The organism is Grimontia sp. NTOU-MAR1, from assembly GCF_035758505.1.
Classification (GTDB): domain Bacteria; phylum Pseudomonadota; class Gammaproteobacteria; order Enterobacterales; family Vibrionaceae; genus Enterovibrio; species Enterovibrio marinus.
The window spans coordinates 3,108,237-3,223,579 of record NZ_CP142108.1; the positions used below are offsets into that span (position 1 = coordinate 3,108,237).

89 protein-coding genes, 4 tRNA genes and 4 rRNA genes (1 of these 97 only partly in view) are annotated in these 115,343 nt (G+C 48.6%); 60 read left to right on the forward strand and 37 right to left on the reverse strand.

What is annotated here, in order from left to right:
• The first annotated feature begins 71 nt into the window (after nucleotides 1-71).
• Nucleotides 72-187: ribosomal RNA gene (gene rrf / locus VP504_RS14495) — 5S ribosomal RNA — on the forward strand.
• A gap of 15 nt (nucleotides 188-202) precedes the next feature.
• A tRNA-Asp gene (locus tag VP504_RS14500) sits at nucleotides 203-279 on the forward strand.
• Between the two features lie 450 nt (nucleotides 280-729).
• Here VP504_RS14500 and VP504_RS14505 read toward each other — a convergent pair.
• Nucleotides 730-2,145 (reverse strand): MATE family efflux transporter, encoded by a 1,416-nt coding sequence (locus tag VP504_RS14505; RefSeq protein ID WP_325891790.1) that lies wholly within the window; start codon nucleotides 2,143-2,145, stop codon nucleotides 730-732.
• A gap of 152 nt (nucleotides 2,146-2,297) precedes the next feature.
• Here VP504_RS14505 and VP504_RS14510 point away from each other — a divergent pair, with 152 nt between their 5' ends.
• The 8 genes from VP504_RS14510 to mepA all read left to right on the forward strand — a co-directional run bounded on the left by VP504_RS14510 (nucleotide 2,298) and on the right by mepA (nucleotide 13,379).
• A complete protein-coding gene (locus tag VP504_RS14510; RefSeq protein WP_325891791.1) occupies nucleotides 2,298-4,088 on the forward strand; it encodes an IucA/IucC family protein in 1,791 nt (596 codons plus the stop codon).
• Nucleotides 4,075-5,796: an IucA/IucC family protein gene (locus tag VP504_RS14515; RefSeq protein WP_325891792.1), complete on the forward strand. Its 1,722-nt coding sequence runs from the start codon at nucleotides 4,075-4,077 to the stop codon at nucleotides 5,794-5,796. The genes VP504_RS14510 and VP504_RS14515 overlap by 14 nt, the downstream gene beginning before the upstream one ends.
• Before the next feature lie 7 nt (nucleotides 5,797-5,803).
• Nucleotides 5,804-7,060 (forward strand): AMP-binding protein, encoded by a 1,257-nt coding sequence (locus tag VP504_RS14520; RefSeq protein WP_325891793.1) that lies wholly within the window; start codon nucleotides 5,804-5,806, stop codon nucleotides 7,058-7,060.
• 9 nt (nucleotides 7,061-7,069) lie between these two features.
• Entirely contained in the window at nucleotides 7,070-8,341 is a 1,272-nt protein-coding gene (locus VP504_RS14525; protein WP_325891795.1) for a DUF6005 family protein, read from the forward strand.
• 1 nt (nucleotide 8,342) lies between these two features.
• The gene (locus VP504_RS14530; protein ID WP_325891796.1) at nucleotides 8,343-9,203 is read left to right on the forward strand and encodes a sugar phosphate isomerase/epimerase family protein; all 861 of its coding nucleotides are present in this window, start codon (nucleotides 8,343-8,345) and stop codon (nucleotides 9,201-9,203) included.
• 114 nt (nucleotides 9,204-9,317) lie between these two features.
• On the forward strand, nucleotides 9,318-10,022 hold the full coding sequence (locus tag VP504_RS14535; RefSeq protein ID WP_325891797.1) for a response regulator transcription factor: 705 nt from the start codon (nucleotides 9,318-9,320) through the stop codon (nucleotides 10,020-10,022).
• 414 nt (nucleotides 10,023-10,436) lie between these two features.
• Nucleotides 10,437-12,368 carry a TonB-dependent receptor domain-containing protein gene (locus VP504_RS14540; protein ID WP_325891798.1) on the forward strand — a complete coding sequence of 644 codons (1,932 nt, stop codon included), beginning with the start codon at nucleotides 10,437-10,439 and terminating at the stop codon, nucleotides 12,366-12,368.
• 162 nt (nucleotides 12,369-12,530) lie between these two features.
• On the forward strand, nucleotides 12,531-13,379 hold the full coding sequence (gene mepA, locus VP504_RS14545; RefSeq protein WP_325891799.1) for a penicillin-insensitive murein endopeptidase: 849 nt from the start codon (nucleotides 12,531-12,533) through the stop codon (nucleotides 13,377-13,379).
• A 63-nt stretch (nucleotides 13,380-13,442) separates the two neighbouring features.
• On the opposite strand, the gene VP504_RS14550 is transcribed toward mepA, so the two are convergent.
• Both VP504_RS14550 and trhP read right to left on the reverse strand, forming a co-directional pair.
• On the reverse strand, nucleotides 13,443-13,697 hold the full coding sequence (locus VP504_RS14550) for a YfhL family 4Fe-4S dicluster ferredoxin (protein WP_325891800.1): 255 nt from the start codon (nucleotides 13,695-13,697) through the stop codon (nucleotides 13,443-13,445).
• Between the two features lie 3 nt (nucleotides 13,698-13,700).
• A complete protein-coding gene (trhP, locus tag VP504_RS14555; RefSeq protein WP_325894054.1) occupies nucleotides 13,701-15,098 on the reverse strand; it encodes a prephenate-dependent tRNA uridine(34) hydroxylase TrhP in 1,398 nt (465 codons plus the stop codon).
• Nucleotides 15,099-15,361: 263 nt separating this feature from the next.
• On the opposite strand from trhP, the gene VP504_RS14560 reads away from it, so the two are divergent.
• On the forward strand, nucleotides 15,362-16,639 hold the full coding sequence (locus VP504_RS14560) for a peptidoglycan DD-metalloendopeptidase family protein (protein WP_325891801.1): 1,278 nt from the start codon (nucleotides 15,362-15,364) through the stop codon (nucleotides 16,637-16,639).
• A gap of 72 nt (nucleotides 16,640-16,711) precedes the next feature.
• Here the strand turns inward: VP504_RS14560 and rdgC are convergent, their stop codons facing one another.
• Nucleotides 16,712-17,623, reverse strand: coding sequence for a recombination-associated protein RdgC (gene rdgC / locus VP504_RS14565; RefSeq protein ID WP_325894055.1), 912 nt, complete (start codon nucleotides 17,621-17,623; stop codon nucleotides 16,712-16,714).
• Nucleotides 17,624-17,745: 122 nt separating this feature from the next.
• Here rdgC and sbcD point away from each other — a divergent pair, with 122 nt between their 5' ends.
• From sbcD to VP504_RS14590, 5 genes are all read left to right on the forward strand, one after another.
• A complete protein-coding gene (gene sbcD, locus VP504_RS14570) occupies nucleotides 17,746-18,981 on the forward strand; it encodes an exonuclease subunit SbcD (RefSeq protein ID WP_325891802.1) in 1,236 nt (411 codons plus the stop codon).
• Nucleotides 18,978-22,652, forward strand: coding sequence for an AAA family ATPase (locus VP504_RS14575; protein ID WP_325891803.1), 3,675 nt, complete (start codon nucleotides 18,978-18,980; stop codon nucleotides 22,650-22,652). Before sbcD ends, VP504_RS14575 begins: the two co-directional genes overlap by 4 nt.
• 210 nt (nucleotides 22,653-22,862) lie before the next feature.
• Entirely contained in the window at nucleotides 22,863-23,552 is a 690-nt protein-coding gene (phoB, locus tag VP504_RS14580) for a phosphate regulon transcriptional regulator PhoB (RefSeq protein WP_002535663.1), read from the forward strand.
• Nucleotides 23,553-23,610: 58 nt separating this feature from the next.
• On the forward strand, nucleotides 23,611-24,906 hold the full coding sequence (gene phoR, locus VP504_RS14585; protein ID WP_002535665.1) for a phosphate regulon sensor histidine kinase PhoR: 1,296 nt from the start codon (nucleotides 23,611-23,613) through the stop codon (nucleotides 24,904-24,906).
• Nucleotides 24,900-25,847 carry a PstS family phosphate ABC transporter substrate-binding protein gene (locus VP504_RS14590; RefSeq protein ID WP_325891805.1) on the forward strand — a complete coding sequence of 316 codons (948 nt, stop codon included), beginning with the start codon at nucleotides 24,900-24,902 and terminating at the stop codon, nucleotides 25,845-25,847. Before phoR ends, VP504_RS14590 begins: the two co-directional genes overlap by 7 nt.
• A 57-nt stretch (nucleotides 25,848-25,904) precedes the next feature.
• Here the strand turns inward: VP504_RS14590 and ppx are convergent, their stop codons facing one another.
• Genes ppx through VP504_RS14605 form a run of 3 tightly spaced genes read right to left on the reverse strand, consistent with a single transcriptional unit; the run spans nucleotide 25,905 to nucleotide 30,029 of the window.
• Complete coding sequence (gene ppx / locus VP504_RS14595) at nucleotides 25,905-27,413, reverse strand: exopolyphosphatase (RefSeq protein ID WP_325891806.1); 1,509 nt, start codon at nucleotides 27,411-27,413, stop codon at nucleotides 25,905-25,907.
• Complete coding sequence (gene ppk1, locus VP504_RS14600; RefSeq protein ID WP_325891808.1) at nucleotides 27,406-29,502, reverse strand: polyphosphate kinase 1; 2,097 nt, start codon at nucleotides 29,500-29,502, stop codon at nucleotides 27,406-27,408. Before ppk1 ends, ppx begins: the two co-directional genes overlap by 8 nt.
• 17 nt (nucleotides 29,503-29,519) lie before the next feature.
• Nucleotides 29,520-30,029 (reverse strand): glycine cleavage system protein R, encoded by a 510-nt coding sequence (locus VP504_RS14605; protein ID WP_325891810.1) that lies wholly within the window; start codon nucleotides 30,027-30,029, stop codon nucleotides 29,520-29,522.
• A gap of 241 nt (nucleotides 30,030-30,270) precedes the next feature.
• Here VP504_RS14605 and VP504_RS14610 point away from each other — a divergent pair, with 241 nt between their 5' ends.
• The 4 genes from VP504_RS14610 (at nucleotide 30,271) to phoU (ending at nucleotide 35,971) form a co-directional block, all read left to right on the forward strand.
• Complete coding sequence (locus VP504_RS14610; RefSeq protein ID WP_325891811.1) at nucleotides 30,271-32,439, forward strand: ABC transporter permease subunit; 2,169 nt, start codon at nucleotides 30,271-30,273, stop codon at nucleotides 32,437-32,439.
• Nucleotides 32,440-32,477: 38 nt separating this feature from the next.
• Nucleotides 32,478-34,124 carry a phosphate ABC transporter permease PstA gene (pstA, locus tag VP504_RS14615; protein ID WP_325891812.1) on the forward strand — a complete coding sequence of 549 codons (1,647 nt, stop codon included), beginning with the start codon at nucleotides 32,478-32,480 and terminating at the stop codon, nucleotides 34,122-34,124.
• Between the two features lie 24 nt (nucleotides 34,125-34,148).
• Nucleotides 34,149-34,967, forward strand: coding sequence for a phosphate ABC transporter ATP-binding protein PstB (gene pstB / locus VP504_RS14620; RefSeq protein ID WP_325891813.1), 819 nt, complete (start codon nucleotides 34,149-34,151; stop codon nucleotides 34,965-34,967).
• Between the two features lie 296 nt (nucleotides 34,968-35,263).
• A complete protein-coding gene (gene phoU / locus VP504_RS14625) occupies nucleotides 35,264-35,971 on the forward strand; it encodes a phosphate signaling complex protein PhoU (protein ID WP_062713494.1) in 708 nt (235 codons plus the stop codon).
• An 89-nt stretch (nucleotides 35,972-36,060) separates the two neighbouring features.
• Here phoU and bamE read toward each other — a convergent pair whose 3' ends face one another.
• The 3 genes from bamE to nadK form a co-directional block, all read right to left on the reverse strand.
• Nucleotides 36,061-36,417, reverse strand: a complete 357-nt coding sequence (gene bamE / locus VP504_RS14630) for an outer membrane protein assembly factor BamE (RefSeq protein WP_325891814.1) — start codon at nucleotides 36,415-36,417, stop codon at nucleotides 36,061-36,063.
• Between the two features lie 133 nt (nucleotides 36,418-36,550).
• A complete protein-coding gene (gene recN, locus VP504_RS14635) occupies nucleotides 36,551-38,218 on the reverse strand; it encodes a DNA repair protein RecN (protein WP_325891815.1) in 1,668 nt (555 codons plus the stop codon).
• A gap of 191 nt (nucleotides 38,219-38,409) precedes the next feature.
• Nucleotides 38,410-39,291 (reverse strand): NAD(+) kinase, encoded by an 882-nt coding sequence (gene nadK, locus VP504_RS14640; protein WP_325891816.1) that lies wholly within the window; start codon nucleotides 39,289-39,291, stop codon nucleotides 38,410-38,412.
• A gap of 184 nt (nucleotides 39,292-39,475) precedes the next feature.
• On the opposite strand from nadK, the gene grpE reads away from it, so the two are divergent.
• The 3 genes from grpE to dnaJ all read left to right on the forward strand — a co-directional run bounded on the left by grpE (nucleotide 39,476) and on the right by dnaJ (nucleotide 43,510).
• Nucleotides 39,476-40,081, forward strand: a complete 606-nt coding sequence (gene grpE, locus VP504_RS14645; protein WP_325891817.1) for a nucleotide exchange factor GrpE — start codon at nucleotides 39,476-39,478, stop codon at nucleotides 40,079-40,081.
• Nucleotides 40,082-40,279: 198 nt separating this feature from the next.
• Entirely contained in the window at nucleotides 40,280-42,196 is a 1,917-nt protein-coding gene (gene dnaK / locus VP504_RS14650) for a molecular chaperone DnaK (protein ID WP_325891819.1), read from the forward strand.
• Between the two features lie 174 nt (nucleotides 42,197-42,370).
• Nucleotides 42,371-43,510 carry a molecular chaperone DnaJ gene (dnaJ, locus tag VP504_RS14655; protein ID WP_325891820.1) on the forward strand — a complete coding sequence of 380 codons (1,140 nt, stop codon included), beginning with the start codon at nucleotides 42,371-42,373 and terminating at the stop codon, nucleotides 43,508-43,510.
• A 46-nt stretch (nucleotides 43,511-43,556) separates the two neighbouring features.
• Here dnaJ and VP504_RS14660 read toward each other — a convergent pair whose 3' ends face one another.
• Complete coding sequence (locus VP504_RS14660; RefSeq protein WP_325891822.1) at nucleotides 43,557-43,997, reverse strand: type IV pilin protein; 441 nt, start codon at nucleotides 43,995-43,997, stop codon at nucleotides 43,557-43,559.
• A gap of 103 nt (nucleotides 43,998-44,100) precedes the next feature.
• Here VP504_RS14660 and VP504_RS14665 point away from each other — a divergent pair, with 103 nt between their 5' ends.
• The 11 genes from VP504_RS14665 to VP504_RS14715 all read left to right on the forward strand — a co-directional run bounded on the left by VP504_RS14665 (nucleotide 44,101) and on the right by VP504_RS14715 (nucleotide 54,752).
• Nucleotides 44,101-44,640 carry a pilus assembly FimT family protein gene (locus VP504_RS14665; protein ID WP_325891823.1) on the forward strand — a complete coding sequence of 180 codons (540 nt, stop codon included), beginning with the start codon at nucleotides 44,101-44,103 and terminating at the stop codon, nucleotides 44,638-44,640.
• Nucleotides 44,637-45,293: a PilW family protein gene (locus VP504_RS14670; RefSeq protein ID WP_325891824.1), complete on the forward strand. Its 657-nt coding sequence runs from the start codon at nucleotides 44,637-44,639 to the stop codon at nucleotides 45,291-45,293. Before VP504_RS14665 ends, VP504_RS14670 begins: the two co-directional genes overlap by 4 nt.
• Before the next feature lie 5 nt (nucleotides 45,294-45,298).
• A complete protein-coding gene (locus VP504_RS14675) occupies nucleotides 45,299-46,582 on the forward strand; it encodes a hypothetical protein (protein WP_325891825.1) in 1,284 nt (427 codons plus the stop codon).
• Nucleotides 46,572-47,006: a type IV pilus modification PilV family protein gene (locus VP504_RS14680; protein ID WP_325891826.1), complete on the forward strand. Its 435-nt coding sequence runs from the start codon at nucleotides 46,572-46,574 to the stop codon at nucleotides 47,004-47,006. Before VP504_RS14675 ends, VP504_RS14680 begins: the two co-directional genes overlap by 11 nt.
• A 492-nt stretch (nucleotides 47,007-47,498) precedes the next feature.
• Nucleotides 47,499-49,050, forward strand: a 16S ribosomal RNA gene (locus VP504_RS14685).
• A gap of 87 nt (nucleotides 49,051-49,137) precedes the next feature.
• Nucleotides 49,138-49,213: transfer RNA gene (locus VP504_RS14690), tRNA-Glu, on the forward strand.
• Nucleotides 49,214-49,215: 2 nt separating this feature from the next.
• A tRNA-Lys gene (locus VP504_RS14695) sits at nucleotides 49,216-49,291 on the forward strand.
• Between the two features lie 31 nt (nucleotides 49,292-49,322).
• Nucleotides 49,323-49,398 (forward strand) — tRNA-Val (locus VP504_RS14700).
• A 433-nt stretch (nucleotides 49,399-49,831) separates the two neighbouring features.
• Nucleotides 49,832-52,719: ribosomal RNA gene (locus tag VP504_RS14705) — 23S ribosomal RNA — on the forward strand.
• Nucleotides 52,720-52,814: 95 nt separating this feature from the next.
• Nucleotides 52,815-52,930 (forward strand): 5S ribosomal RNA (rrf, locus tag VP504_RS14710).
• Together the 16S, 23S and 5S rRNA genes with 3 tRNA genes alongside form the textbook arrangement of a ribosomal RNA operon.
• A gap of 499 nt (nucleotides 52,931-53,429) precedes the next feature.
• A complete protein-coding gene (locus VP504_RS14715) occupies nucleotides 53,430-54,752 on the forward strand; it encodes an IS4 family transposase (RefSeq protein WP_325891603.1) in 1,323 nt (440 codons plus the stop codon).
• A gap of 59 nt (nucleotides 54,753-54,811) precedes the next feature.
• Here VP504_RS14715 and dapD read toward each other — a convergent pair whose 3' ends face one another.
• Together dapD and VP504_RS14725 are read right to left on the reverse strand one after the other, a co-directional pair.
• Nucleotides 54,812-55,843: a 2,3,4,5-tetrahydropyridine-2,6-dicarboxylate N-succinyltransferase gene (gene dapD, locus VP504_RS14720; RefSeq protein WP_325891827.1), complete on the reverse strand. Its 1,032-nt coding sequence runs from the start codon at nucleotides 55,841-55,843 to the stop codon at nucleotides 54,812-54,814.
• A gap of 227 nt (nucleotides 55,844-56,070) precedes the next feature.
• Nucleotides 56,071-56,367, reverse strand: a complete 297-nt coding sequence (locus VP504_RS14725) for a YebG family protein (RefSeq protein WP_325891829.1) — start codon at nucleotides 56,365-56,367, stop codon at nucleotides 56,071-56,073.
• Nucleotides 56,368-56,448: 81 nt separating this feature from the next.
• Between VP504_RS14725 and VP504_RS14730 the strand changes: the two genes are divergently transcribed.
• Entirely contained in the window at nucleotides 56,449-57,135 is a 687-nt protein-coding gene (locus VP504_RS14730) for a DNA-3-methyladenine glycosylase I (protein ID WP_325891830.1), read from the forward strand.
• Here VP504_RS14730 and VP504_RS14735 read toward each other — a convergent pair.
• Nucleotides 57,132-58,040, reverse strand: coding sequence for a LysR substrate-binding domain-containing protein (locus tag VP504_RS14735; RefSeq protein WP_325891831.1), 909 nt, complete (start codon nucleotides 58,038-58,040; stop codon nucleotides 57,132-57,134). The two genes, VP504_RS14730 and VP504_RS14735, sit on opposite strands and share 4 nt — an antisense overlap.
• 166 nt (nucleotides 58,041-58,206) lie before the next feature.
• Between VP504_RS14735 and VP504_RS14740 the strand changes: the two genes are divergently transcribed.
• Nucleotides 58,207-59,130, forward strand: coding sequence for a TDT family transporter (locus tag VP504_RS14740; RefSeq protein WP_325894056.1), 924 nt, complete (start codon nucleotides 58,207-58,209; stop codon nucleotides 59,128-59,130).
• Between the two features lie 126 nt (nucleotides 59,131-59,256).
• Nucleotides 59,257-62,652 (forward strand): exodeoxyribonuclease V subunit gamma, encoded by a 3,396-nt coding sequence (recC, locus tag VP504_RS14745; RefSeq protein ID WP_325891832.1) that lies wholly within the window; start codon nucleotides 59,257-59,259, stop codon nucleotides 62,650-62,652.
• A gap of 52 nt (nucleotides 62,653-62,704) precedes the next feature.
• On the opposite strand, the gene VP504_RS14750 is transcribed toward recC, so the two are convergent.
• Complete coding sequence (locus tag VP504_RS14750; RefSeq protein WP_325891833.1) at nucleotides 62,705-64,177, reverse strand: methyl-accepting chemotaxis protein; 1,473 nt, start codon at nucleotides 64,175-64,177, stop codon at nucleotides 62,705-62,707.
• 582 nt (nucleotides 64,178-64,759) lie between these two features.
• Between VP504_RS14750 and recB the strand changes: the two genes are divergently transcribed.
• Both recB and recD read left to right on the forward strand, forming a co-directional pair.
• Nucleotides 64,760-68,341 carry an exodeoxyribonuclease V subunit beta gene (recB, locus tag VP504_RS14755; RefSeq protein WP_325891835.1) on the forward strand — a complete coding sequence of 1,194 codons (3,582 nt, stop codon included), beginning with the start codon at nucleotides 64,760-64,762 and terminating at the stop codon, nucleotides 68,339-68,341.
• Nucleotides 68,328-70,325 (forward strand): exodeoxyribonuclease V subunit alpha, encoded by a 1,998-nt coding sequence (gene recD, locus VP504_RS14760; protein WP_325891836.1) that lies wholly within the window; start codon nucleotides 68,328-68,330, stop codon nucleotides 70,323-70,325. Before recB ends, recD begins: the two co-directional genes overlap by 14 nt.
• On the opposite strand, the gene argA is transcribed toward recD, so the two are convergent.
• Entirely contained in the window at nucleotides 70,291-71,646 is a 1,356-nt protein-coding gene (gene argA, locus VP504_RS14765) for an amino-acid N-acetyltransferase (RefSeq protein ID WP_325891837.1), read from the reverse strand. The two genes, recD and argA, sit on opposite strands and share 35 nt — an antisense overlap.
• Before the next feature lie 242 nt (nucleotides 71,647-71,888).
• Between argA and VP504_RS14770 the strand changes: the two genes are divergently transcribed.
• Together VP504_RS14770 and mltA are read left to right on the forward strand one after the other, a co-directional pair.
• Nucleotides 71,889-72,167 carry a DUF2850 domain-containing protein gene (locus VP504_RS14770; RefSeq protein WP_232314322.1) on the forward strand — a complete coding sequence of 93 codons (279 nt, stop codon included), beginning with the start codon at nucleotides 71,889-71,891 and terminating at the stop codon, nucleotides 72,165-72,167.
• Nucleotides 72,168-72,627: 460 nt separating this feature from the next.
• The gene (gene mltA / locus VP504_RS14775) at nucleotides 72,628-73,710 is read left to right on the forward strand and encodes a murein transglycosylase A (protein ID WP_325891838.1); all 1,083 of its coding nucleotides are present in this window, start codon (nucleotides 72,628-72,630) and stop codon (nucleotides 73,708-73,710) included.
• 65 nt (nucleotides 73,711-73,775) lie between these two features.
• Here the strand turns inward: mltA and VP504_RS14780 are convergent, their stop codons facing one another.
• The 3 genes from VP504_RS14780 to VP504_RS14790 all read right to left on the reverse strand — a co-directional run bounded on the left by VP504_RS14780 (nucleotide 73,776) and on the right by VP504_RS14790 (nucleotide 77,028).
• Nucleotides 73,776-74,744, reverse strand: a complete 969-nt coding sequence (locus VP504_RS14780) for a TAXI family TRAP transporter solute-binding subunit (RefSeq protein WP_442788880.1) — start codon at nucleotides 74,742-74,744, stop codon at nucleotides 73,776-73,778.
• Between the two features lie 121 nt (nucleotides 74,745-74,865).
• Nucleotides 74,866-75,699, reverse strand: a complete 834-nt coding sequence (locus tag VP504_RS14785; protein WP_325891839.1) for a 3-keto-5-aminohexanoate cleavage protein — start codon at nucleotides 75,697-75,699, stop codon at nucleotides 74,866-74,868.
• Nucleotides 75,700-75,708: 9 nt separating this feature from the next.
• Nucleotides 75,709-77,028 (reverse strand): aspartate aminotransferase family protein, encoded by a 1,320-nt coding sequence (locus VP504_RS14790; RefSeq protein ID WP_325891840.1) that lies wholly within the window; start codon nucleotides 77,026-77,028, stop codon nucleotides 75,709-75,711.
• A gap of 123 nt (nucleotides 77,029-77,151) precedes the next feature.
• On the opposite strand from VP504_RS14790, the gene VP504_RS14795 reads away from it, so the two are divergent.
• Together VP504_RS14795 and tcdA are read left to right on the forward strand one after the other, a co-directional pair.
• Entirely contained in the window at nucleotides 77,152-78,057 is a 906-nt protein-coding gene (locus VP504_RS14795) for a LysR substrate-binding domain-containing protein (protein ID WP_325891841.1), read from the forward strand.
• Nucleotides 78,058-78,133: 76 nt separating this feature from the next.
• Nucleotides 78,134-78,943 carry a tRNA cyclic N6-threonylcarbamoyladenosine(37) synthase TcdA gene (tcdA, locus tag VP504_RS14800; RefSeq protein WP_325891842.1) on the forward strand — a complete coding sequence of 270 codons (810 nt, stop codon included), beginning with the start codon at nucleotides 78,134-78,136 and terminating at the stop codon, nucleotides 78,941-78,943.
• 52 nt (nucleotides 78,944-78,995) lie between these two features.
• Here the strand turns inward: tcdA and phaC are convergent, their stop codons facing one another.
• The 6 genes from phaC to csdA all read right to left on the reverse strand — a co-directional run bounded on the left by phaC (nucleotide 78,996) and on the right by csdA (nucleotide 85,489).
• A complete protein-coding gene (gene phaC / locus VP504_RS14805; protein ID WP_325891844.1) occupies nucleotides 78,996-80,819 on the reverse strand; it encodes a class I poly(R)-hydroxyalkanoic acid synthase in 1,824 nt (607 codons plus the stop codon).
• A gap of 64 nt (nucleotides 80,820-80,883) precedes the next feature.
• Nucleotides 80,884-81,231 (reverse strand): phasin family protein, encoded by a 348-nt coding sequence (locus tag VP504_RS14810; protein WP_062705313.1) that lies wholly within the window; start codon nucleotides 81,229-81,231, stop codon nucleotides 80,884-80,886.
• A gap of 49 nt (nucleotides 81,232-81,280) precedes the next feature.
• Entirely contained in the window at nucleotides 81,281-82,492 is a 1,212-nt protein-coding gene (locus VP504_RS14815; RefSeq protein ID WP_325891845.1) for an acetyl-CoA C-acetyltransferase, read from the reverse strand.
• Between the two features lie 16 nt (nucleotides 82,493-82,508).
• The gene (locus VP504_RS14820) at nucleotides 82,509-83,249 is read right to left on the reverse strand and encodes an SDR family oxidoreductase (RefSeq protein WP_062705309.1); all 741 of its coding nucleotides are present in this window, start codon (nucleotides 83,247-83,249) and stop codon (nucleotides 82,509-82,511) included.
• Nucleotides 83,250-83,800: 551 nt separating this feature from the next.
• A complete protein-coding gene (csdE, locus tag VP504_RS14825) occupies nucleotides 83,801-84,226 on the reverse strand; it encodes a cysteine desulfurase sulfur acceptor subunit CsdE (RefSeq protein WP_325891846.1) in 426 nt (141 codons plus the stop codon).
• Between the two features lie 39 nt (nucleotides 84,227-84,265).
• Nucleotides 84,266-85,489, reverse strand: a complete 1,224-nt coding sequence (gene csdA, locus VP504_RS14830) for a cysteine desulfurase CsdA (RefSeq protein WP_325891847.1) — start codon at nucleotides 85,487-85,489, stop codon at nucleotides 84,266-84,268.
• 385 nt (nucleotides 85,490-85,874) lie between these two features.
• Here csdA and VP504_RS14835 point away from each other — a divergent pair, with 385 nt between their 5' ends.
• From VP504_RS14835 to rlmM, 4 genes are read left to right on the forward strand one after another with little or no spacing between them, the layout of a single operon-like run.
• Nucleotides 85,875-86,780 (forward strand): transcriptional regulator GcvA, encoded by a 906-nt coding sequence (locus VP504_RS14835; RefSeq protein ID WP_062705301.1) that lies wholly within the window; start codon nucleotides 85,875-85,877, stop codon nucleotides 86,778-86,780.
• A complete protein-coding gene (locus VP504_RS14840; protein WP_325891848.1) occupies nucleotides 86,777-87,412 on the forward strand; it encodes an alpha/beta family hydrolase in 636 nt (211 codons plus the stop codon). Before VP504_RS14835 ends, VP504_RS14840 begins: the two co-directional genes overlap by 4 nt.
• The gene (locus VP504_RS14845) at nucleotides 87,409-87,783 is read left to right on the forward strand and encodes a DUF423 domain-containing protein (RefSeq protein ID WP_325891849.1); all 375 of its coding nucleotides are present in this window, start codon (nucleotides 87,409-87,411) and stop codon (nucleotides 87,781-87,783) included. The genes VP504_RS14840 and VP504_RS14845 overlap by 4 nt, the downstream gene beginning before the upstream one ends.
• Nucleotides 87,784-87,840: 57 nt before the next feature.
• On the forward strand, nucleotides 87,841-88,908 hold the full coding sequence (gene rlmM / locus VP504_RS14850; protein WP_325891850.1) for a 23S rRNA (cytidine(2498)-2'-O)-methyltransferase RlmM: 1,068 nt from the start codon (nucleotides 87,841-87,843) through the stop codon (nucleotides 88,906-88,908).
• 49 nt (nucleotides 88,909-88,957) lie between these two features.
• Here rlmM and xni read toward each other — a convergent pair whose 3' ends face one another.
• The 5 genes from xni to queF all read right to left on the reverse strand — a co-directional run bounded on the left by xni (nucleotide 88,958) and on the right by queF (nucleotide 96,251).
• Nucleotides 88,958-89,728 carry a flap endonuclease Xni gene (gene xni / locus VP504_RS14855; RefSeq protein WP_325891851.1) on the reverse strand — a complete coding sequence of 257 codons (771 nt, stop codon included), beginning with the start codon at nucleotides 89,726-89,728 and terminating at the stop codon, nucleotides 88,958-88,960.
• A 63-nt stretch (nucleotides 89,729-89,791) separates the two neighbouring features.
• Entirely contained in the window at nucleotides 89,792-91,162 is a 1,371-nt protein-coding gene (gene ppnN, locus VP504_RS14860; protein ID WP_325891852.1) for a nucleotide 5'-monophosphate nucleosidase PpnN, read from the reverse strand.
• Nucleotides 91,163-91,370: 208 nt separating this feature from the next.
• Complete coding sequence (locus tag VP504_RS14865) at nucleotides 91,371-92,927, reverse strand: GGDEF domain-containing protein (RefSeq protein ID WP_325891854.1); 1,557 nt, start codon at nucleotides 92,925-92,927, stop codon at nucleotides 91,371-91,373.
• 130 nt (nucleotides 92,928-93,057) lie between these two features.
• Nucleotides 93,058-95,328, reverse strand: a complete 2,271-nt coding sequence (locus VP504_RS14870; protein WP_325891855.1) for a tetratricopeptide repeat protein — start codon at nucleotides 95,326-95,328, stop codon at nucleotides 93,058-93,060.
• Between the two features lie 77 nt (nucleotides 95,329-95,405).
• A complete protein-coding gene (gene queF, locus VP504_RS14875) occupies nucleotides 95,406-96,251 on the reverse strand; it encodes an NADPH-dependent 7-cyano-7-deazaguanine reductase QueF (protein WP_325891856.1) in 846 nt (281 codons plus the stop codon).
• A 62-nt stretch (nucleotides 96,252-96,313) separates the two neighbouring features.
• Between queF and syd the strand changes: the two genes are divergently transcribed.
• Together syd and VP504_RS14885 are read left to right on the forward strand one after the other, a co-directional pair.
• Nucleotides 96,314-96,859 (forward strand): SecY-interacting protein, encoded by a 546-nt coding sequence (gene syd, locus VP504_RS14880; RefSeq protein ID WP_325891857.1) that lies wholly within the window; start codon nucleotides 96,314-96,316, stop codon nucleotides 96,857-96,859.
• Between the two features lie 6 nt (nucleotides 96,860-96,865).
• The gene (locus tag VP504_RS14885; RefSeq protein WP_325891858.1) at nucleotides 96,866-97,639 is read left to right on the forward strand and encodes a Zn-ribbon-containing protein; all 774 of its coding nucleotides are present in this window, start codon (nucleotides 96,866-96,868) and stop codon (nucleotides 97,637-97,639) included.
• 16 nt (nucleotides 97,640-97,655) lie between these two features.
• Here VP504_RS14885 and VP504_RS14890 read toward each other — a convergent pair whose 3' ends face one another.
• From VP504_RS14890 to VP504_RS14905, 4 genes are all read right to left on the reverse strand, one after another.
• A complete protein-coding gene (locus VP504_RS14890; RefSeq protein WP_325891859.1) occupies nucleotides 97,656-97,934 on the reverse strand; it encodes a DUF5320 domain-containing protein in 279 nt (92 codons plus the stop codon).
• Between the two features lie 67 nt (nucleotides 97,935-98,001).
• Entirely contained in the window at nucleotides 98,002-98,235 is a 234-nt protein-coding gene (locus VP504_RS14895; RefSeq protein WP_325891860.1) for a DUF2789 domain-containing protein, read from the reverse strand.
• 1,600 nt (nucleotides 98,236-99,835) lie between these two features.
• Nucleotides 99,836-100,144, reverse strand: coding sequence for a DUF3301 domain-containing protein (locus tag VP504_RS14900; RefSeq protein ID WP_325891861.1), 309 nt, complete (start codon nucleotides 100,142-100,144; stop codon nucleotides 99,836-99,838).
• 2 nt (nucleotides 100,145-100,146) lie between these two features.
• Nucleotides 100,147-101,184 (reverse strand): DUF3549 family protein, encoded by a 1,038-nt coding sequence (locus VP504_RS14905; RefSeq protein ID WP_325891862.1) that lies wholly within the window; start codon nucleotides 101,182-101,184, stop codon nucleotides 100,147-100,149.
• Nucleotides 101,185-101,413: 229 nt separating this feature from the next.
• Between VP504_RS14905 and VP504_RS14910 the strand changes: the two genes are divergently transcribed.
• Nucleotides 101,414-101,734 carry a YqcC family protein gene (locus VP504_RS14910; protein ID WP_325891863.1) on the forward strand — a complete coding sequence of 107 codons (321 nt, stop codon included), beginning with the start codon at nucleotides 101,414-101,416 and terminating at the stop codon, nucleotides 101,732-101,734.
• Nucleotides 101,735-101,745: 11 nt separating this feature from the next.
• Nucleotides 101,746-102,477 (forward strand): tRNA pseudouridine(65) synthase TruC, encoded by a 732-nt coding sequence (truC, locus tag VP504_RS14915; protein ID WP_325891864.1) that lies wholly within the window; start codon nucleotides 101,746-101,748, stop codon nucleotides 102,475-102,477.
• A 308-nt stretch (nucleotides 102,478-102,785) separates the two neighbouring features.
• On the opposite strand, the gene VP504_RS14920 is transcribed toward truC, so the two are convergent.
• The 3 genes from VP504_RS14920 to map form a co-directional block, all read right to left on the reverse strand.
• Nucleotides 102,786-103,163, reverse strand: coding sequence for a DUF3461 family protein (locus VP504_RS14920; RefSeq protein ID WP_251877774.1), 378 nt, complete (start codon nucleotides 103,161-103,163; stop codon nucleotides 102,786-102,788).
• A 168-nt stretch (nucleotides 103,164-103,331) separates the two neighbouring features.
• Entirely contained in the window at nucleotides 103,332-105,953 is a 2,622-nt protein-coding gene (gene glnD, locus VP504_RS14925) for a bifunctional uridylyltransferase/uridylyl-removing protein GlnD (protein ID WP_325891865.1), read from the reverse strand.
• Between the two features lie 52 nt (nucleotides 105,954-106,005).
• Entirely contained in the window at nucleotides 106,006-106,803 is a 798-nt protein-coding gene (gene map / locus VP504_RS14930; RefSeq protein WP_325891866.1) for a type I methionyl aminopeptidase, read from the reverse strand.
• A 315-nt stretch (nucleotides 106,804-107,118) separates the two neighbouring features.
• On the opposite strand from map, the gene rpsB reads away from it, so the two are divergent.
• The 9 genes from rpsB to bamA all read left to right on the forward strand — a co-directional run.
• On the forward strand, nucleotides 107,119-107,847 hold the full coding sequence (gene rpsB, locus VP504_RS14935) for a 30S ribosomal protein S2 (protein WP_002536376.1): 729 nt from the start codon (nucleotides 107,119-107,121) through the stop codon (nucleotides 107,845-107,847).
• A gap of 131 nt (nucleotides 107,848-107,978) precedes the next feature.
• Nucleotides 107,979-108,821 carry a translation elongation factor Ts gene (tsf, locus tag VP504_RS14940; RefSeq protein WP_325891867.1) on the forward strand — a complete coding sequence of 281 codons (843 nt, stop codon included), beginning with the start codon at nucleotides 107,979-107,981 and terminating at the stop codon, nucleotides 108,819-108,821.
• A gap of 86 nt (nucleotides 108,822-108,907) precedes the next feature.
• Nucleotides 108,908-109,636: a UMP kinase gene (gene pyrH, locus VP504_RS14945; RefSeq protein WP_062667595.1), complete on the forward strand. Its 729-nt coding sequence runs from the start codon at nucleotides 108,908-108,910 to the stop codon at nucleotides 109,634-109,636.
• A 57-nt stretch (nucleotides 109,637-109,693) separates the two neighbouring features.
• On the forward strand, nucleotides 109,694-110,251 hold the full coding sequence (gene frr, locus VP504_RS14950) for a ribosome recycling factor (protein ID WP_002536380.1): 558 nt from the start codon (nucleotides 109,694-109,696) through the stop codon (nucleotides 110,249-110,251).
• 75 nt (nucleotides 110,252-110,326) lie between these two features.
• Nucleotides 110,327-111,097 (forward strand): isoprenyl transferase, encoded by a 771-nt coding sequence (locus VP504_RS14955; RefSeq protein ID WP_002536381.1) that lies wholly within the window; start codon nucleotides 110,327-110,329, stop codon nucleotides 111,095-111,097.
• 10 nt (nucleotides 111,098-111,107) lie between these two features.
• Nucleotides 111,108-111,956: a phosphatidate cytidylyltransferase gene (locus VP504_RS14960; RefSeq protein WP_325891869.1), complete on the forward strand. Its 849-nt coding sequence runs from the start codon at nucleotides 111,108-111,110 to the stop codon at nucleotides 111,954-111,956.
• 66 nt (nucleotides 111,957-112,022) lie between these two features.
• On the forward strand, nucleotides 112,023-113,219 hold the full coding sequence (ispC, locus tag VP504_RS14965) for a 1-deoxy-D-xylulose-5-phosphate reductoisomerase (RefSeq protein WP_325891870.1): 1,197 nt from the start codon (nucleotides 112,023-112,025) through the stop codon (nucleotides 113,217-113,219).
• On the forward strand, nucleotides 113,216-114,571 hold the full coding sequence (gene rseP / locus VP504_RS14970) for a sigma E protease regulator RseP (protein ID WP_325891871.1): 1,356 nt from the start codon (nucleotides 113,216-113,218) through the stop codon (nucleotides 114,569-114,571). Before ispC ends, rseP begins: the two co-directional genes overlap by 4 nt.
• 37 nt (nucleotides 114,572-114,608) lie before the next feature.
• Nucleotides 114,609-115,343 carry the 5' portion of an outer membrane protein assembly factor BamA gene (gene bamA, locus VP504_RS14975; protein ID WP_325894058.1) on the forward strand. The gene runs 1,665 nt beyond the window's last position, so only the first 735 of its 2,400 coding nucleotides appear in the window; it begins with the start codon at nucleotides 114,609-114,611; the stop codon falls past the right edge of the window.

Consider the following 115,343-nt stretch of genomic DNA (forward strand, 5'->3'; position numbering starts at 1 on the left):
GACTCGAGAGAGAACCTTGAATGTGTAAGAACGAGAACAAACAAAGTCACTTTCCAAGATTTTAGAATTTGCTTGGCGACCATAGCGTTATGGACCCACCTGACTCCATGCCGAACTCAGTAGTGAAACGTAACAGCGCCGATGGTAGTGTGGGGTCTCCCCATGTGAGAGTAGGACATCGCCAGGCTTCCAATTTAAGTGTGGAGCGGTAGTTCAGTTGGTTAGAATACCGGCCTGTCACGCCGGGGGTCGCGGGTTCGAGTCCCGTCCGCTCCGCCACTTCTTAGAAACCTCAGCAGAAATGCTGAGGTTTTTTGCTATCTGCTACCCGGAAAAGTGCTACGCACCTTGGGTCGTGGCACCAGCCGTGCGCAATCAGGTGTCCCCTTTGAGTCCCACTGGTGCGCCAGCCCGGCCGTTCCGCCACTTCTCAAAGAAACCTCAGACTACGCGTCCCGGACGAAAGGCTGAGTTTTTAGCTATGTGCGATCCAGAATAATTCTGCTCACTTTGCCGCAGTGCCAGAAGTAAGTACCACTTACTGTGCGCGACTAGAGCTCCTTTTTGCAGCCCATCCTCAGCTTCACTTCTTTATGGTTTGAGTCTTCTTTAAAGTGTGACCATGAATTCGTGATTCAACTGGGCATGTTGATGTTGATTGTGGAAGGACAGGCAGGAAGATGACTCGATAATATATAAAGCCCTGCTGACTCAGCAGGGCTTTGTCGTTTAAGCATTGTTGGTCGCTAGAGGCCTTTTTACATTCATTTGCTTTTGTTGCCTGATAAACAGAGAGCAGGCAATGAGGAGGGTAAAGAATTCGGCGAGAGGAAGCGCAGTAAGAAAGTGTTGGTCTTTAAAGAAAATTACTAAACCGAAGATCAGTGAAACAGGCAGTACCAACCCTCGACTCAACGCGATGGCTGCTGATTGCTTTGGCAGTTGCATTGCGGTGAAGTAAGCGGAAATAAGAACGTTAATTCCGCTTAGCACAAGACATGGCCAAATGATGGCGATGTAACTGAGAGCGTGTGAAGATGCTTTCTCATCCAGATCTGCAAGGAAAAGCTCGGTAACTGTATCGGGTTTTACAAGGCATAGATAAACCAAGGCACTGCTAATAAATACGATCGTAGTTGCAGCGAGTGCCATGAAACGATTGATACGGTGCAGGTTACCCGCCCCTTTGTTTTGACTGACTAAAATATGGATAGCATCGACCACGCCGTAGAACATCATCATGCTGACGAACAAAATGTAGTTAGCAATTGAAAAACCCGCGACCGCTTCCTGACCGCCATTTTTCATCAGTAACCAATGTACGGTGAAGATAACGATACCTACGGAAATTTCATTGATGAATTCCGAAGCGCCGTTGATAAGCGCGCTCACAAACTTCCGTATCTCCAATCCCGCTTTAGAGAGCGACAAGGTTCTCGAAGGTTTCGCGAAATAGAAAATAAGCACCGACAACTGAAGTAACTGTGCAAAGGTTGTTGCCCACGCCGCCCATTCAATCCCAAGTCCCAGTACTCCCAGGAAAACGTAATCAAGAGTAATGTTGGTCGCTGCGCCTACCATCAGCGCGGCGGTTGCGAGCATTGGGAAACCATCAGCGCGTACAAAATAATAGAGCACCATGGTGGTCAGCTGGACAATCATGCAGACGGTGAGAACACTGAAATAGCGCTCCATGAGCGGATGAAGTGAAACTGGGGCGCCTAGAAAGTAAAAGAGTTCTGTGCTGAATATGGAGCTGATCATCGCCATCGACGTACTGAACCCAAATGCGCCTAACATTGACTGCGTAAAGGCTGCATTGGCTTTATCAAGTTCGTCCTTGCCTATATGTTCCCCTGCTTGAACAGTCCCGCCAATTGCAATCATCAAAGACACGGCGAAAACAAACGTGATGTAAGGAATGAGCAGGTTGATGGCTGCTAGCGCGTCAGCACCCAGAAATCTGCCGACAAACATCCCATCAACAATGCTGGCACTGGATATAGCAACGAGGCCAATAAATGAAGGAATGGCGAAATAGAAGAAGGTCGGGACTATCGGTGCGTCCAACACACGGTTCTTGGAAGTCATAATCTTTGTGTAGAGAGAATAATGGACGGTCATGATGCGTGAAGAGAAAGCCATGTTCACGTGCAGTAAAGGTGATGTGGGACTTACCTTATGACGTGTTGTAACAATGGTAACTTTTAGTGTAATGAGAATTAATATCAATTAGGATCCTTGGCCTTATCAGATTAAACGCCATTCAGGCGCGCTTGGTATAAGGCGAGGGAAACGTGAGTCAGATAGCCAGCAACATCGCAGAGAAAGCATCCTTTCAAGCATTCTTTAACTGTTATCTGAAAGAGGTCGACGCTGGAGATTGGTCTCCCGCTTCACGCTGGCAGATGTCGGTGGGCCGATTGGGGGATGTGGCAAAAGACAAGTGGATTGTCGAGATTTCACTGCCACATTTAGTAGGAAAGCTTGCCGTAAATGTTGAGTACCGCTCATTGGTGGGGAATCACCGATTTGGCGAAGTACTGATTCAATTTGATAAGTTCTCTTGGAAAGTGGTCTCAGAGACGCATGCTTTACAACAACTGATCGAAGGGATCTTCCACGCAAAGTCAGCCGCTTTTGAATGCAAGCAAGAGCTCATGCTGCGTGTGATAGAGAGCCAGCGATTAATGACGCAATACATTGAAGAACGTCGTGGCGATCCATCGCTCAGCAAGCCAAATTTCATTGACGCTGAACAATCATTGCTTTTTGGTCACTGGCAACACCCCACACCGAAAAGCCGTCAAGGAATGCTGGAATATCATCATGCATTCTATGCACCTGAAACTAAAGGGCGCTTTCCCCTTCACTACTTCAGTATTGATCGCGCTCTGATCAAGCAACGGTCTGCGATCCCGTTGACCGCAGAAGAAGTGATCACTGAATCTTTGCCTGCTGCGGCGGATAAACCAGAAACTCACATTGTGGTTCCCATGCATCCCCTTCAAGCGCAGTGGCTTCTTCATCAAAACGATATTCGAGCGTTGATAAAGACGGGCGATATTAAGGATTTGGGAAGTTATGGCCCAGAGTTTACCGCCACGTCTTCTGTGCGCTCTCTCTATCACCCGAATCTGGATTGGATGTACAAATTCTCCCTGCCAGTAAAAATCACCAACTCACTGCGTGTTAACAAACGCCATGAGTTGGATGCTGGTGTGGTCATGGCGACCTTATATCGCAAAACAGGTTTCAGTGAGCGCCATGCCTGCTTCAAGGTCATTACAGATCCCGCATACATTACTGTCGATTTGTCTGGTCAAGAAGAAAGTGGTTTTGAAGTCATCATACGGGAGAATCCTTTCCCTGAAGGCAAGGCTCAAGATGTGGTTACCATCGCGGCATTGACTCAGTCTCCAATGCCAGGTGAAAGCTCAATGCTTTATGACGTCATCAGCAAGCTTGCGAACCGAAATGAATCAGATTACCTGCGCATTGCCATCAAGTGGTTTGCCAAGTACTGGGAATGCGCGATAGAGCCAATGATTGCGCTCTATGACGAGCATGGCATTGCGCTTGAAGCTCACCAGCAAAACAGTGTGATTGAGATGAAAGAGGGGCTTCCGTCGGTTTATTACTTCCGTGATAACCAGGGCTTCTACCTTTCCAAAGCGTATCGTGGATATCTGGCAATCATGGAGCCAGATTCTGTCACCGTAGACTCTCTCTATTTCGATGACGATGTTATCTGCGATCGTTTTGCTTATTACCTGTTCATCAACCATCTGTTCTCCATCATTGGCCGCATGGGAGCAGATGGTCTGGTTGAAGAGCGAATTCTTATCAGCTTCGTTCAGCAGAGGCTCTATGCGCTGAGAAACACCCTTTCCGGTGCGGGAAAACTGTTTGTCGAAAGGCTGCTTTCAGAATCAGCTATCCCGGTAAAAGCCAACTTGCTAACCCGTGTTCATGATGTTGATGAACTGCTGGCAGATAACGAACAAGCTATCTACTGCACGATTTCCAACCCGCTTGTGATGACATGTCTGGAAGAGCCGATGGAGGTGAACTATGCCTCTGCCTAATAGCCAGAACTTGTCAGCGATTGTAAGAGTCATCAAGCAACTGTTAGAAGCGGTACTGTTTGAAAATTGCGTTGAAGTCTCTGACAAAGAAGGGAAGTTTGTTTGGAAGCTTGGGGGAAGAGAATATCTTATCTCAGGTCAGCGAGGCGCATTTGGTCGCTATCGACTCGATATTCAGTCGCTCTGTATCGATGGTGTTTGCGCCAATGTTGCTGCGCATTGGCAGCAGATAATTGAAGATTTACCTGCAACAGAGAAAACCAAATACGCGCTTGCCGAGGAGTTCTCACAAACAGCTGCCCTTTGCGAGTGGAACCGTCGACACGTCAGTAAGCCTGAATCCCGTCGCTACCAGGATTTTGAAACCTTGGAAGGCTCGCTTGATGAAGGACATCCATACCATCCTTCCTTCAAGGCGCGTACCGGATTCAGTGCTGCAGATCATGAAGCTTACGGCCCTGAATCTTCCAAGCCCTTCTACCTATGTTGGCTAGCCGTTAAGCGCACTCACATCAAACAAAATTTGCCACAACCCCATGACGCTTTCTGGCTCAGAGAGCTTGGCCGAACTCAATGGTTAAGATTATCTGGGGCATTGAGTGCACAGGACAAAAGTTGGGATGAATATTCGCTGTTGCCCATGCATCCATGGCAATGGCAACAGTTGAGGCAAGAACAATTGCTTGAGCCACTTGCGGATCAAACCCTGATATTTCTGGGCTTGGGAGCTGATCAATACACCGCATCACAATCTGTTCGCACCTTGATGAACGCCAGCTATTCCGATAGAGCCAATATCAAATTGCCTTTGAGCATGGTGAATACCTCATCGAAGCGCACATTGGCACCGCACTCTATTTGTATGGCGCCAGTGGTTTCGACTTGGCTCAACCGAATCATTGAAAGTGACTTCGAACTGTCGGCGCTCTCTATTTTGGAAGAATATGCAGGTGCCCGTTTCCATGTGCCTGGGATGACATCTGAAACGTCTCCGCTTGCTTCAGAAGTAGCGGTTATTTTCCGCGAAAGTGTGCAGCCCAAATTGCGCGAGGGTGAGTCAGCGATTCCCTTCAATGCATTGATGATGCTTGAAGATGACGGCTTACCTTTCATTGCTGGTTGGGTAGAAACCTATGGCTTGAATATCTGGTTGAGCCGCTTAATCGATGTCGTGGTGCTGCCTGTATGGCACTTGCTGGTCAAACACGGCATTGGTATTGAACCTCATGGTCAGAACATGGTGTTGGTCCATCGTGATGGCTGGCCGGAACGGGTTATAGTCCGGGATTTCCATGAAAGCGTAGAATATCATCTGCCATTTCTGGCCAATCCAGAATGGTTACCAGACTTTGCTTCCATTGAACCTTTCCTCGCAGATGCTCCGATCGATGACTACTACGGCATGAGTTCGGTGGAGCTTTTGCGTGAATTGGTGATGGACACCCTCTTTATTTACAGCCTGACAGAGGTCTCCTTCCTCATAGAAAAAAGCTACGGCATGAGTGAGCAGAACTTTTGGAACATAGTAGGCCAAAAGCTCGAAGACTATGCCGATGACCACCCAGAACTTGATAGCCGCTTGCAGCAACTTGGCTACACCGAGGCGCAGGTACTGACGGAGTCTCTTATGACCCGAAAGTTCAAAGGAAGCCAGGCTGAGTGTCACCATGTGGTGCCCAACCCATTTCATAAATATTCTCAAAAATAGGGACGTTATGATTTACGTAAATGATGACTTTTTCAGTCATGAATTCTTTGAGCGAAGTAACGAAGCATTCCGCTCACACCCTGAACTTGGCAGCTGCGCAGGGAAGCGTTTTGCTGTTTGCACAGAAGATCCTGCTTATCTGCTGGCGGTGTGTTTGTACCTGAAAGCCAATGGCGGCTCTTTTTACCCTATTTTCGCACCGACGCCCCGTCTTGCTGCCAAACGATTAGCAACACGCGCCCAGTGCCACGTCCTGCTATTTGAACAAGGGCAACCTGCGATGTCGCTTCAGCGGGAAGGTGATGATGACTTGGCTGTGCTGGTGCAAACCAGTTCCGGTACCACCGGTGAACCAAAGGTGATCACCCGAAGCTGGTCTTCAATCGACGAAGAAGTAGAAAGCTACGTCGCGAAGTTCAAAAAGCCGAACAAGATGACGCCACTGATTGCCTGCCCGATCACCCATTCCTATGGCTTGATTGCTGGCGTATTTGTGGCACTGAAGCGTGGTCAATCACCAGTCATTATTAACAACATTAATCCGAAATTCCTGCTGAAAAAGCTGATGACGACGCCGGATCACTTGCTGTATTCGTCCCCTGCATTGATTCACTCAGTGGTACAGCTTTACCCGAAAGGTCAACAACTGAATGCCGTGATGACCTCAGGTACTGTGCTTCCAAAAGCCTGGTTTGAGGCGCTGCGTGAAAAAGCCAAACATGTCTTCCAGCAATATGGGTGCTCAGAAGCTGGCTGTATTGCCATTAACTCGGATACCAAAGCGGCGAATCACATAGGTACCCCGCTTGGACATCTCAAGGTCAATGCCGGTATCGACACTTCAAGACCGGGAGAGATCGTGGTGCAAAAAGGGGATGACATCATCTTCACCAAAGATCTTGGCTATTTCGATGAGCAGGGTCAGTTGATCTTCGTTTCCCGTGCAGACGACATGATTAATGTCTCTGGCCTGAATGTGTACCCACAGGACGTTGAGAACGTGGTACTTGAGATCGCAGAGATCTCCGAAGCTGTGGTCTTCAAACGCTCGGATCCGCTATCAGGTGAACGGGTCTGTCTGCAGTTTGTAGCAAGCGATGCACTAGAACCAAGCCGGATCCGAAAATGGTGTTCGACACGGCTGGCATCCTACCAACTGCCCGTCGACATCGAGCAATGCACAGTGATTGAAAAGATGGCCAACGGAAAGATCAACCGTAACGTGCTGTCTCAAAGCAAAATTTCCATTCCAGCAATAGGTTAAGGAGCGCCCATGGAACGCGAACAATTGATTGCATCCATTCGCCAGGTATTGAGCGACAACATGCAAAATGCCCACATGGAAAAATTCAGTGAGAGTGCAAGGCTGAATGAAGACCTTTATCTGGATTCGGTGCTGATCCTTCAGCTAATCCTGCACCTTGAGTTGGATCTGGGATTGACCGTGCCGGAGGAAAATATTACCGCGGCAGACTATTCGACGGTTTCCAGTCTGGCGGACTTTCTGTGTCGCATTGAGCGTAATGAGCCTGCCCCAAAAGCGCAGGAGGAAGAATTTGAAGACGTTAAAGTACATTGCTTTGTAAGTTGCGTCTGTGAGTCATTGAAGCGAAAAGGCATTGATCACCGTCCGTTTTACTTCGGCGTTTGGGATGCGACCTTCACCATCAGTGAGAACTACCAGCTTCAATACCACTCCGACGAGATAAACCATGGCAGTTTCCTTGATTGGTACCACCGCCTGTATGGTGTGGCACTGGCTCCTTGGTATGACGAAGGCAAAACCAAACAAGACAACATTGAAGAAATGCAGCGTCTGTTGGCAACCAAAGCAGAAACCTCACACCTGATGGTGATGCTGGATATGTATCAATTACCGGAGCGTGAGAATAAGTTCAACCAGAACCCTTTTCCGCACTATGTGATGCTTGAGAACACCCATGATCCGAAAACCCTGTTTATGTCCGATCCGGATTTCCGTTGGGAAGGTGAGCTCGAAAGCGCGCGTATCTTCAATGCGATTTCCCAACCGAGTGTGGAAGGCGGCTACCTGCTGGATGAAACCGGTTTAAAGCATGCGGATGACCGCGATGTTCAAGCGTACTTTGAGGCATGCTTTATTGCTGACGGCAACCCGTTGACGAGTGCAATTCGACGTATTCTGGACGCTCATGTCCGCGGCTATGCAGGGATAAAACTCACGGACCTGTCATTGGCATTGCGTGAAATTCGGGTGATTGCTGTGCGCAAATATGCCTACGAGCACGGCTTCGCTTTCTTCTGGCGTGCGCTTGGTCTGCCTGATGATGATTTTGAGATCTGGTGTGATGTGATTGAAGAGCTCATCCAAGCCTATAGTCGGATCCAATACCAAATCATGAAGCTGGCAGAAACCGGTGATTTGGATCTGCAGGTTGAGATCTACGCCTTGCTAAATAAGCAGGATCGCACGGAGTTTCGCATCAAAAAACGTCTCAACGAAGTCTATCGTGATTGGTGTGAACTGAACGATTTACCGCTTGAAGCGGCAGTTGAGGTTGCCTGATATGCAGCTTTCAATCTGTACCATTTCATTCCGACACCAGCTTGTTTCTATGGACAATCTGGCGGAATGGGCTTGTTGCCACGGGTTTCAGGGTATTGAGCTTTGGGGAGCTCATGCCCTGAGCCTGGAGGCACAGCCACAATATGATGCCAAATGGCTCAATGACATGGGACTATCGATTTCCATGTTGAGTGACTATTTGCCCATTGCGGGCGATAAGCGTAATGCCTGGCAAAAATGCCGACACATCTGCCGTTTGGCAAAACAGTGGGATACCAAAAAGGTGCGAACTTTTGCCGGCCACCAAGCGAGTAGCGAAGTGGGAGCAATAGCGCGCAAAAAAATGACTCAGCGCCTGAGAGGGATCTGTGAGTACGCCGCCGATCAGGGTTTGGATGTGCTGGTAGAAACTCATCCCGGCACATTGGCTGATACTTCATCGTCAATCGTACAGTTGATTGAAGAAGTTGATCACTCTGCACTGAAGCTTAATTACGACACCTTGCATGTGTGGGAGTCCGGCGAGGATCCGGCTCAATTTCACCAGCAGATAGAAGAGCACGTTGGCCACTATCACCTCAAGAATGTGCTTTCGCGCGAACTGCTAACCGTTTTCTCTCCGGAAAACGTCTATTCGCCAGCAGGGAGTCGATACGGCATGGTGCCGTTGCTGGAAGGAGCAATGGACTACCAACAGTTTCTGCCGCAGGTGCTCAGTAAGCCCAACGCGACGGCGTCGTTAGAATGGTTTGGACATAACGTGAAACAGACATTATTGGATGACAAAGCGGCATTGGATGAAATGAAACTGAGCTTAGTGAAAGATAACTCGTCAAGAGTTGTTGGCTGTCCAGATTACTAAACCTAATTATGTGATCTTGATCTCTCTAAAGCAGGTTCATACTTTAACTTTAAATGACGATATTGATAATCGAAATCATTATCGTTTATGAGTTAATAACCTTTGGGTAACGGAATGTCCCTACATAGTGCTCCATCGGCAGGGCAAATCCTGATTGTTGACAGAAACCGGACGTATTGCGAAAAGCTGATACATCGATTCAATGAGAAAGGCTTCGCCATCAGGCGTTGTACCTCTGATTCACAGGCTTCAGACATCTATAGAACCACCAATCTCGATCTTGTCATCTTTGCTGCCGACCTGCCTGAAATGGAAGGTTTTCGTTTGCTGAAACGCTACCGGGAAGAGGCCACAACGCCGATTCTGATGCTGGATGATACTTACAATCACCATGATTGCATGAACTGCTTTTTGTTTGGCGCTGATGACTATATAACGAGGCAGCAGCCCCTGGATGAAATCGTTTGGCGTGCCGCTGCTGTGCTAAGGCGAAGCGCACAGCTTCCTGCCAAAGAAAGCAAAACCCAATTGGTGGTTGACGAATTGGTACTGGACAGAAAATATCAGACAGTTTTCTATGATGGAGATGAAGTTTCCGTCACACCAATTCAGTTCAAATTGCTCTGGACATTGGTTTTCCAGCAGCATCAGGTATTGCCCAAAGACTTTCTCTACAGGCAGGTATTGGCTAGGGACTTCCAAAAATACGATCGCAGTCTTGATATGCATTTGAGCAGAGTGCGAAAGAAGCTGGTGGGGGTCGGCATGGCGGCTGAGCGATTACAGACCGCCCATGGCAAAGGATATTGCTTCACTTAAATAGCGCCATCTGGCGCTATTTTTTTATACCCAAACAACCTGAAGATGAAGGATTCAGCGAGCTTGACTGGTGGTGTGATCGCGGCGTCCCTTTGCAGGTGTAGTCACCTCCGTCAAAAAGGGACAACAAAGAGCACGGCGCAAGTCAACTCGCCCGAAGGGAGGCCATCAATGCGCCCACTTCTTCGTTAAATTCCACAGAAATAGAACCACTATTCCTCGCGAAATTTGCCTCGAATTGAACGCATTCATGACCTCTGAATACAAGTATCTTCAGGTTGTTTGGGTATAGTTATTTATCAATAGATTAGTTTTATTAGGCTGACTTTGTAACAGTTGTAAAAGGCGTTTACAGCACAACGCATCAATGAATAATAATGCGAATCATTATCATTGTAGTTGCAGGACGTTGTAATGTTTCAAGGAAGCTCTTTTAAAATCTCTCCACTCAGTGCCGCTGTTATCGCCGCTCTGTTTTCTCAATCTGCCATCGCCAATACAGATGACCACGAAACTATCGTTGTCACTGGAAATACCCAGGCAGCACCAGAAGTGTTCGTCGATTCTGATCAGTTGGATGCCATTCAGGCGAACGACCTGAACGATATCTTCCGTTCAAGTGCTGAAGTCTCTGTGGGCGGCAGCACTGACTATGCGCAGAAAGTCTATGTTCGTGGTCTCGAAGACACCATGCTGAACGTAACCATTGATGGTGCGGTTCAGTCAGGTTCGCTATTCCACCACCAAGGTAGCCTGTTTGTCGAGCCTGAACTACTCGAGCAAATTGAGGTTTCTGCAGGCGCTGGCCGCGCGACTGACGGTGCCGGTGCGTTGGGTGGTGCTATTCGAATGAAGACCAAAGATCCCCGTGCTCTTCTAGCTGAAGGTGAAAAGTTTGGTGGTCGCGTAAAAACCGTCTTTAACGACAACACTGATGGTTTTAAAACGACTGCCAGTGGTTATGGCGCGATAACAGATAGCGTTAGCGTTTTGGCTTCTCTGGGTTATAACGACCAAGATGACTATAAAGATGGTAACGGCAACAAGGCTGAGCATACTGGTTTCCGCAATGGCTCAGGATTCGCTAAAATCGTTGGTGAGTTGACTGACGACCAAACGCTTATTGTCAGCTATGAGCGCAAAGAAGACAAAGCAACACGCTATGCCCGCCCTCATATGGGTGACTTCTCGAGAAACTATCCGCTTGAGCAAGAAACCTATCGCGATACAGCGACACTGAATTATGTCTTAGCGCCGAACAGTAAGTGGTTAAACCTCGATACCACTTTTTATTACACCGATCTTGAACTTGAGCGTTTGAATGACCCTCGTTGGGGAACGTATGTCGGTAACACTGAAACTGTCGGTGGTGATATCCGCAACACATCAGCGCTTGAAAAACTGACTCTGATTTATGGTACTGATTTCCGTCAGGATACCTCTACATTCAGCGGCAGTGGCCAAACGTTTGAAGACGAGGGCGATCAGTTTGGTGTCTATGTTCAGGGTGATTACAACGCAACAGAATCACTGGTTCTGAGCGCTGGTGCGCGCTATGACCGTTATTCTCTGGATGAAGGTCTGCGTGATGGTGATACCCGCTCTGAAGGCACCGATATTTCAGACAACGGTTTCAGTCCGAATGCCGCAGTGACTTACTACATCACCAAAGATCTGAATGTCGTGTTGGGGTACGCAGAAGCGTTCCGTGGCCCTCAAGTGGGCGAACTTTGGCTGCTGGACTACGTGTATAGCTCGGAGGACCGTAAAGGCGAAACGGCGAAAAATACCGAGTTTACCGTGAACTGGAGCTTCGACAACGGTTATGTGTCAGCGCAGGTCTTTGATAGCGAAATTGAAGACGTGGTAGATCGCGACAGCACTGTTTACGAAAACAGCGGCACACTGGACAACAAAGGCTTCAACATCACCGCTGCATACCAGCTGGATAGCCTCACTGCGACGATTGGCTTCAGCCGAGCGCAACCTGAATTTAACGGTGAGCCACTTAACGATGGCAGCATGAACATCGGTACTTCTATCGGTGACACGCTGGTAACCTCATTGAGCTACTATGCTAACGAAAATCTGGAGTTTGGCTGGACGGGCCGCTTTGTTGACCGCCTGACAGATGTGCCAGAAGGTACCGAAGAAAAACCTGGCTATGGCGTGCATGATATTTACGCACAGTGGATGCCAATTTCCGGTGAAGACTTGACACTGACCGCCTCTGTGAAAAACGTCTTTGATAAGGCTTACCGCGATCAATCTAGCCTTAGCGAAGATTACAACGGTCCACTCGAAGCGAGTCGTAACATCCGTCTGGGACTGAACTGGGGCTTCTAAGCTCATCAATAAGGGGAGCATGGCTCCCCTTTGTTATATCTTCTATTTTTCCCGCCTGTTTTTGATCTTCTCGGCAGAATTAAGCACTCTCCGTAACCTTCTCTGATTGCCCTAAGTCCTGACTGCTAAGATTCAAATAATCCCTTTTTAGGTGGTGACACCATGAAAAAAGACCTTCTGATGATTCTGTTTATCTTCATGTTTCTGCTTGGATTATGGATGGTGATGTCGCCAGCAGAAGCCAATCCTTGGGAGGAGATACAGGAGCCGTATCTCGGCGTTGAGCAGTCGATTGGTAGTTATGCCAATGGATGTTTGAGTGGTGGTGAAGCCTTGCCACTGAAAGGGGAAGGGTATCAGGTAATTCGTCCTTCAAGGAACCGTTATTACGGCCACCCGAGCATGATTGCTTATCTTTCCAAGCTGGCCAGAAAAACCAAAGGGTTCGGCTTGGACGACTTGATGATTGCAGATATTTCCATGCCGCGCGGTGGTAATTTCACCAAAGGACATTCCAGCCACCAGACGGGATTAGACGCTGATATCTGGCTGAGCTTTGCGCCGGAATCATTAACCAAAGATTCCTTGGAAAGTCCGACGGCCGTCAGCATGGTGGATTTGCAGAATTACGCACTGAAACGTGATAACTGGATGAAAGAGCATGCCATCCTGTTTCAAGTGGCGGCATCTGAGCCAGAAGTGGCGCGTATTTTTGTCCACCCTGTGATTAAAGAGACCTTGTGTGAAATGGCATGGGAAGACAGAAACTGGCTACGCAAGGTTCGCCCTTGGTGGGGACATCATTACCACATGCATGTCAGGCTTCAATGTCCTGAAGGCAGCTTAAACTGTATTTCCCAGAATGCACCGCCAGCGGGTGATGGGTGTGGCGCTGAGCTTATCAGTTGGCGCCCGAAACCTGTCGACGAGACAAAAACAGTAGTGACTACCACCAAGAAAAAGCGGGTGAAGATAAAACCGGGTCAGTGCGAGGTGGTATTAACCCAGTAATTCTCCTTGTTTAGATACAAGAAAAGCGCCGAAAGGCGCTTTTCTTTATTAACCCAGTAATGTTTAAACCAAACCCTGGAGTTTGACGAATTTTTCCAGTAACTCATCATTGGTTTCCTGATTGTCAGGATCAATGATGATGCAGTTGGTGATAGGGCATACCGACTGACAGGTTGGCTTTTCATAGTGACCCACGCATTCCGTGCATTTGTCCGGATCAATTTCGTAGATCTCTGCGCCGAATGTAATCGCTTCATTCGGACATTCAGGATCACACATATCGCAGTTAATGCACTTCTCGGTGATCAGCAGTGCCATCGATTACGCACTCACCGCTTGTGGAGCATTTGGGTTACGGGTGTTCGCACCGTCGGTCAGGTTACGCATCAGCAGCGCAAATTCAAGATCCATGTCTTCCGGCACCGGAATGTAAACGAAATGACCATTGCCTTTCGCATCGTCAATCGTTTCACCTTTGCGGTTTTCCATGGCGTCCAGTTTGAAGACCACATTGCCTTTCGGCGTCATCAGCTCCAGTGAATCACCAGTGATGAATTTGTTCTTCACTTCTACTTCCGCCATGCCTTCGCGGCGCTTACCGGTGAATTCGCCCACAAACTGCTGGCTGTCAGACACTGAGTAGCCGTAGTCGTAGTTTTGGTATTCGCTGTGGGTGTGACGGCGCAGGAAGCCTTCGGTGTAACCTCGGTGAGCCAAGCTTTCCAGCGTGGTCATCAGGGTTTCATCGAACGGTTTGCCTGCAACGGCATCATCAATTGCTTTGCGATAAACCTGTGCGGTACGTGCACAGTAGTAGAAAGACTTGGTACGGCCTTCGATTTTCAGCGAGTGAACGCCCATCTTAGTCAGACGGTCTACATGCTGAATCGCACGCAGATCTTTCGAGTTCATGATGTAAGTGCCGTGCTCATCTTCAAACGCCGCCATTTTTTCGTCTGGGCGATGCGCTTCGCTCAGCAGAACCACTTCATCAGTAGGCTTGCCGAGACCAATGGTGTTGTCTGGACGCTCTTCAGCTTCTTGGATTTGAACCGATGCTGCAGGCTGGATTTCGACGATTTGACCTGTTTCGTCTTCAGTCGCTTTCTCTGTTTTGTATTCCCAGCGGCATGCGTTGGTGCAGGTGCCTTGGTTAGGGTCACGTTTGTTGATGTAGCCAGACAGCAGACAACGGCCAGAGTAAGCCATGCAAAGTGCACCGTGAACGAAAATTTCCAGCTCCATTTCAGGCACTTCGTTTCGGATTTCTTCGATTTCTTCCAGCGAAAGTTCGCGCGACAGAATCACCCGCTCAACGCCTTGGTTTTGCCAGAACTTAACCGTCGCCCAGTTCACCGCGTTCGCCTGTACAGACAGGTGAATAGCCATTTCAGGGAATGCTTCACGTACCATCATGATCAGACCTGGGTCAGACATGATCAGCGCGTCAGGGCCCATATCAACCACTGGCTTCAGGTCGCGGATAAAGGTTTTCAGCTTTGAGTTGTGCGGCTGGATGTTACATACCACGTAGAACTTCTTGCCAAGCGCATGCGCTTCATCGATACCGATTTGCAGGTTCTCGTGGTTGAACTCATTGTTACGCACTCGAAGGCTGTAACGTGGTTGGCCGGCATATACCGCGTCAGCGCCATAGGCAAAGGCGTAGCGCATGTTTTTCAGGCTACCGGCTGGGGACAAAAGTTCTGGTACAAACATAGTCATTGCTTCTACTAATTCTGAGTATAAGTCAGGCCGCATCAAAAAGTGGTGCGGGGAAGCGGGCGATTTTACTGTGATCTTGTTAACATAGCCAGTTCCGATCGGGAAACCATTTGCAGAAAAGGTTGTCTTTTGGAAGATTCAGGTCTTCATTCATTTTTAGTGAATGATTTGACACAAGTTTGGAAAGGTATGTAGGTTGTAAGGGTATTCTCGGCTTTTTAAAGGCGAAAGAACCAGCAACATTGAGATGTGGACTGATGTACGAAAAGAAAACCAAGAGATTTAGCATGCTGTCTAAATCGATGCTTGGCCTGATGGGCTTGTCGCTCGTGACGGTAGCAGTATCCTTTAATACGCTACAACAAGAGCCGATCCGGATTGTCCCTCTCAATCTGCCAGAATCTGTCGTCCCTTCTTTTATTCAGAAAGAAGAACCGTTAAAGACGGAAAGTGCCGTCGACCTTCCTGCTTACGAATATACGATTCAGACGGGCGACAGTCTGAGCGAAATCTTCATGAAGCTCGGCATTCCGTATAGTGACCTGTTAAAGCTGATGGAAGCTGACCTTAACCACCTTCGCATCGATACCCTGCAACCCAATGACATCCTGCGGTTTTGGGTTGACTCTGATGGAAAACATCTGCAAAAACTAGAGCTTGAGTTCAATATCGCCTCGAAAGTGCAATATGTACAACTTGATGATGGCAGCTATGAATTCAACGAAGTGTCGATTCTGGGGACTTGGGTTGAAACTGTCACTGTTGGCGATATTGAAGGCAGTTTCTCGGTCTCGGCGCGTCGTGCGGGCCTGAGTTACAACGATGTGGAAGTGATTACCAATCTGCTCAAGGACAAGATGAACTTCTCTCGCGATCTTCGCGCCGGAGATAAGTTTGAAGTCGTTCGTGCTGAGCAATTTGTGGATGGGCAGGCGAGTGGAGCGCGTGAAATTAAAGCGATCCGTATTGAACGTCGTGGCCGACCGATCACGGCTTACCTGCACACTGATGGTAACTACTACGACAAAGACGGCCAGAGTCTGCAACGCGCCTTCCAGCGTTATCCGACTAACCGTAAAGAGCGCATCAGCTCGCACTTTAACCCACGTCGTAAACACCCGGTTACTGGCCGTGTTTCGCCGCACAACGGGACTGACTTCGCGGTGAGAACAGGTACGCCTGTGGTTTCTACCGGTGATGGTGTGGTAGTGATGGTGCGTAATCACCCTTACGCAGGCAAATACGTGGTGATCGACCACGGTAACCAGTACAAAACCCGCTACTTGCACAACAGTAAGATTTTGGTGCGTAAAGGTCAGCGTGTGACCCGTGGTCAACGTATTGCGCTGTCTGGTCGAAGTGGCCGTGTTACCGGCCCGCACATTCACTACGAATTGTTGATTCGTGGCCGCGCGGTGAACCCGATGACGGCGAAGATTCCAATGGCGACGTCTGTCGCGCGTGCTGAAATGACGGACTTTAAGAAATCTGTCGCGGCTTACGATAAGAAAATGCTGAAAGCACAGTTCAAGTAAGCACGAACCAAAGGAATAAAAAAACGGGGCTCTAAGCCCCGTTTTCTGTTTTTGGCAAAGCGCAGAAGAGGATTACTCGCCTTTGTCGACACCGCCAAGCTCTTCATGAAGATTTGGCAGGAAAGCACCCAGCTCACCGCACATCAGTGACAGGTCTGCATCCAGTCGTTGCGCCACATCTTCACGGTCAATATCCGCGTTCTGGTCGCGAAGTTCTTCTGAGAACTTGATGCGTTTGATGGACATGTCATCACACAGCATCAGCTCAATGCGGTCTTGCCAGTTCATCGCCAGCTTAGTCACTAACTTTTCTGCTTCGATGTGAGCCAGAATTTCATCGCTCGATAGATCCTGCTGCTTACAACGGATCACGCCACCTTGTTCCAGAATGGCTTTCAGCTCAGCTTCTTCACCAATTTCGAAACCTTTTGGTGCGTTGCCAGAGCGAACCCACTCAGTCATTGCCAGCTCAACCGGCTTGTTGGTTTCAACAGGTACCACTGGCAGGCTGCCAAGGGATTTGCGCAGCAGCGCGAGGATGTCTTCCGCTTTCTTAGAACTACCCGCATCAACCAGCACCAGACCCGCTTTTGGCATAATCAGCGCGTAGGTTTGGCTCATTCGGCTGAACGCACGTGGAAGTAGGTCCATGACGATGTCATCTTTGATGCTATCTTTTTCTTTTTTCTTCAGCGGACGGCCTTGTTCTTTTTCCATCGCGTCCACTTTGGCGGTCAGTGAATCTTTGATCACTGAGGCTGGCAGCATTTTCTCTTCTTTACGGGCACAGATAAGAATGTTGCCATCGCTGACGTGCGTCATCATGTCGCCGTGTTTACCCAGCGCGGTGGTCCAGCCGAACTTTTGCATGTCCTGACTGCCACAAGGCGTGAAGCGGAATTCAGACAGTTGTTTTTCAATATGCTCCGGGTCGAGGTCGATGTCTCGGGTCAGGCGGTAGGTGAAAATATTCTTGAACCAAATCATGGCGAGGCTTTATCCATCCGGTAATGACAAAGGCCACATGGTATTGCATCAGGCAGAGAATGTCGCTTCAAATACGGTACAATCAGGCACTGAGCACAAGAACAGGCGCACACCTTTCAATGAAAATACTCCACACGTCAGACTGGCATTTAGGGCAAAACTTTTTCACCAAAAGCCGCAAGCAGGAACATCAGGCTTTTCTGGACTGGCTCTTACAGGAAATAGATAAAAATCAGATTGATGCCGTCATCGTAGCTGGAGATGTTTTCGACACAGGTTCGCCGCCAAGTTACGCCCGTGAAATGTATAACCAGTTTGTGGTTTCCATCAGTCAGCGCAACTGTTCTTTGGTGGTGCTGGGCGGTAACCATGACTCGGTTTCCACGCTCAGAGAATCCAAATCCCTGCTGGCTTGCCTGCATACCCATGTGGTGGCAAACACCAGCGACGATCTGCAAGACCAACTCATTACACTGAAAAACCACGATGGCGAAATCGGTGCGATTGTGTGCGCGGTGCCTTTCGTGCGCCCGCGCGATGTGTTGACCAGTCAAGCTGGCGAATCCGGCACTGACAAACGCCAAGCGCTGGGCGATGCCATTAAATCCCACTACCATGAGTTGTATCAGGCAGCAGTGAAGCTGCGCGATGATAACGGCTGGCAAGTGCCAATTATCGCGACGGGCCACCTAACCGCGCTTGGCGTGAGCCCATCTAAATCCGTGCGTGATATCTACATTGGTACGCTTGATGGCTTTGCGGCAGATGGCTTTCCGCCAGCCGACTACATTGCCCTGGGGCATATCCACCGCCCGCAGATTGTCGCCAAGTCAGAGCATATTCGATACAGCGGTTCTCCGATCCCTTTGAGCTTTGATGAACTCAAATTCAACAAGCAGGTGGTGCTGGTGGAATTCGGCGGCGACCAGCGCGCGCGTATCGAGCCGATCAGCGTTCCGAGCTTTCAGCCTATGGGTGTCCTAAAGGGGTCACTGGAAGAGATAGAAGTACAGCTTTCAGAGTATTTGGAACATGATGATCCAAAAGCTGTCTGGCTGCACATTGAGGTCTCTGTGCAGGACTATCTATCTGATTTGCAACAACGTATTCAACTGATGACTGAAGGGCTCAATGTAGAGGTGTTACAGCTTCAGCGCACCCGTGGGCCAAAAGCTCAGGCGCTGACACAAGAGGCGAAAGAAACCCTTTCTGAGCTGACACCGAATGATGTTTTCCAAAAGCGACTGGCTCTCGAGGTGTTTGAAGGGGAGGACGAACTTGCGCGTAAAGAGCGGATTCAAACCCAGTTCACCAAAATTGTGGCGGAAGTCGAGCATGCGGAGGGTGAAGAATGAAAATCCTGAGCCTTCGCTTTAAAAACCTGAACTCACTGAAAGGCGAGTGGAAGATTGATTTCACCCAAACACCATTTTCAGACAATGGCCTGTTCGCCATTACCGGCGCAACGGGCGCAGGTAAAACCACACTGCTTGATGCGATTTGTCTGGCGCTTTATCACCAGACCCCACGATTGGGGCTGATCTCCACTTCCAGCAATGAAATCATGACCCGTGGCACGGCGGAGTGTTCTGCCGAAGTAGAATTCGAAGTAAAAGGCCACCCGTACCGCGCGTTTTGGAGCATGCGCCGCTCCCGTGGAAAAGCGGACGGTAATTTACAGCAAGCGGATGTGGAGCTGGTGGACGCGAAAACCGACAAGGTACTGGCCACACAGGTGAAGCAGAAAAATGAATGGGTTGAGCGTGTTACGGGTCTCGACTTTGCCCGCTTTACCAAATCAATGATGCTTTCTCAGGGTGAATTTGCCGCTTTCCTGAATGCTAAGGAAAACGAGCGTGCAGAGCTTTTAGAAGAACTGACTGGAACAGAAATTTACGGCCGGATTTCTGAAAAAGTGCATGAGCATTTTGCTGCAGCAAAGCAGGCTTTGAGCCAGAAAGAGGCCGAAGCGAAAGGCGTACAGTTGCTGAATAGCGAGGAGCTTGAAGCGCTCGAAAAGGAGCAGAAAGAAACAGAAGCTTTGCTCAAGAGTGAGCGCGAAAAACAGGCCGATCTTACGGCGCACCTTACATGGTGGAAAGAGCACCAAAAAAGCCATCAAGAGAAAAATCAGGCCGAAGCACAGCTACAAACTGCAGAAGAAAACTGGAAGGCAGCCAAACCACAACTGGATAAACTCACCCACAGTGAGCCAGCGGAAAAGCTTCGCATGCCTTATGAGCGTTGGCAGTCTTCTTTGAAAAGCGTGGAATCAACGACCGCTTTGCTGGCCACCAAACAGGAAGCATTGAAAGCCAACACAGAAAAGAGCGCGCAGGCTGACGAAGCGTTAGTGAAAGTTTCAGAAGCGCTCACACTGGCGAAAACCCAGCAAAGCAAGCTGGAAGAGCTTATCAGTGAGAAAGTCTTGCCGCTCGACACCGACATCAAACACCAATCTCTGCGGCTGCAGGAGTTTTTGCAGCAACAGGTGGGCCTGAAAACGAAGCAGGCTGATCTGTCTTCATCACAGGAAAAAACCACAGAGAACCTAGAGACCAAAAAGCAGGCTCTGGAAGCCGTTTCCACTTACTTGACCACCCATCAATTTGCGGGCCAGCTTAAACAACACCTTGGCCAATGGGAACAGATGGGTAAGCAGATCGCGCAAGAACAAAATGCGGTTGGCAAACTGACTGAATACGAAACCGAACTTAATACCCAATTGCAGGCAGAGATCGCGAAAGCGGAAAATGCCGAGAAAGAGAAACAGGCAGCACTTAGCCAAAGCGAACAAGCCAAACACGCTTGGGAAACCCAGCAAGATGCGTTCAAGCAAGCAACCTCAAACGGTGATGTTGACGCTCTGGATAAACAGCGCGAGCAGCTAAATGCGCAACTTTCCACTTACTTCCAGTTAGGCCAATGGCAGCAGCAATGGCTGGAACTGGATAAAGAGAGCGCGGAAAAGCGCCAAACGCTGGCGGAACAGACTCAACAAGCCAAAAGCTTAGAGCTTGAAGTTACTTCGCTTCGACAGCAATACAAAGACAAAAAGCAACTGATAGAGGCACTGTCCAAGCTTGTCAGTCAGGAAGAACATCTTGCGCAATATCGTGGGGCATTGCAGCCACATGAAACCTGCCCGCTTTGCGGCTCCACCGAGCATCCGGCCTTGTCTGGAGCTGTCCTCAATGTCTCTGAAACCCTGCAGCAAAAATCAGCAGCAGAGGTGGCATTGAAAGATCTCGAGCATACGGGCAAAGAGACCGGTATGAAGCTTGAGGCGGCGAAGCGTTACATCGAAGAGCTGGATAAGCATCTCCTGCGTTGTCAGCAGCAACAATTGGCGCTTAGCGAGCAATGGGCACAGGCGGCAGTAACACTCAAATTCGCTCTGACTATCGAACAGCGTGACGCCTATGTTGCATTCAACGAGCAGCAAACCCAGCAGCGTGATGCACTGACCCAAACCTTGAATGTACTCAAAGCACAAGAGAAAACCCTGCAGCAGGCAAAGCTGCATTGGGATGAGGCTATCCGTGCATTGGATAGCACTGAGAAACACTTCTCCATTCTGTCGGTAACTATAGAAAGCAAAAAACAGGAAGCGCAGAAGCTGGCCGCTGATAAGCGCCAGAAGCTGGATTACCTCGAGACCCTCGAAAGCGTGCTGAGCCAACAAATCGCAGACAGTGGTTACCAAGCCCCTGAGCATGATGAGCTTCAAGTCTGGTTGGCGTCGAGAAAGCAAGACGCCGAAAAATGGGAGCAAAACCAGCAGCAAAAAGAAGTCTTGGCCAAAGAGGTGGCATTGCTTGAGGCTGAGCTTTCAAATTGTATGAAAGAGCACCATACATTGGCTGAGCAGCTGGGCGCGCTTCAGTCTGAGATTGATTCGCTGACCGGCAAGCTTGAAGCTGCGAAAGCAAAACGCACTGAGCTCTTTGGTGACAAGCTGGTGGAAGATGAAAAGCGCCGCGCTGCTGTTCAGACGGAACAAGGGGAAGCTTCCCATCAAGCAGCACAAGCCTTTGCGCAGCAATGTCTGGGCGATCTGCGCGCGATTCAGGCAGAAGTCGCAAGCCAAACTCAGTCGCTGGCATCGCTGAATGCCGAGGCACAGAGTTATGCATCCCAATGGGAAGAAAGCCTTGGGGCTTCGCCTTTTGATTCTCTGGAAATGTTCCAAGCTGCGTTGCTTCCGGAGGAAGAAAAACAACAGTTACTTACCGATAAACGCGCGCTGGAAAATGCCCTTGAAGGTGGCAAAGTGTTGCTGGAGAAAGCCTGTCAGCATGTGGTTGAAGTACTAGCCCATGACCAGGCAGAAGTGTGGAAGCAAACTTCGCATGATGAGGTGGAATCTGCGCTAACGGCAAAATCAGAGGCCGTGGATACGCTTGTGCGCCGAAGTGGTGAGCTGAGCCATGCTTTGGCGTCGGATCATCAAAGACGAGAAAACCAACAGGCGCTGTTTGCTGAGATCGAACGCCTGCGTGCGGAATACGATGATATCCAGTATCTGCATTCCCTGATTGGCTCACAAAAAGGCGATAAATTCCGTAAGTTTGCTCAGGGGCTGACGCTGGATAATCTGGTGTATCTGGCGAACAAACAACTCGACCGAATCCATGGACGTTACCAACTGAACCGCAAGCAGGGGGAAGGCTTGGAACTTAGTGTGCTGGATACCTGGCAGGGTGATATTGAGCGTGATACCAAAACCTTATCAGGCGGGGAAAGCTTCCTCGTCAGTCTGGCACTCGCGCTGGCGCTTTCTGATCTTGTCAGCCACAAGACCAGCATCGACTCGCTGTTCCTCGATGAAGGTTTTGGTACGCTCGATAGCGAGACCTTGGATGTGGCGCTGGATGCGCTGGATAATCTTAATGCCTCCGGCAAGATGATCGGGGTGATCAGTCACATTGAAGCGATGAAAGAACGCATTCCTACCCAGCTCCATGTTTCGAAAAAAACTGGCCTGGGCGTCAGTGAGCTGGATAACAAATTTCGCGTTTCTTGACCAAGAAAAGTGCCTTAGCTAGAGGCGACGGCTTACGCCGTGTCCAGTAGGTTGGGCGGGTGAAAAATAGTCAGTAAATATCTGGATTAAAAGGCAGTATCTGGTTACCTCCCGCGCCAAACCTCGCGAAAGGTCACAAAACTGTCATAATAGAATCACATAATGGCGTCCAAGAAATACAAATAAACCACTCTAACTGGGTATGGAAAAATGGTAAGACGGATACTTGTTGTCGAAGATGAAGCACCTATTCGCGAGATGTTGTGTTTCGTACTGGAACAAAAAGGTTATCAGGCCGTAGAAGCAGAAGATTATGACAGTGCTCTGGAAAAAATCTGCGAGCCTTACCCTGAACTGATCCTGATGGACTGGATGCTGCCAGGCGGCTCGGGGATCAACCTGATCAAACATCTCAAGCGTGATGAACTGACCCGCCAAATCCCAGTTGTGATGCTCACAGCGCGTGGCGAGGAAGAAGATAAAGTTCGCGGTTTGGAAGTCGGCGCGGATGATTACATCACCAAGCCTTTCTCACCAAAAGAGCTGATGGCGCGCCTGAAAGCCGTGATGCGTCGCGTATCACCAACGTCGCTGGATGACGTGATTGATGTGCATGGTCTGAAGCTTGATCCTGTATCGCACCGCGTCACTTCAAACGAAAAACCGCTGGAAATGGGTCCAACCGAATTTAAGATGTTGCACTTTTTCATGACCCACCAAGAGCGTGTTTATAGTCGTGAGCAACTTCTTAATAACGTTTGGGGCACTAACGTTTATGTTGAAGATCGTACCGTTGACGTGCATATTCGTCGTTTAAGAAAAGCGCTGGAAGAAGACGGTCACGACAAACTGGTACAAACGGTTCGTGGCGCAGGCTACCGTTTCTCAACGCGCACCTGATAACGCATTATTGTCATAGGTCATCCGAAGGCCACCGGGTGGCATCGTGGAGACATTGATGGTCGAAAGACTTACCTGGAAAAAGCTGGCTCTTGAGCTGGCTTTTTTTTATCTACCCTGGTTTCTCATAGGCTGGTTCTTTGGCGGTCTGCCTTGGTTGTTGCTATTGGCAACGGTTTTGGTGTTGCTGTGGAACTTCTACCACCAACTCAAACTCTCTGACTGGCTTTGGAAAGAACGTAGTCTGACACCGCCAACCGGTTCAGGAAGCTGGACGCCGTTGTTTAACGGTATCTACCGTCTGCAAAAGCGTAACCGTCGTCGTCGTAAAGAGCTTGCCAATCTTATCCGCCGTTTCCGCAATGGTGCAGAATCTCTGCCCGATGCGGTCGTAGTGTTTGAGCACGACGGCTCGATTGTTTGGTGTAACAAGCTGGCGCAGGAGCTACTGGGCTTCCGTATGCCGGACGATGCCGGTCAGTACATTGCCAACCTGATCCGTACGCCGGAGTTTATTGAGTACCTGAGCCGCGCGGAACTGGGTGAACCGTTTGAAATGCGTTCGACCTTGCACGCATCGAAAACCCTCGAATTTCGTACCATGCCTTATGCCGAAGGTGAGTATCTAATGGTGGTGCGTGATATTACCCAGCTTAAACAGCTCGAAGGTATGCGCCGCAACTTCTTCGCCAACGTATCTCATGAACTTCGTACGCCAATGACGGTACTGCGCGGCTATCTGGAAATGTCTGAAGATCCGGAGATGCTGGTGGGGCCTATGTGGGGTAAAGCCCACGGCGTGATGACCGAGCAGTTGACCCGAATGGAAGGTTTGGTGGAACAGCTTCTGACCCTGTCGAAAATTGAGGCGAGTGTGAAGATCGCGCTGGATCAGAAAGTCGATGTGCCAGCAATGCTCGATGTGTTGGAAAAAGAAGCGCAGACACTCAGTGGTGACCAGGCGCATGACTTTGAGTTTGAAATCGATCATTCGTTAAAAGTGTTGGGCGATGAAGATCAGCTTCGCAGCGCCATTTCCAATCTGGTGTATAACGCGGTGAAACACACGCCAGCCAGCGCTAAAATTAAAGTTCGATGGTTCAAATCCCGTAAAGGGCCACGATTGGAGGTGATTGATAGTGGTGAAGGTATTGCACCTCAACATATCGATAGACTGACCGAGCGCTTCTACCGCGTTGATAAAGCGCGATCGCGCGAAACTGGCGGCAGTGGCCTTGGCTTGGCCATTGTGAAGCATGCGCTGAATCATCATGAGTCCGAGCTTGAAATCAAAAGTAAGGTGGGACAGGGTAGTACGTTCTCGTTTACTCTTCCGGAGCGTCTGGCATGCTGAAACGGGCTTTGACCCTGATTGGACTCCTTTTAGTGGCGGCACCTGCTGCCGCTGACGATCATCTACCTCTATACCATCGTGTAGATAATGTCTCAGGTAACCTGTCGACGGTCGGTTCAGACACCTTGGCTAACTTGGTCACTCAATGGGGTGTGCTGTTCAAAAAACATTACCCGAGTGTGAATGTCCAAATCCAGACTTCTGGATCTTCTACTGCGGTACCCGCTTTGATTGAGGCGACGGCGCAGTTTGGCACTATGAGCCGCGAAATGCGTCCGCGCGAAATTGAACTGTTTGAGCGAAGATACGGCTATCCACCTACGGCGATTAAGGTCGCGATTGATGCGATGGCGATATTTGTTCATCAAGACAACCCGCTTGATGCTCTGAACATGGTGCAAGTCGATGCGTTGTTTTCCCAGACCCTGCGTTGTGGCGCGAACGAACGTATTGAAAAGTGGGGACAACTGGGTCTCCCAGGAAGCTGGAAGAAACGTAGTATTCAGCTATTTGGTCGTAATTCGGTGTCGGGTACCTATGGCTTTTTCAAAGATGAGGCACTGTGTGACGGGGACTTTCGTGCAGATGTCAATGAGCAGCCAGGATCAGCCTCAGTCGTCCAGTCGGTAAGCTCGTCGCTTAATGCGATTGGATATGCTGGCGTTGGGTATCGTACTGCGGGGGCAAAGGTGTTGCCACTCGATGTGGAAGGTGAGCAGGTTTATGCCACTGTCGATAATGTGATATCAGGGGTTTATCCGCTTTCGCGTTACCTCTACGTTTATGTCAACAAAGTGCCGGATAAGCCTCTTGCCAATATGGAGGCTGAATTCATCAAGCTGATCCTTTCTCGTCAAGGACAAGCGCTTGTAGGCGCAGAGGGCTTCGTCCCTTTACCGGATGGTATAATTGATGAGCAGCTCAAAGAACTAGGGTTATAAAAAACGGTGTGATGAGCACCGTTTCTGTTTTCAAGCTTTCGAGTCCGTTGAGTGGCACTAAGCGCTCACATCAAGTTTCCAACCCACTGAAGCCCAGTAAGCTTGTTCCGCTTCCAGATCAGCCGCCAACAAGGTGTTCTGGTTCAGCCAATTTTCAGGGAAAGTCAATGACCAGCAATCGTCCTTGGCGTGGAGCTTCACCTCTGGCATCAGCTCGCCGCTACGTTGCACATTGAGCACACAAGCGAGGCGTAAAGAGCGGATGAGTGGATGAATTTGCTTGGTCTTAAACAGGGTGAACTCAGGCATTTCCTCAAGCTTCAGTGACTTACGATGGAAACGGGTCAGGGTAGCCAATACGGTTTGTTGTTCCTGATTAAAACCTGGCAAGTTGGTGTTTTGCAGAATGTACGCAGAGTGTTTGTGGAAGCCTGAGTGCGAGATACTCAAGCCAACTTCATGCAGTAGCGCTGCCCAACTCAGCAAGATAGCCAATTCTGCTTTCTTGGGACCAAGTTTTGGCTCTGCCTGAAGATAAAAACCTTCTGCGGTTTGCTGGACGTTTTCGGCGTGCTGTCTATCGATATGGTAACGCTCAGCAAGATCTGCTGCGGTGCGGCTTCTAATGTCACTGTGCTGGAAGCGATCTTCCATGTCGTATAAAAGCCCTTCACGAAGAGCGCCATCGGAATACACCATCTTCTCAATGCTCAGTGCATGGAACACACCGGAGAGAATTGCAAGACCTGCGGCAAAGACGGGTTGTCTGTCTTCTGTTAATCCGGGTAGCTTAAGCTCGCTGGCTGCCTTTACCTGCAGTACCTGCTCAATTAAGCCATCCAACCGCTTGCGGGTGATGATGCCATCGTCGTGCCCACTGGCAATCAAGACTTCACGAATGGCTTTGATGGTACCAGAGGAACCTACGGCTTCTCCCCAGCCGCAATCCTTGTATTGCTTGGCGATACTTTCTAACTTCAGCTCTGCCGCGAGCTGGGCTTGAGCAAAGCGTTTGGTGGAAATTTGTCCATCTTTGAAAAAGCGATGGGTATAGCTGACACAACCCATATGTTTACTGTTGGTGAGTGTCGGACTAAAGCCTTTGCCAATCACAAGCTCAGTACTGCCCCCACCAATGTCTACCACCAGTTTTCGGCTGTCACCAGGTTGAGTGTGGCTGACACCGAGGTAAATCAGACGTGCTTCTTCCACGCCGGGGATGATTTCAATCGGGTAGGGGAAGACATTACGTGCGCGTTGCACAAAGATATGGCTATTTCTTGCTTCACGTAGGGTAAAGGTTGCAGCAACGCGAACGTTAGCTTCATCGAAACTTTGAAGGCGTTCTGCGAACATGGCTAAGCATTCCACACCACGATTGATGGCGGCGTTATCGAGGTTGAGATAGTCGTCGAGTCCTGATGCCAGCCGCACACGTTGTTTGTGGCGGCTGATGATTTGGAGGCCTTGCCCGACAACGCGGGCAACGACCATGTGGAAGCTATTGGAACCTAAATCTATTGCTGCAATTTCCCTTGGCTTCTCAGCCGGGGTTGTATCATTCATTCTTTTGTTTGCTCGCTTGCCGTTTTTCTGCACGTTCTACTTGTTTAAGGTAATCATAAATCTCGATTTGTGAACGTACTTTTTTGCGATTTCCGCGTTTAACGTAAGCGTTGGACATGTCTTTATCAATAACTCGTGCTTTGGCACGGTCTGCAAACTGAAGCTCAAGAATATCCATGATCCGCTGCTTCAGGCGTTCGTCTTTGATAGGGGCAGCCACTTCGATTCGGTTATCGATGTTACGGGTCATCCAATCAGCTGAGGAGATATAGACATCACGATCACCACCGTTTTCAAAAGTGAATACTCGTGGGTGCTCAAGGAAACGGTCAACAATACTGATGACTTTAATGTTATTGCTGAGGCCTCTTACGCCAGGGATAAGCGAGCACATACCACGCACAATGATGCGGATTTTCACGCCTTCATTGCTCGCTTTGTAAAGTAAGTCCACCAAACCTTTATCAACCAGGTTGTTCACCTTGAGTGTAATACCGGCTTTCTGCCGGTTCTTTGCATGCTCTATTTCCCGCTCAATCAAGCGATAGATGCGTGTACGTGAATTACGCGGCGAGACAATCAGATGCGAAAACTTAACTGGCTTATAAGGGTTCTCAATAAAGTTGAATACCTTACGTACTTCCGTTGTGATGGACTTATCAGCAGTAAACAAAGAAAAGTCGGTGTAGATACGTGCTGTTTTTTCGTGGAAGTTACCTGTGCCTATATGGGCATATTCGCGAAGCCCATCCTCTTCACGACGGGAGATAAGGCATAACTTGGAGTGAATTTTGAGCCCAGGGGTACCAAAGACCACTTTTACGCCGGCATCGGTCAACACACGAGCCCATTCGATATTGGCTTCTTCATCAAAGCGCGCCTGAAGTTCTACCACAACGGTGACGCGTTTTCCGTTATTTGCAGCATCAATCATAGAGTTGATGATGCGGCTATTTTTCGCCACGCGGTAAATATTGATGCGAATGCTGCGTACTTTGGGATCAAAGGAAGCCTGACGCACTAGCTCCGTCATATGGCGGAATGTGTGGTAGGGATAGTAGAGCAGTACATCACGCTGGCGTATGGCTTCAAACGCATTGACCTTGGTAGTGAAGTCAGCAGATTCGATCGGCGGCAGAGGTGGGTTCTCTAGATACTTCATCCCGACATTCGGGAAGCCGATAAAGTCTTTGAAATTATGGTAACGGGCGCCAGGTAGCACGCTGTCATAATCAGAGATTTTCAGCATGTCCAGAATATGTTTCACCATATCCTGAGGCATGTCACGCTGGTATACGAAACGCACTGGAAGGGCCGTTAAACGCTGATCCAGACTGTCTGACATGTTCTCAAGCAGGCTGTGGTCAACTTCATTGGTCAGGTCATATTCTGCGTCACGGGTCATTTTCATGGCATAGGCTTCGACACTATCGTAATCGAAAAGTCCACTGAAAATCTCATCAAGACACAAGCGAATGATGTTATCGAGTAGGATGATGGTTTTGCGGCGGCGTTTGCCTTTGGGTTCCGGCACCTTGATAAAGCGCTCGATTTCATCTGTCGGGATCTCGATGAGGGCATAACGTGTCTTCTGCCCCTCTTTTTTCAGCTCGACGGCAAGGTAAGAGTACGCATCTTTGAGGAAAGAGAGTACGTCCATGTCGTCGGTGAGAATAATTGGGGTGATGTGTGGAAGCAGATTGCTGACGAAGTGTCTTTTCAGCCAGTTTTGCTGGTATTCCGTTAATTGTTTCTCATTAACCAAAAAGATATGGCGACGTGCCATTTCGAGCAAGATGTCGTTATAGAGGTGGTCAAAATCCTGGTTGAGCTTAAGGACTTTGTCCTGAATTTTGTTGAGGAGCTCCTTGGCTTTACTGTCACCCCCTTGCTCCTCATTGATCAGGATACGGCGCTTTACGTCAGCAAACCGGACTTGGTAGAACTCATCCAGATTGCTGGAGAAGATACCGAGAAATCGCACACGTTCGATGATAGGAACGTTTTTGTCTGCAGCTTCCTGAAGTACCCTTTCGTTAAAAGACAGCCAACTTAATTCTTTGTCTACGTAAAGCGTATCCGCGCTCATTTTTCCCCTTTCCTCAATTAAATGTCGCTTTCGTCAAACTCCACGATCAGGTCATCAGACAGCCCTTCAAGAGCCTCTCCAAGATCATCCAGTGAGATGTTGTTGACGATGTCGAGATCAAACTCTGCTTTAAAAATCACGCCGCCAAAATTAGCTGCGCTTTCTGCATTGGTTTCCAGATTGTTGATGTTGATACCAAACTTGGCGATTTCCCTTGTCACTTCTTGAACGATGCCAGGGCGATCGTTACCTGTGACTGAAAGGGTGTGAGTCGTGGTATCCGTTTCTGCTTGATGTGCAGCTTCAGCGATAAGAACGTTAAGATCAGGAATGTTATTTAGCGCGTCTGTCAGCGCATTGACATTTTCTTCTTTAATATCAATCTGAACAATACCAGCAAACTTGCCCGCAAGTTTGCTAAGGCTACTGGCTTGCCAGCTTCCGTGATGCTGGAATACAGTGTCAGAGAGTGTTTCTACCAGGCCTGGACGATCCGTGCCGATGAGGGTGATTACTAACTGCTTCATGGTCGATCCTTTGCGTCAACAGCGGGGGGAATGATCATTATTAGGGTGGTTTTAAAACCGTGTCTACCCCCCGCAGGAGCAGCTGCTTCCGAACTATGCCTCACATCAACGTTACAGGAGGCTAAACATGTTTTATTACACTTTTATTTCATGGGCTTAACTTGCCTCGATTTTTAGACTGTCACATTTATGTCATTAAAAAGAAATATTATGAGTCGCTTAACCAAAAAATGAGGTACCAATGGCAAACGCCACACATGCGCTGACTCAGGGAGATACCCGGCGGCGTTTCAAAGACAGACTTGCGCGCCTTTCCGTGACGGGAGGTGGCATTGCTGTTTTGTTGGCATTGCTGTTGATTTTTTTCTACCTCGCGTACGTGGTTTTTCCCTTATTCAAAAGTCCATCTGTAGAACTTGATGGCACTTTCGACCTTGGCTTTGAAAGTCCCGCCGTTCAATTGGGTATGGACGACAATAATCAACTTGGTTTTCGCTACTCTGACAATGGGTTTCTCTCCGTTTTCTCTTTGGAAGGAGAGGGGGGCATGGTCGTCCGGGAACAGCTCGCTAAGTCTCCAACCAGTTTTTATGCTTCACAGGCTTATGCTGGTGTAAGTGCCTATGGACTCAAAGATGGCACAGTGAGTTTCCAGCGCCTTCGTTTTTTGTCGCACTATGCTGAGGGTAAAAGAACCATCACGCCGGATATCCAACGTCTTGATACCGTCAAACTGAGCAATGGCTTGCCCGTTTCCAGTCTTTCTTTTGCACTGCGTCAGAAAGACCGTGTAATTGCGGGTATAGCGGGGTACTGGCTGAACATTGTCATTGAGCGAGACGGAAATGAAGTTTTGCATGCAGCGGTGCCGACCAGTCCTGATGCAAACGTTTTGATTGCTCCCCGTGGTCGAAAGCTGTTTGAGATGGTTGGTAATAAGCTCAATGTGTACTCGATATCAGATCGTAGAATCGATTTACGAGAATCTGTAGATATTGAACTTGTGACTGGTGCGCTGCCGGTATCTATGACTTGGCTGGCTGGCGGACACTCACTCATGGTTCGTCTAGACGATGGCAGGCTGACCCAATGGTTTGATGTGGTGAAGTCTGGCGAGCGCTCTCTGACAATGGTGCGTGAGTTTGATACTCAGGACGGATATCTCGCCGTAGAGCCTCATCGCAATGTATTTGCCAACCTAACGCCGGACGGAGAATTAACACTGTGGCATGCGCCAAGTGAAACACAGGACAGTTTTGAGTTACCGGCAATTGCTGGCCAGATTGATACGCTAGGTTTCTCACCACGTGCAGACCGCCTTCTGGTAGAAAAAAGTAAGACCCTGACACTAGTGGATGTAGACAATGCGCATCCAGACGTGAATATCCGCTCACTGTGGAACCGTATTTGGTATGAAGGTTATGGCGAACCGGACTTTGTCTGGCAGTCCACCTCTGGTAGTGAGTCTTTCGAGGGGAAACTCAGTGTTGTTCCTGTTGTTTTCGGTACTATCAAAGTAGCTGCTTATGCGCTGCTTTTTGCTATTCCATTGGCAGTTGGTGGTGCGATTTATACTGCTTACTTTATGCCTTCTGGGCTGCGTAAAGTGGTAAAACCGACTATCGAAATCATGGAAGCCTTGCCCACAGTTATTTTGGGCTTCCTCGCTGGCCTGTGGCTCGCACCGATTGTTGAAAACCATTTACCTGCAGTATTTCTAATTTTTGTCGCCATGCCGGCTTCATTCCTGCTGACTGCAATTGTTTGGAGCTCATTGCCGCGCTCGATCCGTAAAATGCTGCCACCTGGAGGGCATTTATTTGTGCTGGTTCCGCTCATTCTTATTCTGGGATACCTAGCTTTCCAGCTGGGGCCTTGGGTTGAAACTGCCTTTATGGGCGGTGATAGCCGCGTGTTTGTTACTGATGTGCTGGGAGTGAACTTCGATCAGCGCAATGCCATCGTAGTAGGCTTGGCGATGGGATTTGCTGTGATCCCAACCATTTTTACCATTGCTGAAGATGCGATTTTCTCTGTGCCCAGCCATCTGACTAATGGTTCGCTCGCTTTGGGTGCGACTCATTGGCAAACATTGACCCGTGTTGTCTTGCTAACGGCAAGCCCAGGTATTTTTTCTGCAGTGATGATGGGGCTTGGTCGCGCTGTGGGTGAGACTATGATTGTCTTGATGGCGACGGGTAATACGCCTTTAATGGAGTGGAATCCTTTCGAAGGACTTCGAACCTTGTCAGCTAATATTGCGGTAGAAATGCCGGAATCTGAAGTAGGTAGCTCGCATTATCGCGTGTTGTTCCTGACTGCCTTTATTCTGTTTTCATTTACGTTCCTGTTTAACACTGTGGCGGAATTTGTTCGCCAACAGCTACGAGAGAAATACCGTGCGTTGTAATGCATTAGCCACTCAACAATCCAGCTTGGAGCTTGCTCATGTTTAAGCGATTAAACAGCAGTTCTCCATGGGTGTGGATGACAGGCGGCATGGTGAGTCTTTGTCTGGTGGCAGTGCTTGGTGTCATGCTTCTGATCGGTTGGAAAGGCTTGGCGTATTTCTGGCCAGCGCCTGTTTATGAATTCAAAATTGAAACGCCGCATGGTGAGGAAACTGTTTTTGGACAAATCTACAGCGTGGAGTCTATTCCTTCCCGTCAATTGAAAGAAGCCGGTGTTGAGCTCAAAGACAAGCAGCTTGAAGAGCATCAGAGGCTGCTTATTAAGGTGGCGAATCGTGAGCGTGAAGCGCATGACTTCATTTCGGTGCTGGACCAAAACATCCTATCTCAGGTTGCTAATCCTGACCTTGCAGTCATTGAACGCACTGAAAATGGTGCATTCTTCGGTTTTCCGAAGGGCTATTTAGATAATGGAAAGGTCACCACTTCCGCACTTACCCACGAGTTTTTCCAACAGAAGATTACCCTGGCTGAAATACGACGTACTGAGATTGCATCTATCGAGCAGCGAGAAATTGAAAAAGTTAACTATCAGCTCAATGCTCTGAAAACAGAGAGAGCGTCTTATCTGAGTGGCGGAAAAGCGGTTCCTGCAAAAATTCAGGATGCTATCGGCACCTTGGAGTTGCGTTACCAATCACTTGAAGAATTACTCTTGCAGCGTCGTGCGGATTTCTCTTTGGATAGTCTTATTGTTAAAGACCGCTATGGTGACAACGTCCGTATCGCGTTGAATGATGTGTTGGGGCTATGGTATCCCAATGACATGAGCTGGCCAGAGAAAGTCGCGCACTGGGCAGGACTGATAGCTAGCTTTGTCACTGACAACCCCCGTGAAGCCAACTCTGAAGGTGGTGTTTTTCCTGCTATCTTTGGCACCGTGTTGATGGTTCTGCTGATGTCCATCATGGTGACTCCACTTGGCGTTCTGGCTGCTGTCTACCTTCATGAATATGCAGGGAAGAATGCTTTCACGCGTATTATCCGCATTGCGGTGGTGAATCTTGCGGGCGTACCTTCTATCGTATACGGCGTGTTTGGTCTGGGCTTTTTTGTTTATTTCGTGGGTGGCAGTATCGACTCGTTGTTTTATTCGGAAACTTTGCCGAATCCGACATTCGGTACACCGGGCATCTTATGGTCTTCGCTCACCTTAGCAATCCTGACCTTGCCAGTAGTAATTGTGTCAACCGAAGAGGGGCTTACACGCATTCCTACCTCAGTCCGTCATGGTTCGATGGCTTTGGGGGCTACACAGGCAGAAACCCTCTGGCGTATTGTTTTGCCAATGGCGAGTCCTGCTATTATGACGGGATTGATACTTGCAATTGCGCGGGCAGCAGGAGAAGTGGCGCCGTTGATGCTGGTGGGGGTCGTCAAGGTGGCGCCGAGCTTGCCACTGGATGGTAATTTTCCTTTTCTGCATCTCGACAGAAAGTTCATGCACCTTGGTTACCACGTTTACGATGTTGGCTTCCAAAGCCCGAATATTGAAGCGGCAAGACCACTGGTTTATGCCACATCTTTACTGTTGGTGACTGTCATTGTCAGCCTGAACTTGGCGGCTATCACCATTCGTAATCACCTGCGTGAAAAGTACCGCGCGCTGGAACAAGAAATTTAAGCGTTAAGAGGACATCGCAACGAAATGATATCTATCAATGCCAACATTGGATTACCAGGCCCAGTCGATTTGTCATCACTTCCTGATGATCAGACTGCGCTGGTTATCCGAAATTTGAATCTGTATTACGGCAATACTCAGGCATTGTTCGATATCAATATGCGAATTCCCAAAGGCAAGGTGACGGCATTTATCGGTCCATCTGGTTGTGGTAAATCCACTTTGTTGCGCTGCATCAACCGCATGAATGACTTGGTGGATGGCTGTAAGGTTGATGGTGAAATTCTCCTCCATGGCTCCAATGTTTATGATGAACAAATCGACGTGCCAGCATTGCGACGTCAGGTAGGAATGGTGTTCCAGCGTCCGAACCCTTTTCCCAAATCTATCTATGAAAACGTCATCTATGGCCTGCGACTTCAAGGTGTGAAAAACGTTCGTACGTTGGACGACGCAGTTGAACGTTCGCTTCGAGCAGCAGCGTTGTGGGATGAGGTGAAAGATCGCCTTCACGACAACGCATTTGGTTTGTCTGGTGGCCAGCAACAGCGTTTGGTGATTGCCCGCGCTATCGCTATTGAACCTGAAGTCCTTTTGCTTGATGAACCTACATCGGCACTAGATCCAATTTCGACGCTCACGATTGAGGAGCTGATCAACGATCTCAAGCGTCGCTACACGGTCGTTATCGTGACGCACAACATGCAGCAGGCTGCGCGTGTGTCTGATCAAACTGCCTTTATCAACCTAGGTAAACTGGTAGAATACGCCGACACAGACACGCTGTTTACCACACCGAAAAACAAGCAAACCGAAGATTACATCACGGGCCGATACGGTTAGGGTCTGTTGGCCTTTGGTGATGGTTTTTGCAGCAGTTTGTGGGGCTTTATACAAGGTAGAGGCTTTGATGTGTAGCTAGCCTACATGAGAGGCCGATAACGCAGGAGAAAGTCTCCATAAACGCAGCCCAGCGGGTTCGACTTCGCGCCCAGTGCCAAAAGTGTTTTATGCTTTGTTAAGGTGTATTTGCTTAGAATCACTAGGCGGCAAACACCTCGCCGTGCCTAAAACGCTTTTTGCTAGAACAAAATTAAATCACCAAAGGTCAACAGACTCTAAGGACACGCACGCAAATGATGGACAACCAAAATATCAGTCGCCATATTTCAGGTCAGTTTAATGCTGAACTGGAAGCTATCCGCACCCATGTGCTCGCGATGGGTGGATTGGTAGAGAGACAGCTGACTGACGCTTTGCGTGCGATGCATTATCAGGATGTAGAGCTTGCAAAACAGGTGATCCGTGAAGACCATAAGGTCAACTCAATGGAAGTCGCTATCGATGAAGCCTGCACGCGAATCATTGCAAAACGCCAACCTACAGCGGGTGATTTACGCTTGGTGATAGCTATCATCAAAACCATTACCGACCTTGAGCGTATTGGTGACGTTGCGGACAGTATTGCGAAGATGGCGTTAGATAATTTTTCCAATCATCAACAACCGTTTTTAGTGTCACTGGAAAACCTGGGCCATAAAGCTGCACGTATGCTGCATGATGTGTTGGATGCTTTTGCACGAATGGATGTTGATGCGGCGATGAAGGTGTATCACAGCGATGACCATCTGGATAAAGAATACGAAGCGATTCTGCGTCAGTTGATGACTTACATGATGGAAGACCCGCGTTCTATTCCTAATGTTCTGAAAGTCATGTGGTCAGCTCGAGCCATTGAGCGGGTGGGCGATAGATGCCAAAACATTTGCGAATACATTATTTACTTTGTGAAAGGTAAAGACATCCGTCATACCAATAAAGAACAGTTGGAAAAGATGCTGAAATAGCGTTTAGAGCAAGCAATCGCTTGATGTTTTCATGCAATAAAAAACCCGCAACTAGCGGGTTTTTTGATTCTGGCGATTAAATTTTGTGTTTAGCGAACAACTTCGAAAAATCCGGATCCTGGCTGGTAGTCACCTTTTAGACCCACCAATTGACCACTATTATCAAAAGAAAGGATCAGTTCTTTCTGCTCTGGAGCATCGTGCCCAGGCTTCAGGTATTGAACAAAATACCAAGTATTCGGATAACCAGACTCAACCAGCATAGGTTGACCAAGTAAGAACTTAACCTGCTCTTTAGTCATACCAAATTTGAGCTCTTCGACCGCAGTTTGGTCGATGTAATTTCCCTGGTTAATATCTATGCGATAAACCAGCTTGTTAACCCAAGAGCAGCCTGAGAGGCTAGCTAGAACAAGGGATGCCGCAACGATGTGTTTCCAACGCATGACTTCTTACTTCATTTCCAAAATAGGGGACGATGATAAACAAGCAAGTGAGAGAAGTAAAAACTCTTGTCTCAACTTGCTTGTTCGACCGTGCTATTAGGGAAAAGTTTCTTTCTCTTCAGGCTAACAGTCCCTATGCCGCAATAAGTAGTTCTTTAGCGTTGGCGAGTGTATGTTCAGTAATTTCGCTGCCACCGAGCAGTCGTGCCAGTTCCTGAACGCGGGACTGAGTATCCAGCGGGATCATGCTGGTAGTGGTTTTTCCTTTCTCGCTGGCTTTCGTCACGAACATTTGCTGATGACCGCAGCCAGCAACTTGCGGCAAGTGTGTTACACACATCACTTGAGTTGATTCACCTAGCTTACGAAGCAGTTTACCGACGATGGCTGCCGTTGGACCACTGATACCCACATCCACTTCATCGAAGATAAGGCTTGGGGTATCGACTTTCTGCGCAGTAATAACCTGGATCGCAAGAGAAATACGGGAAAGCTCACCACCGGATGCCACGCGCCCCAACGCTTGCATTGGCTGGCCTGGGTTGGTGGAAACCAAAAGCTCGATACTGTCGAAGCCCAGCGGTGACAAATGACTTTCTGGTTGGCTATCCAGTGCAATATGGAATTTGCCGTTTTGCATACTGAGTTCATGCATGCTGGCAGAAATCAGTTTATCCAGTTCTTTGGCATAACGTTTACGGCTCTTACTGAGTTTTTCCGCTGCTGCTAGACAAGCTTGGTGCTTCAGTTCGACTTGTGCGGCAAGCTGTTCAATCTGGTTATCGCTGTCATTGAGGTTTTCAAGGTCATTCACCAGAGACTGATGGGAAGTGAAAAGCTCTTCAGGAGAAACCTGATGTTTACGGGAAAGACGCATTATGGTCGCCATGCGCTCATCCAAATAGCTCAGGCGCGCAGGATCCATATCCACACTATCCATATAGCTTGAGATCTCATGGCTGGTTTCCTGAACTTGAATACAAGCTTCGTCCAACATCTGTGTTAGATCGTTAAAACGGCTATCCATCTCGGCGAGTTCGGCAAGCTTCTGCTGGGCAAACTGCAACAACTGCATTGCGTTGTTTTCATCATCTTCACTTAATGCCTGCAGGACGCTTTGGCTACAAATCGCAATGTCGCCACAGTTGGAGAGGCGCTTATGCTCCGCTTCCAGTTCTGGATATTCGGTTTCACCTAACGCCAATTCATTGAGCTCGTTAACCTGATATTCTAATAGTTGGCGTTGGGCTTCGAACGCTTCTTTGTTCTTTTCTAACTGCTTGAGCTCGTTTCGTGCGGCACGCCAGTCTTGATAACGTTGGCGCATTGTAGCGAGCAGGTTTTGATGACCGGCATATTGGTCGAGCAATGTCAGTTGATAATCGTTTTTCATCAAAAGCTGATGGGCGTGCTGACCATGAATATTGATAAGGTGCTGCCCGAGTGCTTTTTGCTGGGAGGCTGGTACAGGGCTGCCATTAATGAAGGCGCGTGAACGCCCCTCTTTGGTGATCACACGTCGTAGAATGCACTCATCACCATCGACCAACTCATTGTCTTCCAGCCAGCGTCTCGCGGCAGGATTGTTCTGGAGTTGGAAGAGCACCACGATTTCGGCTTTTTCCTCACCAGGACGAACCATAGAAGCATCTGCGCGATCGCCCAGACACAAACCCAGAGCATCAATAGCGATGGATTTACCTGCACCGGTCTCGCCAGTAATGGTGGTCATTCCTTGTTGGAAGTCGAGTTCGAGTGCTTTAACAATGGCAAAGTTTTGAATTGTGATGTGTGCCAGCATGAGCCTATACCTGTATTTATCATCACCTGTTGTTTTGTACAGTATATACTGTGTTTGTATACAGTAAAGATGATCAGGTATGAATTCGAGATGAAATTGTGATGCGAGTTAAAAAACGAGCGGTGAGAGTGGTGAAAATAAAAAAGAGCAGCCTAATCCACTCTTTTCATGAACAATGTTCTTCTGCTTTATCAGAAGAGTTTGCTTGACCAGCCCAATTTAGTTCGCAACGTTTTGTAGTAGCTGTAATTTTTAGGATGGATAAGCTTCAACAGTGAAGGGCTTCTATAGATGTGTACTTCATCCCCCGGATTAACAGGCAAAGACACCTGACTGTCACAACTCACTTCCAAGGTGCTGCCGTTATCCGGTGAAACCACAAGCTTAATGTGGCGCTTAGCGTCGACGACCAAAGGACGGCTGGAAAGGGTATGCGGGAACATAGGAACGAGTGAAATCGCATCGATGCTCGGCGACAGGATAGGACCACCACCGGAAAGGCTGTAAGCCGTTGAGCCCGTTGGTGTCGAAATGATGATGCCGTCAGAACGCTGAGAGAAGGCGAAGTTGTCGTCGATATAGACTTCAAATTCGATCATGTGGGCGACTTGCCCAGGGTGAAGCACTGCTTCGTTAAGCGCCGCATTGTGGCTTTTCACCTGTCCATGACGGTGCACCTCTGCTTCAAGCAGGAAGCGATGATCTTCGATGTACTCACCAGATAACACCGATATTAGAGCGTCTTCGTATTCATCGGGATCGAGATCGGTCAAAAAGCCGAGATTGCCACGGTTGACACCGATAACGGAAATATCAAAACGTGAAAGAACACGGGCTGCGCCCAGCATGTTGCCATCACCACCAATCACAATCGCCAAATCGGCTTTTGCGCCCAGCGAAAGCAAATCGTGGAAATCATCCGCGGGAATATCGAGGTAATTGTCGAGACGATTGTCGACCAATGTGCGGTAACCTTGTTTGGTCAGCCAGTGATACAGGCTTTCATGGGTTGCTACCGCTTCTGGATTTCGCGGTTTTCCTACCAAAGCTATAGTGTTAAAACGCTTTGACATCTTATTGATCCTGCACAGTTTAGTGGCTTGAGTATAAGTGATTGCCCTACACTTGTCGTGCATTGCGGCAAGAGACACCTTGAAACGTGACCATTCATCCCCATAATAAGCAAAACCGTCGAGATTGATGCCCCAATCCTTGAGATTTTTGGGGTTCAACACAGTGTATTGTGTCGGAGAGAGCATGAGCAAAGAAGAAAACAAGATCCAGGAAGAAGAATTGCAAATCGAAGCAGTGGAAGCACAGGCTGAAGAAAATGCCCTTGATGCTGAAACTGATGCAATGATTAGCCGGATCACTGAGCTTGAAGCTGCACTTGAAGCAAGTGAAGCGACAGTGAAAGAGCAACAAGACAGCGTACTGCGCGCTCGCGCAGATATTGAAAATATGCGTCGTCGTACCGAGCAGGAAATCGACAAAGCGCGTAAATTTGCTCTGGAGCGTTTCGCGAACGAACTGCTTCCTGTTATCGACAACATGGAACGCGCAGTAGAGATGGCGGACAAAGAAAATGACGCCCTCAAGCCGATGATCGAAGGCGTTGAGCTAACGCTGAAGACCATGAAAGATGCAGTGGAAAAATTCGGCCTTAAAGAGTTGAACCCACACGGCGAATCGTTCAACCCAGAATTCCATCAGGCAATGTCTATTCAGGAAAGCGCAGATCACGAGCCAAATACCGTGATGTTTGTGATGCAGAAAGGCTATGAACTGAATGGTCGTGTTGTTCGCCCTGCCATGGTAATGGTTTCAAAAGCCGCTGCTGGTAACGTGAACGAACAGGCATAAGACCGAATTTAAGGAAAAACCCGCTTTTTGCGGGTTTTTTTCATTTCAGGCCTTGAAAGTCAATAAGTCGCCCTTATTTAAGGTGCATCAAAAAGAAAATTTAAAAATTTTTCTTGTGCAGGGTTGAACCCTAAACCGCGACCCCCATATATGGGTTAACGCAACATAGACGTAAGACGAATTTTCGGAGAAAACCAAATGGGTAAGATCATTGGTATCGACTTGGGTACTACCAACTCATGTGTAGCAGTACTGGACGGTGACAAGCCACGCGTAATCGAAAACGCAGAGGGCGATCGCACAACGCCATCAATCATCGCGTACACCCAGGACGGTGAAACTCTGGTAGGTCAGCCAGCAAAACGTCAGGCAGTGACCAACCCAGAAAACACGCTGTTTGCTATCAAACGACTGATCGGTCGTCGCTTCGAAGACGAAGAAGTTCAGCGTGATATTGAAATCATGCCTTACAAAATCGTTAAGGCTGACAACGGCGATGCATGGGTAGAAGCTAAAGGCCAGAAAATGGCAGCTCCTCAGGTTTCAGCTGAAGTCCTGAAGAAAATGAAGAAAACTGCAGAAGACTTCCTGGGTGAGGAAGTCACTGGCGCAGTTATCACAGTACCTGCGTACTTCAACGACGCACAGCGCCAGGCGACTAAAGACGCTGGCCGCATCGCGGGTCTGGAAGTTAAACGTATTATCAACGAACCAACTGCTGCTGCACTGGCTTACGGCCTAGACAAGCAAGGTGGTGACCGTACTATCGCAGTTTACGACCTCGGTGGTGGTACTTTCGATATCTCTATCATCGAGATTGACGAAGTTGACGGAGAGAAGACGTTCGAAGTACTGGCAACCAACGGTGACACTCACTTGGGTGGTGAAGACTTCGACAACCGCATGATCAACTATCTGGTTGACGAGTTCAAAAAAGACCAAGGCATCGACCTTCGTAAAGATCCACTGGCAATGCAGCGTCTGAAAGAAGCAGCTGAGAAAGCGAAGATTGAACTGTCTTCTGCGCAGCAAACTGATGTAAACCTGCCATACATCACTGCAGATGCGACTGGTCCTAAGCATATGAACGTTAAAGTGACCCGTGCGAAACTGGAATCACTCGTAGAAGATCTGGTTCAACGTTCACTGGAGCCACTGAAAGTAGCACTGGCTGACGCAGACCTGTCTGTTAACGACATCAACGACGTAATCCTGGTTGGTGGTCAGACTCGTATGCCAATGGTTCAGGCGAAAGTTGCTGAATTCTTTGGCAAAGAAGCACGTAAAGACGTGAACCCTGACGAAGCAGTTGCAGTTGGTGCAGCGGTTCAGGGCGGTGTACTGGCAGGTGACGTGAAAGACGTTCTGCTGCTGGACGTAACGCCACTGTCTCTGGGTATCGAAACCATGGGCGGCGTGATGACTAAGCTCATCGAGAAGAATACCACCATCCCTACTAAGGCGAACCAAGTGTTCTCTACTGCTGAAGACAACCAAAGTGCAGTAACGATTCATGTGCTGCAAGGTGAGCGTAAGCAGGCGACGTACAACAAGTCTCTGGGTCAATTCAACTTGGAAGGCATCAACGCAGCACCACGTGGCATGCCACAAATCGAAGTTGTCTTCGACCTAGATGCTGACGGTATCCTGCACGTGTCTGCAAAAGACAAGAGCACAGGTAAAGAGCAGAAGATCACTATCCAGGCATCTGGTGGTCTGAGCGACGACGAAATCGAGAAAATGGTTCAGGAAGCGGAAGCGAACAAAGAAGCCGACAAGAAGTTCGAAGAACTGGCGTCTGCGCGCAACCAAGCTGACCAAATGGTTCACGGTACTCGCAAGCAAATTGAAGAAGCAGGCGACACACTGCCAGCTGACGAGAAAGAGAAGATCGAAGCAGCAATCAGCGAGCTGGAAGAAGCACGTAAAGGCGAAGATAAAGAAGCTATCGACGCAAAAGTGCAGGCACTAATTGCAGCATCTCAGAAGCTGATGGAAGTGGCTCAGCAGCAAGCGCAAGCTTCGCAAGCTCAAGACGCCGGTGCAGAGCAAACTAAGCAAGACGACGACGTTGTTGATGCTGAGTTTGAAGAAGTAAAAGACGACAAAAAATAAGATCGGATAACTTCCCAGAAACAGGTCTTGTGACTGAAAAACAGCAAGACCTGAATCGAAAGATTTAACCGTTTTTATTTCGCACGGGCGCAGGAGGATTTTCTCCTTCGCCCGTAGTTGTATGATACGGGGCTAACTTTTTTGCCCGGTATAGAAGCAGGTGACAAGCAAAACATGTCAAATCGTGATTTTTATGAAGTGCTTGGCGTAAGCCGCGACGCTAGTGAGCGTGACATCAAAAAGGCGTACAAGCGTCTTGCGATGAAGTACCACCCGGATAAAAACCCAGGTGATGAAACGGCAGCTGAGAAATTTAAAGAAGTGAAGCTGGCGTACGAAATCCTCACAGACGATCAAAAACGCGCAGCTTACGACCAATACGGCCATGCAGCCTTTGAACAAGGTGGAATGGGTGGTGGCGGCGGCTTCGGTGGCGGCGCAGACTTCAGCGATATCTTTGGTGACGTGTTTGGCGACATCTTTGGTGGTGGTCGCCGTGGCGGTCAGGCCCGTGCCCAGCGTGGCGCAGACCTTCGCTACAACATGGAGCTTTCTTTAGAAGAAGCAGTCCGTGGTGTGACTAAAGAGATTGATGTCCCAACTTACGTAAGCTGTGACCCATGTGGTGGCAGCGGTGCGAAACCAGGTTCATCCCCACAAACATGTGGAACCTGTCATGGTGCCGGTCAGGTACAAATGCGTCAGGGTTTCTTTGCAGTACAGCAAACCTGTCCAACCTGTCACGGTCGCGGCAAAATCATTAAAGATCCTTGTGACAGCTGTCATGGCCAAGGCCGTGTTCAGAAGACCAAGACCCTTAGTGTAAAAATCCCTGCGGGCGTAGACACGGGAGACCGTATCCGTCTGACAAGTGAAGGCGAAGCCGGTGAGTTTGGTGCACCAGCAGGCGATCTCTATGTACAGGTGCATGTACGTGACCACCACATTTTCACCCGTGATGGCAACAACTTGTACTGTGAAGTACCAGTCAGCTTCACGATGGCTGCATTGGGCGGCGAAGTAGAAGTGCCAACGCTGGATGGTCGTGTCAGCCTGAAAGTACCACCTGAAACTCAAACTGGCCGCATGTTCCGAATGCGTGGCAAAGGTGTACAGTCAGTGCGTGGCGGTGGCCTTGGTGACTTGATCTGTAAACTGGTAGTAGAAACGCCGGTTAACCTCAGCAGCAAACAGAAAGAGCTGCTGCGCGAATTCGAAGAATCATTGGGGGGCAGTGCCGCGAAAAAGCACAAGCCTAAATCAGAAGGCTTCTTCGATGGCGTGAAGAAATTCTTTGACGATCTGACCAGTTAACAGTCAGTAAGAGAAAAACGAAAAACCGGCGAATCCGCCGGTTTTTTTATGTCCAGCAATCACCGTTGTTAGCTATGGTACTTCCATCTTTTTTGAAGTTGTACTGCTCTGAAGCGGCATTGATAACCATGGTGTGGCAGTCAGTATCTTTGTCTTGTCTTGAAGTCGTCTTCGGAGTGGCTTTGATTTTATACACATCACTACCTGAGCCGCCTGTGGTGATAGAAAAATTGTATTCATCTGAGACTTGGCACTTTGTACACACAAGTGTTGTATCAGTTGGATAGCTACCTGTTGCGGTAAATGTTTGCTCCGCATGTGTCTGTAATTGGTACAAATCTACTTGGACTCGGCTACGTTCTGATTTGACTAGGTATTCCCCTACCGCTGGTACAGCAATCGTTGCAATGGCACCGATAATCGCAATTGCTATCAAGATTTCGAGCAACGTCATACCTAAATGTAATGTCTTAGTTCTCAGCGTCATTTTTTGGTTCGCTATGCGTAAAATTCGTTTTAATTCCAGAGATCTACGGTATCGCCGTTGATAGTATGGAAACAAGGTACAGCAAACGCTAAAGGAATTTGTTGTGAGATATTGGAATCTACAGCGCGGATTTAGCTTAATTGAAATGATAACGACGGTGTCTGTATTGGCAGTCGTCACAGCGGTAGCTGTGCCAACCTATGTGTCTTCTCATAAAGCGGCTGTTGTAGAAAATAAGGCCACCCAATTACTTTCGGTCCTGGAAGTTGGGCAATCGGAATCCCTGCGACGCCATCGCAATATCTATGTGCATTATGTGCCTTCAAGTGAAACGGATAACGGCTGTATTGGGCTCAGTGAAAAGTCTGAAGTAACCCATTTTAGTTGTACCGATAACGAAGGGTTGCAAAAGGTTATTCTGGAAATTGGGGCCCAAGTGAATGTGCAGGAACCAGAAGCGACTGACCCAATGAAGCTTTTCCATTTTTCTTCTATCAATGGTCTCCCGTCGACGAACAAGACAGTCAAGCTAGCTCACGGTAATGAAACCGGAAAAGAGTCTGGGATTTTGATTCGCCAATATGTTGGTCTTAAAGCTTGCAGCAACCCAACGGTTACGGGCTGGGAGTCCTGTTCATCATGAAGCGAAGTTTTGGCTACACGCTTGTTGAAATGATGGTAGGGATGACGGTCAGCTTAATTGTGCTTGCTTCGGCACTGGCAATATTTACCGTCAATACAGAATTTGGCACTAAGCAGCTTCAAAATGACTTTCTGAGGACGCAGCTAAACATCATTGCAGACACGATGAAGAATGAAATTGCCCGCGCAGGTTTTTGTTATGACTGTACTTCAGTGAATCCTTTTATTCGCCCAGATGGTGGCGGGGCCTCGTCCTCAATATTGATTGATGACAGTGCATCTAAGGTTGAAGACGGAGAGTGTATTCGTTTCGCTTACAACCACGACAAACGTTCAGGCGCTATGGCTCTAGATAAGGATGATGCAAAAGGGTATCGGCTGGGTAAAGACAGTCGGAATAATCCTGTCATCGAGATTTATGAAAACTGGGATGCGTTGGCGAACTGGACATGTGAAAGCGGCTACTGGCGAGATATGACCTTTGAACGCCTATCTATAGAATCTCTAAGCTTCAAACGTTCTTTCCTGCAAAGTGTTGGCTCCACTAATAAAGCCCAAACGGTTGAAGTCTCAATTACTGCGTCACTGAAAAGTGATAGTTCAATCTCAGACACTGTGAATTTCACGGTGTCAGTCCCCAATGTGGATGGTTAGCACGAATGAACACTCAAAAAGGAATGGCAACCCTCGCAGTAGTCAGTGGCGTTTTGCTCGTTGTGGCTTTGTTTACGATTTCAGTAGCGAATTCAGGGCTAGCTGATATAAAAAAGACGCAAAATCTAGTTTTAGACGCTAAGCAGCGAGCAAGTGCAAAATCAGGGCTGGACTGTGCGATTGCGGTGTTTGAACAAAATGAATTAAACCCAAAGGATACGGATTTTACCGATTCAGTATTTAATGAGTGTGAAGGCCATACTGGTAGCGTGATTACAGTCACTGGATCAGAAAGCCCTTGGATACTTTCTTCGTCCTCAGGCTATGCATCTACAAAAATTGTCATACAGGCTGGAGGGGCTGCAGCTGCGGCGTTTAAAACATCAGGTAGTTTGGTTGTAGAGGGGGGTAATGCTTGGATACCTGCAAAGGGGGATAAAGTCGCTACTACTGACGGGGTGGATATTTACGAGTGTACCGCAATAATAGCCGGAGGTGATGTCACAATTGATGTAGGTAAGACGACAGCTGAATTTCTCTCAGAGCTAACAAACGCCAATGAGCAGTGCCATGCGAACTTTAGTACATATATTCCTTCGCAAACGGACCCAGTTACCAACAACTTTGAGCTAGATATTTTAACAAACCAAGAAAACATCGATGTTTTCCAAGATTTTTTTGGTGTTCCTAAGGAAAAATGGGAAACGGTTAGGAGTGGGTTCGATGTGACAGTCACTACTGGAACATCAATCTCCAACAAAGAAAAAGTTTCAAGCTGTGGCACAACAATAAAAGACAAAATTAAAAATGGCAGTACCAAGATTTGGATTGATGGAGACTGTAAGTTAGATGGTATCTATGATCCTGCGAATGACTCAAAAAAAGCTACTGTGGTTATAAGGAATGGCGTAGTTGGTGCATTCGATACGATCAAATTCAATGGTACCTTAGTCCATTTTACACATGGGTATTCAGAGTCGTCAGTTGCGGAATCTTGGGGAGCATCTTTCGATGAAACGAACAAACATTTTGTGTGTGAAGAAGGGGCCATGCACCTGCTTTGTCGTCAGTTAATCGATGACTTCAAAAACGATGCAGAGAAGTGGGGTAAACTTCCTTTCTATTTTCACGGGTCATATGAAAGCCTGGGGAGTTACCTATTAGACGTAGCAAACTCCAAAGCTTTGATAAAAGGTTCTTTCAAACCTGACTATGACGACGATACACCTTTTGGAGATGGAGGTAGTAGCGTACCTAAGTTAGTAAAAGGCAGCATCCATGACTTCTGACAAAGGCTTTTCGCTCGTAGAAACACTCATTGCGATATTCGTCGTTGTCTTGTCTGGTGTTGGAACGTTAAAGCTATACAGTTACCTAGAAGTCGAAAAGGCAAACGCGCTTATGTTCGTGCAAGCGAAGCAAATCGCGGAGTCTCAGATTGCTTTACTGCAAACATTGAATACCACAGGTTCAGATTGCGAAGGCAAAACGGTAGAGAACATTCAAAGCTGCCAGTTAACACTGAATGAAGGCTCGTTATATAGTCTTTCAGTGACGCCTACCAAAACGCTTCAACACACGCCAGCCAGCGGTGTGGCCGCAACCTACGCCAAAATAATGGATGTTAAAGTCAGCTGGAGTGACAGGAATGGCACAGCTCAAAGCCTTTCTCTCCCAGTTTCTGTGTCTAAATTCACCAACCTGCTGGATTAGTGAACGGTTAATCGATTTTTGTGACTTTTTTCGCAAAAAGCCCTTGCCAGAATTCGAGACCTCCCTATAATGCGCCCCATCGACACGGCAAGCGGCTCCCAACAAGGAAATGCCTACCAAGTCGAAACGCGAAAACCTCATCATCAAAGCATTGAAAAGTGCGGTGAAGAGGTGAGTCAACAAGGTGTTTTGAGGGTTGCGAAAGCAACGCTGAAAAATCTCAAAATTTCTTCTTGACTTCATCGCCCGGCAGCGTAAAATTCGCAGCCCTGACGGTGAGAAGCGACGCTTCTTCAAGTCAACGTTCTTTAACAATTTGACCTATGCAATCTGTGTGGGCACTCGTGATTGATAGACAAAAGATTTATCGATGTTTACTGAGTGACCAAACGAAATAACTTCGGTTATATCGGCACAGTCAATTCGTTTTGCTTCTGCTTTTTTAAAAAGCGGAGACAAAACAACAACAGTATTTCATCGAGCCAAAAACTTTAATTGAAGAGTTTGATCATGGCTCAGATTGAACGCTGGCGGCAGGCCTAACACATGCAAGTCGAGCGGCAGCGACAATAAAGATTCTTCGGATGATTTATTGGGCGGCGAGCGGCGGACGGGTGAGTAATGGCTGGGAACCTGCCTGGTAGAGGGGGATAACCACTGGAAACGGTGGCTAATACCGCATGATGTCTTTGGACCAAAGAGGGGGACCTTATGGCCTCTCGCTACCGGATGGGCCCAGTTGGGATTAGCTAGTTGGTGGGGTAAAGGCTCACCAAGGCGACGATCCCTAGCTGGTTTGAGAGGATGATCAGCCACACTGGAACTGAGACACGGTCCAGACTCCTACGGGAGGCAGCAGTGGGGAATATTGCACAATGGGCGCAAGCCTGATGCAGCCATGCCGCGTGTGTGAAGAAGGCCTTCGGGTTGTAAAGCACTTTCAGCCGTGAGGAAGGCATTGTACTTAATACGTGCAGTGTTTGACGTTAGCGGCAGAAGAAGCACCGGCTAACTCCGTGCCAGCAGCCGCGGTAATACGGAGGGTGCGAGCGTTAATCGGAATTACTGGGCGTAAAGCGCATGCAGGCGGTCTGTTAAGCAAGATGTGAAAGCCCCGGGCTTAACCTGGGAAAGTCATTTTGAACTGGCAGGCTAGAGTCTTGTAGAGGGGGGTAGAATTTCAGGTGTAGCGGTGAAATGCGTAGAGATCTGAAGGAATACCGGTGGCGAAGGCGGCCCCCTGGACAAAGACTGACGCTCAGATGCGAAAGCGTGGGGAGCAAACAGGATTAGATACCCTGGTAGTCCACGCCGTAAACGATGTCTACTTGGAGGCTGTAGTCTAGAACTGTGGCTTTCGGAGCTAACGCGTTAAGTAGACCGCCTGGGGAGTACGGTCGCAAGATTAAAACTCAAATGAATTGACGGGGGCCCGCACAAGCGGTGGAGCATGTGGTTTAATTCGATGCAACGCGAAGAACCTTACCTACTCTTGACATCCACAGAAGCCGGAAGAGATTCTGGTGTGCCTTCGGGAACTGTGAGACAGGTGCTGCATGGCTGTCGTCAGCTCGTGTTGTGAAATGTTGGGTTAAGTCCCGCAACGAGCGCAACCCTTATCCTTGTTTGCCAGCACTTCGGGTGGGAACTCCAGGGAGACTGCCGGTGATAAACCGGAGGAAGGTGGGGACGACGTCAAGTCATCATGGCCCTTACGAGTAGGGCTACACACGTGCTACAATGGCATATACAGAGGGCAGCGAGACAGCGATGTGAAGCGAATCCCAGAAAGTATGTCGTAGTCCGGATTGGAGTCTGCAACTCGACTCCATGAAGTCGGAATCGCTAGTAATCGTGGATCAGAATGCCACGGTGAATACGTTCCCGGGCCTTGTACACACCGCCCGTCACACCATGGGAGTGGGCTGCACCAGAAGTAGATAGCTTAACCTTCGGGAGGGCGTTTACCACGGTGTGGTTCATGACTGGGGTGAAGTCGTAACAAGGTAGCCCTAGGGGAACCTGGGGCTGGATCACCTCCTTAACGATACTATTGATACCAGTGTCCACACAGATTGTATAGGTTGAAAAAGTAAAGAGTGGTTTGGCATCCCAATGCCAGACACTGTGCGTCCCATTCGTCTAGAGGCCTAGGACACCGCCCTTTCACGGCGGTAACAGGGGTTCGACTCCCCTATGGGACGCCACTGGGTCGTTAGCTCAGTTGGTAGAGCAGTTGACTTTTAATCAATTGGTCGCAGGTTCGAATCCTGCACGACCCACCATCTTCTACCACAGAGGATGTAAAACTGATGTGGGCGATTAGCTCAGTTGGGAGAGCACCTCCCTTACAAGGAGGGGGTCACTGGTTCGAGCCCGGTATCGCCCACCACTTTTCCTGCATAAAGGAAAAGCACACTCTCTAATCATTTTCTGCAACGGACTCGCAGACCCTTTAAATATCATTTACAGGGTGCGAATTTTTGCCGCCCCAATTTGGGAAGAAAGTCATTAGAAAGTGGTTTTGTACCACGTTCTCTTTACGAGAAATGCTCTTTAAAAATCTGGAAAGCTGACTAAACAAACTGATTCAGTTTGTTTGTAAAAGTTCTCAAATGTTGATTCTTCGGAATTAACACCAAACACATTCAAGTGTTCTTGGTTTCATCCTTCTCCAGAGGTGATGAACAATATTTGAGTCCGGCGAAATCGTTCATCGCTTTATGTTTCCGCTTTTTAAGAAAAAGCAGAGGCAAAAAGGGTGAACATGTTCTTATAAGAACAACCTTGGTTGTTTAAACCTACGAAACCTCTTGGGGTTGTATGGTTAAGTGACTAAGCGTACACGGTGGATGCCTTGGCAGTCAGAGGCGATGAAGGACGTAGTAACTTGCGATAAGCCCAGATAAGGCAGTAACAGCCATTTGAATCTGGGATGTCCGAATGGGGAAACCCACTGGCATAAGCCAGTATCCCACACTGAATACATAGGTGTGTGGAGGCGAACTCGGGGAACTGAAACATCTAAGTACCCGAAGGAAAAGAAATCAATTGAGATTCCGGCAGTAGCGGCGAGCGACCCCGGATTAGCCCTTAAGCGTTTTATGAGTTAGTGGAAGCCTCTGGAAAGTGGCGCGATACAGGGTGATAGCCCCGTACACGACGGCTTATTTAACGTGAAAACGAGTAGGACGGGACACGTGTTATCTTGTCTGAAGATGGGGGGACCATCCTCCAAGGCTAAATACTCCTGACTGACCGATAGTGAACCAGTACCGTGAGGGAAAGGCGAAAAGAACCCCTGTGAGGGGAGTGAAACAGAACCTGAAACCGTGTACGTACAAGCAGTGGGAGCCTACGTGTTAGGTGACTGCGTACCTTTTGTATAATGGGTCAGCGACTTACGTTATGTAGCAAGGTTAACCGCATAGGGGAGCCGTAGGGAAACCGAGTCTTAACTGGGCGAATGAGTTGCATGACGTAGACCCGAAACCGAGTGATCTAGCCATGGGCAGGTTGAAGATTGAGTAACATCAATTGGAGGACCGAACCGACTAATGTTGAAAAATTAGCGGATGACTTGTGGCTAGGGGTGAAAGGCCAATCAAACTCGGAGATAGCTGGTTCTCCCCGAAAGCTATTTAGGTAGCGCCTCGGACGAATACTACTGGGGGTAGAGCACTGTTAAGGCTAGGGGGTCATCCCGACTTACCAACCCTTTGCAAACTCCGAATACCAGTAAGTACTATCCGGGAGACACACGGCGGGTGCTAACGTCCGTCGTGGAGAGGGAAACAACCCAGACCGCCAGCTAAGGTCCCCAAGTTATCGCTAAGTGGGAAACGATGTGGGAAGGCTCAGACAGCCAGGATGTTGGCTTAGAAGCAGCCATCATTTAAAGAAAGCGTAATAGCTCACTGGTCGAGTCGGCCTGCGCGGAAGATGTAACGGGGCTAAGCGATACACCGAAGCTGCGGCAGATATTTATATCTGGGTAGGGGAGCGTTCTGTAAGCCGTAGAAGGTGGTCTGTAAGGGCTGCTGGAGGTATCAGAAGTGCGAATGCTGACATGAGTAACGACAAAGGGGGTGAAAAACCTCCTCGCCGGAAGACCAAGGGTTCCTGTCCAACGTTAATCGGGGCAGGGTAAGTCGGCCCCTAAGGCGAGGCCGAAAGGCGTAGTCGATGGGAAACGGGTTAATATTCCCGTACTGCTGATAACTGCGATGGGGGGACGGAGAAGGCTAGGTGGGCCTCGCGACGGTTGTCGAGGTTCAAGTGCGTAGGTGGGTGTCTTAGGCAAATCCGGGACGCCATACACTGAGACACGATGTCGAGTCACTACGGTGATGAAGTCATTGATGCCATGCTTCCGGGAAAAGCCTCTAAGCTTCAGGTTATCAGGAACCGTACCCCAAACCGACACAGGTGGTCGGGTAGAGAATACCAAGGCGCTTGAGAGAACTCGGGTGAAGGAACTAGGCAAAATGGTACCGTAACTTCGGGAGAAGGTACGCTGCCCATGGTGAAGTCCCTTGCGGATGGAGCTGAGGGCAGTCGCAGATACCAGGTGGCTGCAACTGTTTATTAAAAACATAGCACTGTGCAAAATCGAAAGATGACGTATACGGTGTGACGCCTGCCCGGTGCCGGAAGGTTAATTGATGGGGTTAGACTTCGGTCGAAGCTCTTGATCGAAGCCCCGGTAAACGGCGGCCGTAACTATAACGGTCCTAAGGTAGCGAAATTCCTTGTCGGGTAAGTTCCGACCTGCACGAATGGCGTAATGATGGCCACGCTGTCTCCACCCGAGACTCAGTGAAATTGAAATCGCAGTGAAGATGCTGTGTACCCGCGGCTAGACGGAAAGACCCCGTGAACCTTTACTACAGCTTGGCACTGAACATTGAGCCTACATGTGTAGGATAGGTGGGAGGCTTTGAAACACAGACGCCAGTTTGTGTGGAGCCGACCTTGAAATACCACCCTTGTATGTTTGATGTTCTAACTTAGGCCCCTTATCGGGGTTGAGGACAGTGCCTGGTGGGTAGTTTGACTGGGGCGGTCTCCTCCCAAAGCGTAACGGAGGAGCACGAAGGTGGGCTAATCACGGTCGGACATCGTGAGGTTAGTGCAATGGCATAAGCCCGCTTGACTGCGAGAATGACGGTTCGAGCAGGTGCGAAAGCAGGTCATAGTGATCCGGTGGTTCTGAATGGAAGGGCCATCGCTCAACGGATAAAAGGTACTCCGGGGATAACAGGCTGATACCGCCCAAGAGTTCATATCGACGGCGGTGTTTGGCACCTCGATGTCGGCTCATCACATCCTGGGGCTGAAGTCGGTCCCAAGGGTATGGCTGTTCGCCATTTAAAGTGGTACGCGAGCTGGGTTTAGAACGTCGTGAGACAGTTCGGTCCCTATCTGCCGTGGGCGTTGGATGATTGAGAGGGGCTGCTCCTAGTACGAGAGGACCGGAGTGGACGAACCTCTGGTGTTCGGGTTGTCACGCCAGTGGCATTGCCCGGTAGCTAAGTTCGGCATCGATAACCGCTGAAAGCATCTAAGCGGGAAGCGAGCCTCAAGATGAGTCATCCCTAGGACTTAAAGTCCTCTAAAGGGTTGTTGGAGACGACGACGTAGATAGGTCAGGTGTGTAAGCGCTGCGAGGCGTTGAGCTAACTGATACTAATTGCCCGTGAGGCTTAACCATACAACACCCAAGGGGTTTTGACGGACTCAGAGAGAACCTTGAATGTGTAAGAACGAGAACAAACAAAGTCACTTTCCAAGATTTTAACGAATTTGCTTGGCGACCATAGCGTTATGGACCCACCTGACTCCATGCCGAACTCAGTAGTGAAACGTAACAGCGCCGATGGTAGTGTGGGGTCTCCCCATGTGAGAGTAGGACATCGCCAGGCTTCCAATTTTCTTTCACTTTTTGAAAAAGTGAAAACAAAAGTACCGTCAAAAAGGCCATCCGAAAGGATGGCCTTTTTGCGTTTCAGGGATCTGAGAAACATTAGCGGTATCATACCAGTCATGACGTTGAAGCCGGAAATAAATCTCGTTCTGTGGAGGCATTGAAGGAGCTTGTTGCGACTTCTGAGTTATCGCAAGAAGACTATCTTTCTGCCTATAAAACCCATATGGATGTGCATTGCCAACCCGAAAATGCGTATGTATCCCGTAGGGATATTAGGTAAACCAAGAAATTCGGTAGGTGCAGATGAGTCCCCGAGAGGTTGGGATTATGAAGTAAATTGGAAGACAGGGCTTGAAGCGGGAAGTATCATTCTAAATGACAAACAAAAAGACCAGCTTCAGGCTTAATGCCGATCAGTTAAGCAATAAATGATCGGTTGAACGATCCTTATAGGCTGTCAAAATCCGAGTGTTTCTCTGCACTCGGATTTCTTTATGTTCTTAAGGCAAGCGCTCGACCGAATACACCAATTCTCTGCTGACCAACTCAATGGGCTATCAGATCTCCTTTGCCCCACACTGATTAATCAATGTCTTGAAGACACGGGCGTCGCCACGATTCGTAAGCGTCGACTCCCCATGGAACTGATGGTGTGGAGCGTGGTGGGAATGTCTCTTTATCGGCATCTATCGATGAGCAAGGTGGTCTCTCAGCTTGATATATTACTTCCGGGTAAGAAGCCTTTTGTTGCGCCGAGCGCGGTGATTCATGCCCGTAAGAAACTAGGACATGAACCCGTAGAAGCGGTGTTCAACCAAACTCAGCAATTGTGGCATGAGAAAACCCCGCATCCCGATTGGTACGGGCTCACTTTGCATGCCGTCGATGGCGTGGTTTGGCGAACACCTGATACGACTGACAATGATAAGGCGTTTAGTCGAACAGGTAATAAAACAACGACGTCAGACTATCCCCAAGTTCGCATGGTCTGCCACATGGAATTGACGAGCCATCTGCTCAACAGTGCCGCCTTTGACTCCGTCTCGGTCAGTGAGATTGACCTCACCGCTCAGCTTATCGACAAAGCCCAAGACAATAGCCTTACCCTGTTTGACAAAGGCTTCTACGCATTGGGACTTCTCCATCGTTGGCAAAGCCAAGGAGAGGAAAGACACTGGCTAATTCCCCTTCGTAAAGGGGCGCAATATAAGACGTTAAGAAAACTGGGACGCGGTCAGGAGCTGGTTGAGCTCTCCCTGACTGCCCAAGCGAAAAAGAAGTGGGTAGATGCGCCGGATACACTGGAAGCCAGACTCATTACCACCAAGATAAAAGGGAAAGAAGTCAAACTGCTGACTTCCATGACCGACCCTAAGCGTTATATAGGTGCAGATATCGCAGAGCTCTACAGTCATCGCTGGGAAATCGAATTAGGCTACCGAGAGATGAAACAGTCCATGCTTCAAAATAGCCTGACGCTAAGAAGTAAAACGCCGGCGTTAGTGAAACAGGAGCTTTGGGGAATGCTGCTCGCCTATAACCTGTTGCGTTTTATGATGTGCCAGATGGCGTATTCCTTGAATACGGTGATGCCATACCAAATAGGCTTTAAGCAGGCATCGATATTTTTGGTGAGTCAGTTGCAGATGCTTCCGGCTGTCGCGCCGGGCAGATACCCAGAAGTACTCAGATATATCCTCGATATGGCAGAGAGCTTTGTGCTTCCAGAGAGGCGGGAGAGGACATATCCCAGAGCAGTAAAGAAAAGGCCCAGTCGCTATGCGACTAGGCCTTCTAGAAAGCGTCATTCAGCTTAATTCACATGCATTACAGCTTCAGGCTGGCCTTTTTCAATATTTGCTTTAACACTTGTGAATTAGTTGTTCGCGTGCAGCTCAGCGTTTAACTCAACCGCAGATTTGTTAGTCAGACACTCAATTTTACCTGTCACTGAGTTGCGACGGAACAGAAGGTCGGTCTTGCCTGCTAGGTCACGTGCTTTTACGGTTTCCACTTCTTGGCCGTTTGCATCCAGCATGGAGACTTTTGTACCTGCAGTCACGTACAGACCTGACTCGATGGTACAGCGATCACCCAGTGGGAAACCAAGACCCGCGTTCGCACCCAGAAGGCTGTTTTCGCCAATAGAGATAACGATCTGGCCGCCACCGCTCAAAGTGCCCATGATAGAAGCACCACCACCAATGTCACTGCCGTTACCGACCATCACACCTGCAGAGATACGACCTTCGACCATGCTGACGCCTTCAGTGCCTGCATTGAAGTTGATGAAGCCTTCATGCATAACAGTAGTGCCTTCACCTACATGCGCACCCAGACGTACACGTGAGGTATCTGCGATACGAACGCCCGCAGGAACCACGTAATCAACCATCTTAGGAAACTTATCTACACAGTCTACGGTCAGTGTTTCACCTTTCAGGCGAGCTTCCATTTGGCGATCTGCTAGTTCAGGTAGGTCGATTGGTCCCTGGTTAGTCCATGCAATGTTATGCAGCAGGCCGAAAATACCATCCAAAACAATGCGATGAGGCTTGGTAAGACGGTGAGAGATCAGTTGAAGCTTAAGGAACCCTTCAGCTACGCTTGCTGGCTTTTCGTCGGTCTCAAGAATAGTCAGAACGAGTGGTTGGTTAGACTCCGTTGCTTTGGTTGTAAATGATGCTGCTGCTTGTTCGTCAGCTGCTGAGAAAGCAGAAGCGATAGCTGTGCAGTGTGCTGCTTCCACTTCAAACGCTTCGTTACCGCCTTGGTAACCGACAACGTCGGCAAGTGCTGAAACCAGAGAGTCTGAAGGGTTTAGAACTGGGGTTGGGAAAAATGCTTCGATGATTTTTCCATCTTTGTTTTTGGTCGCGGTGCCAAACGCTAGAGCAAAACTGGCCATAATCCGGGAGTCTCCTTGTCTCTTCCAATAGCATCGTTTGATATCAGATGCTGCATGATAATTGTGATAGCTGGAGACATCTTAAAGTGAAGTGCATCAAGATTGAAGGGTGAGGGGAGAGAATCCTTTAGATTAACGGCCCTTACGGTGAATATGGGTTAAATAGACCGAAAATTAGGACAATATTGAAATAAAAAACGCTCCGTATGGGAGCGTTTATTGAGAAGTTAAGCCGCTTCGGCGTCATCTTCCTTTGGGGCATCAGCCTTTTTCTTCGCTGGCTTTGGGGTGGGCTTGCGTTTAGCTCCCAGAGCATAGAGTACTTCTTCACGATTTTGCGCAAGGAAAAGGGACAATTCTTCGCGTTGCGCTTCATCGCCTGTGACTTCGCTTTTACCCAGCAGCTCAAATAACTCATCTGCCATGTCGAGCATTTTGTCATACGCGTCAGCTTCCGCTTTAGAGGTAAAAGTCATCTTCTCTTCTCCGTTGCGTTCAACCACATATTTGACGATAACGGCCATGGTTAACCTCTCTTAATTTGTTTACTGTCTGTTTATACAGTAGAGTAAAGTTACCTGTCTAGTTTAACCGTGATTACTGTGATGGCATTGGAAAAATTCTCAGAGATTTATCATCGAGCAGCAACAAGAAAGGGAAGTAACAGCGATCTGGAGCAGCGTCTGGCACACCCTAAGAGCGTAAAAGAACTTAGCGAGATCCCGGATGATCGATGGCTAGCAACATTCAGTCAAAAGATCTTCCAGTCGGGAATGAATTGGCAGGTGGTGAGGAACAAGTGGCCAGGTTTTGAAGAAGTCTTCTGGGGCTTTGATATTGAAAAAATGTGCCTAACTCCACCCGAAATGTGGGAGGAGAAAGCCACAAACCCTGCGATCGTCCGTCACTTGGGTAAAGTCATGACCATTCCCCACAACGCACAGATGATCAAAAGTGCGGCGAAGCAACACGGCAGCTTTGCCAAGTTCGTGGCGGAGTGGCCGGAAAGTGACATCATTGGTTTATGGACTCAACTGAAAAAGCATGGTAGCCGTTTAGGTGGTAATACTGGCCCTTATTCACTTCGTATAATGGGTAAAGATACTTTTATCTTGTCTGGCGATGTCGAAGGATATCTGCGAGCTCACAAGATCATTGATGGTGGCCGGGATACTCGAAAGTCGTTGAATGCGGCGCAGGAAGCGTTTAATCAATGGCAGAAAGAAAGTGGACGTCCACTTTGCCAAATCAGCCAGATTATCGCTTTCAGTGTGGGTGATAACAGCTATTAATCGTTAACTTGCCACTCGCTGGTAAACGTGAGAAAACGTTCAAACAGTAGCGAGTGGTGTTTACTTTTATGGTGTGCCAACCAGTACTGACGGCGTAGATCGAGCGGTAACGTCAGCTTATTAAGTCTTTTATTGCTAATGGCATGCCTAGCAGCAAGTGTGGAGAGATAAGCTAGTCCAAGCCCTGCAGCAGCACAATTGATGATGGCTTCAGTCGTACGCAGTTCAAAGGCTACCGTCCAGTCCTCTAATCTTGGGGCGATACGTGAGAGGAAATGCTCACGGGTACCGGAGCCTGTTTCCCTCAACAGCCACGCATGGTTTTCCAAATCAAACAGCGTAATCTCTTCTTTTTGCGCCAAAGGATGGTCGATGGCGCAAACAATACACATGTCGTCTGAGAGCCAAGGCTCCATGTGCAAATCATCGTTTCCCAAATGATGTTTAGTCTCGCCTTGTCCTTCAATGAGTCCGATATCGAGTTCAAATGCGAGTAACCTGTCGATGATCGATTGACTGTTCGAGATCACCAGCTCCTGGTCAATATGATTACTCTGTGCCCTGAAATCCCTAAGCAAAAATGGCACCAGTTGATTTCCTATAGTGTCGCTCGCGCCCAACCTAAGGTGGCCAGAGAGCTCGCCATTAGAGTTCAATACCTTCGTGATTTCATCGCTTCGGGTAAGCAGCTCGTCTGCCATAGGGAGGAGTCGATGACCCTGATCGTTGAGTATCAGCCGGTTGTTGACCCGCTCGAACAATTTGTGCCCGAGCTGACTTTCTAGCTCTGAGATCGCCATGCTGACAGCAGGTTTGGAGAGGAAAAGCAGACTGGATGCAGCCGTAATGGTTTTTTCCTGGGCAACGGCGACAAAAACCTGTAGCTGGCGAAGAGACAATGACATCTGGATATTTACCCATCGATTTAATCTATTTTAAGTTTAACTTAACTTTAGGTTAAAGATATTCAGATATACTAAATAATAATGCCGTTCTATCATATTTTATGTGTTTTTCTTCTAAAGATGTGGCAGAGCAATGCGTAGACGTCTCAACTTACTTCCTACACCAATGGCTGGCCTTGCGCTGGCAATCGCAAGCCTTGGTTGGAGCTGGGAAAATGTAGGTAACTTTGGTGGAAATGCTCAGATTTTGGGCGCGGTGATCGGTGGTATCATGCTGTTGATGATTGCTCTGAAATTCACCTTTTCTCCCAAAGGTTTGTGGTGCGATCTGCAACACCCTGTCGTCGGTAGTGTGGTACCTACCTTTGCCATGGGTGTGATGATTGTTTCTGCCTCTATCAGCAAAATTTCTCCCCTGATGGGTGACTCACTTTGGATGTTGGCCGTGGTTGCTCATGTCGCTTTTCTTGTTTCTTTTGTTTATCACCGAGCCCGTGACTTTTCACTGACGCACATGGTGCCTAGCTGGTTTGTGCCGCCTGTAGGCTTGATAGTTGCTGATGTTGCTTTCTCGGGTAACCCTGCGCTGCGTCCAGTGGCAGACGGTATTATGTTATTCGGTTTACTGGCTTATGCTGTGTTGCTACCGCTGATGCTATACCGCCTAATTTTCTGTGGTGAGGTACCAGATGCGGCGAAGCCAACCATTGCTATTTTGGCTGCCCCTGCAAGCCTGTCTCTGGCTGGTTACCTGACCGTGAGTCAATCTCCTTCACCTGTCATTGTGGCGGTGCTTCTGGGGATTGCTTTACTGATGACGCTGGTGATTTACGTGTCATTTGCCAGATTGTTGCGTTTGCCATTCTCACCGGGCTATGCCGCGTTTACCTTTCCAATGGTGATCGGCGCGACAGCATTGTTTAAAACTGCGGCTTGGTTAGAGTCGGCTGGTGTAGCGGCAACTTATGTGAATCAGGTTTATGTGCTGGGTATTATCGAGTTGGTAGTCGCCACTATCGTGGTTGGGTATGTGGCCATGCATTACCGCCGCTTCATTTCTCTGCAATGGAAAATGCCAGCCACAGCATAACGTTCGCGAAATGACCCCAAATAGCCTGCATCTTGTGCAGGCTTTTTCATTTCTAACTGCATGAAATTGCACTCTTGAAGTCATTCCGCCACAATCTCTCCAATACCGTTCTCAAGAGTCTTGCCCGTGTTCACTGTCTATCACTCTAACCAGTTGGATCTTTTGAAAAGTCTGCTGGTCGCCATTATTCAGCAAAAGCCATTGGATAATCCTTTCCAAAAGGAATTAATCCTGGTGCAAAGCCCGGGCATGGCGCAGTGGCTCAAATTGGAAATGGCCAGAGAGCAGGGGATTGTTGCGAACGTTGAGTTTCCACTTCCAGCCACTTTCATCTGGCAGATGTTCACTCAGATTTTGGATGATGTGCCGCAGCGAAGCTTTTTTAACAAAGAAGCGATGACCTGGAAGTTGATGACTGTCCTGCCAGAGCTCCTTGATCAACCAGACTTTGATGAACTCAAGTGTTACCTCGAAGGCGATGATGACAATCAGAAGCTTTACCAACTGGCGGGCAAGATTGCTGATATCTATGACCAATATCTGGTGTACCGACCTGAGTGGATAAAGGCATGGGAAAACGAGCAGACTGTTGATGAGTTGGCTGAGGAGAAAAGCTGGCAACCCACGCTTTGGCAGGCGCTCTACGATTACACCCTTCAGCAGGAGCAGTCGCCTTTTCACCGTGCCAATCTTTATGAAGAGTTTATTGAGGCACTAGCGTCTCATAAAGGAAAACCAGACGGTCTGAAAGGCATTGAGCGCGTTTTTGTGTTTGGCATTTCTGCTTTGCCTCCTCGTTATCTTGATGCCCTTAAAGCATTGGGTGAGCATGTTGATGTCCACTATATGTTCACCAACCCCTGTCGTTATTATTGGGGGGATATTCGTGACAAACGTTATCTGTCGAGACGTTCAGCCAGCTTGGATTCACGTATTAGCCGTACCAGCGATACTCAAGAGCCAGCGCAGTTTGCCCTGCCATTAGTTAGTGAAGATGACTCGGCCGAAGTCGGTAATAGCTTGCTGGCGTCTATGGGTAAGCTTGGCCGTGACAACCTGCTGCTGATTTCTGAACTCCAGTGTAATGAGGTCGACCAGGGCTTTGTCGATGTGCAGCGCGACAACCTACTCCATCATATTCAGGCTGATATTCTTGATTTGATTGAACCGGGTAACATCCAGGAGACCCTTACCAGTGAGAGCAAGGTGGGTATTTTCGCCGAAGATCGCTCTGTCATGGTGGAGGTTTGTCACAGCCCGATGCGTGAAGTGGAAGTGCTGCACGACAGGCTGCTTGAGATGCTTGAACAAGACCCGAGCCTGTCGCCGCGGGATATTATCGTTATGGTTGCCGACATTAATGCCTATAGCCCGGCAATTCAGGCGGTATTTGGCAATGCGCCCGGTGAGCGCTTTATTCCGTTCTCGATTTCAGACCGCACGGCCGATCAGGAAAGCCCAATCCTTACGACTTTCCTGCGATTATTAGGGCTTCCAGACAGCCGTTGCAGCGCAGCCGAGCTTCTGGAAATCCTCGAGGTTCCTTCCGTGATGCGTCAATTTGGTTTTGATAACCACCAGTTTGAGAAGGTGAAATTCTGGGTAGAAGAATCCGGTATTCGCTGGGGGCTCGATGATTCAACGGCGGCGCATTTCTCCTTGCCTCATCAACACCAGAACACCTGGTTGTTTGGTCTTAATCGCATGTTGCTAGGCTATGCAATGCCGAGTGAAGCCGGGCTTTATAACGATGTGTTGGCGTATGACGAAGTACAAGGACTGGAAGCAGAGCTGGCAGGTAAGTTGGGTGAGTTCTTTCGTGTGATGTCGGCGACGCAAAAAGTGCTGCTCGGCGCGAAAGATGGACATGCCTGGGTGCAGGCACTGACATCACTCTTTGACGAGATGTTTGCACTGGATACAGACGAAGAATTAGCTGGGCAGCTTATCCGCACTCAACTGGATAACTGGCTGACCCAACTGGATGACGCTGGCTTCAACCAAACGTTGGCGTTACCTATCGTGCGTGATTATCTGAAAGAAAAGCTTGGCGGCGAGCGTGTCAGTCAGCGCTTCCTTGCCGGTCAAGTGAACTTCTGTACTCTCATGCCAATGCGTTCTATCCCGTTTCAGGTGGTGTGCCTGCTTGGTATGAACGATGGCGATTACCCGCGCACCATCGCGCCAGTTGGATTTGATTTGATGGCGGATCGCACCCGCGCTGGCGACCGTTCCCGTCGGGATGATGACAGATACCTGTTCCTCGAAGCGCTGCAATCGGCGCAGCAACGTTTATACATCAGCTATGTAGGCCGTTCAGTTCAGGACAACACAGAAAAAGTGCCTTCTGTATTGGTGACTGAATTACTCGATTATTGCCGTTTGGGATATTGTCTTGAAGGCGACCAATCTCTGCCGGAGCACGAGTCCGGCGAGCGTCTGCTCAACGCCTTGAATCACCATAATCCAATTGTTCCTTTCAGCCGAAAGGCCTTTACTGAAAACCGTCAAAGTTACGCGGCGGAATGGTTACCAGCAGCGCGTGGCGAAGGGCAACTTGCAGCGCCTTTCCTTGATGGCAAAGCGCTAAGTGAAGAGCCTGATCTGCAATCCGGTGTGGTTGAACTTGCGGAGCTGCAGCGATTTTGGCGCTTACCTGTTCAGTACTTTTTCAACCGCCGCTTAAAGGTATTCTTTGAGTCGCCGGAAGGGGCAATGGAAGAGGCCGAGCCTTTTGCGCTGGATAATCTTCACCGTTACCAGTTGCGGGATGCGCTCCTATCCCATGTTATCGCTCATGATGACAGTGAAGCCTCGCTGGACGCCTTTTTCAGGCAGCAAAAAGCGAGTGGCAGTTTGCCGCTCAATCACTTTGGTGAACTGACACTTGAAACGGAACAAGCCGGAATTTTGGCTCAGTATGCGCAATTAAAGCCGCTGCTGACTGACAAACGAACGGCATTGGAAATCAATCTTTCTGTCGCCACAACCCGGGGAACAGTCAAACTTCAGGGCTGGTTGGATGAACGTTACCGCGCTGGACGCATTTTGTATCGAAGCGGACAAGTCAGGGGGAGAGACAAGCTGGCAGCATGGATTGATCACCTCTGCCAGTGTGCAGCAGGCGAACAACTGGAAACCCGTTTCATCGGAGTAGATGATGATGTGGTGTGGAGTCCTATTGCCAAAGAAGAGGCTTTGTTGAGCCTAGCGGTTTACGTCGAATACTATCTTGCGGGCATGGAAGCGCCACTGGCTTTTCTGCCGAATACTGCGCAGGCAGGCTTGGTGGCTTGTATTGATAAAAAAGGTCACTGGTCGGAAGACGACGCTACGTTGGATAAAGCTCGTAGCAAGATGCGCGCAGCCTTTGAAGGGGGCTATATGGTCTCGGGCGAGGGGGAGAATACTTACGTGGCTCGTGTCTGGCCACAGCTAGAGGATGAGCTTCTTGACCAGGTTTTTGAGCTTGGAAAAACGTTACTGTTACCTGCGCTAAATGGCGAGAAAAAAGAAGACTGAAACTAGGTTTTATCAGAGCCTAGGGTCAGCCTTCTTACATTACGGGCTATATTCAAGCGTTGATCTTGAACTTCAATAATTGGCTGCGGCCGGTATCGCTTAGGGACTTCACTTTGTCGCTCAGTCCTAAGGTATCTTCCGACGCTTCACGGTTGGTATGAGAAATGTCGCTGACATTGACCACGCTGCGGGCAACTTCCTGAGAGGCGCTGACTTGTTGCGAAGTGGAAGCTGCTACAGCGGTGTTCATTTGCTCCAACTCGTTAATCAGTTCAGCTAGCGCCGTGAGTTGTGTCTGGGCAAGTCTTGCCTGCTCCAGACTTTGTGCTGTTTTGTCTGTACCGCTGCTCATGATCTTCGCTGCAACTTGAGCTCGCTCCTGCAGCCTCTCGATGATGGCGTTGATTTGAGTTGTCGACTCCTTAGTGGAATGCGCAAGCTTACGTACCTCATCTGCTACCACCGCAAACCCTCGGCCTGCACTGCCTGCACGTGCTGCTTCAATCGCGGCATTTAGCGCCAACAGGTTAGTTTGCTCAGAGATATCGTTAATCACAGTGACCACGTCGCTAATTTGGTCGCTTGAAGCAGCTAGCTCGCGGATGCTTCTTTCCGCATCAATCACATCGTCATTTACTTGCTCAAACTTGCCCAGTGAGGCAGAGAGTGATGCTTCCGCTTCAGTCACCAACTTGCGGGAGTGACGTGTACTCTCCTGTGCGGTAAGTGTGCTGGATTCAACATCCTTGATAGCAGAAGACATTTCTTCCATCGCACTCGCGACAGAATCCAGCTCTAGACTTTGATTACGGATTCCATCCGTTGAACGGTTCGCTAAATCCGCCATGGTTTTGCTATCACTGTCGAGTTGGTGAAGCGTAGCATCGACGTTTGAGAGTAGACCCTGAAGCTGCTCACAAGCGGCATTGAGATTGCGGGACATCTCTCCGAGTTCGTCTGTGCTGTCGATACTGGCTCGGGCAGTCAGATCACCACTGGCGACGATGCTGAGGGCGCGCTGAATCTCACGAACGGAATTGACCAACATACGGGAGAGCATAGTCGCAAGTAACACCAGAACGGCAGTTATGGCCATGGCGAATAGCGCGGCCTTAGAAGCCTCTTTCCAAACAAGCGCTTCGAGATCGTCTACGTAGAGGCCTGTACCAATCAACAACTCCCATGGTTCATAGCGTTTTACGGCGCTGACTTTTTCCAGTGGTTCTTTACCACCGGGTTTTGGGAACCAGTAGCTGGTAAACCCACCTTCGATAGGTTGAGCGACTCGTCTGAAGTCCCTAAGAAGTAGTGTGCCTTTGCTGTCCCTGAAGCTGCTAAAGTCTTTACCAACCAGGCTTTTTGCACCAGCTAGCATGGTGCCTTTTTTATCAATAGCGAAGAAGTAACCGTCTGCGCCAAAGGTGAGCGGTTGGAGCGCCGTCATCGCTTTCTGGCGGCTGACCTCAGATGAGTCGTTCTGATAGTGGCTGTCGACAATTTGCGTCGCCAATTCGATAGTTTGCATTAAGCTAGATTTTCTCTCCAGCAGGAGGTCTTTGTGCAGGCTTCTCGCTTGGAAAGCTGTTAGCAGGACAATGCTAATCACTGAGATGCATACAATAAGCAGTAGCTTATATTGCACAGATAAGTTCGCAACAAATTTCATACTAAGTATATCCGTGTATTTAGATGTCCATAACGAAAATTAAACACGAAGGGTTACTTAATTGAAGCAAAGTATCAATAGGACGATTCGTAATGAGAATTGTTTTTGATTGATCTGCTTCGCAGACTTATTTTTCGTCACACAAAATGTCTGGTTTTGTAATCATTGATGTAGAGGAAGTTGATAGGTTTAGGTGGTAATCCAATACCAAATGTCACGGTGTTAATATCTCTAAACACACTACGTGTTTAGGACTCAGGTAAGTTGGCTAAACAGAGAGCCTCAATTTCTGCATTCCTTCATTCGCTTTTGCGGAAATGGAATGAATGTTTATCGTGAAATTGCCCTCAGACTGAACGGAACAATGACCTCTAGAAGCGAGCATTTTCAGGTGGTTTGGGTATAAACTAGGGATATTATTCCCCTTTGAGCCAACAGTGCATGTCAACCCAACTTCTTGACCCCATGTCATTCCCTCTACACGGACAGAGACTGATCGAAGCGTCTGCCGGTACGGGGAAAACTTTCACCATTGCGGGTCTTTATCTACGGCTATTGTTGGGGCACGGCAGCGAAGATACTGCGCATGTTTCGCCGTTGGGTGTCGATAAAATTCTGGTAGTGACCTTTACCGAGGCCGCCACGCAGGAGCTCCGTGACCGTATTCGCGCACGTATCCATGATTCACGTCTCGCATTCAGTCGAGGGCACAGCGAAGACCCTGTGATTAAACCACTGCTGGATGAGGTGCAGGATTATTCATACGCCGAGCGCTTACTTCTGCAAGCCGAACGCCAGATGGATGAAGCGGCAATCTTTACCATTCACGGTTTCTGTCAGCGCATGCTCACCCAAAACGCCTTCGAGTCTGGCAGCCTGTTTACCAACGAGTTCATTACTGATGAAAGTGCTTTACGTGAACGCGCGGTCTCGGATTACTGGCGACGCCAGTTCTATCCATTGCCCAAATCGCTCGCGGGTGTCGTGCGGGGTTACTGGGAATCGCCACTGTCACTATTAAAAGACATTAGTACTTATCTCTCTGGACCTTTGGTCACCATCAAAGCGCCGGATATGCCAGAAAATCTCGATGACTTGCATCAGGAGAATCTGGCGAAAATCGAAGAGGTGAAAAGACTGTGGCGAGAGGCTGCTTGTGATCTTGAGGCTTTGATCTCAGGATCAGGCGTTGATAAACGTAGCTACAGCAAAAAATCGCTGCCAAATTGGCTTTCAGAGGTCACAGACTGGGCGTCCCGGCCAACGACTAGCTATGAATTGCCCAAAAACCTTGAGCGCTTTTCGGCGTCTATGTTGGCAGAAAAAACCAAGAAAGGCGAAGTGCCAACGCATTCGGTTTTTGATGCAATGGATAAGCTGGTGGCGAACCCTCCTGCGCTGAAAGATGCGCTGACAGCGCATGCCATTCGTCAGGTGAGAGTTTTACTGGCTCAGGAAAAAAGACGCTTTGGCTGGCTGTCATTCGATGATTTGCTGTCACAGCTTTCATCTGCTCTGGAAAACGACAGTGAAGGTGTTCTAGCCGAGCGTATCCGCACATTGTATCCGGTCGCCATGATTGACGAATTCCAGGATACCGACCCCCAGCAATACCAAATCTTCAGCGATATTTATGCCGAGCAGCCTGAATGCGGCCTCTTTATGATTGGGGATCCCAAGCAGGCGATTTATGCTTTTCGTGGCGCAGATATTTTCACTTATATCCACGCGCGCCGTCAGGTCGCCGACCATTACAACCTAGGCATTAACTGGCGTTCGACGGCAGGTGTGGTAGAAGTAGTTAATCATGTCTTCAAAAATGCGGAATCGCCTTTTATCTACAACGATGACATTCCTTTTACTGCTGTCGCTTACTCACCGGGTGCTGATGAGCGCTATTGGGAAGTGAATGGCAGTCAACAAGCCCCGATGACTCTTTGGCTGGATGAAACGGCAGATCTGGTTTCGAAAGCGGATTATGAAAAGCAAATGGCTCATGCCACGGCGAGCAACATCCGCGACGTTCTGACGAAAGCGCAGGAAGGTAAAGCGCATTTCTGCAAAGGCGGCAAACGCAAGCCTATTCATGCCGGAGACATCGCAGTGCTGGTGAGAACCGGCAGCGAAGCAGCCAAAGTAAAGATTGCACTGGCAAGGCAGGGCATTGCTTCTGTTTATCTCTCGAACCGCGACAACGTGTTCTCAAGCCATCTTGCAGCGGATGTTCAAAGGCTGCTTGCTGCGGTACTGACGCCTGATAGTGAGCAGACACTCCGCGCCGCACTAGCAAGCGGACTATTTGCACTGACTGCCAGCGAAATCGATAACCTGAACCACGACGAAAAAGCATGGGAACGGGTGGTGATTGAGTTTTTTACTTATCAAACGGTATGGTTCAGTCGGGGCGTGATGCCCATGCTTCGTCAGGTGATGCAACGTCGTGGTATTGCAGAACGCTTACTCTGTGAAGACAATGGTGAGCGAGCACTTACCGACCTGATGCATCTTGGGGAACTGTTACAGCAGGCCAGCCAGACACTGGATAGTCACCATGCGTTGATTCGCTGGCTGGCTGACCATATCGATAACCCTAACGGTAACAGTGAAGAGCAACAAGTTCGCTTGGAGTCTGAGCGCGATCTGGTGCAAATCGTCACTATCCACAAATCTAAAGGCCTGGAATACGATCTGGTGTACTTGCCGTTCGCCTGCAATTTCCGCCCATCAGACAGACCTTTTTTCCACGATGAAGACCATACGCCAGTGCTTTCATTGACTGAACCTGACTTTGCTATTGAGCAGGCAGATAAAGAGCGTTTGGCCGAAGATCTTCGACTCGTTTACGTTGCTTTGACCCGTGCTGTCTACGGCTGCTTTATTGGCCTTGCACCGCTCAAAGATGGAAGAAAATCCTCCGGTGATACCGGGCTTCATAAATCAGCACTGGGTTACCTGATTCAAAAAGGTGAAGCGGCAGATGCAGCGGGATTGATAGCCGCAGTTGATTCGCTGCTGGCTGGTTGTGATGGGATTGAGAAAACCGAACCACCCAAAGTAGTGGACGGAAAACTGGAGCCAGAGTCGGCTGATAATGATGTCATTAAAGCGCGAACTTTCGAAGGGCGTATCCGCCGTGATTGGCGCCTGACCAGTTATTCCGGTTTGGTCAAGCAAGGCCACAGCAGTGCGCTGCCCGATTTACCTGCCTTTGATATTGATGCCGCTGAAGAGCAGCACGATGAAAGCAACACGGAGACCGACAGCGCGCCCACCATATTCCAGTTTCCGAAAGGTGCCCGTCCAGGGACTTTCCTACACACCTTGTTTGAGAATGTCGAGTTTGGGCAGGACATGTTCAGCGAGGAAGTGGCTGAAATGATCCGCCATCACCTGCTGCTCGGAAACTACGACGAAAGCTGGATACCTGTATTGCAGAAACTGTTGTCTGATGTCGTCTCGCAGCCACTCAACGATGAAGGGTTGATGTTGTCTGAGGTGGATGAACCCGCAAGATTGACCGAGATGGAATTCGTGATGCCAGTGGAAAGACTTGATAGTGGCCGTGTGAACCGGTTAATTGCCGAACACGACCCTCTTTCAGCGCAGGCTGGTGAGCTTCACTTTGATACCGCCAGTGGCATGCTGAAAGGATTTATCGATTTAGTGTTCTGCTGGCAGGGACGTTATTACGTATTGGACTGGAAGTCGAACTATCTTGGAGATTCGCCTGCAGATTACACCGAGGAGGCACTGGCCGAAGCTATGGCGGATCACCGCTACGATTTCCAATACCAGATTTACTCACTCGCCCTGCATCGTTTCCTGCGCCAGCGTTTACCGGATTACTCGCCGGAACGCTATCTTGGAGGTGTTTTCTATCTCTTTGTTCGTGGTATTGAAGCGGATACTCGCCATGGCATTTTTTACACCTCACCTTCTCTTGAACTTCTCGATGGCCTTGATGCCATTTTTTCTGGTGAAGCAGCGCTTTCAGAGGGAGAGAGCCTAAATGGCGATAAGTGAAAAACTAAACGCCCTGTATAAGCGTAAAGCCATCAGAGCTATCGACCGCCAGTTTTCCCAGTTTATCGGTGAACAACTCGGCGACGTTGAATCCCCCATGGTGGGATGGGCGGCCTTGGTCAGCTTTGAGCTGGGCAAAGGCAATGTTTGTGTTGATCTGGCGGCCTTAGACAGCGCAAAGCTCTTTGACCTGATACCCGCAGAATCGGCAGAACTTGCGATATTGATGACGCCTGAAAATGCATTGGCTCTGATGTCCACATCTCCAGTTGTCGGTGATGGTAATGTACCGACGCCAATGGTGTTGAGTGGTACCCGCCTCTATCTTCATCGCTATTGGGCCGCAGAGCGTCTGGTGACTAACGAAATTACGGCACGTGCAACTGAGCTTCCTTTGCCGATGACGCTGCGCGGCGTGCTGGACGATCTATTCCTGCCTGATATGTCTTTGCTTCGTCAGTTCTACAGCACATGGGAAGAAAGTGAAAAAGCCGAGAAGCTGGCTGACTTCTTCGACATCACTGATCTGACACAGGTCGATGTAGACGCGCTGAAAACCGCGTTAGATGCACAAGCCCCTGATGCTCAGGTGCTGAGTCTAATGCCAGACTCAGCACGATTGAACTGGCAGAAAGTCGCTGCAGCCGTGGCGCTGAGTTATCGCTTTGCAGTTATCTCTGGTGGCCCGGGGACAGGAAAAACCACGACGGTGGCAAAGCTTCTGGCGGCGATTGTTAGCAGTAACGACAATCCAAATGGCCCTGAAATTAAGCTGGTGGCACCGACAGGTAAAGCGGCAAACCGTCTGACGGAATCTATCGGAAAAGCCGTTGCGGCATTGCCGGTGAGTAACGAGGTAAGAGACAAAATTCCGACTCAGGCATCGACGATTCACCGACTGCTGGGCGCTATCCCGAACCGCGTCGAGTTTCGACATCATGCCAGGAATCGTCTTCACCTTGATGTGCTCGTGGTCGATGAGGCGTCAATGGTCGATTTGCCTATGATGGCCCGATTGCTTTCGGCATTGCCAGAACATGCCAGAGTGATTCTTTTGGGGGACCGAGATCAGTTGGCTTCTGTAGAGGCAGGTGCCGTATTGGGGGATATCTGCCTTGATGCAGGAAGTGGTTTTAGCGCTGAGCGTATAAAAACACTGACTTCGCTGACGGGTTTCAATTTACCACAGGAAGCTTCTCTGCCCCCTGTATCGGATGGTGTTTGTTTGCTGCGTAAAAGCTACCGGTTCCATGCCAAATCTGGTGTTGGACAACTTGCTTACGCGATTAATGCTGGTGAGGTACGCTGGGTTGATAGAGTCTTGCGGCAAGGCTTCGGCGATATTGCTCTTCACGACCTTGACGGTGACGTGTATGGCGAAGCTATCGCAATGACTGTCAATGGATATCGAAACTACCTCGCGGCGTTATCCGAGAGAGCAGATAACCGAACCTTGCTTAGACATTTCTCTAATATCCGCTTGCTCTGTGCGCTGTCTGATGGCCCGTTTGGGGTCAAAGGCTTGAACGTGGCGATTGAAAAAGCGCTAGCCAAAAGGGGGCTTATTGCTCCTGGAGAAGAGATTTTCTACCCGGGAAGGCCAATTATGGTCACGCAGAACGACCATGGTCTTGGTTTGTACAATGGTGATATCGGTATTGTGGTAAAACAGGAAGAAGGGCTTCGCGTAGTATTTGAAATGGCGGACGGTTCAGTAAAAGCCTTTTTGCCAAGTCGCCTTCCTGAACATCAAACTGCCTACGCGATGACTATCCACAAATCTCAGGGCTCTGAATTCAGTCATACCATTTTGGTGTTACCACCGACTCCAACACCCGTGATGACAAGGGAACTGATTTATACGGGCGTTACACGGGCAAAAGACAGGTTGGATGTGTATGCCACCCGCACCAGTTTAGCGCGGGCGGTGAAGCGTAAAACGCAGCGATTTAGCGGCTTGGCAGACGCATTACGCGTCCATTAAGCGTCAATGTTAGCACTTTTGATCGGCGCTGCAGGTTGTAGAGCTCTTGCTTGGCATCCGGCAGTGCTGTCACATCAGCCTCCACAAAACCATGTTCACGAAACCAGTGAATACTGCGGGTGGTCAGGACAAATATGGTTTTGATCCCTGACTGAACCGCCTGCTGCTGGATATATTGCAGCAGGTTGGTGCCACGGTCGCTGTCTCGGTATTCGGGGTGAACGGCCACACAGGCCATCTCTGCTGTCTGAGATTCTGGGTACGGATACAGCGCCGCACAGCCTATAATCCGTTCATCCCGATCGATAACGGTAAAACGGGGAATTTCCTGCTCGAGTTGCTCCCGAGAACGTCGCACCAGAATACCTTGTTCTTCTAAAGGGCGGATAAGCTCCAGAATACCACCGATATCATCAATGGTTGCCTGGCGAACACGCTCGGCGCTTTCGGTGACAATCTGCGTACCGATACCTTCTACTGAAAAAAGCTCCTGAATCAAGGAACCATCAACTTTGTAGCTGAGAAGGTGACTTCTTGGAACCCCTGAACGGCAGGCTGCGACAGCACCACGCAAAAACCGAACGGTACCCGAATTCTCATCACCCGCCGTGGCGCGCTGACGTAGAATTTCCTCTGCCTGATGAGGGAAAAGTTCTGATAGCACATTGCCGTTAGGGCCAATGACTCCTTGCAGTGAACAAAAGCCAATGAGCTTGTCCGCATTCAAGCGAATGGCAAGCTGGGTGGCAACTTCTTCTGAGGTCAAGTTGAAACACTCACCGGTTACCGAACTGGCAACTGGGCCGAGCAGAACGATCGAGTGCTGATCGAGTTGTCGATGAATGCCATCAATATCGATCCTGCGGATTCGTCCACTATGGCAGTAGTCGACACCTTCATCGACGCCAAGTGGCTGAGCAATGACAAAGTTTCCACTTACCACGTTGATTTGAGTACCTGCCATGGGCGTGTTATTCAGGCTCATGGAGAGGCGCGCGGTGATATCGAGTTGAAGCTGGCCGGCAGCCTGTTTAACAACTTCCAGTGCGGCTGAGTCTGTGACTCGGACGCCTTTGTGATACGGCGTCTCGAACCCTTGTTTTTCAAGGTTCTGGCTGATTTGTGGACGAGCGCCATACACCAAAACCAACCTTAAACCGAGGCTATTAAGAAGGGCTATATCATTGACAATGTTGCCAAAATTGGGGTCAGCAATCGCTTCACCACCCAGCATGACCACGATGGTCTTGTTCTGGTGTGCATTCACATAGGGGGCAGATTGTCTAAATCCGTTTACGAGTGCTGTACTACGAAGTTTCAACACCTTACTCCATATTTTTGATTTTATATGCTTAGATAGTGACTAATTATTCTTTATTTGGCAAGGGTCGTGATACGGATTCAAACATTGAATGCCTGACTTGGTCGGCACTAAAGTACTTTTTATAATAGTATTGATAGTAATTGAGAATGCATCTCTAAAATGAGACCTTATTTGTGGGTATTGTCGGACAATCTCTAGTCCTCTTCGCCGTGCTGATATCGGGGGCCATAGGCTACCTCGTGGCGAATGACATTCCAATCTTCTCTGAGGCAGACCCAACAGCTATTTATGGTGAATGGGTGGAGCAGGGCGTGCCAAGTTACGCGGCTGATAGTTTTGAAGTGCGGAAGGACGGTATTTATATTAAAGGGGCGCGAACTACCAGCCACTATGAATATACTGGCAGCAAACTTATCTATACAGTCGGTAACAATACTTACCTCTACACCGTTGAAGACAGAAATACACTCCAGAGAGAAAAGCCTTATCACTACAGCACGCCATTTACCAAACGCTGACAATCAGTAGTTTGTCGGTAGAACCCTGAGAAGCTCTGTGACCGGGCATAACCCAAGTGCGACACGGCGAATTCTATCTGCAACATCCTCATTGCCGCCTAGGCAGCGGCGAATGCTGTTATTGATCATCTCATCGCTACTGCCGTCGCTGGCCAAAGTCCGAATCCATTGATACTCAATAGACTCAGTATCAAGTAACGTCTTTCTCCCTACTTTTAAGTCCACCCAAAGCTCCCTGACAGTTTTGTTTAATTTTTAAGACACTTTCTTTTCATCGGATTTAAACGAATCTTTATGACAGAAATGTGACAAAGCATTTCAAATTTTGGGGCATATGCTTTCGATCGCATTATAACTCCCAGTTAAACTGTGGGCTTATACTACCAATATCGCCTTTTGATTGCAGAAAGAGTGGGGTTCTGTCACCCTCTTTTTATTGTTTTCTTACTCAGGTACACCTGTGAAAAAAGCTCTTTCTGTTGTCGGTATTTCTTTACTCCTTGCCGCTTGTGTTCGTCCTACTGACCGCGGTCAACAATACATAGATGGACGCTTTGATGATGTTCTTAACCCGGTTGAGCAAGTTGCTACGGACAAAGCGCGTGACTATTCTCTTTTCCCAGCTCAACTTGAAAAAGTCGAATCCCGTTCCCTTTCCTTGAGCGAGGCTAACCAAGCGGTTTATCAGAGTGTAAAAGTCTGGCTTGCTGAAAGCGGTGAGCCGACAACACTAGGTGATTATGGTCTTTCCCTTGAGCAAATGGGCGGTGGTGACGGCTATGGCAACGTGCTGTTTACCGGTTATTTCTCTCCTGTGATTGAAATGCGCCACAAACCTGATGCATTGTTTCGCTATCCGGTTTATGCAATGCCTCTATGCGATGAAAAGTGCCCTACCCGTGAAGATATCTACAACGGAGCGTTAGAAGGATTGGGGCTGGAGCTTGGTTACAGCGCTTCACTGATTGATAATTTCATTATGGAAGTGCAGGGTAGTGGTTTCATCCACTTCGGTGATAATGACCAGCTTGAGTACTTTGCCTATGGCGGCAAAAATGGCCACCCTTATGTCAGCATTGGCAAAGTGCTGATTGAGCGCGACGAAGTGCCACGTGAGAAAATGTCACTGAAAGCCATCAAAGACTGGGTAGCGCAGCAGGATGAAGCAACTGTGATGGAGCTGCTAAATCAAAACCCTTCATTTGTTTTCTTTGCTCCCAAGGCGGCGCATCCTGTGACTGGCACTGCGGGGATCCCGCTGCTGTCTGGTGCTTCAGTGGCTGCAGATCGGGACTTCTTACCGATGGGCACTGTACTGCTGGCTGAAGTGCCTCAGCTTAATGAAGAGGGGAACTGGAATGGTCAGCACGTATTGAAGCTGCTGATGGCTTTGGATACTGGCGGTGCGGTGAAGAAAAACCATCTTGATCTATACCATGGTATGGGGGAAGAGGCGGGGATTAAAGCAGGCCATCATAAACACTTCGGTCGTGTGTGGAAGCTGACTAAGCCTTCTGAGAGTAAAGAGCAACCAAAGCCGTAACCAAGTTGTTAGTGACAAAAAAGGCGGGTTCTGAACCCGCCTTTTGCTATTTTATAAAAAGTGACTTATTTGATCAGGCCAACTTCTTTGTAGTATTTCGCCGCGCCTGGGTGCAGAGGTGCAGATAGACCGTCAGCTACCATTTCTTCTTTCTTCAGGTTTGCGAACGCAGGATGCAGACGACGGAAGTCATCAAAGTTCTCAAATACAGCTTTGGTCACGTTGTAGATAACGTCCTCCGGCACTTCAGCAGAAGAAACGAAGGTTGCACCGACACCGAAGGTTTGAACGTCGTTATCGTTACCACGGTACATACCACCTGGGATGGTTGCAGTGCGGTAATAGTCGTTCGCTTCAACCAGCTTGTTAGATGCAGCGTTATTCACTTCGACGATCACGCTGTCACACGCGGTGGTTGCTTCCTGGATTGAACCACTTGGGTGACCTACTGTGTAAACCATAGCGTCAATTTTGTTGTCACACAGCGCTTTAGACTGCTCAGCAGCTTTCAGCTCGGAAACCTGTTTGAAGTCATCCATAGTCCAGCCCATTTCATCCATCAGCACTTCGATAGTACCGCGTTGACCAGAGCCTGGATTACCCACGTTCATGCGCTTACCTTTCAGATCATCAAACGTTTTTACACCCGCGTCAGCGCGCGCAACAACTGTGAACGGTTCTGGGTGGACAGAGAAGACCGCGCGCAGGTCTTTGTATGCGCCTTGGTCTTTAAATTTGCTTGAACCATTATAAGCGTGGAACTGCCAGTCAGACTGGGCGATACCCATGTCCAGTTCGCCTGCACGAATGGTATTGATGTTGTAAATAGAACCACCGGTAGACTCAACCGAACAACGGATACCGTGCTCTTTCTTGCTTTTGTTTACCAGACGGCAGATTGCACCACCCGTAGGATAGTAAACACCAGTGACACCACCAGTACCGATAGTAACGAATTGATTAGCTTGTGCTGGTACGGCAGTTAAAGCAGCTGCAAAGCTCATTGCGGCCAAAGTTGGTTTTAACGCTTTCATGCTTTAGTCCTTGTCGATGATGTGATTGCTAACGCGGTGAGAAGCCGCTGTTAATAGTTTGTGAGTCCATATTACGCCGAAATTATCTGATAGTTAGTTTTTCGATGGCAAGAGATACGCCTCACGATTCAAAGCTACGGAAGATATTTTTTCTTAAATCCTCCGCAGAGTTGATATATAAACCCACGTTTTGAGACATAGCGGCGATTTGCTGTACAAGTTCAGCATTGTTATCCGCATACTGTCCCATTAAATTCATTAGGTTATTTTCGAAACCAACGCGTATATCTCCACCTAATGATATCGCTGCGCTTAGACATTGATGCTCATATTGACCGAAAGCACAGGTTGCCCACGAAATTTCCTCGCGGGTTATACGCTTAATATCAAACTCGAGCAAATCAGTAGGCACTGACAACATGTCTTTTTTGTACTTTCCCAGTACCAATAGTAGGTGATGACCGTTATTAGGCAACATCCTGTCATTAACCATTTGAAAGTAAAGCGACAAATCTGCAGCATCATACAAAATGTATTGCACGTAGATACAGCGCTCATTGAGCTCGTAAAAGAAGCGGCTGGCGTTTTTTTCAAACGCAGCATTGGGGCGAAGCTCGCGAAGGGCGAGGGAGACTGCTTCTGGCTCGGTGCCTCGTACCAGCTCCATCTGCTCTTCCGGTTGATAGAGACCTACTGCCTCGGTCGTTAATTGTATCACCATGTCGGAATCAAAACGGGCCCGTGTTTCCATGAGCCACTCTCTGTTTAGCCCAACATCCAGCGAGTGCTTGCCTTGCTCATTGCGTACATGCATATGCGCCATCGCTGCACCCGCATCTTTACATTGCGTCAGGCACACAGCCATGTCTTCGATGGTCATTGGCAGTTGCTGGTGGTCATCCTTACTGCGTCGAGCACCATTTGGTGCAACGATAATAGTTCTTCCTTTTTGCACCCGATTTTCCTATGCAAATACGTTATCCAGTGTGATAGCCAAGCGTTTCACCAACTCATCAATTTCGTTCTGCGTGATGATGAAAGGTGGTGCAAGCAAAACGTGATGACCTTGCTTGCCATCAATCGTGCCACCCATGGGGTAACACATCAGGCCATTTGTCATGGCGGTTTTCTTCACTTGCGCATGGAGGGGACGTGAAGAGGCAAACGATGTTTTGGACGCTTTGTCTTCAACAAATTCCAGCCCGATAAACATACCTCTTCCGCGAATATCCCCGACATATGGGTGATCGCCGAACGTCTGATTTAATTGTTTGACCAGATAATGTCCCCGTTCAGTCACTTCACTAAGAACACCTGCATCTAACGCATCAAGCGTGGCACAGGCAGCAGCACATGCCAAAGGGTGAGCCATAAAAGTGTGCCCATGCTGGAAATATCCGCTGCCGTGGAAAATCGCATTGTAGATGTTGTCGTGGATCATGACTGCACCAATAGGTTGGTAGCCAGCAGCCAGCCCTTTTGCCATGGTCACGAGGTCAGGCACGATATCTTCCTGTTCATACGCAAAATAGGTGCCAGTGCGGCCACAACCACACATCACTTCATCAAGGATGAGCAGCACACCATATTTGTCGCAAATTTCGCGGATGCGTTTGAAGTAGCCTTTCTCAGCCACCAGCGCGCCAGCGGTCGCTCCGACAACGGGCTCGGCCACGAATGCAATGACAGTTTCCGGGCCAACAGCGAGTAGTCGCTCTTCCAACTCATTCGCGACACGCTGGCCATACTCGAAATGGGTTTCGTCATTGCTCTTATCACGGTAGGCATAACATGGTGCAATCAACTCACCATTGTGCATCAGTGGAGCGAACGGCTCTTTTCGCCACATATTACCCCCAACACCCAGTGCACCCAGTGTGTTGCCATGGTAGCTCTGTCGGCGCGCGATATAGCGGGTCCGCGAGGTTTCGCCTTTTTCAAGAAAATATTGGCGCGCCATTTTTAAGGCCGCTTCGACTGCTTCAGAACCGCCACTGACCAGATAAACATGGTTTAGTGGGCCGGGTGCTTTGTCTGCTAAACGCGCTGCCAATTCTTCAGCTGCTGAAGAGGTAAAAAAACCGGTATGAGCATATGGAATGGTACGCAACTGGTTTTCGATTGCACCCAACACGCCATTATGACTGTGGCCGAGGCAGGATACCGCTGCACCACCGCATCCATCGAGGTACTGACGTCCTTCACTGTCGATTAGAAATACGCCGTTACCACTTGCGACAACAGGTAACTCTGAATGACAGTGTCTTTGTAGTATGTTTGTCATGATTTCCTTGAGCTATTTATTGATTAAAACTTGTTCTTATATTGCTCAGTATGGACAGGTTGGAAATTGAACAGCAAACGATATAAATTCAGAGGGTATGCCAAAAATTCATAGAGACGATATATGGCTATGCCCATTCCGCCAATGAAGACCTTGCGAACTTTCACGGTCGTGGCGCAGACACTGAGCTTTTCAAAAGCAGCAAAGCTGTTGAACCTGACGCAAAGTGCGATAAGCAAACAAATTCTTCATCTGGAAGAATTAATGGGGTGTTCTCTGTTTGAACGTGTAGGAGGGAAAGTGGAGCTGACAGAAGCGGGGAGGCGGTATCTTCCTTCTGTTGTGGAGGCACTGGAAAACCTTCAGTATGCGACCTCTACTGTTATGCAAACTTCCGAAACGAAAAGCCGCATCGAAGTTTCGGTACCACCTTCTTTGGCGAGTATGTGGCTGGTCCCGAGGTTAAAGGCCTTTAGGAATGCTTACCCCAATATTGAGCTTGCAGTGAGGGCGAGTGTGACATCTGACAGTCAGAACCTTTATCAAAGTGATATCGCGATCCACTGCCTACCATTATCAACCCATGAAGAGGAAGCGGAGTTATTGATCCGAGAAAGATTGATGCTGGTGGCATCTCCAGAGTTGGTTGCAAATACCCAATCGATTGATGATCTGTTGCCCTTGAATGCGATTAGCCACATTACACGCCCTCAAATCTGGAATCAGTTTTGGCATGAGTTGGATATAGCTCCATGTGGCCCGACATATGGGACGGGCTTCGAGCACTTTTATATGGCATTGGAGGCGGTTAAACACCATGAAGGAATGGCATTGATCCCTCAATTCCTTATCCGGGAAGCGTTAAAGCGTGGAGACGTAAGCAACCCTCTTTCGCTTAGCTTCAATAGTCTTTATGGCTACTTCCTTTTCAGCCATGGATATAAGCGAAGGCTGGGACCAGTAAAACAGGTTATAGATTGGTTGAAGCAGGAACTGTTGCCAACAGTAGGGGAATGTAAGTCGGCGTGACGGCAATGGACATTTTGCGTTCAAGCGAGTATAAACCGCAATCCACGTTGGAAATCGAGAAATAGAGCAAATTATTATGGCAACGACTCAACCTGCATCTGAAAGCTATCAGCAACGCTTTGGCGGTACTCGCCGTCTGTATGGCGCTACTGAGCTTGAGGTCCTGCGCCAATCGCATGTGTGCGTGATTGGAATTGGTGGTGTGGGCTCATGGGCCGTTGAAGCATTGGCTCGAAGTGGTATCGGGGAATTGACCTTGATTGATATGGATGATGTGTGTGTCACCAATATCAACCGCCAAATTCACGCGCTGTCCGGTAGTGTGGGTCAAAGCAAAGTTGAAGTGATGGCTGAACGTGTTAGCGCAATAAACCCCGACTGTAAAATCAATCTAATTGATGATTTTATCTCAGAAGAAAATATTCCTGAGTACATAGCTAAAGATTACGATTATGTGCTGGATGCCATCGACAGCATCAAGCCAAAAACTGCATTATTAGCTTACTGTAAGCGTAACAAAATCAAAATCATTACGGTTGGCGGGGCAGGTGGACAAATCGATCCGACACAAATTCAGGTCGCCGATTTAACGAAGACGATTCAAGATCCCCTGGCTGCTAAACTTCGCAACAACCTGCGTCGTTTCCACAATTTCACCAAAACTCAAGGGCGTAAGTTTGGTATCGATTGTGTTTTCTCGACCGAACAATTGAAGTATCCGCAACCGGATGGTTCTGTATGTGAGACCAAAGCAACGGCAGAAGGGCCAAAGCGAATGGACTGTGCCAGTGGGTTTGGAGCGGCAACGATGGTGACAGCGACCTTTGGCTTTGTGGCGGTTTCACGCATTATCGCCAAACTGACTGAAAAAAATAAGCGGCTTTGAAAGTACAAAAAAAAGGCCACGAATATTCGCGGCCTTTTTTCATTGTTCACAATTAAGCATTGACTTTAGCGCTGGGCTTTTGTGCTTCTGCTTTTGTGTCTTGCTTAGGTTGAATAGGAAGTACTTCCTTCACATAGTCACCTGGTGCAATACCGATCACAGGGAAGTTTTCTGAGCCTTGCGGATAAGGCTCGATCTTTTCCTTCGGATTGTAAGAAGAGAGCCACTCATCCCAATGCGTCCACCACGAACCTGAGTTGTGATCCGCAGACTCAAACCATTCGTCAGCTGACTCACTCAGTTCGCTGTTTACCCAATAACCATATTTGCCTTTCGCAGGGTGATTCACGATGCCAGCAATGTGGCCAGACTCACCCAATACAAAGGTCTTGTTGCCACCCACATTGAGTGCGCCGCGGTAAGTCCCTTGCCAAAGAGCAATATGGTCTTCTTTGGTTGAGATGAAGTAGGTAGGGACTTTGATTTTGTTCAAATCAATCCAAACACCACCCACTTTCACGCCTTTGTCCTGAACCAGCTTGTTATTGAGGTACAACTCGCGCAGCATAAAGTTGTGCGTAGCCGCGGCAACGTTGGTACTATCGCTGTTCCAGTACAGAAGATCGAAATCTACAGGGCTATTACCCTTGAGGTAATTGTCGATGTAGTAGTTCCAGTAAAGGCTATTTTCGCGTAGCAGGCTGAAAGTGACACTCAAAGAGCGTCCATCCATGTAGCCACGCGCCGTGTTTTGCATCTCGATGGCACTGATCAAGCTTTCATTGATGTAAGCACCTACTTCACCTGGTTGCGCAAAGTCGAGTAACGTGGTGAAGAAAGAGGCAGACTTGATGCGAGCTTTCATACGTTTGGCTGCATAGTACGCGATGGTACTTGCTAACACGGTACCGCCGATACAGTAACCTGCCGCATTGATTTGTGATTGACCGGTAATATCTTCAATCGCAGACACGGCTTTCACAACGCCTTCCGTCACGTAGTCACCGAATTCGACGTCTTTTTGCGCAACACCTGGGTTACGCCAAGACATCATAAATACGGTGTGACCCTGCTCAACCAACCAGCGCACCATCGAATTCTTCTCGCGAAGGTCGAGGATGTAGTACTTGTTGATGAACGGCGGCACGATCAGCAGCGGCGTTGCGTTGACTGTTTTAGTCAGTGGACGATACTGGATCAGTTCGAAAAGTTCGTTCTGAAACACAACATCACCCTGTGTATTGGCAACGTCCTCACCAATACGGAATGCGTTGTTGTTGGTCATGCGTACTTTGAGGATATCAGAGCTGGACTCGATATCTTCTTGTAGGCTTTGCAGGCCTTTCACCAGGTTCTCGCCATTTTTCTCCATCGTTAGCTTGAGCAGTTCTGGGTTGGTACCCACAAAATTGCTCGGAGACATGGCATTAATTGCCTGACGAGAGAAAAAGTTCAGACGTTCTTTTGCTTTATCATCCAGCCCTTCAACCGCATTGATGGTTTCCAGATAGGTACGACCAAACAGAAGATACGATTGCTTGATGAAGTTATAGAACACTTCATCCTGCCAGCCTTTGTCCTGAAAACGTTTGTCGTCTTTCTCCGGCGTAACAATTTGTTCCTTGTTTGCCGCTAGCGCAACGTTTTGCCAAATTTGCATTTGCTTTTCCCACCACTGCATTTGTATTTGCAGCATCGCGGCAGGTTGATTTGCAGCGCCCTCAAGAAGTTTTGCGGTATCTTCAAGACTCTGCTCTTGCATGGCTTTGTTCAGGGGAGTACTTACGGCTGCCTTGCCTTGCTCAAGATCCTTCCACCATTGCTGGTTACTCTCTTGGAGTTTTACAAGGTAGTCCGAGAAGAAGTTCTGATACATGTGTAAACCCTCTTTATCGGAAACAACACCGCCCTCTGCAGCGAGAGGGCGGGCCTACCTAAAATTAAGCTGGTTGAGCAGCTTTCAGGTTTTCGGTAGTCAGTTGTTCCAGATCGTCTTTAAACTCCTTCGCGATAGATTGCAGTTTCGCGCTGTCATCCATCATTTGCTGAGACAGCTTGGTCAGCGCTGCCAGTTGTTGGCTGCTGTAAGCAGTCATAGAAGTTACGTCAGTCACTTCACTTGCTGCTTTAACTTGTGCCAGGCCCATTTGACTGTAAGTTTTTACTGCGCTCAGTTGAAGTTCTGTCAGAGTCTCAACGTTCTTAGCAACCAGTTTGTTAAACTTAACGTAAGGTGCCAGCGTTTTTTCAGTTTGCTCAGAGAATGCTTTAAACATATCTGTGTACATGGTGTTTCTCCTAAGTGTATTAATTAGATCCAAGGGGGGTTTAACGTTCTTATCTGTCGGCACGTTTCACGACAACTGCCGTACCCATGCCGCCGCCGATGCAAAGCGAAGCAACACCGTATGTGCCTCCGCGTTTTTCCAACTCATGAATCAGTGAAACCAAGACGCGGTTACCTGATGCACCGAGTGGGTGGCCCAATGCGATTGCGCCACCATTGACGTTTGCCTTTTCTAAAATGCTGTCAGTGCTTACGTTGTGAGTGTCCGCCAATTGATGAACAACACCCAGCGCCTGAGCAGCGAAGGCTTCGTTGAGCTCAAACAGATCCACGTCGGAAATAGACAGCTCTGCTTTTTCCAGAGCTTCTGTTACTGCACCTACAGGGCCTAGGCCCATGATTTTTGGATCTAACCCAACTTGCGCATAGCTGGTGATTTCTGCCAACGGTTTCAGACCAAGACGCTTAACCGCAGATTCAGAAGCTACGATGACTGCGCTGGCACCGTCGTTAAGGCCGGATGCATTACCTGCTGTGACTGTGCCTTCTCGGTTAAACGCTGGGCGAAGTTTCGCCAAACCTTCTTGCGTGCAGTCTGCTTTAGGGTATTCATCAGTATCGAAAGTGACGGTTTGGCGACGTTGCTTTACTTCAACTGGTACGATTTCATCTTTGAAACGGCCAGCTTCTATAGCCGCAACGGCTTTTTGTTGGCTCTGCTGAGCATACGCGTCCTGTTGATCGCGGTTTAAGCCTACGAGTTCAGCCACGTTCTCAGCGGTAACGCCCATGTGGTATTGGTTGTAGACGTCAGTGAGACCATCACTGATCAGAAGATCTTTGAGGCCAATATCGCCCATTTTCTGTCCACCGCGCAGGGAGCCTGACGCTGCAAACGGGATTTGAGACATGTTCTCAACACCTGCTGCCACAACAACGTCTGCGTCACCGCAGCGGATGTGAGCAACTGCATCCATAACCGCTTTCATGCCACTACCACAAACCATGTTAATAGCATAAGCCGGAACGGTTTCAGGTAAGCCAGCATAGATGGCAGCCTGACGACCAATACCCATGCCTTGACCAGCACTGACAACGTTGCCGAGAATCACTTCATTGATGGCGTCTGGAGTAACATTGCCTGCTTCCAGAGCACCTTTGATAGCAGATGCTGCCAGCTCTCCTGCTGGAACATCTTTGAGAGAACCTGTGAATGCGCCTATCGCGGTACGCTTAGCCGCGACAATATACACTTTTTCCATTTTTAACCTTTCCCAGTTAGTTCATGTACAAGCCGCCGTTGATCGACAGCGTTTCCCCAGTGATGTAAGCACCAGCATCACTAGCAAGATACGCGACCGCATCGGCAATTTCTTCTGGACGGGCCAGTCGCTTCATTGGAATCTCGCCTTTGATAGACTCCAGCACTTCTTCGCGCATGGCTTCTACCATTGGGGTTGCTGTGTAGCCTGGGGCAACGACATTGGCAGTCACTCCTGATCTCGCACCTTCAAATGCCAGTGACTTGGTGAAACCGATCATGCCAGCCTTCGCTGCTGCATAGTTGGTTTGACCAAACTGACCTTTCAAGCCGTTAACTGATGAGATATTGATGACTCGGCCACCGCCTTTTTCACACATAGCGGCAAAAAGAGGTTGGGTTACGTTAAAAAGACTATTGAGATTGGTATCGATAACTGCGTGCCAGTTATCCGCTGCCATTTTCTTGAAAAGGCCATCACGTGTGATACCGGCGTTGTTCACAACAACATCGATAGTGCCTTCTTCTTCAAGAAGCTTGGGGAGACGCTCTGCACAGTCAGCTGTGCTGGTTACATCCAGTTCGAAGAGACGTACCTGATCTGAGTTGAATTTCTTCTCTTCAAACCATTCTTCAGCGCACTGCAGATTTCCGGTGAAGTAGGTAGCAATTACGCGATAGCCCTGACTTACCAATTTTTCTGTGATCGCCGAGCCGATACCACCTTTTGAACCGGTGATGAGCGCGAGTTTCTTCATTGTTGACTCCATTCTTAACAACAAGCAATTGAACTTTGACCCCTGTAACTGCATTTGGATATCCAAAAATACAGGCACCTGTAATTTGTTAGTTTTAGCGCGTAAGGGTTGAGACTATGGAAACTCATTTAGTCTCGAGCTTAGAATAATTATTATGTGTGATGGTTTTATGACCACCGGAGTTAAAGATATACAATCTCATGAGTAAGGCAAAAGGAATTCGGAGAGAATTATAGAAACAAGATCTTGATCTACAACAAAACGCCATAAGTTAACATGATGTTAATTTATGGTTTTTGTTCAGATCTAATTAGGTGGAGGTTGTGTTTAATAAGCAGTTTTCTTATTTTGACCCCTACTTATTGATACAATAAATAGTTATTTAGTCTGCTTAAAAATACATCAGGTGAATTTAAGGAGGTAACTTCTAATTCTGCAAATATAGACACAGAATAATTGACCAAGCTCTCAGGTTTAAAGTGTCACCTGTACGGTAAAGTGGTCAGATAAGGCTGTGAATTTGTGGTAAAAATGCCGCTGAAAGTCAGGTTTTATAAGGCTTTTAGCTGGTTGATGATGGCGCGGATACCATTGCTTCTGGATTGGCTTATATGACTCAGAAGATCCATGGCTTTTAGATAGCTTTCGAAATCAAAAGCCAGGATCTCTTCTTTAGGCTTTTTTTCGACGGCAGCTAGAATTATTGCTAACAAACCTTTAACAATTCTCGCGTCTGAATCTGCGGAAAAAAAGTAGACTCCCTCGCATTTTTTCCATGTAAGCCAAACTTTGCTTTCACAGCCGGGGACGGAGATACTGTCCGCTTTTAATGTTTCTTCCATGATAGGTAGTTTTTTTCCCATCTGAATAACCAGACGGTATTTATCTTCCCAACTTCTGCATTTCGATATCTCATTCAAAATGTCGTCGGTAGAAATGTCAGTACCAAATGGGTGTGATGGCAATGTACTTATCATGGGTTGGCTCAATGGTCAGGAAACAAAATTGTCTATATTTTAAAGCAAATCACTGGCTTTCTGAATGGCAGCTACACAGTGTGAAATGTCTTTTTTGGTGTTGTACAGCGCGATAGATATACGAACACACCCGGTTATGCCAAGTGCATTCATCAGCGGGTGTGCGCAATGATGGCCCGAGCGCACTGCAACGCCTTGTTGGTCAAGCAGGGTTGCAATGTCTGAGTGGTGGACACCATCAATGTTAAAAGCGACCACACTGGCACCACTTTGCAATCCGACAACACGTAAATTCTCGATTCCCTGGATGCCTTCGATCAATTGGTTTTGAAGGGTGGCGATATGTGCTTCAGCTCCTTTCCTATCTATGCTACTGAGCCAATGGATAGCTTCGCCGAGCGCTATAGCGCCTGCTACATTAGGTGTACCCGCCTCAAACTTTGCTGGGGACTGCGCATATTGGGTACCTGAAAAACTGACTTTCTCCACCATTTTTCCACCTCCATGCCAGGGAGGCATAACTTCAAGCAATGACGGCTTTCCATAGAGTGCACCAATACCCGCTGGGGCAAACAGCTTGTGTCCAGAGAAAACGTAAAAATCAGCATTCATCGCTGTAACATCAATTTTTTCATGCACGACTGCTTGTGCCCCATCAACCACGACAACCGCGCCAGCCTGATGGGCTTTTTCAATAACTGTTTCCACAGGATTTCTGGTACCAGTCACATTGCTGATATGAGCAATACATACCATTCGGGTTTTCGGTGTGAGAAGATAATCGAGCTCTGCCAGCTCTAGTTTACAAGTCTTTGTATTTACTGGCCATTTCACCACTTTTGCACCAGTTTGCTCTGCCACTAACTGCCAGGGAACGATATTGGCATGGTGTTCCATTTCAGTCACGATGATTTCATCGCCTTGATCCAGGTTTTGGCGGGCATAACTTTGAGCGATAAGGTTTAACGCTTCTGTCGCTCCACGTGTCCAGACAATACCTTCAACCGGCGCATTTAGAAAATCAGCGACGGTTTGACGGGCGGTTTCAAAACGGTTGGTTGCCGATACGGTTAGTGAGTGGGAGCCCCGGTGCACATTGGCATTGGCACCAGAGTAATATTGGCTGATGCTGTCTATCACTGCCAGTGGCTTTTGAGACGTGGCTGCACTGTCCAGATAAACCAGTGGCTTGTCATGTATTTTCTGTGCCAGCGATGGAAAATCGCGTCGGATAATGTTTACGTCAAAATGGCGGTTGGTCATGATCTCGGTTTCACTTCACTGACACGATTGATGGAACCGAATGATCGCCTTTTAGTGATGTTAACTCAAGAGAAAGTAATAGTTCTAAGTTGGTTTCAGGGCGAAATGAAGAGCAAAAAAAAAGCACTGGGCAATCAGCTCAGTGCTACGACAAATTTTTTGATTGATAGGGCTCAAAAAATATAGCAAGTATGAAAGGTAGATGTTTCTACCGAATTTCGGCACTGCCGAAATATGCAAACACAACATCGCAACCACAAAATCTATCGTACGTAGGAAACGATAATCCCGTGGTGCGAGCAAACTATAGATTTTCTCTGGAGCCAGAACAATCGACAATTTATAATACTGTGCATTAGAAAAACTTATTCATTAAGGATGCACAATGGCTCGACGTCTTCCCCCCCTCAATTCACTCCGTGTGTTTGAAGCCGCAGCACGTCATTTGAGTTTTACCCGCGCGGCTGAAGAGCTGTTTGTTACGCAAGCTGCAGTCAGTCACCAAATTAAAGCGCTGGAAGAATTTCTGGGGTTAAAGCTATTTCGTCGTCGTAACCGCTCGCTTTTATTGACAGAAGAAGGCCAGAGTTATTTTCTTGATATCAAGGATATATTTACTTCTTTGGCTGACGCTACAGACAGAGTTCTGGAACGCGGTGCTAAAGGCGCGCTCACTATTAGCTTACCGCCAAGTTTTGCGATTCAATGGTTGGTACCTCGCTTGGCGGATTTTAACCAGCAACACCCCGAGGTTGATGTTCGCATCAAAGCGGTAGACATGGAAGATGGTTCTCTGACAGACGATGTGGATGTGGCGATTTACTATGGTCGGGGAAACTGGCCGGGACTTCGCTGTGATGAGCTATATCCGGAGTTTCTGCTGCCAGTGTGCAGTCCAGCCGTGCTCAATGGGCCCAAGCCTCTGCATAGTCTGGAAGACTTGAAGCATCATACTTTGCTTCACGATAGAACACGAAAAGACTGGAAAGTTTATGCCAAGTACTATCAGATTAGTGATATTAATCTAAACTATGGCCCGATTTTTAGTCACTCCACCATGGTGCTTCAAGCTGCTGCGCTCGGGCAGGGCATTGCGTTGAGTAACAATGTACTGGCTCAGCCAGAGCTGGAATCAGGCAGATTAGTGTGTCCGTTTGAGCATTTCTTGATGAGTAAGAACGCGTTTTATCTTGTCAGCCAACAAAAAGATGTGGATTCAGGCCGTATTGCTGCATTTAGGGAATGGGTATTGGCGAAAGCTGCTGCTGAACAGGAGAGTATTTCTGCATGAATGATGTTTTGGAACCAAGCGTGTTGATTGATGGCCCAGCGTCAGCCGAACACACTTTTATCTTTGCACATGGTGCCGGAGCAGGCATGGAGCATGATTTTATGGCGGAAGTCGCTGGAATGATTGCCGCTCATGGCATCCGTGTTGTGCGTTTTAACTTCCCTTACATGGTCAAACGTGCCGAAGATGGTAAGAAGCGTCCGCCAGACCGCGCGCCTAAGTTGCTCGAAGCATTCAAACAAGTGATTGCGGAATATGGCACAGAGAAGATGGTAATTGGCGGTAAATCCATGGGGGGACGAATGGCGAGCCATCTTGCTGATGTCGAGGGATTAAAAGGCATAACCTGTCTCGGATTTCCTTTTCACCCGCCAGGTAAGCCTGAAAAAGACAAGGGCGAGCATCTTGCTGATTTGTCACTTTCCACACTGATCTTGCAGGGGGAGCGAGACACTTTCGGTAACCGTGCTGAGCTGGAAGGCTACCCATTGTCAGATAAGGTCACCCTGACGTTTATTCCTGACGGTGACCACAGTTTCAAACCGCGAAAAGCATCGGGTCATACCGAAACCGGTAACCGTCAGATGGCAGCTGACTACATCGTGGCTTTTATCAAAGAGGTGTGCCAATGACTGGGCGCCAATACGCTTCGCTTGGTTGTGTGTTCGCTGGTATTGCGGTTGCGCTTGGCGCGTTTGCAGCTCACGCCTTAAAGGCGCAGCTTCCCGCCTATGAGCTTTCTATTATCGAAAAGGGCGTGCAGTATCAGTTCTGGCATGCTCTGGCATTAATCGCCTTGGGGCTTTGGAATCATATCCAACCACAACGTATGCTTTCGCTTGCTTGCGGGTATATTGCCGTCGGCATGCTTTGTTTTAGTGGCAGCTTGTATGGTTTGGCGCTGACAGATTGGCGATGGCTATGGCCTGTTACGCCACTTGGTGGTACCAGCTTCTTAGTGGGATGGTTCCTCGCTGCGGTCACACTCTGGCGCAAAGCTTGAGTTCAGCACCCTGCTTCATCATAATGTCGCGTCATTTTTATAGGTAACAGGCCAGAGATGAACCAGATTTTATTGTATTGCCGCCAGGGCTTTGAAAAAGAGTGTGCGGGTGAGATTCAGGACAAAGCGACAGGAGTCGAAGTGTATGGTTTCCCACGTGTGGAAAAGAACACTGGCTACGTGCTGTTTGAGTGTTACCAGCAAGGCGATGCAGAAAAGCTGCTTCAGACGTTGTCGCTGACCTCATTGATTTTTGCGCGTCAGATGATTGCTGTGGTGGATACCCTGAACGATTTGGATCCGGGTGACCGTATCTCGCCAATTCTTGCTCTCGGCGGAGAGCTGCCTAAATGTGGTGATATCCGCGTGGAAACGCCAGATACCGCGCAAGCAAAAGAGCTGCTGAAATTCTGCCGCAAATTCACTGTGCCGTTGCGTCAGGCGCTACGTAAACGTGGCGTATTGTTGGCAAAAGACAACCCGAAAAAGCCTGTGCTGCATGTGTGTTTCACAGTACCGGGTTGTTGTTTCGTGGGTTACTCTCTATCAAATAACAATTCCCCGCATTACATGGGCATTCATCGCCTGAAGTTTCCAGCAGATGCACCAAGCCGTTCGACATTGAAACTGGAAGAGGCTTTCCATGCGTTCATTCCACGTGAAGAGTGGGATGAGAGATTGGCTCCGGGGATGTGGGCGGTTGATCTTGGCGCATGTCCGGGTGGCTGGACGTATCAACTGGTGAAGCGCTCTATGTTTGTTCACGCAGTCGATAACGGCGCGATGGCGGAAAGCCTGATGGAAACTGGACAGGTGAAATATCATGCTGCCGATGGCTTTAAATTCGAGCCTCCACGTAAGAACGTGACTTGGTTGGTGTGTGACATGATTGAAAAGCCTTACCGTGTGGCACAGTTGATGGGTGAGTGGCTGATTGAAGGCTGGGCGAAAGAAACTATATTTAACCTAAAATTGCCGATGAGCCGCCGCTTCGAGCAGGTGAAAGACGATCTACAGAACCTGAAAAAGTTCCTGATTGAAAACGGTGTGAAATTTGAGATGCAGGCGAAGCATCTTTATCACGATCGCGAAGAAATCACAGTTCATATTCGTGTCCTGAAATAACAAGAAGGCAGCCAATCGGCTGCCTTCTTGCATTTGGGTTCTGCAAGAGTTAGGGAGCGGTGTAGCGGATATCCTGAAGGTTAAAACCCAGCTTTATATCTGTTTTCAAGGTCGCGACTTGCTTACAGCGAAGTGCCAATTCTTTTGTCCCATCCAACTTTTTCTGCCATTTCGGCTCAACATCTTCTGCCGCATAAAGCTGTTCCAAGTTGCCATAACGCAGCAGGAGGGTAGACGCGGTTTTGGGGCCAATACCTGGCACGCCAGAAACACTGCTAGAGCTAATGCCAGTCAACCCCCAGTAATCCGTCAATTGTTGGGACTGCACTGCAAACTCTTTTTCGATAAATGGACTGTCGAGCCAACGCTGTTGGAAATAGTCACGAATGCGTAAGGTAGGTTGCAAGAGCTGACAGTAACCTTTGTCGGTTGACACGATGGTGACTTGACCGTCATGGCTGGCCACTTTGACCGCGAGTGTGGCAATCATGTCATCGGCTTCATCGCCAGGCGAAAGCAGTGAATCAATACCCATATCCCAGAGCGCATCCTGAATCTTATCCAATCCAGCTTGTAGAGCTTCTGGCATGGGTTTGCGGCCTTGCTTGTATTCGGGGACCAGCTCAGCCCGCCAGCCTCTATCCTGTTCAGTATGGTCGAACACAGCGACAATGTGGGTGGGTTCTGAAGAGCGGATAATCTTGGTCAAAGCGCGGTTGCAGACTTGAATCGTCGAAGCGATATCTTCCGGATCTGGCTGCGCAGCGTGCACCCGGCGGATGAGGTTCATGGCATCAATGATGACAAGATGAATTGACATGGATTACCCAAATAAAAATGGCCCGTTGGGGCCATTCTAATTGCTTGAGAGATAAATGAAAGCCTATCGCCCATCAGAGCCCTGAACGATCTCGTAACAGGGAACATATTCAGAGCCAGGCAATTTCATGCGCTGCTGTTCGACAAAGCCGCGCAGGAGCTTATCCATTTTTTTCATCAATACAGCATCACCATTGATTTTGAACGGGCCATTACGCTCAATTTCCCTGATACCTTCCTCTTTCACGTTACCTGCCACAATACCGGAGAAAGCCTGACGCAGTGCTGAGGCGAGAAGCTCTGGGCGCTGGTTCATGTGTAGATCGAGGTTCGCCATGTTTTCATGGGTTGGCTCGAACGGGAGTTGGAACTCAGGTACAATCTTGAGTGACCAGTTGAACGAGTATGCATCACCAGTGGACTGGCGGTGCTCTTTCACGGCAGGCATACCCTGTTTGATAATACGTGCTGCTTTGGCAGGGTCACCAATCACAATTTCATAGTACCTGGTGGCTTCTTCACCAATCACGTCACGGATGAATTCATCAATCACACGGAAGTAATTTGCGCTTTCTTTTGGCCCAGTGAGAACCACAGGCATTGGTTGGTCAGCGTTGTCTGGGTGCATCAAAATACCCAATAGGTACAATAATTCTTCTGCTGTGCCGGCACCTCCCGGGAAGATAATGATGCCATGGCCGACGCGCACGAAAGCCTCAAGGCGCTTTTCGATATCCGGCAGGATAACCAACTCATTTACAATGGGATTGGGTGGCTCAGCAGCTATGATAGATGGCTCTGTCAGACCAAGGAAACGACTGCCACTGACGCGTTGTTTAGCATGGCCAATTGCAGCTCCTTTCATCGGTCCTTCCATTGCGCCAGGGCCACAACCGGTGCAGATGTTCAATTCGCGCAGGCCAAGCTCATGACCCACTTCACGGGTATACTGATATTCGGTCGGGTTAATTGAGTGCCCCCCCCAACAGACCACTAGGTTCGGATCTTTGCCCGGTACCAGTGTTTTTGCATTGCGAAGGATATCGAAAATCAGGTTAGTAACATGGCTGGAATTGGTCAGGTTAAAAACCTTGGCATGTTCCAGTTGTACATTGACATGAATGATGTCGCGCAACACTGAGAACATATGCTCCTGGATACCGCGGATAATGCGGCCATCCACAAAAGCATGTTCAGGTGGATTTATGAGCTCAAGCTTCACGCCACGTTCACGGCGCATTACGCGGATATCAAAGGATTTATATTTTTCCAGCAGCTCTTTGGAGCTGTCAGTGTGGCTGCCAGAATTCAACACCGCCAACGAACAGTTGCGGTAAAGGCGGTAGAGGTCGCTTTTAGCAGTATCTTTCAGTCTGTCTACTTCAAGCTGGGAAAGAAGATCCATTGCCCCGACTGGGCTGATATGAGTGATCATAATCACCTCCTGTGTAGAGAAAGCACACTGTATTAGAGGGAGGGTGTAGGTGACACCATTTCGTTTTATCAGAATTTATTTTCAATGGTTTAAAAATCAGTGTGTTAATTAACCATACACACAGAAAAGCGGTTTAGCCAGCTCGGGTATTAAAAAATAAAAACGCTGTAGGGTAAGAAAAGAGAGTAGGTAATTGATAGCAGACCGACTAAGCCCACACCAGTTTGTTGCGGCCGTTGTATTTAGCATTGTAAAGTGCATTGTCAGCACGCTCCAGCACATCAACGGTATTGTCGCTATCTTTGAACAGGCTGGCGCCAATCGAAACCGTAATGGTCAAGCGGGTATCTTTGAACTTGAATGGTAGTTTTGAAACGGTTTCACGCACATTGTTCAACAGTGCTTTGCGGGTTTCTTCATCCGCATCTGGCAATAGTACTACAAACTCCTCTCCACCGAAGCGGGCGATAAAGTCAGTATCGCGTAGACACTGGTGGACCGTGCGGGCAACCACTTTCAGCACTTTGTCACCGACCAAATGACCGTATTGGTCATTCACGCTCTTGAAGTGGTCTATATCAATCATCGCCAGACAGAAAGGCGTCTGGTAGCGAATCCAGCAGCGGTATTCATGTTCCAGGCGGTCATCAAGGGCAGCACGGTTGTAAACTTTGGTCAGCGGGTCAAGCAGCAGCTTGCGCTCCTGATCGCCAAGACGGCGACGGTAATCCATTGTCTGTTGATACAGAGCCTCAAGCTTCTGTTCGTTGTGCTGCAACTGTTCCATCAACTGCTGTTCGCGCTCTTCCAGCTCGCGGTTACGGGCAACCAGAGAAGCAAGGTTTACGGCGACCTGAGACAGGTTCGGTCTCAGCTCTTCAAGCGACTCCGCTTCCTGAAGATGGTTGTGGATAGAGTCAACTGATGCGGCCAATTCCTCATTGAGCGAACTACGCTGGGTAGCAATGGCCTGTGAGTTGTCGATAGAGCGGCCATTGTGGCGCTGTAGAATCGACAAATCGTCATTGAGCTGTGAAAGGAAGGCTTGAGAGGCTTTGCGCTCGTTACGTGTGCCGTCAAGGATAAGCTGGACCGATTCAAGGGTCAACTCAAGCAAGGTTTGGGCGTCCGGCGACAGCAGCAGGCGGCTTCTGATATCCAATAATCTATCGCCGACTTCACCATCAAAGTCGAGTTCGGTGATCAGGTGTTGAAGTTCGCTGCAAAGCTGGTTGATCCGGTCAATGTTCAGGAGATCGCGGGCGCTGAGACCATTAGATGGAAGAGAGAGCAGCTTTAAGGCGCGTTCGTATAGCTGAAGCAGTGCAACGATTTTATCGGTGCTACCTTTTTGTTCTACGGCAGGGGTGGTCAACAGGGTACGCAAATCGCGTTTTAATTGCGCAGGCAGGCCTGGCAGACATTTAAGCGTTTCCCCACTTTGCTGGAATTGGCATTCCAGCGAGTCTTTGGCACGTTCCGTTGCCTGATTATGTCTATTAACCATTCTCTCTACCAATGCAAGCTGCGGTATCAATCTACTGACATCTTCCTGAGAGTCAAGCTCGCGTCTGATTTGTGAGAGTCGTTCGCTGAGAAGCGGATCGTCATGCACTTGGGAGGCGGCGATTAATCGTGAAATGAGACGTTTCAGGATCGTCGCTTCGCGCCGTGATTTAAGTGCCAAATCACGGAAAACCAGCTGGGAATGCTGCAACTTTTCTGTAAATAGGATGACATCGTCATCTGACGAGAAGTTGGACATAAAACGCGACTACATCTCCAATCTCCAGAGCAGCGCAAAAAAGTCTGCAAGTGGAGCCATTATTTCACCATTACATGTGTGCAACGGTAAGCTATAACGGTTTATTGCTAGGGCTATCAATAGATCGGGGTCAGTTTTTATCAGATTCGTGAACCGTCTGCCAGTTAATTCCTCTGAGTGCCGAAGTTTTGACCTTGATAAGGCCTGTGTTGATGCCATCCAAGCAAGCTTGGCGGACATTATTGTCAGCAAAGCAGGCAGCTGGCGCCGAGTCTATGGCGCTTAGATGTACCCAGTGGCTGGTGTGTTCTAATTTACTTGCCTGACGCGCTGCACTTGTTGCCATCAGTAGGATGTCGATAAGTTCTTTGTCGTTAATTGACGTAAATGCACGGGGAAGGAAAGGGTAATCCGCCATCCCGATACGAAGACGGTCATCGACGTCTTTTAGTCTGCTTTCCTGGACAAAATTATCAATCAGCGACTGAATTTTTCCTGCCAGTTTCTCCGGTTCATTAAGCGTTTCGGCATTCGGCTCAATGTAGATGAACATAGCGTCAGAGAAGTGATAAAGGCGCGCTGGTTTTTCAATGTGCGTTTGCAGGTAATCGCCGAGTTTACGCTCCAACTCCAGTCCCTGATGGTAGCCGTGTTGGAGGTACACCACTTTTAGGAAAGGCACTTCGAACATTGCAAAGCTTAGCTTGTCACTTAATGGTTCATGAATCATTTCACCTAAATACCATTGCTCGAAATGTGCGCTGCTTTTAGCCAGTGAATTGGAGAGCCGGTCGTTCAACATACGCAGGTTTCTCAGTCCGCTTCGGGGGTGGGCGTAAAGCTCTTTTTGCAGGTCTTCAAGTTGATGTTGGCGCAATCGCGCAGCGCGGTGTCTCAGCACTAATATCAGCAGAATCACAGCAAGGCTGCCAATGAGAAATAGATTGATTTTTTTCTGCTCGACGATGATTTCTTCATCCTCAGCCTGTTTCCGCTGCATGTCTTCAAGTTGAAGCTGGCGTTCTATCACGCGTTGACGATATTTGAAGGATTCGGCTTCCTGTACTTGTTTTTGGCTTTCGTTGCGTTTATTGAGCAAGTCAAAGCGGCGCTGAATTTGTAATGCTTGTTTGAAATCGCCTTTTTGCTCGTACGCTTGGGACAAACGTGCAAGGCATTCTAGCATCAACCCTCGGTTTTTGAGTGATTCGGCGTTTTGCATAGCCTGTTTTAAGGCATCAATTGCTATGTCTGGTTCGTTTTCCAGCATGGCTCGTTCTCCTTTTAGGAGTAGTGCCTGAGCTAAGGGCTGGGTGAGGTCGTGATTGCGCGCAACACTGATTGCGCGGTTGACGTACTCGTCAGCTTGGGCGTACCGAAGCAGCTTGAGATACGTACTTGCAATAGACACATTGATGTTGGCAATATTGGTGGCGCGTGACAGCATGTTTTCGATGTCGAGGGCATTAAAGTAATGCACCAACGCAAAGTTGTAACGGCCTTGTTGGCTGTAGATATTAGCTAATAATGTTTGAGTCTCTGACAAGCCACGGCTTAAATCGTATTGTTCGTAGAATTCTGCCGCCTGATTGGCGTGTTGCAGCGCTTTATCCATTGCGCCTTGCTGTTTGTATAGTTTTGTCAGTGAAAGGCTAGCGCTGGCGATCTGTGCAGATAAATCGTTTTCGCTTGCAAGCCAGTAAGCGCTCAGAAGATCTGACAGGGCGAGTTCATAAGATTTAATCCCCAAATAATAGTTACCGATAGCAATTTGGTAACGAACTTTCTGTTCGATATCAGGCTGTCGACCAAGCGCCTTTTCTACATCGGCAAACTGGGCAAGGCTCTCAGTTTCTGTTTCGTTTTCAGTAGTGATGATGGCGTTTAGCATCTTGGCTTCGAAATCGAGGCGAGCGGTACTTGTTGGGCGCCGACCTGTTGTCTCAGTAATGTTGCTGAGGAGGATATCCAGTATGGCTGCGGCATCATCGGGTTTACCATCCAGATAAAAGAGAATATTGGCTTGCGTCAGCATGATTTCAAGCTTCGCATGTTTTATGGCGTTTTCTTCTGCCATACTCTTGGCTTTGTCTAGTGCTTCCCAAGCTGCGTCATGGTTGCCAAGCGCACTATGGGCTTTGGCAGTAATGAGATAGGCGTGCACCGTATTCAGCGGTGTTCGAATGGAACGGTCTGATTCGTTGTTGCTGTGTGGTCGGTTGGTGGACACTGCCAGCCGACGTTGTAGCAGGTATCGCTTGGTCACTTCGAGCGCTTTTTCCGGAGCAGAAGGGAGCAGTGCTTCAGCCTCTGCCAGAATCGGTGTGGAATAAAGCCTTGCGTCAGCATAGGCGGCGAAAAGCAAAGTGCAGGAGAGCAGTGCGGCTGACAAGAATCGCATGGCTAAGTATTTTCGTTCCCTGGGTCAACAGACCGGACTAAAGAAAAAGGCCCTGATGTCAGAGCCTTTATAAAGCTTTATTGACGTGCCAGTCGGGTGTTTTCGCTTGGCGTTTTACCCATGTTAGTACGGTATGGGTTGATGTCTAGGCCGCCGCGACGGGTGTAGCGCGCGTAAACGGTCAATAGTTCTGGTTGGCAGTACTTCATCAGATCGTTGAAGATACGTTCAACACACTGCTCGTGGAACTCGTTATGGCGGCGGAACGACACAATGTAGCGCAGCAGCTTTTCGCGGTTAATGCGTTTACCTTTATAAGCAATGCGCACAGAACCCCAATCAGGCTGGCTGGTGATAAGACAGTTAGACTTCAGCAGATTACTATTTAGGGTTTCAGTGACCTCTGGGCCGTCAGCCGCGCCTTCGAGCAGTGATGAATCGAACTCATAGTTGTCGATTTCGATGTCTTGCTCGTCAATGTTTTCGCCACCAAAAGCAATCACTGGAGTGTTGGTGAATTCTTCCAGAGGGGAAAGCGTTACGTCCACATCAGCACCCGCACACGCTGATAAGTCTTTTGCTAGCGCGTCTACCACTTCCTGCCAGCTTTCAAACTTGGTCTGATTGAAGCTATTCAGGTAAAGCTTGAAAGACTTGGATTCAATAAGGTTTGGTGTCGTGGCTGGCAGGCGAACTTCACCAATTGCCACCTGTGGCAGCCCTTTTTTGTTCAACCAAGACAGTTCGTAGAGCGTCCAGATATCGTACCCGGTAAATGGCAGCGAATCACCTAAATCAAGGTCATCGCGGTTAAGGCTTCTTGGTACGGGTTGCAGCAGCTCAGGGGCATAGTGCTCCTGATAGTCCGTTTTCTGACCCAACGTCAGGCCAGCAAGTTCTTTTGCATCTTGATATTTGCTCATACGGTTTTGCCACGGATCGATTAGAATGCGCAAAGTTTACTGAATCTTGAGGAATCTTGCTAATGAATCACTCTGTCTCTCGTGCGCTTTGGTCTTTCAGTGAGCGTTTTGTGGACGCCTGGCACCAGAAACACGGTTCTAAGCCAAAAAGCGACGCCTATCTTGGCCTGGAGTCGCCTTGTGTGGTGCAGGAAACTGTCGAGGTGGTGATTTGGCAACCGGTTCAACGTGAAGAGCTGGCGGACTTCTCCAATGTGGAAGAAGGTATTGGTATTTCTCTGCATGAGGATATTAAGTCGTTCTACGCGGCTCAGTATTGTGGAGACATGGCGGCAAAATTTGACGAACATTCACTCGAAATCATTCAGGTGTGGAGTGAAGAAGATTTACCGCGACTTCAGGAGAACATGCTGGGCCATCTTCTGATGCAAAAGCGCCTCAAGCAAAACCCGACCATTTTTGTTGCTGCGACAGATGATGAGCTAGACGTGATCTCTATTTGTAACGTCAGCGGTGAAGTGATCAAGGAACGTATTGGTACCAAGGAGCGAATGGTACTGGCACCTAATATCGAAGTGTTTCTTGAGCAACTCGAGCCCGAGGTATAATCATCTATGTATGTGGTTGAGCTAACGTTTGAGTGCTTCGACGATACAACAATTTCTGCAGTAGACCGCGCGGTAAATGGGCTAATGGATGCTCTTCGCTACAATGGTCAGGTATTGGGGCGTGAGTTCCCAATGGTGTTGGGAGAGGGGCAGTTCCATGTCCGTGCAGTCTGTCCGGAAAAAGACAGCCTGAACCCTAAATACAGCAGCCCGCAGGTTAAGCAGAAGCTGAACCAACTGGCAGATGCGAGTCTGTTGTCACCCAAAGTGAAGGTGTTAGGGCGTGATATCAATTCCGAAGAGAGCGCACCAGAGATTGAGCGTAGCTGGCAGGTGATGTACACCACCTACGTTCATACTTGTTCACCGTTGCGTTGCGGGGAAACCTTACTGCCAATTCCACTTTACCGCATCCCAGCGACCTTTAACGGTGACCATAAAGCGGAAGTGAAGTGGCAAACCGAATGGCAAGCGTGTGATGAAATTCAGATGGCTGGGGCATTCAAAGCGGAACACGCAGCGCTCGCAGAGATGCAGGATGCGGAGGGTTTGCTGTTCCGAAAAGGTTGGGGCATTCGCGGACGTATAGAGTATCTGACTAAAGTGCCGACCTACTATTATCAGTACCGTGTTGGTGGGAAGGATGCGGAATCGGAGTTGGCGCGAAAATGCCCGAAATGTGGTGGCGACTGGTTAGTTGAGTCGCCATTACACGATGTATTCCATTTCAAATGCGACGATTGTCGATTGGTTTCGAACTTATCGTGGGATTTTCAGTAATCCCGCTCTAACCTATCTAAGGAAGGCGTTGCTCAAGGGCTTCAAGACGTTCTGTCAACGCTTTCACCTCTTCTTCTAAGGCTTTAATGCGGGTTTCCGCGCCGTCTTTCTTTTTTACCAGTTCAACTTTTGGCACAGTGCCGCTTTTCTTCCATCGCTGAAGCGCGCTGATGACAAGCGGCATAGGCACCGGGCTGGCAAGCCGACTTTTAATTAACGCGACGGTCGGCTCTTTCCCCTCATTCACTAAAGATTGAATGGCTTGTTCAAGTAAGGGGGTAAAATCAGTACTCATTGTCTCTTCCCTAATTTTAAAATCCGTGGCTTACACGACGTGGCTAGGGGCAATGAATACCTTAACTTCAGCTCTTACGCAACAAGGTATCGAGGGTATCAATTTGCTCAACCCAATCAGCGTCCTGCAGCTTAGCTTCCTCGAGAAATTGTTTTTGACTGGCTGACCAAAAGCCAGCAGAGGTTAGGCTTTCGCCAGCTTCAAGATGATGGTTAGCAATAAAGGTAGTAATCGCCTCGCTATCAGAAGGGAGTCCTAATTGCTGAAACAGGTTTTCTAGATTGTGGTTAAACACTTCCATTAATGTTTTCCTCTGTGGGTCCTACAGCCTAAGTTATGTTTCGAAAGTATAGAGGCTCGTGTTTAAACCTGTCTCAATCGCTTGTGAGAGATCTCTTACAAATCAGTGGGATTATCCTATTTTCTCACAAGGAGATGTCTTTTTACTTTTTATCAAATCAATTAAAAACAATGAGTTAATTTTGATGCTTTGCTAGGAGGCTAAATTTGTGACTGCAGTCCGACTTGGGTGGGTTGCTTAGGAAATTGGTTCGCGTAATCTTTGCGGTGTCGGAAGGATACTGACACACGGAGCAGGAACTAACGCCACGGAACTTGGCAGCTCAGGAAGAGCAGGTAATGCAAGGATTGTATTACCAGCAAGGAAAGCGGATTAGGGACACGGAAGGAACCGTACAGTAGACAGGAAGTTTACTGGTCAGGAAGATACTTAGGACAACCCAGAATTGGGGGCTTAAGGAATCACTTCAGGACGAAGTATAGGACACCCTCAGGATGAGGATGAGAGTCGAGACTGGGAAAGCTCGATGGGTCAAGGTAAGACCGAAGGACACCTCCAGGAAGGAGAGATAAGGATAACGCTGAAGGAATCAGCTACTGATCAAGGATTGATGCAGGGAGCAAATTTCGTAGCCGGATAGCTGCAAGTAAGACCTTAAGGGCGCGACGAAAGTCGCGCCCGCTCTTTTTTTGTGTGTTTCTAAAGCGTACTAGACGAGCAAATCTCATCGTGTTTATACCTCAGGATCTTCTTCTCTTTTTCCTATCGCTCGTTACTTTGACTACATCTTGATAACAATCTAGAGATATATACTGATCTTTATCATTTCTGATTTACAGAACAGTATGTTTATTCCGTGGCAATGACTTACAAGCTTGTGAGAGATCTCTTACAAGAGCGTGGGAATGCGCTGCTTTAAAGTAAGATTCCCAGAAAGTTCAATTTTTTAATTCTTTTAAAAACAAATGGATAGGCATATCGTATCTAACTCTGTATAAAAGTGTGAGTTTAATCACCTTGGAGTTGGTTGTTTTGGAAATTGGTTCGCGTAATCTTTGCGGTGTCGGAAGGATACTGACACACGGAACAGGAACTAACGCCACGGAACTTGGCAGCTCAGGAAGAGCAGGTGATGCAAGGATTGTATTACCAGCAAGGAAAGCGGATTAGGGACACGGAAGGAACCGTACAGTAGACAGGAAGTTTACTGGTCAGGAAGACACTTAGGACAACCCAGGATTGGGGGCTTAAGGAATCACTTCAGGACGAAGTAAAGGATACCCTCAGGATGAGGATGAGAGTCGAGACTGGGAAAGCTCGATGGGTCAAGGTAAGACCGAAGGACACCTCCAGGAAGGAGAGATAAGGATAACGCTGAAGGAATCAGCTACTGATCAAGGATTGATGCAGGGAGCAAATTTCGTAGCCGGATAGCTGCAAGTAAGACCTTAAGGGCGCGACGAAAGTCGCGCCCGTTCTTTTTTGTGTGTTTGGAAAACGAAAAAGATTATACCAATCACAATAGGTAGATGATCAGAAATAGCGCAGTTATCGAGCATTTTAACAAGCTAAGATGAGCAGATATTTACTACGATTGGTATTACTCCTCCAACACCGGATACGCCGGCATATAAATCTCTTTGATTCGCATCCCTTTCATCACGGCATAGCCCTGATAGCAATCCAAACCATTCACTGAAAACTCGAAGTAGTAGCGGGTTTGAATATCCAATGGGCCTTTTGGCCAACCAAAGAAATGACTGCCCCGTGCAATTGAAATCAACTGTACATTGGTTTGCTGGCATCGACGGGCGATATAGTTTTTTGCCAGTTCACTCTGCCGCCGTTGTTGCCAGAACAAGCTGGCAACGATAGCGATAAGTAGTATCCAAAACAGATTTGCTGTCATTTTTATGCCTTCACGGATTGCTGAAGTTGCTTCACTGCATCAAGCAAATCTGGAGAGGCAGAGCCATGTAACAGCCCCAAGACTTGCGGGCGGAGCGCTGGGATCATTACTAAGTCTGCCACCATCTGTTGAAAGAAGGCCTGATCTTTCTGATCAGCAACGGCGATAAGAAAGGCGTCTAACAACGATTCATTTGATAATGCCTGCCAGCAGCGCCCTGCAATCGCAATCAACATCTCGCGATGACGAAGCTCTTCGGTTCCCAACATACTTTTAACGATACGATGCACGACGTCCGGTTTCGCACCAGCCAGTGCCCGAACATGAGCAGTGAGAAGGAACAGGTCGGTTTCTCCACCAGACAGCATGACCTGAATCTCTTCTTCAAGGCGATTGGCCAGTGAGTCCGGAATATCGCAATGCTCGAGACAGCCCAGTAATGCATATTTGGGTGGCTGCGGCATGTTTGAGAGGGCTTTACGCAAACGGGTAAGGTTGTTGTGCTTGTTCATACGCGTGCACAGATCGGCAATTCCTTGAAGCCCTACTCCTTGCCACTCTTCCCAGCCAAGTTCACCGGAGGTGTAATGTTGCGCATGGTCATAAAACTGGCTGGCCGGCTGGTTCAGCTTTGCGGTCAGGAATGCATGGAATATGGCTTTCTTATCATCCTGCGGATTAAAGGTATACGGATTGGCAGCAAGCTTTTCCTGCTCTTCTTCCGTCGGTGTTTTATCTAGCGTTGCGCCCATGGCTTGCGCCACATATTGGATGAAATCGCCAAGTGCTGCCTGGTTGAGAAGGCCACGCTCATCCAAAGGCATTTTTAAAAACCAAATCCAGGGAGCTTGATTTGGCTGCCAGAAAGCGATGCCGATTTGCGCATGTTGCTGTGCAGGAAAAGGATAGGGCATGCGGTTTTCTTCAATCGCCACAAAGTCTTTGTTGCTGATTGGCGTGACGCGTCGGCTGAGATCGAATACCAGAAATTCGCAGTTTGCCTGACTCAATATGGCGTTAAGAGAAAGCGTATTTTCCATGATGACTTCTAATTTGTGTTGCCTTCATTGGCGATGAGTGAAACAGCGGTGAGTGTACCATTCTCGCGCCTGTTGGCGGCGAAGGATTCGTAACAGCGCTTTTCACTGAATACTGCTGAACGATGGGAGTGCGGATTTCAGATCGTTTAGCGTTGATTAGTGATATGCTTGCGCCAGTTTGATATTTCAACCCATTGGACGCAAAAGCGGTTAAAAGAGAGCAATTTCTATGAGCAAACACGAAAAAGTCGGTACCTTGCTGTTGGCACTCAAAGACACGCTTGAAGAGCATGGTCACTGGCAAAGTGAGCCACCCTCGAGCGAGGCTCTTTCAAGCGTCGAACCTTTCGCGGTTGATACCTTAAGTTGTGCCGAATGGCTTCAATGGATTTTTATCCCGAAAATGGCGTTCCTGTTGCAACACGGACAGCCTTTGCCTGAGTCATTTTCTATTGCTCCTTATGTGGAAGAAGCAATGCGCGGTCAGGGAGGGTACGCTGACATTACCCGTGTTTCGCTGGACCTTGATGCCCTGTTTACACCGCAATAACCGCTTTTAATATGCAAACTGAACTAGAAATTATTTACCGTGATGAGTGGCTGATTGCCGTTAACAAGCCTTCAGGTATGTTGGTACACCGCTCCTGGCTCGACAAAGGCGAAACCCTCTTTGTCATGCAAACGTTACGAGACCAGATTGGTCAGCATGTTTTTCCACTTCACCGGTTGGACCGCCCAACCTCTGGTGTTTTGCTTTTCGCGCTGTCGTCCGAAATGGCCTCACAGATGATGCCAAAATTTGCTGGGCGCGACATTCACAAAACCTACCATGCGGTCGTTCGCGGCTGGATCAAAGAAGGCGCTATTCTGGATTATCCTCTAAAAGAAGAACTGGATAAGGTGGCAGATAAATACGCGACGGCTGAGCCTGAAGCCAAAGAGGCTGTCACTGAGTACCGACCGATTGCGCATGCGGAGTTACCTATCCCTGTGGGTCGCTACCAAAGCTGCCGTTACACGCTGGTGGAAATGAAACCACATACTGGACGTAAGCATCAGCTTCGTCGTCATATGCACCATCTGAGCCATCATATCGTGGGCGATGTAAATCATGGTGATGGTAGACACAATCGCCTGTTTCGTCGGGAATTTGAATGCCACCAACTGTTGCTTCATGCCTCACACTCTGAGTTTGAGCATCCTGTGACGGGTGAGAATGTTGTTGTTGATGCCAAGGTTGATGATGTCTGGCGACGGGTGTTGGAAGGACTGGGGTGGGGCAAAGCGCTCTGAGGAAGAGAAGGTCCTAGGGGCTGTTGACCTTTGGTGGTTAAATTTTGTTCTAGCTATAAGCGTTTTAGGCGCGGCGAGGTGTGTGCCGCCTAGTCATTCTAAGCAAGTACACCTCAACAAAGCGTAAAACGATTAGAGCAGAGCCCTTCGGGCAGCGTTTGTGGGGGATTTCTGCTGCGTTATCGGCTTCTCATGTAGGCTAGCTACACATCGAAGCCTCTGCCTTGCATAAAATCCCCACAAACTGCTGCAAAAATCACCACCAAAGGTCAACAGCCCCTGGGAGTCTAGATCCTAGGACCTTCTTGTTACAATTTTTCCAGATCGGCTTCGATCTCTGCGATCTTGCTGGCAACCACTTTTTCCAGATGGCGAAGGTCACGAAGGATCTTCTTCTTGGTGTCTTGCTCGGATTGTTCCTGACGCACAATCTTATCCAGCTCATCCACCACCAATGACAAGCTGCGGTTGATCTCTGTGACTTCGCGGAAGCGACCGCTACCACTGTCGACGACGACATTCTTACGTTGGCGTGGGTATTTGAACTTCACACTTTTAGCAAACAATTCACCTTTAGCTTTGTGAAAGTAAATCTTCAGCGTGTCTGAATTAGCTTCCTGACGCAGGGTGTAACGTTCGATGTTCTCTGGATTTTCGATACCGATGTTTTGCAGGTTCTGATACATAAACTACCCCTCTATTTCGTCAGATCAGACTACAGTTTCAATCACTTACTGCTCACTTTAGCAGCATCCTTTCTCTAGCCCCAACTACCGATATGATCAATGTCTGAGACTTGTGGTCAAGATCGCCCAACATGCTGACTGAGCGAAATTCTCTAGTTTTTTATTCCATTAACTCGCGTCATTTAAGGCATCAAATAATGCCTCTCTGAGCGTTTTCTGGACTTCATCTGATAAGGCCTGTCGTTCACCGTCAGTGACAATGAAAAAGTCTTCAGCACGTTCACCAATGGTGGTGATTTTTGCAGCCTGCAAGGAAACGCCTTCGCGGGCAAATACCGCTCCCACCCGTGCCAATAATCCTGGAGTATCCAGCGCGACCAACTCAAGTAATGTGCGACGTCCTGTGCGGGTTGGAAGGAAAGAGACCTGTGTTTTCACATTAAAGGCCATCAGCTTACGTGAAGCACGTTTGACCGGAATGGTAATCGGCCCGTCCTGAATGAGCGCCAGTGTGACACCTTCGCGGATTTTTTCATGGCGATCGGATTGTATTGCTTCGTTGTGTGAGTCCAGCACCATGAACGTATCCAGCGCAAAACCATCTTTACTGGTCATGATCTGCGCATCGTGAACGCTGAGGTTTTTCTTATCAAGTGCGGCCACCACTCGGGCAAACAGGCTTGGTCTGTCCTTGCTATAAACGAAAATCTCTGTACCGCCGCGGGTGGCATTTTTGCTCACCAGCACTAAAGGTTCATCACCTTCGTGGCTGAGGATATGCTCGCTGTGCCAGGCAATTTGTTTGTGGGTATGGCGCAAGAAGTAATCTGCTTTAAAACGTTGCCAAAGCAGTTCAATTTCGCGTGGCGTGTGTCCGTTTTTCCGCAGTAGCGCCGATGCGAGATGTTGGTTGTGACGAATGCGTTCACGGATGTCTGGCGGATTTTCCAATCCGCGGCGCAGCGCTTTCTGGGTGGAGTAGTAAAGCTCCGCCAAAAGAGTGCGCTTCCAACTATTCCAAAGCTCTGGGTTGGTGGCGTTGATGTCGGCCACCGTCAGACAAATCAGGTAGTCGAGACGCTCTTCATCACGTACCTTTTGCGCAAATTCGGTGATAACTTCCGGATCATAAATATCACGGCGTTGAGCGGTGACAGACATCAGGAGGTGGTTACCGACCAGCCAGCTGACAAGGTTCGCCTCTGGACGAGAGAATCCGTGGTCAATACAGAAAGTATATGCTTCTCCTGCACCAATCTCTGAGTGGTCGCCACCGCGGCCTTTACCGATGTCATGGAAAATCGCTGCGAGCAGCAAAAGCTCAGGCTTGGCGAGGCGAGGGTATACGTCGCAACATATAGGATGTTTCTCGCGGTTTTCCTCGTAGCTATAGCCATTGATGTGCTTGAGCAGACGGATAGTGTGTTCGTCCACGGTGTATGCGTGAAAGAGGTCAAATTGCATTTGGCCGACAATCTGACTCCATTGTGGTAAATACGCAGATAACACGCCGTGTTTGTGCATCAAGGGAAAGGCTTTGTGTAGCGCATTTGGGTGCCGGGTCAGCGAAATGAACTTCTCTTTCGCTTCTGGCACGTCGCACAGAAAACGGTTCAAACGACGGCGAGCGGTGCGAAGCTGTCTGAGTGTCGGTGCTGAGATAGATTCAATCGACTTGTCATTGGCAATGTGTAGGAACATATCAATGATGGTGTCAGGACGTGCCTGGAACAACGCAGGCTTGCGCGCTTCAATCTGACGGCCATGACGTTGGAAGTCATCGCTCAGCACTTCAATGGTTTTACTGTCGGGCTCGTTTTCAATTGCCTGTGCAAACAGACGGATCAGCATTTTGTTGAGTTCAGAAACTCTTCCCAGTGTGCGGTAGAAGTCTTTCATCATGAGCTCTATGCCACGGTTTCCTTCGCCTTGGTAACCGAGAGTTTCAGCAACAGAAGGTTGATGGGCGAAGGTGAGGCGGTTGTCATAACGACGAAGTTCAAGGTGCAGGGCAAAACGGATGCGCCACAGCATCGTCTGGCATTCATCTAACTCGCGGAATTCAGCGTCAGTCAGAAAGCCGTATTTGCTCATTTCTCGAAGGCTGGTGGCACCGAAATGACGGCGCGCAATCCAGCTCAGGGTATGAATATCACGGAGACCGCCCGGGCTGGATTTGATGTCTGGCTCCAGGTTGTAGGCCGTGTCATGGTATCGGGCATGACGCTCTTTTTGCTCTTTGACTTTGGCTTTGAAGAACCTTTCACTGGGCCAAAACTGCTCAGAGTGAATACGGTTTTTCAATTCGTGGAAGATTCTTTCACTGCCGCACAGCAATCTGGATTCCTGCAAGTTGGTGGCGACGGTCAAATCGTCTAGGCCGACATCCATGCACTCAGCGAGAGTGCGCACGGAATGGCCGACTTCCAGTTTTAAATCCCACAAAAGCGTGACGAATTCACTAAGGCGTGTTTGATAACTTTTATCTATGCCGTTTTCAGAGAGAATCAAAAGGTCGATATCAGAAAGAGGGTGAAGCTCTCTGCGTCCGTAACCGCCAACCGCGATCAGTGACAGGTTGGGATGATGGTGGAATTCAAAATGTTGCCACAGCCTTTCGAGTACGGCATCAATGTAATCAGAACGCTGGTATACCAAATCTGTCACAGATGCTCGGCCTAGAAACGCTGTCTTCTGTTGGTCGGCAAACAGTGCGAGCTGATTTTTGAGCTCGGTGAGATTGAGCTGCTCGGCAGTCAGTTCGCTGGGTGAGAGCAAAACGTCGTTCATTATCTTCCTTGATAAAAAAAGTCGGCACATTGGCCGACTCCTGTTTTTCAAATTATGCGTTGTTCAAAATGCGAGGCAGTTTTTCCTCACTGCGCAGAGTCAGGATTTCACAACCGCTATCTGTCACCAAAATGGTGTGTTCCCATTGCGCCGATTTCTTGCCATCAACGGTATATACCGTCCAGCCGTCGTCATCATCCAATAGCGTGCCGAATTTACCCGCATTGATCATTGGTTCGATGGTAAAGCACATACCTGCTTTTATTACGGTACGGTCACTGTTTTTGTAGTGCACCACTTGTGGCTCTTCATGGAACTCAGCACCAATGCCGTGGCCGCAGTAGTCTTTTACGATTGAGTAGCGGCGCGGACGGTTTTTGATGAATTTCTGGATCTCAGTACCAATATCGCCGATGCGTGCACCTGGTTTAACTTTCTTGAGTGCTTGGTAAAGGCTTTCCTGTGCAACGTGACACAGTGCTTTGTCTTCCGCAGACACTTCACCCACCATGAACATTTTAGAGGTGTCACCGTGATAGCCGTCTTTAATAACAGTGATGTCGATATTGATGACATCGCCATCTTTCAACACGTCAGTCTTGTTCGGGATGCCATGACAAACAACGTGGTTAATTGATGTGCAGATTGACTTTGGAAAGCCATGGTAGTTGAGCGGTGCAGGGATCGCTTGCTGTGTCTCCGTGATGTACTTGTGGCAAATATCATCCAGCTCTTCAGTCGTCACACCTGCTTTCACGTGCGGTTCGATCATCTCAAGCACTTCTGCCGCAAGGCGACCGGCCTCACGCATTTTTTCGATTTCTTCAGCCGATTTAATAGTGGCGCTCATTGCTTTCTCTCAGTTGGCTCCCTCATAGCAAGGGAGGAATTGACTGCTATTACTACATATTATCAATCGCATCGCCATGTGGGAACCTCACTTGGTGACTCACTGACTTTTTTATACTGGATTCACAGGCACGTTTTATGGTATAAAGCGCGCCGAAATACGCCTTAATGGTTAATCGGGTCTCCCGGTTCTTTTTAGGTGGTTTCGACAAACACTTATTTTTTAACACACACACATATCGGCACATGCTCCGGGGTGCCCTTTGAGGGTCGGATGTATGGGATATGTGGAGGCCTAACCCCAAGAGGAATTAAAATGGCTACTGTTTCAATGCGCGACATGCTGAAAGCTGGTGTTCACTTCGGTCACCAGACTCGTTACTGGAACCCTAAGATGAAGCCGTTCATCTTCGGTGCACGTAACAAGGTTCACATCATCAACCTAGAAAAAACTGTACCAATGTTCAACGACGTACTGGCTGAGCTGACCAAAGTTGGTGAGCGTAAGGGTAAAGTACTGTTCGTTGGTACTAAGCGTGCCGCTAGCGAATCTGTTAAAGCAGCAGCAGAAAGCTGTGATCAGTACTACGTGAACAACCGTTGGTTGGGCGGTATGCTGACTAACTGGAAAACTGTTCGCCAGTCAATCAAACGTCTGAAAGATCTGGAAACACAGTCAACTGACGGTACTTTCGAGAAGCTGACTAAGAAAGAAGCTCTGATGCGCACCCGTGAAATGGAGAAACTTGAGAAGTCTCTGGGCGGTATCAAAAACATGGGCGGTCTGCCAGACGCACTGTTCGTGATCGACGCTGATCACGAGCACATTGCGATTAAAGAAGCAAACAACCTGGGTATCCCAGTGTACGCGGTAGTTGATACCAACTCTGACCCAGACGGCGTTGACTTCGTTATCCCAGGTAACGACGACGCGATTCGCGCAGTTCAACTGTACCTGAACGCTGCAGCTCAGTCATACACTGAAGGCCGTAGCCAGGACATCGTAGCTCAAGCAGAAGACGAGCTGGTTGAAGTCGCTGAATAAGATACTTGCTCCTTGTGAGCGTTCTTAGCCATCAGACTGTCACAGACAGCACTGTAAGCTAAGTAGGTTAGCAGGGGCCAACTATGGGCCCCTGATTTTTACCCAAATAGTTTCGAATCGAGGAATGAACAATGGCTGTTACCGCTGCCCTGGTAAAAGAACTGCGCGAACGTACTGGCGCAGGCATGATGGAATGTAAAAAAGCGCTGGTAGAAACTAACGGCGACATCGAGCTGGCGATTGAAAACATGCGTAAGTCAGGCGCTGCTAAAGCTGCTAAGAAAGCAGGTAACGTAGCTGCTGAAGGCGCAATCATCATCAAAGAAGTTGATGGTGTTTCTGCTCTGGTTGAAGTTAACTGCCAGACTGACTTCGTTGCTAAAGACGGCAACTTTGCTGCTTTTGCAAACGCAGTTGCTGATGAAGCAGCGGCAACTAAAGCAACTGTAGAAGAGCTGCAAGCGAAGTTCGAAGACGATCGCGTAGCGCTGGTTGCTAAAATCGGTGAAAACATCTCTATCCGTCGCGTAGCTTACGTTGAAGGTTCAGCGATGGCTTCTTACCGTCACGGTGAGCGCATCGGTGTTGTTGTTGCTGGTGAAGGCGACGCAGAAACTCTGAAGCACATTGCAATGCACGTTGCTGCATCACGTCCAGAGTACGTAACTCCTGACGATGTACCAGCTGACGTAGTTGCTAAAGAGCGCGAAGTTCAAGTAGAAATCGCGATGAACGAAGGCAAGCCAAAAGAAATCGCAGAGAAAATGGTTGAAGGCCGCATGAAGAAGTTCACCGGCGAAGTTTCTCTGACTGGTCAACCTTTCATCATGGAACCTAAGAAATCTGTAGGTGACATCCTGAAAGAGAAAGGCGCTTCTGTTTCTACTTTCATCCGCCTAGAAGTGGGTGAAGGTATCGAGAAAGCTGCTGGCATGAGCTTCGCAGAAGAAGTTGCAGCCGCTCAGAAAGGTTAATACCTCTTTGAGACCCAAAAGACCGCAGAACCCTGCGGTCTTTTCACAATCCCATCCGTAGAAGTTAGTGCCTAAAGGTAGTGAGAATGACTACAAACCCAAAACCAGCTTATCAACGAATTTTGCTTAAATTGAGTGGCGAAGCGCTGCAAGGTAAAGAAGGCTTCGGTATTGATCCGGCTGTGCTTGACCGCATGGCACAAGAAATCAAAGAACTGGTTGAACTTGGAGTACAAGTTGGCTTGGTTATCGGTGGTGGTAACCTGTTCCGTGGTGCAGGCCTTGCAGAAGCGGGTATGAACCGGGTTGTGGGCGACCACATGGGTATGTTGGCTACTGTGATGAACGGTCTGGCTATGCGCGATGCACTGCACCGTGCCTATGTGAACGCGCGGGTGATGTCTGCTATCCCTCTGAACGGTGTGTGTGACAGCTACAACTGGGCGGAAGCTATCAGTCAACTGCGCAACGGCCGTGTGGTGATTTTCTCTGCAGGTACTGGTAACCCATTCTTCACCACAGATTCAGCAGCGTGTCTGCGTGGCATTGAAATCGAATCTGACGTTGTGATTAAAGCAACCAAAGTAGATGGCGTTTACACTGACGACCCAGCTAAAAACCCGGATGCAGAACTATACAGCCACTTGGTTTACCAAGACGTGCTGGAAAAAGAATTGAAAGTGATGGATTTGGCTGCCTTCACTCTGGCTCGCGATCACAAGATGCCTATTCGTGTTTTCAACATGAATAAGCCTGGCGCACTGCGTCGAGTTGTGATGGGTGAGCAAGAAGGCACACTAATTGATAACGGTTAATCAATTTTAGTGGCATAATCTCCATCGTTAGAAAAAAGAATCTTCAAGGATATTCTCGTGATCAATGAAATTAACGCAGATGCGAAAGAGCGCATGCAGAAAAGCGTTGAAGCGCTGAAGAACACTCTATCTAAAATTCGCACTGGTCGTGCGCATCCAGCACTGCTTGATGGCCTGTCTGTAGATTACTACGGCTCTGCAACTCCACTGAAGCAATTGGCTTCAATTGTTGCTGAAGATGCGCGTACTCTGGCTATCACTGTTTTCGATAAGTCTGTTACCCAAGCTATCGAAAAGGCGATCATGACTTCAGATCTGGGTTTGAACCCAATGTCTGCAGGTACCGTTATTCGCGTCCCATTACCGCCACTGACCGAAGAGCGCCGTCGCGATCTGGTTAAGATTGTTCGTGGTGAAGCTGAAGGTGGTCGTGTTGCAGTGCGCAACATCCGTCGTGATGCGAACAGCGATCTGAAAGGCTTGCTGAAAGAAAAAGAAATTTCTGAAGACGAAGAACGTCGTGGTCAGGACGACATCCAGAAACTGACTGATGCGGCTGTTAAAGAAATTGACACAATTCTTGAAGCCAAAGAAAAAGAGTTGATGGAAGTTTAATTCCGGCTACACTCTGATTCCATTGCCGAAGCGCTGTGCTAGCAGTACAGCGCTTTTTATTTGCGAAGGATAATGATGAGCTCCCAATCTTTCCATCAAGAAATCGATCCCAGCCTACTTCCCAAACACATCGCCGTCATCATGGACGGAAATGGTCGTTGGGCCAAAGCGCGTGGCAAAGCGCGTATGTTTGGCCACAAAGCCGGTGTTGACGCCGTTCGAAAAACTGTTTCAGCTGCTAATCGTCTTGGTATTCAGGTTTTGACCCTGTTTGCATTCAGTAGTGAAAACTGGCGTCGTCCAGAGGAAGAAGTCAGCCTGTTGATGGAGCTTTTTGTCACTGTGCTGGGACGTGAAGTGAAACGTCTTCACAAAAATGGCGTAAAGCTCAAGGTAATTGGTGATACCACGCGCTTTAGCCAGTCGTTACAAGATAAAATTGCCGCAGCGGAAGCTTTAACGGCTAACAATACCGGATTGGTATTGAACGTGGCTGCCAACTATGGCGGTCAGTGGGATATTATGCAGGCTGTTAAAAAGCTTGCTGCTCAGGTAGAGCGTGGCGAAATTCCTGCAGAGCAACTCACTGAAGGTGATCTTCAGGTGCACCTGTCTTGTTCTGGTCTGCCAGACGTAGATTTGATGATACGCACCAGCGGCGAATGCCGCATTAGCAACTTTATGCTGTGGCAAGCGGCCTATGCGGAGTTGTATTTCACCGAACAATTCTGGCCTGATTTCGACGAGACAAGTCTCACCGATGCTATTGCTTGGTTTATCAACCGCGAACGCCGATTTGGGTGTACCGGTGAGCAGATCAAGGCCATGTTACAAGTAGAAAAATAGAGGGTTTCGTTTGCTGAAACAACGTGTCTTAACGGCACTGGTACTGGCACCGCTTGTTATCGCCGGTATTTTCTTTTTGCCGTTACAACTTTTCGTGATTGCTGTGGCAGGCGTCACTTTACTTGGCCACTGGGAGTGGACCAAGTTTGTGGCTGCCTCGTCCCGTTTTAGCGCATTTGTTTTCCCTGCAATCATTCTTGTCGGTTCACTGTTTGCGTTACCTGTGACTCAAGATGGCTTTCAACTCACCGCCACAAGTGGCAGTGTGTTGGCGATTGCTGGTGCATTGTGGTGGCTGGCAGCCACTGTGATGGTGCTGCGCTATCCAAGAGGAACAGGTTGGTGGGGCGAGAGCAACGCGGTACAGCAAGGGTTTGGCGTACTGACGCTGCTCCCGTTCCTTTGGAGCGTTATTCTTCTGCGTGCCTATCACTTCGATGTTTCCCCTTACCTTGGCGCTAAGATGGTGCTTTTGGTTTGTTTGTTGGTTTGGTCTGCTGATACCGGTGCGTATTTTGCAGGTAAGACCTTCGGTAAGCGCAAAATGGCACCTTCGGTGAGCCCGAATAAAACGGTTGAAGGTCTGATTGGCGGATTGATCGCAGCAGTTGCTGTAACCTTGACCGCTGCCCAGTATTTCTCTATTCCTTTCTCCTCTCTTGCTATGTTAGGTCTTGTTGCTTTGATCACTTCCTTCGCCTCAGTTTTGGGCGACCTGGCGGAAAGCATGTTTAAGCGTGTCGCGGGTGTGAAAGACAGTGGCAGCATTTTGCCTGGACATGGCGGTATACTAGATAGAATAGATAGCCTGACGGCCGCATTCCCAGTATTCACCGTATTGTATTTCTGGCTTGCGTAACAAACTCACCGGCGTTTCGCCGGTGAGTTGTATTAAGGCTACGTGGAATAAAAATTAGAGTTTCCTATGCGTAAGATAACGATTCTTGGTGCAACCGGTTCGATTGGTACCAGCACACTCTCTGTGATTGAAAAGAATCCTCACGCCTACGAGGTATTCGCACTCGCAGCGAATGCCAACGTCAATGAGATGCTTCTTTTGTGCCTCAAGTGGCGTCCAAAGTTCGCCGCTATGGCAAATGCTGAAGCTGCCGTAAGTTTGCGTCTGGCTCTGAAAAATCAAGGCTGTCCAACAGAAGTGCTTAGCGGCATTGAGGGTCTCTCTGCGATTTCTGATCACACTGACGTTGATACGGTAATGGCAGCAGTTGTCGGCGCTGCGGGTCTCATTCCAACTATGGCGGCCGTGAAAGCTGGAAAGCGCGTTTTATTGGCAAATAAAGAAGCACTGGTGATGTCCGGGCAGTTCTTTATCGATGCGGTTCACCAATATAGTGCTGAACTTCTGCCAGTCGACAGTGAACACAATGCGATTTTTCAGTGTCTTCCTGCAAGCATTCAGTCCAGCCCAGGTATATGTAATCTGGGAGCAGAAGGCGTCAGTAAAATCCTTCTTACAGGCTCTGGTGGTCCATTCCGTTGCACAGACTTGGAACTTCTAGAGCGTGTGACACCTGCTCAGGCAATTGCGCATCCGAACTGGTCGATGGGGCCTAAAATCTCCGTCGACTCCGCCACCATGATGAACAAAGGTCTTGAATACATTGAGGCGCGTTGGTTGTTTAACGCCGGTCGTGAGCAGTTGGATGTTATTATCCATCCCCAGTCAGTGATTCATTCAATGGTGCAATACCGAGATGGCTCAGTGCTGGCGCAAATGGGTTTGCCTGACATGTGTACACCTATCGCTTACGCAATGGCTTATCCTGACCGTATTGAGGCGGGTGTGAAGCCTTTGGATTTCAGCGAAGTGGGTGAATTCACTTTCCTTAAACCTGATTTCAAACGTTATCCGTGTCTGAAGTTGGCCATTGACGCTTGTTACGTGGGACAAGCCGCCACCACCACATTAAATGCGGCTAATGAAGTGGGTGTTGATGCTTTCTTGCAGGGGCAAATCGGATTTATGCAGATTGCTGAGGTAAATGATGCTGTGCTACAACAGGCCGAGCTGTCGGAACCTTCTTGCATTCAAAGCCTCTTAGAAGTAGATGACAGAGCACGTGTCATTGCTCAGAAAAGGATCATGGAGTTAACACAATGAGCGCCATTCTTTGGAACTTGCTATTTTTCCTCATTGCTCTTGGTATTTTGATTGCAGTACATGAGTACGGCCATTTTTGGGTCGCGCGTAAATGTGGTGTGAAAGTTGAGCGCTTTTCGATTGGCTTTGGTAAGTCTATTTGGAAAAAAGTGGGCAAAGATGGCACTGAATATACATTAGCGATGATCCCATTGGGTGGCTACGTCAAAATGCTTGATGAGCGTGTAGACGACGTTCCTGAATCCCAGAAAGAGCAAGCATTCAATAACCGCCCGCTTTGGCAGCGTAGTGCGATTGTTGCTGCAGGCCCAGTGGCTAACTTCCTGTTTGCAATTGTGGCGTATTGGTTGGTGATGCTCATTGGTGTACCAGCGGTAAAACCGATTATTGGTGATGTTGCTCCCCAATCTATTGCCGCCCAAGCCGGCTTAGAGCCGGGAATGGAACTAACTGGGATCTCTGGTATCAAAACGCCAGATTGGGAATCAGTTAATTTCCAGTTGATCGCTCATATTGGTGACAGTGACATGACAGTGGCAGTCAAACCAGATGAAAATGCAGCATACGCAGTTGAGAAAAATCTGGATTTGACAACCTGGTCTTTTGACCCTGAATCACAGTCAGCGCTGCGCACTCTTGGAATGACACCTTACCGCCCAGAAATCACAAACGTGATTGCGAATGTGGTTGAAGGCAGCGCTGCTGAAAAAGCGGGGCTTCTCGTCAACGATGAATTGGTGTCTCTTGGGGGTAGCGCGGTAACCGACTGGACCGAAGTGGTTGAGACCATTCGTGCGAACCCTGAACAGGCTTTACCCTTGGTTGTTGAACGTGATGGTACAGCAGTATCTTTAATCTTAACGCCAGATGCCAATGTGCAGGATGGAAAGGCAACAGGCTATGCAGGCTTTGCCCCAGAGGTAGAGCCTTGGCCTGAGTCGCATCAATTGACGCTTCAATATGGCCCTTTGGATGCCATTCCGGCGGCCTTGGATAAAACCTGGCAGGTGGTGTCGCTCACCGCAGGTATGATCAAAAAACTGTTCACAGGTGACGTGGCAGTAAAGAATTTGAGTGGACCTATCTCAATTGCAAAAGGTGCAGGGATGACCGCAGACTTCGGTCTGGTATACTTTCTCGGCTTTCTCGCACTAATCAGCGTTAATTTAGGCATTATTAACCTGTTACCGTTACCGGTTCTTGATGGCGGACACCTGTTGTTTTTTGGTATTGAAGCCGTGACACGTCGCCCCGTCTCTGAACGAGTGCAGGATATGGGATATCGGGTAGGTACAGCAATTATTATGACTTTGATGGCTGTAGCGATATTTAACGATTTCGCCCGACTATAAACATTCAGCGTTTAGCAAGGAAATGTCAGAGCAAGCAATGGCGATGAAAAAACTTCTATTAGCCTCTCTTCTATTCTCAAGTTCTGTTACGGCCGATGAGTTCGTGGTGGAAGATATTCGTTTTGAGGGGCTTCAACGCGTCAGTCTCGGTGCTGCATTACTCTCAATGCCAGTGCGGGTTGGCGATAACATCGACGTAGGCGATGTTTCCGGGATCATTAAGTCCCTATTCTCAACAGGCAGCTTCGAAAATGTACGTGTCTTTCGTAATGGTGATGATCTACTGGTTAAAGTCATCGAGCGTCCAACGATTGCCAGCGTTTCTTTCTCTGGTAACAAAGCCATTAAAGAAGAACAGTTGGAAGAGAATCTTTCGGCTTCTGGTCTGAGGGTTGGTGAGTCATTGGATCGAACCAAGCTCTCTAACATCGAAAAAGGTCTGGAAGATTTCTACTACAGCGTAGGTAAATACAATGCTGTAGTTGATACGGTTATCACTCCTCTTCCGCGCAATCGTGCAGATGTGAAATTCGTTTTCACTGAAGGTGTTTCTGCCAAGATCCAACAGATTAACTTTATTGGGAATGTAGTTTTTTCCGATGAAGAACTAAAAAACAATTTCAAGCTCCGAGCGGATGTGCCGTGGTGGAACTTTCTGGCAAACGAGCAGTATCAGAAGCAGGCTCTGGCGGGAGACTTGGAAAATCTCCGCTCTTTTTACCTCAATCGTGGTTACCTGAAATTTCGCGTCGAGTCAGCCAGTGTTTCTATT

What these genes read in the sequence shown, in the direction of transcription:
- VP504_RS14865 (WP_325891854.1), bottom strand. Translation starts at nt 92,927, where the DNA reads ATGTCCAACTTCTCGTCAGATGACGATGTCATCCTATTTACAGAAAAG.
- VP504_RS14535 (WP_325891797.1), top strand. Translation starts at nt 9,318, where the DNA reads ATGTCCCTACATAGTGCTCCATCGGCAGGGCAAATCCTGATTGTTGAC.
- VP504_RS14590 (WP_325891805.1), top strand. Translation starts at nt 24,900, where the DNA reads ATGCTGAAACGGGCTTTGACCCTGATTGGACTCCTTTTAGTGGCGGCA.
- VP504_RS14910 (WP_325891863.1), top strand. Translation starts at nt 101,414, where the DNA reads ATGAGCAAACACGAAAAAGTCGGTACCTTGCTGTTGGCACTCAAAGAC.
- VP504_RS14815 (WP_325891845.1), bottom strand. Translation starts at nt 82,492, where the DNA reads ATGGAAAAAGTGTATATTGTCGCGGCTAAGCGTACCGCGATAGGCGCA.
- xni (WP_325891851.1), bottom strand. Translation starts at nt 89,728, where the DNA reads ATGTCAATTCATCTTGTCATCATTGATGCCATGAACCTCATCCGCCGG.
- VP504_RS14550 (WP_325891800.1), bottom strand. Translation starts at nt 13,697, where the DNA reads ATGGCACTGCTGATCACCGAGAAGTGCATTAACTGCGATATGTGTGAT.
- ppk1 (WP_325891808.1), bottom strand. Translation starts at nt 29,502, where the DNA reads ATGAGCGCGGATACGCTTTACGTAGACAAAGAATTAAGTTGGCTGTCT.
- VP504_RS14890 (WP_325891859.1), bottom strand. Translation starts at nt 97,934, where the DNA reads ATGAGTACTGATTTTACCCCCTTACTTGAACAAGCCATTCAATCTTTA.
- phoB (WP_002535663.1), top strand. Translation starts at nt 22,863, where the DNA reads ATGGTAAGACGGATACTTGTTGTCGAAGATGAAGCACCTATTCGCGAG.
- VP504_RS14920 (WP_251877774.1), bottom strand. Translation starts at nt 103,163, where the DNA reads ATGTATCAGAACCTGCAAAACATCGGTATCGAAAATCCAGAGAACATC.
- rpsB (WP_002536376.1), top strand. Translation starts at nt 107,119, where the DNA reads ATGGCTACTGTTTCAATGCGCGACATGCTGAAAGCTGGTGTTCACTTC.
- VP504_RS14680 (WP_325891826.1), top strand. Translation starts at nt 46,572, where the DNA reads ATGACTTCTGACAAAGGCTTTTCGCTCGTAGAAACACTCATTGCGATA.
- VP504_RS14810 (WP_062705313.1), bottom strand. Translation starts at nt 81,231, where the DNA reads ATGTACACAGATATGTTTAAAGCATTCTCTGAGCAAACTGAAAAAACG.
- queF (WP_325891856.1), bottom strand. Translation starts at nt 96,251, where the DNA reads ATGAGCAAATATCAAGATGCAAAAGAACTTGCTGGCCTGACGTTGGGT.
- recD (WP_325891836.1), top strand. Translation starts at nt 68,328, where the DNA reads ATGGCGATAAGTGAAAAACTAAACGCCCTGTATAAGCGTAAAGCCATC.
- VP504_RS14505 (WP_325891790.1), bottom strand. Translation starts at nt 2,145, where the DNA reads ATGGCTTTCTCTTCACGCATCATGACCGTCCATTATTCTCTCTACACA.
- VP504_RS14735 (WP_325891831.1), bottom strand. Translation starts at nt 58,040, where the DNA reads ATGTCATTGTCTCTTCGCCAGCTACAGGTTTTTGTCGCCGTTGCCCAG.
- phoU (WP_062713494.1), top strand. Translation starts at nt 35,264, where the DNA reads ATGGACAACCAAAATATCAGTCGCCATATTTCAGGTCAGTTTAATGCT.
- VP504_RS14905 (WP_325891862.1), bottom strand. Translation starts at nt 101,184, where the DNA reads ATGGAAAATACGCTTTCTCTTAACGCCATATTGAGTCAGGCAAACTGC.
- VP504_RS14835 (WP_062705301.1), top strand. Translation starts at nt 85,875, where the DNA reads ATGGCTCGACGTCTTCCCCCCCTCAATTCACTCCGTGTGTTTGAAGCC.
- VP504_RS14955 (WP_002536381.1), top strand. Translation starts at nt 110,327, where the DNA reads ATGAGCTCCCAATCTTTCCATCAAGAAATCGATCCCAGCCTACTTCCC.
- pyrH (WP_062667595.1), top strand. Translation starts at nt 108,908, where the DNA reads ATGACTACAAACCCAAAACCAGCTTATCAACGAATTTTGCTTAAATTG.
- VP504_RS14885 (WP_325891858.1), top strand. Translation starts at nt 96,866, where the DNA reads ATGTATGTGGTTGAGCTAACGTTTGAGTGCTTCGACGATACAACAATT.
- VP504_RS14530 (WP_325891796.1), top strand. Translation starts at nt 8,343, where the DNA reads ATGCAGCTTTCAATCTGTACCATTTCATTCCGACACCAGCTTGTTTCT.
- nadK (WP_325891816.1), bottom strand. Translation starts at nt 39,291, where the DNA reads ATGTCAAAGCGTTTTAACACTATAGCTTTGGTAGGAAAACCGCGAAAT.
- dnaJ (WP_325891820.1), top strand. Translation starts at nt 42,371, where the DNA reads ATGTCAAATCGTGATTTTTATGAAGTGCTTGGCGTAAGCCGCGACGCT.
- syd (WP_325891857.1), top strand. Translation starts at nt 96,314, where the DNA reads ATGAATCACTCTGTCTCTCGTGCGCTTTGGTCTTTCAGTGAGCGTTTT.
- phoR (WP_002535665.1), top strand. Translation starts at nt 23,611, where the DNA reads ATGGTCGAAAGACTTACCTGGAAAAAGCTGGCTCTTGAGCTGGCTTTT.
- VP504_RS14515 (WP_325891792.1), top strand. Translation starts at nt 4,075, where the DNA reads ATGCCTCTGCCTAATAGCCAGAACTTGTCAGCGATTGTAAGAGTCATC.
- VP504_RS14520 (WP_325891793.1), top strand. Translation starts at nt 5,804, where the DNA reads ATGATTTACGTAAATGATGACTTTTTCAGTCATGAATTCTTTGAGCGA.
- VP504_RS14750 (WP_325891833.1), bottom strand. Translation starts at nt 64,177, where the DNA reads ATGCAAACTATCGAATTGGCGACGCAAATTGTCGACAGCCACTATCAG.
- VP504_RS14780 (WP_442788880.1), bottom strand. Translation starts at nt 74,744, where the DNA reads ATGAAAGCGTTAAAACCAACTTTGGCCGCAATGAGCTTTGCAGCTGCT.
- rlmM (WP_325891850.1), top strand. Translation starts at nt 87,841, where the DNA reads ATGAACCAGATTTTATTGTATTGCCGCCAGGGCTTTGAAAAAGAGTGT.
- VP504_RS14870 (WP_325891855.1), bottom strand. Translation starts at nt 95,328, where the DNA reads ATGCGATTCTTGTCAGCCGCACTGCTCTCCTGCACTTTGCTTTTCGCC.
- VP504_RS14895 (WP_325891860.1), bottom strand. Translation starts at nt 98,235, where the DNA reads ATGGAAGTGTTTAACCACAATCTAGAAAACCTGTTTCAGCAATTAGGA.
- VP504_RS14820 (WP_062705309.1), bottom strand. Translation starts at nt 83,249, where the DNA reads ATGAAGAAACTCGCGCTCATCACCGGTTCAAAAGGTGGTATCGGCTCG.
- glnD (WP_325891865.1), bottom strand. Translation starts at nt 105,953, where the DNA reads ATGAACGACGTTTTGCTCTCACCCAGCGAACTGACTGCCGAGCAGCTC.
- grpE (WP_325891817.1), top strand. Translation starts at nt 39,476, where the DNA reads ATGAGCAAAGAAGAAAACAAGATCCAGGAAGAAGAATTGCAAATCGAA.
- tcdA (WP_325891842.1), top strand. Translation starts at nt 78,134, where the DNA reads ATGGCAACGACTCAACCTGCATCTGAAAGCTATCAGCAACGCTTTGGC.
- mepA (WP_325891799.1), top strand. Translation starts at nt 12,531, where the DNA reads ATGAAAAAAGACCTTCTGATGATTCTGTTTATCTTCATGTTTCTGCTT.
- tsf (WP_325891867.1), top strand. Translation starts at nt 107,979, where the DNA reads ATGGCTGTTACCGCTGCCCTGGTAAAAGAACTGCGCGAACGTACTGGC.
- dnaK (WP_325891819.1), top strand. Translation starts at nt 40,280, where the DNA reads ATGGGTAAGATCATTGGTATCGACTTGGGTACTACCAACTCATGTGTA.
- VP504_RS14725 (WP_325891829.1), bottom strand. Translation starts at nt 56,367, where the DNA reads ATGGCCGTTATCGTCAAATATGTGGTTGAACGCAACGGAGAAGAGAAG.
- ppnN (WP_325891852.1), bottom strand. Translation starts at nt 91,162, where the DNA reads ATGATCACTCATATCAGCCCAGTCGGGGCAATGGATCTTCTTTCCCAG.
- ispC (WP_325891870.1), top strand. Translation starts at nt 112,023, where the DNA reads ATGCGTAAGATAACGATTCTTGGTGCAACCGGTTCGATTGGTACCAGC.
- VP504_RS14715 (WP_325891603.1), top strand. Translation starts at nt 53,430, where the DNA reads ATGTTCTTAAGGCAAGCGCTCGACCGAATACACCAATTCTCTGCTGAC.
- VP504_RS14730 (WP_325891830.1), top strand. Translation starts at nt 56,449, where the DNA reads ATGGCATTGGAAAAATTCTCAGAGATTTATCATCGAGCAGCAACAAGA.
- VP504_RS14900 (WP_325891861.1), bottom strand. Translation starts at nt 100,144, where the DNA reads ATGACAGCAAATCTGTTTTGGATACTACTTATCGCTATCGTTGCCAGC.
- truC (WP_325891864.1), top strand. Translation starts at nt 101,746, where the DNA reads ATGCAAACTGAACTAGAAATTATTTACCGTGATGAGTGGCTGATTGCC.
- recN (WP_325891815.1), bottom strand. Translation starts at nt 38,218, where the DNA reads ATGCTGGCACACATCACAATTCAAAACTTTGCCATTGTTAAAGCACTC.
- pstA (WP_325891812.1), top strand. Translation starts at nt 32,478, where the DNA reads ATGTTTAAGCGATTAAACAGCAGTTCTCCATGGGTGTGGATGACAGGC.
- VP504_RS14675 (WP_325891825.1), top strand. Translation starts at nt 45,299, where the DNA reads ATGAACACTCAAAAAGGAATGGCAACCCTCGCAGTAGTCAGTGGCGTT.
- VP504_RS14610 (WP_325891811.1), top strand. Translation starts at nt 30,271, where the DNA reads ATGGCAAACGCCACACATGCGCTGACTCAGGGAGATACCCGGCGGCGT.
- VP504_RS14845 (WP_325891849.1), top strand. Translation starts at nt 87,409, where the DNA reads ATGACTGGGCGCCAATACGCTTCGCTTGGTTGTGTGTTCGCTGGTATT.
- VP504_RS14525 (WP_325891795.1), top strand. Translation starts at nt 7,070, where the DNA reads ATGGAACGCGAACAATTGATTGCATCCATTCGCCAGGTATTGAGCGAC.
- csdE (WP_325891846.1), bottom strand. Translation starts at nt 84,226, where the DNA reads ATGATAAGTACATTGCCATCACACCCATTTGGTACTGACATTTCTACC.
- VP504_RS14740 (WP_325894056.1), top strand. Translation starts at nt 58,207, where the DNA reads ATGGCTGGCCTTGCGCTGGCAATCGCAAGCCTTGGTTGGAGCTGGGAA.
- VP504_RS14605 (WP_325891810.1), bottom strand. Translation starts at nt 30,029, where the DNA reads ATGAAGCAGTTAGTAATCACCCTCATCGGCACGGATCGTCCAGGCCTG.
- trhP (WP_325894054.1), bottom strand. Translation starts at nt 15,098, where the DNA reads ATGTTTGTACCAGAACTTTTGTCCCCAGCCGGTAGCCTGAAAAACATG.
- VP504_RS14790 (WP_325891840.1), bottom strand. Translation starts at nt 77,028, where the DNA reads ATGACAAACATACTACAAAGACACTGTCATTCAGAGTTACCTGTTGTC.
- VP504_RS14540 (WP_325891798.1), top strand. Translation starts at nt 10,437, where the DNA reads ATGTTTCAAGGAAGCTCTTTTAAAATCTCTCCACTCAGTGCCGCTGTT.
- VP504_RS14575 (WP_325891803.1), top strand. Translation starts at nt 18,978, where the DNA reads ATGAAAATCCTGAGCCTTCGCTTTAAAAACCTGAACTCACTGAAAGGC.
- ppx (WP_325891806.1), bottom strand. Translation starts at nt 27,413, where the DNA reads ATGAATGATACAACCCCGGCTGAGAAGCCAAGGGAAATTGCAGCAATA.
- VP504_RS14795 (WP_325891841.1), top strand. Translation starts at nt 77,152, where the DNA reads ATGGCTATGCCCATTCCGCCAATGAAGACCTTGCGAACTTTCACGGTC.
- VP504_RS14840 (WP_325891848.1), top strand. Translation starts at nt 86,777, where the DNA reads ATGAATGATGTTTTGGAACCAAGCGTGTTGATTGATGGCCCAGCGTCA.
- map (WP_325891866.1), bottom strand. Translation starts at nt 106,803, where the DNA reads ATGAGCGCCACTATTAAATCGGCTGAAGAAATCGAAAAAATGCGTGAG.
- sbcD (WP_325891802.1), top strand. Translation starts at nt 17,746, where the DNA reads ATGAAAATACTCCACACGTCAGACTGGCATTTAGGGCAAAACTTTTTC.
- VP504_RS14560 (WP_325891801.1), top strand. Translation starts at nt 15,362, where the DNA reads ATGTACGAAAAGAAAACCAAGAGATTTAGCATGCTGTCTAAATCGATG.
- rseP (WP_325891871.1), top strand. Translation starts at nt 113,216, where the DNA reads ATGAGCGCCATTCTTTGGAACTTGCTATTTTTCCTCATTGCTCTTGGT.
- VP504_RS14670 (WP_325891824.1), top strand. Translation starts at nt 44,637, where the DNA reads ATGAAGCGAAGTTTTGGCTACACGCTTGTTGAAATGATGGTAGGGATG.
- recB (WP_325891835.1), top strand. Translation starts at nt 64,760, where the DNA reads ATGTCAACCCAACTTCTTGACCCCATGTCATTCCCTCTACACGGACAG.
- csdA (WP_325891847.1), bottom strand. Translation starts at nt 85,489, where the DNA reads ATGACCAACCGCCATTTTGACGTAAACATTATCCGACGCGATTTTCCA.
- VP504_RS14660 (WP_325891822.1), bottom strand. Translation starts at nt 43,997, where the DNA reads ATGACGCTGAGAACTAAGACATTACATTTAGGTATGACGTTGCTCGAA.
- bamE (WP_325891814.1), bottom strand. Translation starts at nt 36,417, where the DNA reads ATGCGTTGGAAACACATCGTTGCGGCATCCCTTGTTCTAGCTAGCCTC.
- dapD (WP_325891827.1), bottom strand. Translation starts at nt 55,843, where the DNA reads ATGGCCAGTTTTGCTCTAGCGTTTGGCACCGCGACCAAAAACAAAGAT.
- phaC (WP_325891844.1), bottom strand. Translation starts at nt 80,819, where the DNA reads ATGTATCAGAACTTCTTCTCGGACTACCTTGTAAAACTCCAAGAGAGT.
- pstB (WP_325891813.1), top strand. Translation starts at nt 34,149, where the DNA reads ATGATATCTATCAATGCCAACATTGGATTACCAGGCCCAGTCGATTTG.